Origin of the sequence: Vibrio sp. T20 (genome assembly GCF_007858795.1) — a bacterium.
Lineage (GTDB): Bacteria > Pseudomonadota > Gammaproteobacteria > Enterobacterales > Vibrionaceae > Vibrio > Vibrio satsumensis.
Map to the genome: position 1 here is coordinate 173,014 of NZ_VFEB01000091.1, position 115,343 is coordinate 288,356.

Here is a 115,343-nt window from a genome sequence, read left to right on the forward strand (position 1 = left end):
CTACTGATTGACGGCCGTCAACTACGTTGCCGATCGCTTCTTCCATGCTGTACCAGAATGTTGTGAACTGAGGGATGTTAGGCATGATTTCACCGTTCATCGCGTTGTCCATTGTTGCTGCAATACGAGTATCGCTGTCTAGTTGACGTTGGAAAGAGTTAAGAGCAACAGCGCCTAGTGGCTTGTCGTCGTTCAGGCTCTTCATACCTTCATCTGTTAGTAAGTAGTTTTCCATGAACTCAACAGCTAGGTCGCGGTTTGGAGACGCAGTGCTGATACCACCCGCCCATACACCAACGAAAGGTTTAGACGCTTTGCCGTTGAACTTAGGTAAAGTTGTTACACCGTAATCTACGCCGGCTTTCTTGATGTTTTCCCAACCCCAAGGACCATTAATTGTCATTGCAACGTTACCCGCAACAAATTCAGACTCAGCAACTGAGTAATCCATGTCTGCAGAGATAACTTTGTCTTGTACCATCTTCTCGATGAAACCTAGAGACTTCTGAACACCGTCAGTCGCTACGCCCGCATCTTTAATGTCGTAACCTTCTGCAGTTTGTTTGAATGCGTAACCGCCGTCAGCTGCAAGTAGAGGCCATGTGAAGTAAGCGCCGCCACGTAGAGGCCACATGATCGCTTTTTTGCCATCTTTTTTAAGTTCAGCATCAAGTGCTGGGATTTCTTCCCAAGACTTAGGCGGGTTAGGAACAAGCGCTTTGTTATAAATTAGAGAAACTGACTCAACCGCTACAGGGTATGCGATTGTTTTACCTTCGTATGAAACAGCGTCCCATGCGAAGTCTACGATACCTTCTTTAGTTTCTTTAGAAGGTTTGATATCAACAAGAAGTCCCGCTTCTGCATAGCCGCCAAAACGGTCATGTGCGTAGAAGATCATATCTGGGCCATCGCCAGCTGCTGCTACTTGAGGGAATTTCTCTTCTAGCTTGTCAGGGAAAGCGACGGTTACTTTAACACCAGTATCTTCTTCGAAGCGTTTACCTACTTCAGCCATGCCTTCATAAGCTTTGTCACCACCTACCCAGATTGTTAGTTGTCCTTCTTCGATAGCAGCATTTGCACCAAAAGAACCCAGAGCAACTATTGTACCTAGAGCTACAGCGCTTAGAGCGTTTTTCATGTGAATATCCTTTTTATATTTATACGTAGGGCACATCTACCAAGACGAGCCAGTTTTCGGAGGTTATGATCTGAGAAAACAGACCCTAGCTCATCATCCTAGCCACTACGCCCTAGCTATTATGGCTTAAATTCGTGATCGCCATCCGGTCAGATTAGAGACTGCAATCACAAAACGCATAGTCATCGTGATCAACATCACCGTTATGTGGTGGATTTATTTGAACTGGATCGCCAATTATTAATAACCCTGTATATCTACTCCTCCCCTCCTACTCCCCCTAGTTAATTTTCCATTAGGAGGATGTACCCTTACGCCATTTCACCGAAACTGCATTCATCCAAGAGTGGATAGTAAGAACCCTTTACCAGCAAGTGTTATGCGTTGACGCATTATTCATTTAGTTGGCTTCACTGCCCGCTGGTGTCTTATTATTAGCATCGAGCTAAATCTGTGATTGAATCACGGGGGAGGTTTAGCTGGATGTGGGGGAAATGGGCATCAGTTTGGCTATGACGGGTGGGCTTGGTTAAAGAAGCCAAGTCTCACCCACTTTTTTCTTACTCACTCAATACTTACCAATTCCTACAGTTACTGCTGACCCAAAAATTTCTTATAATGATAAGCAGTAAAACTTAAAATTTGATCGATCGAGGACAAGCTAGATGGCGAGTGTCACGTTAAAAAACGTTTATAAATCATATGGTGATGTACAGATTTCTAAGGACGTAACCTTAGACATCAACGAAGGTGAATTCGTAGTATTCGTAGGACCATCAGGTTGTGGTAAATCGACGCTATTACGTTGTATCGCAGGTCTAGAAGACATTACGTCTGGTGATTTGTACATTGGCGACCAGCGCATGAATGACGTTGAACCGTCAAAGCGTGGTGTGGGTATGGTATTCCAATCATACGCGCTTTACCCTCACCTTAACCTATACGACAACATGTCTTTCGGTCTGAAGCTAGCAAACGCAAATAAAGCTGAGATCGACAAACGCGTTGAACATGCTGCAGAAATCCTTCAGCTTGGTCACCTTCTTGAGCGCCAACCTAAAGCGCTTTCTGGTGGTCAGCGTCAACGTGTTGCGATTGGTCGTACTCTGGTTTCTCAACCAAACGTATTCCTACTTGATGAGCCTCTATCAAACCTAGATGCTGCACTACGTGTTCAAATGCGTTCGCAAATCACCAAGCTACAGCGTCAACTGGGTTGTACCATGATCTACGTTACCCACGACCAAGTGGAAGCGATGACAATGGCGGATAAGATCGTTGTTCTTGATGGTGGTTATGTATCTCAAGTCGGTAAGCCGCTTGACCTTTACCACTACCCTCAAAACCGTTTCGTTGCTGGCTTTATTGGTTCACCGAAGATGAACTTCATGTCGGTACACATTGAGCAAGCTGAAGCAGAGCGCGTATTGGTACAGCTTTCTAACGGTATGACTTTCTGGATTCCTGTTGACGGGACGACGGTTAATGCTGGCGATCGTATGTCGCTGGGTATTCGCCCTGAACACTTGATGTCTGCTGAAGCAGGTGACGCGACAATTGAAGCTGAAGTGATGATGGTTGAGAAGCTAGGTAACGAAACTCAGGTTTACCTAAACCTTGAAAGTGCCGATGCTGACGTTATCTATCGCCAGCCAGACACGTTAACAATCGAATCTGGTGACAAGTTGGCGATTGGTATTCCAGCGCACCGTTGTCACCTATTCCACAGCGATGGCCGCGCATGTCGTCGTTTGTACAAAGAGTATGGCACAGACTAATCGCTTAGCCTTTTAGGATATAACTTGCCCATATCGAATCCCTCTTACTCAGTAAGGGGGATTTTTTATGTGTTGGAGACAATTTTACTTACATTGAATCGTTCGTGAATCAACCATTTTTCTTGAGCTAGCTGCAATAAAAAAGGCCTAGCAACTGCTAGACCTTTATCTGTTAGTCAGGCAATAAACCCAACCGCTAATATCACTTCTTTCAGACAAAAGACCTGCCTAAATCAACTTAATGGATTGGCGTATCACTTGTTTTGTTGAACTGGCCAAAATGCTTTTCTAACACTTCTGGTGTTAGTTTGCCTTCCGCTTCTAGTCGCTTGAACTCAGCAACAATTGCTTTTTGCTCTTCAAGTGATGGCAGTTTCACCTCAGGCTCATCGCCCATCTCTTGAGTCATCTGCTCTAGTTCTTTTTCAAAATCGCTCATGATACTTACCTAAATATTAAACCTAACCAGATTTTACTCATTTACGCTCTATGATGCTAGAGCGATTAAGTGCAAAGCCCGAAACCAGATCAAGCTAAGGCCAGTTAGAAGAAAACAAGCCCCTAAATAAAAAGAGCTGGATTCACGATTAAATGAATCCAGCTCTTCGTCTGTGTCCCTTTCTAAGCCATGCTACAGCTTAAAGAGATTAAAGCTTAAATGAACCAACCATCTTATCTAGGCGAGAAGAAAGGTCTCGAAGCTCTTGGCTCGCCTCTGCAAGTTGCTCAGCCGTGCCCGTTGTCACTTCATTAATCGCGTTGATCTCTTCAATGTTCTGGTTGATGGTGTGAACAACGGTTGATTGCTCTTCCGTTGCCGTTGCCACTTGTGTGTTACGGTCAGTGATATCAACGATACGATCTGAAATACCCCCCAGCACGTCTACCGCTTCATCCGATGCTGATACACCTTCAAGGGTAATCACTTTACCTGCACTCATTGCCGTTACCGCATCTTTCGCATCGCTTTGTAGTTGGTTGATCATCTTCTGAATCTCTTCCGTTGAATCTGCTGTGCGACTTGCGAGGTTACGAACTTCATCAGCTACAACCGCAAAACCACGACCTTGCTCACCGGCTCGGGCTGCTTCAATCGCTGCGTTCAATGCGAGTAAGTTAGTTTGCTCTGAAATATCACGAATAACACCCAGAATAGAACCGATGTCTTGAGTTGTAGAAGCCAGTTGCTCTACTACCTGACCCGTGCTTTCAATATCTTGCGCCAAACGACTGATCGCGTCTTTTGCTTTGTTCACCACAGAACGGCCTACTTCCGTATTACCTGAAGCTTGAGTTGCCGTTTCTGCTGCGGTTGCCGCGTTCGATGCAATCTCGCTGATTGTCATACCCATTTGGTTGATTGCAGCAACTACTTGAAGCGTTTGGTCACGCTGTTCTTGGCTGTTGTCGTGAGTAATATGCGCTTTATTAGAAACACTCTCTGCTGCCACTTGAAGCGCCTGGCTTGTCGAACACACCTCTTTCATCGACTCGTGAATCTTTTCAATGAATCCGTTGAAGCCCTTTGAAAGCTGTGCAATTTCATCGTTGCCTTTCACTTCGATACGCTGTGCTAGATCGCCATCACCTTCGCCAAGGTCACCGAAACGCTTAGCCAATAGCTTAATCGGCTGGGTGATGCTATTTGCTAGCACTACGCCCATTAGGATAAAGACTAACGCCACAACCGCAGTCATGATCAGCATCTTTTGCGCTGTCTCATCTAGCTCTGCAAATACTTCATTAGTTGGAACAACACCAATAACAAACCAGTCCATTGAGGACACATACAAGCTCGCTACAAACAGCTCTTGGCCTTGGCTTTCAGTAGTAATTAGGTTAAAGCCTGACTTGTTCAGTAACTGGCTTGCTTGAGGGCCGTAAAGTTGTTGAAGTGAAGAATCGCTGCGTGAGCGTTCACGGTGAATTTGAACATCACCTTGGCTATCGGTTAAGAATACGAAGCCTGTATTTTCAATCTTAAAACCATTGAGTAGGTTAACCATGTCATCCATCGACTTTGATAGACCTGACATCGCCAAACCAGAAGGCTGTTGGTAGTTAGCAAACATCTTCACTTCGCCATTAGCTTCTTGGAACATGCTCACCATGGTTGGCTGACCAGATTGAGTAAAGCCAAAGAACCAACCATCTTGTTGTTGGTTTAGCTGACGCAAGAATCCGTTTTGGTTCCAGTAATATGCAGTTTGACGGTTCGCCACTGAGGCATCATTCAACTGATATTGGTTGCGAACATTGTTCAGCTGTTTAACCAGTTTATTTTCTAGTGCCGGATCGCGATCCGTCGATTGGATAGCATCAGAAATAAATTCATTTGAAGCAATTTGCTCCGCCGCTAGTAATAGCTGAGAGACTTCTCGGTCAATTTCACCATTGATTCGCTCCAGCATTCCTGGAAGTTCAATATCGATCAATCGATGACTTAGTACATCTCTTGCTTGCTGTTGCGCCATCGCGCCGACAATAACTGTTGATGCAAGAACCGCGAAGGTAATTCCAAGTACAACTTTTTGCTTGATACTCAGAGAGTTAGTTTTAAACATATTGGGACCTTTAAAAAGAATAGCTCGTTATCGGTATACCCTGAACAGGACTTTTTAGTGCACGCCAACAGCAATGCACAATCTGAGTGATGTATCGGCCACAACCAATAAAACTAGAGACTTTTCTCTCAAAAAATTGCAAATATGATGTAACAACTAAATTATTTAACCTTGGAGTATCATCCATCAGGAAATATGATTATTTAGCTTTATTCAAATTCATTATGCGTGACGCCATATTTACCTAGCTAACCCTTCCAGAATGAATGTATTTAGCTTGTCTTGATTGATGATATCAATACGGCGATAACCTATTTCAATCATGCCTTCCTTCGCTAGCAACTGGAGCGAACGGCTCAGTGTCTGACGGGTACATCGAGATAGATGGGCAAGTTTGTCTTGGGTATACAAGATTGGATTTAACTCATTAGGAGCCCCATTCAAACGGCTTACCAATAGAAGTAATTTAGCTACGCGATAGTCATTTTTGAGAAGCACAGATTCTGTCGTCCACTCCATCAAGAGCCGGAATCGAAAACTGATTTCTCGAATCGCAATCTTATAAAGTTGAGGGTTACGGTCAGCGATAGCTCTCATTTTTTTGACCGGAATGGCGACGACAATCGCATCAGATGAAGAGTAAAAATTGAGATTCGTCGGTTGGTCTTCAAAACACCCTATCCATGTCAGCCAACTGCTCGGACCTAGCATGGCAATGCACGCCTCATCGCCACTTTCACTGTAACTCATCAGTTCAATGTGTCCCTTAACGACAAGTCGCATGGTATCGACAGCGGTATAGGCGGAATTGAGCAATGTTGGAACCTTATAGGTTTCTATTTTTGCGGCTCCAACTATTTCCTCAATAGCCTTCGGGTCTAACTGATTTAGCGTGGGATCATTTCTTAACACCGTCTCCAGCATCGAATGTTGTTCTTCACTACTCATCGTAGGCACGAAACTAGAATGTAAGATTTTACACATTGTTCTCAACTCGCTCCTGATAGCTTGTTAATTAATTGTTACAGAAAAATTAACAATTAATCAAATATAAGTATTAGGAAACACCACAAGGTCGTGAAAAGAGGATTAAAAAATGCAAATGCCATGCGTAAATACATTGAGTCGTTGGCTCTTTAAAGGCTCTGTAGCAACAGTTTTAATTACCTGCGCTAGCTGGAGTTCTGTCTCAGCAGCCAATGATAAATTTGAAGGGATCCCAGGAGAAAGAACGTGCTTCTTCCGTTATGGTCCCGTCTCTGCTGACCCGTATATCAACGTTGCCTACCCCGATGCAGCAGTTAAGTATTGGGGATCAGCTTTTACTGTACCTGATGGTGCCAAGCTCAGGTTAGAAGGGCAATTCCCACATTCTCGCTACATGTCGTTCATTAGCTATGATGACCGTGGAAGGCCGGTGCAATCTTTACCCGACTATATGATAAAACCCAGCCACAGCAGCGTGAACCCTTTCAGAGAAGGCAGCCAGCGCGACAGCGTTCTTAGAAGCTATCAAGTCAATATTCTCGACTCTCAACCAAAAACTGATTACACCGCAGGCCAAATACGTGACGGTGCTGAAATGGATGAACTGCACACGCCGAAATCTTCAGCTAATCAGCAAGTGATCATTTACCGTATCTACGCAAAAGACGAAAACAGTGATGGCACAGGGAATACAGCATTACCTCAGCCAGTCGTCACTCTAGCCTCAGGAAAGGAACTTCGCGGGCAAGAAGCGTGTGATTCTCTGCAAAGTACACAACCGTTAAAAGCTCAATTAAATGCATTGGGGATCCCTGTAGAGAAATATCGAGAACTGGTGTCACAACCCAACAAGCCAGCAGGCTTCCCCGCGACCAACCCATCGACTTGGCACATTCAACTCGACCGAGAAAGCTTGTTAGGTATTTACACTGGGAAAGTCAATCCTGAAGCTCGCCGTAGCACGGGTGGCTTCTACCCCAATCTTGATAACAATTACATTAGAACCGTCGTCAATCGCAAACATGGCCCTGTATTTGTCCTCAGAGCGAAAGCACCTGTGACGCCAAAAACTTTCCATGGCGTTAAAAAGATGACCAAAGGTGACCTTCGTTATTGGTCGGTCTGCTCGAATAAAGGCTTCGCTGTAACCAAAGTCAACGACTGCCTTTACGATGAAGCTATTCCGGTGGACAAAGACGGGTATTACACTGTCGCCGTGAGTCGCGCCGCCGACAGGCCACGTAACGCTTTTGCCCAATGTGGTGTAGGTTGGTTACCAATGGCAGACGATGGTGATGGCATTATTGATGAAGATGCATCGATTGTTCAAATCCGTCACATGCTCGCAGCGCCGGAGTTTAGCCACGCCATCCAAAACATCCAGCAAGACAAAGATATCGCCCCGGTGATGGGGGAATACTACCCAAGAACTTTCTACACGACGACCAACAACTTCGAGCTGATGATCCCTTGCTCGGGATAGTCCTTTCCAGCTGAATAACCAATTAATAAAACTATGAAATGGCAGGTTCCCCGCCTGCCATCTATGACCGAATACCATCTATTTTCTGAGGTTGCCATGCTACTTAAACTACTATCATTGTTGTCGCTCATGTCTTTTCTTATACCGGCACAAGCAGCGCAAACAGAAGAACTCAAACCAGAACTAAAACCAGAGCAAGGACAAGAACAAATAGAAGACCTAGACGATCCTACCGCGCTGAGCTCGTTTCTGGGAATACGAACAGGGACCAACGGATATGGTGCCATCGCGCAATTTGGATTCAACAGCCCCGACAGTGTATTGGGTCACAACAGCTTCATTCAATTTAAAGACGATTTTGAAACCGTACATCTACGCCATTTTTCTATCTATAAACAAAGTGGAACAGGGTTGTTTGTCGATATGCAGCGCAACAACGCCAATGCGATTCCCGTTAACCGAGCTTCTGTTGGCGCCATCCAGATAATCCCTATCTCAGATAACCTTAGGATCAACCCAGCCCTTTTATACGGCGAAACCTGGACAGACGATAAGAAAGCTCAAAAAACACTATTTCCAGATACGTCGATCGTGACCTTGTATACCTTTATTCGCTGGCAAGTCGCCGACAACTGGTTCGTCAATTTGGTACCTCAATATACCTACAGCGTAAATGGACGAAAGATTCGCTTGTTTGAACTCGTCACCCAAGTTGGCCACAACATTACTAAGGAAACGAGCATGGCGATAAATACCGATGAAGACGACAACTTTTGGTTAACACTAAAGCACGCCTTTTAAGTCTGACTATGGTAAAACCGTTGGGCTTAACTGTACTTTGGCTAAACACTTGTAAATCATTCCATTTTTGGAAAAATAAATTACGTAGATGTACTGGAACTTTTTCCTATTAATAAGTGACCAATACTCAAAATAAGAATCAAATGGCCCCCAGAGAGTCCAAAAATGCATAAAAATAACTTCGAAATCCTTCAAAACTACCTAGAGTCTCAAATCATTGGTCAGCAAGAGCTCGTAAAACAATTGATGATCGCCTTACTGGCAGATGGTCATATCCTTGTTGAAGGGCCTCCGGGGTTGGCAAAAACCCGCGCAGTAAAGTCGCTGGCTGACTGTGTCGAGGGAGATTTTCACCGTATTCAATTTACCCCTGACCTATTGCCTGCCGACCTAACTGGTACCGATATTTTCCGTCCAGAAACCGGAGAGTTCACTTTCCAATCGGGCCCGATTTTTAACTCGCTTATTCTAGCGGATGAGATCAACCGTGCTCCGGCGAAAGTGCAAGCCGCAATGCTAGAAGCTATGGCTGAGAAGCAGGTGACCGCTGGTCGAAAAACCTATGCTCTGCCTGATCTTTTTTTGGTGATGGCAACGCAAAACCCGATTGAGCAAGAAGGCACTTACCCGCTGCCGGAAGCTCAATTAGACCGTTTCTTGCTGCATTTAGAAGTGGCTTATCCAGACATGGAAAGTGAGCTGGAGATCTTGCGCCTAAACAGAGGCGAAGCGCAAGGCAATCAACCTGTTCAACCAGAGCCTATTTCTCAACAAACTATCTTCGAAGCTCGCCAAGAAGTGCTCAGCATTCACATGGCAGACACCATTGAGCAGTACATAATCAGACTGGTAATGGCGACTCGCCAACCTAAACAATACAGCGACCAACTTGATCAATGGTTAGACATGGGTGTTAGCCCGCGTGCAACCATCGCGTTAGACCGTTGTGCCCGCGCTCACGCTTGGCTTGCTGGCCGCGACTATGTTACTCCACAAGATGTTCAAGCGATGGCATTCCCTGTATTGCGCCACCGCCTGCTTCGTAGCTACCACGCACAAGCTGAAGGGGTCACTGCAAACCAAGTGATCGCACACCTTATATCACTGGTTGGTAGCGCATAGGGATAAGCGCATGAATAATCAATTACCCAACCATAGTGACGGTGTCACGTTAAATCTAGACGAACTGCTGCAATACAAAGCGCAGTCTGTTCGCTGGTTGCCTCCAGCCAAGAGCCTGTGGTCGCAACTAAACGGTCAACACGAGAGCAATCGTAAAGGTCGCGGGATGAATTTCTCTGAGGTTCGTCAATATCAGGCGGGCGACGACATCCGCAGCATTGATTGGCGCGTCACGGCGAGAACAGGCAAGGCGCATACCAAACTGTTTTCTGAAGAAAGAGAACAGCCTGTGATTTTGTTCTTAGATCTGTCGAGCAGTATGATTTTCGGCTCAACCTTGTTACTTAAATCGGTTCAACTCGCGCACTTTGCCAGCCAACTTTGCTGGTTAACCGTCGCTCAAAAAGACCGTATTGGCGCAGTGATAGATACTGGCCAAGAGATCATTGAGATTAAACCCAGTGCTAGCAACCATGCTCCGCTACGTATTTTACAAAAAGTCATAGGAATCAATAACGCAGCGCTGACCAACCCAGGCAATAACAGCGACACAACCTTCGAGCATGGGCTGAAATCTCTTCACCAGCTTTGCCCGAAAGGAAGCGATATCATTATGCTCAGTGATTTCGTCCGTTATAACGAAAGTAATTACTCACTTATCAATCAAATACGTCGACATAATCGAGTTCGCTTGGTTCATTTTTACGATCCATTAGAACAAGGTGTTACTGCATTCAAAGGTTCAAAACAGATCACCGATGGCAATAAAACCCAATGGTTTAATTTCTCCTCCAATAAAGAGAAGCAAAAACTCAACCACGCTTTTTCACTAAAGAAGCAGCAGCTACAACAGTTGGGCTTATCTCTCGCGATACCCTATAGCTCGCTGTCGAGTGCACAACCATTGATGAGTCAGATATCAGGATCTCAGTCATGAAGCAGCCCTTAGATTTAAGCCCGGCTATTGCGCCAGACGCACCGACATGGTGGCCTCTAGCATGGGGTTGGTGGGCCGTAATTATCACAGCCATTATCCTTATTGCCTTGGTGTTTTTTATTCTCAAACGCAGAAAAAGCAATCAACAGGCGAAGCAAGAAGCGCTGTCTTACTTCTGTAATAGTCAGTCCTCAAATCGCTTATCTCCGAGCGAAGCACAACGCATCCTTCGTCAGGCAGCATTGAGCTATTTCCCACGTGAGAAAGTAGCAGGCCTAGCGGGTGATGATTGGTTGAAGTTCTTAGACGCACAACTAAAAAAGCCGTTGTTTGTAGAAAAGCAATCCCAGTGGCAACAGTCGCTTTATCAAGATCCAACTTCAATGAATGACGATCAGCGCAAGCTTCAGCAGCAATTGGTTGATGACTGCGAAACATGGCTTCGTAAAGCCCTTCCTCCAAAGCGAGGTAACCATGACTGATCTTTTAAACACGAGCATTCTAAATATTGAATTCGTTTGGTGGTGGATGTTTTTTCTCGCACCACTGCCGTTTCTCGTTTACTTGTTCTCTCCTAAGGCAGAATCGAACAATGCCCTAAGGCTTCCATTTCTGCCCGAGGACAGCAATACCAAAACGCCGAGCAGTCGCTTACCCAAGGCCTTGTCGGTCATCATCTGGCTTTTATTGGTAACGGCCATGGCACGCCCAGTTTGGTACGGTGAACCGGTTGAGTTTCAGCCGAAACACCGTGATTTGATGTTGGTTGTCGACCTCTCCTACTCGATGAGCCAAGAAGACATGCAATTCAATGGCGAATACATCGATCGCTTATCTGCGGTGAAACATGTATTGAGTGACTTTATTGAACGCCGCAAAGGCGACCGAGTCGGATTGGTGCTATTTGCTGATCACGCCTACTTGCAGACGCCACTGACGTTAGATAGAGACACGCTTTCACAACAGCTCAATCAAGCGGTGTTAAAGCTTATCGGTACTCAAACTGCGATCGGTGATGGTATCGGCCTTGCCACCAAAACCTTCGTCGACAGCGATGCCCCTCAGCGTGTAATGATTCTACTCAGTGACGGCAGCAATACCGCGGGCGTATTAGATCCACTTGAAGCCGCGGATATTGCTAAGAAATACAACGCGACGATTTACACCGTAGGTGTCGGTGCGGGTGAAATGATGGTCAAAGAGTTCTTCATGACTCGTAAGGTCAATACCGCTCAAGACTTGGATGAGCGTACTCTAATGGAAATCGCCAAACGCACTGGTGGTCAGTACTTCCGAGCGCGTGACAGCAAAGAGCTGGCAACGATTTACGACACCATCAACCAATTAGAACCCGTGACGAACGCCACTAAGATCTGGCGACCACAACAAGAGTGGTTTGTCTGGCCACTGTCGGCGGCAATGTTCTTCGCATTTATGCTGTTAGCCATTAGGAGAAACAATGTCTAACTTTACTTTTATCTACCCATATTGGTTCTTAGCGCTTGCCATGCTGCCCGCAATTTGGTGGCTCAGCAAGAGACAATCTAAACAAGAATTACTGGCCTCTCATATCGCTCGCTACTTGGCACCAGAATCAAGCAAGCCATCGAAAAACCGTAGTACTTACTTTGGTATTTGGTGGATAGTCGGTGTCATCGCACTAGCCGGTCCCAGCTTTGAAAACAATGAACAGCCAAGCTTTGAAAAAACACAGGCGCGAGTTGTGATCATGGATATGTCGATGTCTATGTATGCCACTGACATTAAACCAAACCGTTTAACACAGGCGCGATACAAGGCTCTGGATCTGCTTTCGTTATGGAAAGAAGGCCTAACTGGAATGGTGGCATACGCCGGAGATGCTTACACCATTAGTCCTTTGACGTCAGACATCAATACCATCAAGAACCTCGTACCCAACCTATCACCAGATATCATGCCCTTCCAAGGCGGCAATGCAGCATCGGCAGTTAAGCTTGCGATTGAGATGATGACTCGCGCTCATATCTACCAAGGCGATCTGGTACTGATTGCTGATGATATTGATGGTCAAGAGAAGAAAGATATCGACTCGCTACTCTCTGGTAGTAATTGGACGTTGTCAGTCTTGGCTGTAGGCACGGAAAGCGGCGCGCCGATCTCGTTACCTACAGGTTCGATGTTACAAACCGACGCAGGACAAACCGTGGTTGCGAAAACCAACGTAGACAATATGCGCGACCTGACTCGTCGCTCTGGAGGCACATTCACTGAGGTACAATTTGATAACTCAGACGTTGAACACATCGCAAGTTATCTCGACCGAATTGCTACAACATCAGAAGTGACTAAAACCGATAACTCGCTCAATACCAGAGTGAACAATGGTTTCTGGTTATTGCCATTTTTGTTACTTCCTGTCCTTGGGCTATTTCGAAAAGGGGTTATTTGGTGTGGCCTAGCTGTGCTTGTATCGTTCAGCCAGCCGAATACTGCGTTTGCGAATCCTTGGAAAACCGATGATCAGGTGGGTTATCAATTATATCAAGATGAGAACTTCCAGCAGGCAGCTGAACAATTCAAACAACAAGAGTGGAAAGGCATCTCACAATACAAAGCGGGTGACTTCGAAGCTGCAGAACAAACACTACAAGGTTTGACTGACGAAAATGCTCGCTACAACCTCGCCAATGCACAAGCAAAGCAAGGCAAGTACGACCAAGCAATTGAAGAGTATCAACGTATTCTCGAAAGCAACCCTGAACATACTTATGCTAAGAAGAACTTAGAGGTCGTCGAACAAGCCCAGAAGCAACAGCAACAGCAACAGCAACAGCAACAGCAAGGCGATTCTGAATCCAAAGACCAGAAAGACCAAAAACAGCAAGGTCAGCAAGGTCAGCAAGGTCAGCAAGGTCAGCAAGGTCAGCAAGGTCAGCAAGGTCAGCAAAATGATTCTTCGCAAAGCTCGCAGGATCAACAACAAAGCTCTGCTGACAATGGCAAGTCGCAAAGTCAAAGCGGCAGCCAAGATCAAAGTGAAAACCAAGATCAGAATACTGACCAAAGCCAAGCTGATAACCGCTCTGATTCCAAGATGGATGAAGAAAACGACAAGCAAGCTGTGCAACAAAACAAAGCGGATCAAGCAGGTAGGCCGTCACAGGACAAAGATGACTCTGCATCTCAGACTGCTCAAGAGGCTGCTAAGGAAGACAGTGATAACAACACTCAACAAGCTGCAGCACAAGTATCAGGTCAACCTATGTCGAGCGATCCTGATATGCGAAAGCTTGAGCAAGTCGAGAGTGCACGAGACCCAAGCCAGCTGCTTAAAGCGCAAATGATTTTACAAGCACGACAAAAAAGTGCTCCTAACAACCAGAACAAAAAGTGGTAACCATGCGATTTCTTAACAAGCCATTTTTATCCATACTCCTAACGCTGGCGTTAGGAGCTTTCTCGTCCTTTTCTGCATTGGCGGCTACTGCCGTAGCGAGCGTTTCACAAAACAGTGTCACCAAAGACCAAGTATTTCTACTTAGAGTCGCGACTGATGAAAAGGTCTCTTCTGATGCTTTAGATCTAAAGGCGCTCCAACAGGACTTCTATGTTGGCACACCAAGTTTTGGGTCGTCGATGCGAATCGTCAATGGCAGCCGTTCGGTGTCAAGTGAATGGAACGTCAGCCTTGCGCCACTGCGTTTGGGGAAGGTTCAGATTCCTAGCTTCGATATTGAAGGGGCAAAAACCAAGCCAATCACCATCAATGTTGCCGTTAATAAAGCTGCACCTACTCAACATGATATGGCTGAGTTCCAGCTTAATCTGAGTAAAGACTCGCTGTACCCACAAGAAGTCGCTGAGCTGGATGTAAAACTGATAATTAAAGCTGACCCAAGAAGACTGCAAGATCCTAAAATAGCGCCACCGAGCTCGCAGAGCTTAGATGTGGAACCTATTGGTGAATCGAAGCAATTTCAAGATGTCCTCAATGGACAAGAAGTCACAGTTGTTCAGCAATCTTTCCATATATCGTCACAGCAAGCAGGACAATTTCAGCTTCAAGGGCCAAAGTTAACCGGTGCTGTTGTTTACTCAACCAACAACTCCAGCACAACGCGTCTGTTCCAACTGAACACGCCTGTTGAAACCTTAGATGTCACAGTGAATCCAGTACCAAAAGGCTACCAAGGTGAGTGGTTACCAACATCAAACTTTAAGCTGATACAACAATGGTCAGACAGCCAAGGTAATGAACTGACGGATGGCAATGCTTTAGGTGGCGACAAGCAGAAGATTGAAATGGAAGCGGGTGATTCTCTAACTCGAACCATTACTATGACAGCCAGTAACTTGACCCAACATCAGTTACCAAAACTGAACATCACCTACCCTAAAACGGTGCGTGTTTATGAAGAAAAACCGCAATTTGGCACCACCCAATCCGGTGATGCTGTCGTTGTCTATAAGCAGGTACTAATCCCTAAGGAATCAGGAAGCATCTCTCTTCCTGATGTTTCTCAAGCTTGGTTTAACACAGACTCACAATCACAAGAAACCAGTAAAGCGCTTGGGCTAGAGTTAGCGGTAAAAGCAAGTGACCGTGCGACGTCTAGCACACCACCGGTTACAGCACCACCAGCCCAACAAGTAAGCCCAACGGTTGTGACTGTTGATAGTCCGGGGTTCTGGCCTTATCTCGCCGCGCTATTCGCAGCCTTGTGGTTGATTAGCTCAGTGATGACTTTCTACTTCTGGTCACGCCGCGATGTAACGACAAAACCAACACACACTGTTGAACGTCAATCAGATACAGCAGAAGCGCTTATTGAAGCTCTAAAAACGAAAGATGGTGTGATGACAAGAACCTTGTTTGAACAGTGGAAAGCTGAAAACCCAGATTTGAGCGATGAGACGTTAGACGTCGTTGAAGCCGAGCTAAGTAAGCTAAACCAGAGTCTCTATGGTGAAGCTAGCTCGACAAAACCATCATGGGCTCCTTCTAAAGTAATCAAAGCGGTTAAGAAGCCAAAGCGAGTTTCTAGCAAAACGCGTAAAAGCTCACTAGAAACGCTTTAATTAACTAGCAAAACTCTAAAATAACAAAGCCGTGACGACCACCTTGTGAGCATCACGGCTTCATTCGTTCTAAGATAGGAAGAAAAAGTACTGTGCTAAGAAATTGAAACCGCGACCTTTTTTCGCTTCAATGCTGAAACGATTCTATTTCGCCCTGAGTCTTTGGCTTGATACAGGGCTTTATCTGCCTTGCCATAAAGCAGGTCAAAATCGAACTGGTGCTGATCAGAGGTTATCGACGCATAACCGACAGACGCGGTTAAATATGGGCTAGTGCTACTTTCACAATGGAGGATCTTCGCCTCTTCAATACATTTCCTGATCGACTCTGCTCGCAGCTTAGTCTCAGAGTGATTGGTGCCGATCATCAACAACATAAACTCTTCTCCGCCTATACGGCAGAACGTTTCCTTATCGCTATGAACATGAGCATTAAGTATCTTACCTATGGTCCGCAGTGCCGCGTCCCCTTCAGTATGGCCATAGACGCTGTTGTACAAACCGAAGTGATCAAGGTCGACAAGAATCAGTCCAAACGTGACTTCATCCTCTGTGGCAAATGCCCCTTGATCATCACAATTGAGATCATCTAAAACCTGAGACAACATACGACGGTTTCCAAGACGCGTCAGCGGGTCTAGTTTAGAAATGATATCCAATTGCTCATTAGCCAACTCTAGCTCTTGAGTGCGTTTGCTGACCTCTTGTTCAAGCGTTTCATTGAGCTTTTTGAGCTCCTCTTGAGCCATGGTTCTTTGCAATACCTCAGCAAGGCTAGAGGCAAATATACGAATCACTTCGCGCAATTGAGAAGTTAAAGGGCTGCGTGTTAGCAAGTTATCAGCGGCAATAAACGCAATCGGCTCACCCGTATTAGTGGTGAGCATCGTCATTGCGGTCCAACCGACTCCGACAATATTGAAATCGTGATAAATAGGGACCGACTCTTCAAATGCAACTTGGTTAGGACAAGCACGAGCCGCAGCGACAATGTCACGTTCCACTAGCTCAGAGCGATAATAGGATTCATCAACAATGTCACCTTTAATATCTGTACCCCATGTACCTTGCATGTAGCTACAGTTCTTATCGGTAAGAAAAACCGCCAATCGGTCAATACCTAAGTGCTGAATAGCAAAACTTACTGCAGACTTACACACCTCACTGACACTATCGCAGCGAGACAACTCAACCATGCTCGAGTGCAGCATACGTATGTTCTGTTCTTGGCGTTTACGAATGTAGATTTGAGAAAGCAGAGAGCCGAACGATTCAAGCATCTGCTTTTGGTAATTGGTAATTGGCGAACGGTGAATGTAGTTGTCCATGGCGATCCAGCCGACAGGTTTATCCCCTTCTCGTAAGATCAACATACCATTCCAACCCTGTCCAACCACTTTGCCTTCAGTGTATAGAGGCGCTTGTTCAATAATAACCAAGTTGGTGTGGCTGTCAGACAGAGCCTCTATATACTCCGCTTCAAGCTGATGTAAGTCGTATTGAGTATGATGCTCGCTATTAGTTTTTCCCAGTTCATCAGTGCCGTAAGTTCCACTAAAACACCGCTTTTTCATATCAAGCAACATAAAGATCGCACGATCAAAGCCTAAGCGGTCACGTACAGCTTCTACTGACGCTTTATAGAGTACGTCTAAAGATTCTGGATTCGATAGCTCTAACGCTACCTGATGTACTAACTTCATGTTCTCGACAAACAATTCGCGAAGCTTAATTTCATCTAGGTACTGCGCCTCTCGGGTATCCCGATGCTTAATCTCGATAGCAGCGTTCTTTTCTGCACGAACGCATTGCCAGCGGGCTGCGGCGAGTTGGAGAACATCAAGATCTTGATCGAAAGTTTGGTTTATCTGTTCAGCACTGCAATTTTGAACAATTAAATAAGTTCTGCAGGCAGGCGCGTTGTCGAGCATCATGATGAATGACTCTCCACCGAGCACCTTCATATGCTCCCACTTACAAGTATTGATAGCCATAGGCAACATCCCGTCCGCGGTATCGAACTGGGCAACCCAAGGCCAAAATGTGGAAGGATAACTCGATAATGAGGTTAATTCGCCGTAAGAGAACAGCGCTAACGAATCGCTCTCCGGCGTCGGCTCCGCAAATATTCCAATCCCTTGAGGAGCGAGTACCTTAACCAGATAGTCAAAAAGAGATTCAGCCAATAAACGATGGTCGCGCGCAGCAGATATTTGTTTTGCAAAGGCTTTAACAGGCACAGCTTCCGTCCATTGGCTATTGAGAATGAAGCAAAAATACCGAAGCATTGATATGCAATCAATGTAACTAAAAATGAGATGTTAAGCGGGTCGCAATTTCACTTTTAACATTATCACAAGCATGAGAAGAACGACAAAAATGGGATTTTCTGCCCAAAATTTCATCGACATTGTGACTTTTTTAAGAACATAAAAAAGCCCCACATTAGAGTGGGGCAAAACTTCCATCGCTTATAGTTATAGTGATAATTCTGTAAGTAAAATCGATTATCTAACCTGCGTTTCAGTGAGCGCGCTGGTTTGCTAAAAGGACAAAAACAGCACTTAAATAATCAATTAACCAAAGTCACCATTTACGTAACCTTTAGTGCGATCATCTTTTGGCTCGCTGAAGATAACACTCGTTTCGTTGTGCTCGACTAGCTCTCCCATTAGGAAGAAAGCAGTACGGTCTGAAATACGACGCGCTTGCTGCATTGAGTGCGTTACGATAACGATAGTGAAGTCTTTCTTCAGGTCTTCCATCAACTCTTCAATCTTGTGTGTCGCGATTGGGTCTAGAGCCGATGTAGGTTCATCCATCAGGATTACATCCGGTTCCATTGCAATTGTACGAGCGATACATAGACGCTGTTGCTGACCACCAGATAAGCCAAATGCGTGTGCTTTAAGACGATCTTTTACTTCATCCCAAAGTGCTGCACTGCGCAGTGAGCTTTCTACTACTTCATCAATGTGCTTCTTGTCTTTGATGCCTTGAGCACGTAAGCCATAAGCTACGTTCTCGTAGATGCTCATTGGGAATGGGTTTGGCTTTTGGAATACCATGCCTACACGAATACGTAGGTCAGCCACATCAATATTGCCGTAGATGTTTGTGCCATCCATATCCAGCTTACCTTTAATAGTAACGCCTTCAATTAGGTCATTCATACGGTTCAAGCAACGTAGTAGCGTTGACTTACCACAACCTGATGGGCCAATCAGTGCCGTAACCTGACGAGTTGGAATTGGCAGATTGATAGATTTAAGCGCTTGATTGTCGCCGTAAAACAGATCTAGGTTCTCAATATCAAATTTGTTCATGTTCGTAATCTCTAAATTCTTAAATTCGTGTCTAACTTGACGCTTTCTTTATCACGGGGGCTCTCTTTATTATTGAGCCGGCTAATGAGCTTAGTAAGTTGCCGTGTTGAAGCGTCTCGCAATCAGTTTTGTAACCATGTTGATCAAGAGAACCAATACGATTAGGACTGTCGCCGTGCCGTAGGCTTGGTTCCACTCATCGATAGTAAATAGCTCTGTTGTCAGCTTATATAGGTGAACCGTTAGTGTACGGCCAGAATCGAATACCGACTCAGGAACACGTGCCACCATACCTGCTGTTAAAAATACAGGTGCTGATTCGCCAATTACACGACCAATACTCAGAATGACCGAAGTTAAGATACCTGGCATTGCGCTTGGTAAGATCAAGCGCCAGATAGTGTAGATTTTTGAAGCGCCAAGGCCGTATGAGCCTTCACGATAAGTTTGTGGTACTGCCATCAATGCTTCTTCTGTAGTACGAATAATTACAGGAAGAATCAGGATACTTAGCGTTAATGCACCCGACAAAATCGAGAAGCCGAGACCCAGAATCGAAACAAAGAAGGTCATACCGAACAGACCAAAGATAATCGATGGGATACCCGCTAGCGACTCAGTACAGAATCGAATCACTTTCACCAATCGACTACCTACTTTCGCATATTCAGTTAGGTATATCGCCGTCATGATGCCTAGTGGTGCGGCTACCGCAATCGATGCAATTACCATGTAGATCGTGGCGATGATCATTGGGAAAATACCACGCTCTTCACCAGTACGAGTGTAATCGTCAGTGATGAAGTTCCAATCTACGTATTGCAGACCGTTCGATAAGATGTACCAAATAATCCAGAATAAGAAACCAACGGTTACAGCCGCAGCTGCCCAGATAAAACCTTTTAGGATGTTATCTTTGGTTTGACGTGCTTGTTTTAGTTTTACGCGATCCATATTACTTATCCTCGCCTACTTCGCTTTTTCACGGTTAAGATAAAGTAGAGCACCATTTAACATCATGATGAACACTAGAAGTACAACGCCTGTTGCGTACAGCGCGTTAGCGTGAACGCCACTTGCGTAAGACATTTCAATTGCAATGTTTGCTGTTAGCGTACGAGCAGAATCCAAAATACCTTCTGGCATTGCTGGCGCATTACCCATAACCATGATGATTGCCATCGTTTCGCCAAGTGCGCGACCGATACCCAAAATCACACCAGTCATAATGCCTGAACGTGCAGCAGGAACGAGTAGCTTAAAAATCGTGTAGATTTTCGAAGCACCCAGTGCAAGTGAACCTTCTTTGTATGTACGAGGTACAGCACGAATCGAAGTTTCAGAAACCGTGATAACGGTAGGAAGAATCATGATCCCCAGAACAATGATACCCGCCAGGATAGTATTACCGGCTGGTACTTGGAAAATGTTCTGAATCATTGGAACGATAATTACTAGACCGAAGAAGCCGTAAACTACCGACGGGATACCCGCTAGAAGCTCAACTGCTGGTCGAATAATATCTGCAAGACGCTTGGGAGCAATCTCAGCAATAAAAATAGCGGTTAATACACCTACCGGTACACCAACAACTACAGCGCCAAGTGTCGAAACAATCGATGCAACAATCATGGTTGCAACACCGAATAGAGCTGGAGGTAACCAATCAACACCCAGAACGATGCCAGAAACACCGGCCTCTTGGAATGCAGGAATACTCTCTGCAACGATAAAGTAAGCGATAACGGCTAGCGATACGATGCCGATCACAGCACTCGATAAGAACAAGCCGTGGAAGATTCTTTCTCTCCAGTCGATGCGCTTCTTAGCACGCAGACTTGGCTTATTGATTTGAGTCGCTTCAGTATTCATAAGCTTTTCACTATTTGCGATGGTCATATATAAAATCTCAAACTTTGTGGCTCAAAAAGAGCTCGAAATAAACAAAGTTGAAAGAAAAGGCTCAGCCTAAAGCAGGCTGAGCAATAATTAAGATTGAGTCAGTTAAGATTAGTTAACTGTGATGTAGCCTTTCTTACCAGCGATAGCTTGAGCTTCGTCTGCAACCATCCAGTCTAGGAATTGTTGAGTTTCAGCTGTTGGAGCGCCTGCTTTGTAAAGAACTAGGAAAGGACGAGCAACTTTGTAAGAGCCGTTCTTAACGTTATCAACTGATGCTTCTGCGCCGTCGATAGTTAGAGCTTGAACTGTGTTGTCTACAGTACCAAGAGAGATAAAGCCGATAGCGTATGGGTTGCTTGCTACAGAAACTTTAAGTGCGCCGTTACCGTTTGCAACTTGTGCACGCTGAGAGATAGCCGATACTTTCTTATCGCCGATCTTCTTCTTAAGCTTCATGATGTCTTCGAATGCACCACGTGTACCAGATGCAGTATCACGAGTGATTGCTACGATTGGCTTGTCTGCACCACCAACATCTTTCCAGTTAGTGATGTCGCCTTTGTAGATTGAAGTGATTTGCTCAGCTGTAAGAGCAGATACTTCGTTATTTGGGTTAACAACAACTGCGATACCGTCACGAGCGATAACGAGCTCTTTCAGGTCAGCTGTTTTCTCTTCTTCTTTAAGGTCACGAGAAGAGATACCAAGATCAGCACTTCCATTTTTTGCTGCTTTGATGCCTGCAGAAGAACCTGGTGCTTGAATTTCGATGAACACTGGTTCGCCTTTATTCATGTAGGTTTCTGCAAAAACTTCAACCAGTGGAGAAGCACTGTTAGAGCCAACTACAGAGATAGTTTCTTTAGCTGAAGCTGTATTCACTGTTAGAGCGCCTAGTAGTGCGATTGCACCGATAACTGTCTTTTTCATCACAAATTTCCTTTAGTGGCGTTATTGCCGTAATGTTGTTTTGCTTGAACGGTGCCCACTTTAGAATCTGAATGTGACAGTTGTGTTTCACTTAATTGAAGCCTATATGACAACTACAATTTATTTTCTTATTCCCCCCTACCAAATAGCCTTGAAGTAATCAATTGGCCTCACTCATAGGCACCGAATATTCATTCCAACCTATTTAAGCCAAACCACTCAATATCTCGCCATCCCTTTTATTACCTAATACCACACAAGGTTCTGTGTCAAATAACCCTACCTTAAAAATGGCTAAAGCCTTGTTTGTGCAATAAATATTCAAAATTTATCAAATATCCATCTCATATATCAAAATCGAATCTATTACTGATTGAATTGTCATTCTCAGAAGTTAGAATCACCTGCTAATTACAATAATAACAATTGCTTCTGCTCATTTATTTATTCAAAGAGGGACATTACATGCGCCAACTTCTCAGTGGCTTATCAATCAAAATACAAATTCTCATTCCAGTACTCTTTTCTGTCGTATTACTTTTGACGGGTGTCATTATCGGTGGTGACAAACTGGAAAATGCTTTTAAAGATGTATCAACAGCAACAGACCAATTAATCTTACATAAAGAAGAACTCAGTGAAATCGTCGACAACAGCTACGGCATGCGTATCAAAGCGATCTACAGCTTGTTTAATCCTGACGACGTTAAAACACTGGTCGAAACGCTAAATCAAAAACGCGACCAAAATACTCGCCTACTGAATTCACTTGATACCGTACCAGGCATGCAAGATGAAGTAGCCGCAATGCGCAAAGCGATGAATCACTACGTCGACTTTTCTCGCACCACTATGCTTCCTCTATTAAGAGCTAAACACGGCAACACAGTTCTCACTTCTGACTTTGACAACCGCTACCAGATCGCAATCGACCAATACCGTCACGCGGGTAATGAAATGGTGCAAGCGATCAACATTCTGTCTAAGAAGCTGAACCTGCTTGCGACTCAAGAAGTCGACATCAATGGACAGCAACACACCAGCACACTGGATACGGCGACCATTGCCCTGCTAGCGATTCTTTCTATCGCATTAGTCATCAGTTGGACGCTTGCTGGCATCATTGTTAAGCCAATCAGCAATATTCAAGCAACCATGCGCGAAGTAGCAAAAGGTAACCTGCTGGTTAAAGCCGAAGAGTATGGCGACAACGAAATCTCGCGCCTTGCGCAAGATGTAAACAAATCCGTTGACCAATTGCGCGACACGGTAAGTTCGCTGTCTCGAATAAGTATCGAAGTGGCTTCTGCGTCGACAGAGTTAGCGGCTGTAATGACACAATCAAGCGTTAACTCAGATCAAGAGAAGCAAGAAGTGGAGCAAGTTGCTTCCGCCGTGAACCAACTTGAGAGTACAGCAGCACACGTCAACGAGAACGCAGTACAAGCCGATTCAGCGTCTAAGCAAGCTGACGAGATGGCGACACACAGCATGAGCTTGTTTAATGAGAGCAACCAAGCAAACGAGCAAATGGCGATTCAGCTGAGTGAAGCAGCAAACGTTGTAGGCACGCTAAAAGAGCACTCAGAGCAGATTGGTAAGGTGATTGAAGTAATTCAAAGCATCTCTGAACAAACGAACCTTCTTGCGCTTAATGCAGCAATTGAAGCGGCTCGTGCTGGTGAAAGTGGCCGTGGTTTCGCAGTTGTAGCCGATGAAGTTCGAATGCTGGCGGCACGAACCCAAGATTCAACCAAAGAGATCCAAGCGATCATCGAAGGCTTGCAGGTTCAATCAGGCAACGCTAATGAGAGCATGAGCAGTTCACTGTCGATGTTAGAGCACAACCAAACGCTCTCGGGCGAGGTAAGTGCAGCCCTTTCAGGTATTGCTAACTCAGTAACCGACATGACTGAAATCAACACCCAGGTTGCCTCTGCTGCAGAAGAGCAAAGCCAAGTCACTGCAGACATTAACCGTAATATCTCAAACATCTACAGCCTAGTAAGCCAAAACGTAACCGGCATTACCCAAGCGGCAGCAGCAAGCCACGAGCTATCTAACCTAGCTGAACAACAGAAGCAGCAGTTGGATTACTTTAAGGTGTAGGGTTTAATGTACGAAGTTCAAGGCAACAGATTCAAGCTGTATGCTCTTTAGAACTTGCCTATAAACAAAAAAAACCAGCCATGATGGCTGGTTTTTCGCTTTTAGACACTACTGATCAAATTCAGCCGCTTTGATCCTTTCAATCGCTTCTACCCTTCTCAGCTGTTCTGGTAGGAAGTGTTCAGTCCGAAGTTGCGCAATCGTCTCTTGTTGCTCGGTTTCTGAGAGGGCTGAGTCGTTCAAAACATCATTTCGTTCTGCGAAGTAGACCTCTAAGGAGCCTTCAAAGGCCGCTCTTTTTTTATCAAGAGCTTCAAGTCTTTGGGTTGCTTCTTCACCAACAAGTTCGCTTCTCTTTAAGTATTTACCCTGTTCATCGAGACCTTCTGAACTGGATAGCTGTGGGAGTAATACCTGATTTTGATGACTGACTTGAACGTAATCTGGCTGCTCAGATAGATAAGACTCAAGCCTTTGTTGATATTCCGACTCGTCTAGCCCTTCTTGCTTCAGAAGTAACTTTTCTAAAGCGATTTCCCTCATTCTGTTGTCATGGGTAAATAGAATACTTACCTCGCTCTCACTGAAGAATTGAGATTGGAGATCGAGCAACGCTTGATTCAGTGCGCGTAAGTCCTCAGCGGATATTGATGTGGTGTCGAATTGCACGTCCAACGACGTTAGTGCCGACTTATACTCAAGATATTTGGCAAACAGTGCTTCATCAACCAAGGCAGTTGATGATTGCTCGTAGTGCTGTGCCACATTGTCGCGAATATCTTCAAGTGTTAGTTCGGTATTACCGGACACGAAATATTCCATCATGTCTTTTGCTGATGCGTTATCGATGTCGGTGTCTTGTTGAGAGGCAACCTTCAATGAGGAGACGCGTTGTTCGTTGTCATTATGTGTATTGGGTTCTTCCTTTTTTAGATATAAAAAGACCGCCGCTGTGCTCATCAGGGCTATCGTGGTTATCGACAAAATGGCGGTCTTTTTCATTATACTTTCCTTGTTTTCTTATTAAACGGTGTCCAGCCTACAAACCAGCCAACTTCAATCGATTGGCATGCTGGCGATATAACGTCACAGGATCGGTCTCAAACAAGTGGTGAATACCCAATAAACCGTTAATCTCGTCTAGGTGGTTCATTTTGTAATCATCACCAATCACTTTGCCCAAATGCGCGCTGCATGCTCCCACTAACCCATCATTAGGTTCGTTAAAGGCTAAACCAAGGATTGTCATCGCTCCGTCGGTAGGATCAAGAAGGTTGGTAAAAGTGGAAGATCCTGTCCATGAATAGTAATAAACACCGTTGTTTGCTTGCCATTCACCATCACCACACGCAGACGTCGGAACGCCTTCAGGGTAAAACTGATTGAATGCAAGCGAACCTTCAGTGGTCAACGCTTCAAGGGAAGCAAGGCCATCTTGATCAAGATCCGTTCCGCCAGATAATAGGTTGATAAGCGTAGTCAATCCGCCAGCCAACTTAACCGCAATACCTTCCGCGGTTGAACCTTCTGATACGGTTCCACGCACGAGGTCAGCGACTCTAGATCCTTTATGAACACCGCCAATACTTGTCACCGAAGCAACCAGATCAGGACGAACCGATGCAACATAACGCGCCGTAGGCCCGCCATGACTGTGACCGACCAGATTCACTTTACTTGCCCCTGTTGCGGCTAACAGTGTTTCAACTTGGGCTAGCAATTGCTCGCCACGCACTTCAGAGCTGTTGGTCGCTGATACTTGCGCTACATAGACGCTGGCACCATCTTTGGTTAGGGATTCAGGTACGCCATAGAAATAGTCGACACCCGCTAATGTATCGAAACCAAACAAACCATGTACCAACATAATGGGGTATTTCGTTTCCGTGTATCCACTGACTTCTAATGCCGATGCGCTCGTTCCGGCATAGACACCAAAACTGGATAGACAGGCTATCGTCCAAATTAATATCTTTTTCAATGCTCTTTCCTTAAACAGATTAGACCTCTGATGAGTAAAGAGAACCGTAGTTGATGATTTTATAAAACTAAAAAGAGTGACTCGATATTTGTGATATTGAGCTTGAATTAAACAGTTGTGATGAACATTACTCAACCAAAGTCACAATAAACGAAAAAACAAGTAAGCAATTGATTAATAATAATTAAGTGAGATAACTATTAACAGTAAATGTTAATAAAGTAGGTATGGACTCTCGTCCAGAGAAAAATTAAAGAACGCAAAACCGTTGAAAGTTGGATCTATGTAACACTTATTATACGTGCTTCATATGAGTTATTGACGCAACAATGAGTAATATTCAATACATTATCTAAATGATATTTATTCTTATTATTAATAATAAAGTAATTAACCTTACTTACTTTGCTAAATGAGTACTCTAAAATGAAGAAAATGATCTTGGTATTTACGTTGACAATGCCTCTAATTGCATCAGCTATCGCAGATACATCAATGCCTCTAGATGCAACAATTCCTGACGAAGTAGCACAAGGGCAGATGCTTGATACACGATCATATATCAGATGCTGGTACCGAACCGACATATCGAATGACTCAGTTGCAACTGATTGGAAATGGGCAAGAAACGAAGATGGCAATTACTACACTATCGATGGATATTGGTGGTCGCCCTCATCGTATAAAAACATGTTCTTTAGTGGAACACCACAATCAGAAATAGAACAACGTTGCGAAGAGACACTAGACATCCAGCATGATGCCGCCGACATCACTTATTTTGCAGCAGACAGTCGGTTCTCCTACAACCACTCGATATGGACTAATGACGAAGAACTCCAAGATAATAAAATTAATCGAATCATCACATTTGGGGATAGCCTTTCTGATACTGGAAACTTATTCAACGGTTCTCAATGGGTTCTTCCCAATGCTAACTCATGGTTCTTAGGTCACTTCTCAAATGGCTTAGTCTGGACTGAGTACCTGGCTAGAGAAAAAAACATACCTCTGTATAACTGGGCAGTTGGTGGGGCTGCTGGCACAAATCAGTATGGAGTCCTCAAAGGTGTTTATGACCAAGTCACGTCGTACCTGAAATACATGGAAGCCGCAAAGAATTACCGTCCAGAAAACTCATTATTTACTTTAGAGTTCGGCCTTAACGACTTTATGAATTACGAACGGTCGGTAGCTGATGTAAAAGCTGATTTCAGCAGCGCTCTAATTCGTTTAATAGGAAGTGGGGCTCAAAACATTTTGCTCTTCACCCTCCCTAACGCCACAAAAGCTCCACAATTTAAATACTCAACAGAAGACGAGATTTCTATTGTTCATAACAAAATAATTGAGTTTAACCTCTTCATCAAAGAGCAAGCTGAGTATTACCAAACTAGGGGGGTCAATGTCGTACTTTTCAATGCTCATGATCTGTTTAACCACATTACTGAAAACCCGCAGCAGCATGGATTTCAGAACGCTACGGATGCATGTTTAGATATTCAACGCCATTCAGCTTCCGATTACTTATATCGCCACAGTTTGACTAATGATTGCGCGACCTATGGCTCAGACCGCTATGTGTTTTGGGGGGTGACGCACCCAACTACCGCAATCCATAAATATCTAGCGGATAATATTCTCATGTCTTCATTTTCGACCTTCGACTTTGAATAGATGCAAAGATAAGAGTCCTTTCAAGCTTTTCAGAAGTTAAAAGAGCATAGGGCAAGATAAAGAGAGACGAGAAATAGACAAAGTACAGATACAAAAAAACCGCCATCATCGGCGGTTTTTAGTTGCATCAACCTTTCAAAGCCAAGCTTTTAGGTCACGCGAGTTGATTACTCGTCGTCCACTTTTGGTGCGACTTTCTTCTTAGGGATAAACACGGTATCACCCACGGCCACATTCTGGTGGAAGCTCTTATCACGCTTGACTGGTTTCTTCGGCGTTTTCTTCGCTTGAGTGTGAGCCTTCTTCTTCGCAGGACCGCCTTTAGTAAAAGCAGGTTTACGAGGCTTAATACCTTTGAACTTACCTTTAAGGCCTTCAAGAACAGAGAAAGTAAGATCTTGTTGAAGGTAAAGCTCAACACGCTTGAAGCTATCCCAATCTTTTGGACCAACTAAAGAAATAGCATCGCCTTTGTTACCTGCACGGCCAGTACGACCAACACGGTGAACGTACTCTTCGGTGTGCTTCGGCATATCAAAGTTGATTACGTGGCTTACGTTTGGAATATCGATACCACGTGAAGCAACATCTGTTGTTACTAGAATCTTGTAAACCGCACGCTCAAACTGACTCATGATCGCATTACGCTGCGTTTGGTTTAAGTTACCGCTCAGTGCAACTGCTTTAAGCTTCTTCTCGTTAAGCTTGTCGGTTAGACGATCAGTATCAGCACGAGTTGCTGTGAAGATCATTACCTGACGGTATTCAGCTTCTTCCAGAACGCGGTCTAAAATCGCTTCTTTGTGATCTAAGTGATCACAAAGGTAGAATTTCTGTGTGATATCAAGGTGCTGCTCGTTAGAAACACCCACCGAAATGCGCTTAGGTGCGTCTAGCATTTCATTTGCAATACCATTCACTTCGGCGTGATCCAGGGTTGCAGAAAACATTAGAGTCTGACGACGACGGTGCTTAGCCGCGTTTGCAATACGACGCAGTTCTGGAGCAAAGCCAAGATCAAGCATGCGGTCCGCTTCATCAAGGATCAGCGTTTCAACACCATCTAAGAACAAAGAGCGGTGCTCTAGGTGATCAGCAAGACGGCCTGGAGTCGCTACGATAAAACGAGGGTACTTACGCAGTGCTTTAACTTGGTCGTTAAAGTTTTCACCACCCAAGATAAGCGCCGCTTCGTAAGACAGGCCACCAAGCATACTACGTAGTTCACCGTAAACTTGCTTTGCTAGCTCACGAGTAGGAGCCAAAATTACACCACGAGGATCTTTAGCAGAAAACGCTTTTGTTTTTAATGCTTTATGTATCATCGGCAACACAAACGCCAATGTTTTTCCTGATCCCGTTTTTGATGAAGCCAATAGATCCTTACCAGCAATAGCAACAGGGATCGCTTTTGATTGGATCTCTGTCGCCTTCTTGAAGTCGTAATGTTTTAAGTTCTTCAGTAAGCGGTTATCTAAGCCTAAATCTTTAAAGTGCAAAGGACTCTCCAGTCATGATGGTATTGAATAAAATTAATTTAACGTGACATGATACCGCGAAAGTACTTTATAAGGATAGAGATCACAGTAAATTTATCCCTTAATCTATCTTCAGCTAGAACATTGTATGCATTACGAGTAAAGGAGCATCTACCTAAAACCACATCAAAGCCGCATCCATATTTCACATCTCATAAATGAGACAGAACGTGATGCTCAGCTAATTACCTCAAAAATTTAGCAATTTCTTTGGTTATTGTTTTTGCGCTTAAAAAATTAGTCGCTACAATCATTAATGAAGCGACTATATGATAAAGAATGTATAGCGCATCTTTTGATGATAAATAAGCAAGGAGTTCTTATGAATAAGACGTTAATCGCAGCTGCGGCCTCAGTTTTCATTTTAGCCGGTTGTTCTTCAGAGCCAGAAGAAGCTGCAGTGTCAGAAATGGATCAACTAACTAACCAAGTTGCTCAACTTACAAGCGAAGTTGAAGCGCTTAAGAGTGACAAAGCAGCAGCAGAAATGAAGGCTCAAGAAGCATCTGAAGCCGCTATGGCAGCAAAAGAAGAAGCAGATCGTGCTAACGACCGCATCGACAATATTGCAGAGTCTTACACTAAGTAATTTAACTATAAGCGCAATTAAGCTGTAGATTTCAAAAGACGTATATACATTGCAGTAAATTGATAACACCACCTCTTCACAGAGGTGGTGTTTTGTTTTCAAGGTCAATAAACCAAAGTTCAACAGATGAATGGGAAGAACAACCCTGGGTGCTCACACTATTCTAAATTTATAAATAGCTTATTTAGTTAGAAATCATTGGCGGAGCAATTTCAACTGGCACGCCATTTTGAGCAAAGATAACCGCTTTGGCTTTTGAGTTAGGCAAGTCAGCATCTTCAAGCCACCATTCTAACTCGACAGGTATTTGTAAGGATTTCTTAGAGCCATCGCTTCGCGTCAATGGTTCATGCGCTTCAACAAACACGCTTCTATCTGGCTCTAATGACACCTTGATCGGCTCATTAATAATAGTGACCTGCTCGCCACGGCTCACTTGCTCAAAAAGCCACTCAATATCTTTAGGCTCCATGCGAATACACCCAGAGCTTACGCGTAAGCCTATTCCAAAATCTTTATTGGTACCGTGTATCAAATAGTCGCCTGCGCCATAAGCAAGCCTTAGAGCATACTCACCAAGTGGATTTTCAGGCCCTGCAGGAACGACCTTAGGCAACTCAATTCCCTTCTCTAAATACTCTTTGCGGATCGACTTCGGGGGCGTCCAAGTCGGATTTGGTCTTTTTTGGCTTATCTTGGTGATCATTTCCGGCGTATCACGTCCGACTCGTCCGATACCGACAGGGAACACATGCACCTGATTTTTCTCGGGATCAAAGTAATACAACCTTAACTCCGCAAGATTAATAACAATACCTTTTCGTGGGGTATCTGGCAGGATCAAACGGCTAGGAATACTTAGTATATATCCTTCCGGAGGTAGAAAAGGGTCTACCCCTTTGTTTGCCGCCATTAAAGAGAGAAAGCCAATATCGTATTGTTTAGCAATAATAGCTAACGTTTCACCTGATGCTACTTCATGCTGCTGTATTCTACCCACAATGCGGCTTTCTGCAGGAGGGAGCTCAAAAGTTGCCGCAGAGACCCACGACGACACCATCCCACCGGCAATCAAAGTTACTTTCGCTGCAAGCAACGCTACTTTACGTAATTGTGTTTTCATCGAGTGCAAAGGCGTCGAGTTAGCGCAATACGACATACAAATCCTTGGTTTGTCTTTTTATCAAAGTTTAGATTATCGCTGTTCAAACGTCTCTACAACGGTTAGTTGTAGCTAAATTCACGTTGGTTTACACAATTAAAAGTACCTTTTAGTACTGTTGCATATCCATATGGACACGCAAAATCGATTGCCTTTACGCTTTCAACATATTTGGTTATCAATATTAATAAAACTATAATGGCAAACCTATTTTGTGACTAAAGTCTCATGGAGCCTCGTTTTAACTCGCTAATATTGCCTCAACAAAACGAATTCAATTCAACAGAATCGGTAATTGATTAAATCCTGTTCCTATAATTACCGTTTAAACTTTGGAGAACGACCATGGCTACACCTCATATTAACGCTCAAGCTGGTGATTTCGCAGAAACAGTACTTATGCCAGGCGACCCGCTTCGCGCAAAATACATTGCAGAAACATTCCTTGATGACGTGAAGCAAGTTTGTGACGTTCGCAACATGTTTGGCTACACAGGCACTTACAAAGGTAAGAAAGTTTCTGTAATGGGCCACGGTATGGGTATCCCATCATGCTGCATCTACGTACACGAGCTAATCGCTGAGTACGGTGTAAAGAACGTTATTCGTGTAGGTAGCTGTGGCGCAGTACGTGACGACGTTAAACTAATGGACGTTGTTATCGGTATGGGTGCATCTACTGACTCAAAAGTAAACCGCATTCGTTTCAACAACCACGACTTCGCGGCTATCGCTGATTTCGGTCTTCTAGAAGAAGCGGTAAACCAAGCACGTGCACAAGAAGTTCCAGTTAAAGTTGGTAACGTATTCTCTGCAGACCTTTTCTACACTCCAGAAGCTGACCTTTTCGAAAAAATGGAAAAGCTAGGCATCCTAGGTGTTGATATGGAAGCGGCTGGTATCTACGGTGTTGCTGCGGATCTTGGTGCTAAAGCACTGACTATCCTAACAGTATCAGATCACATCATCCGTGGTGAGAAACTAAGCTCTGAAGAGCGTCAGAAGTCTTTCAACGACATGATGAAAGTTGCTCTAGAGACTGCAATCAACATCTAACGATTTGATAAAAGATACATTGAAAAGCGTTACCCCGCAGCCAGGCTCGCTTGGCTGCTCAAATAATCCCGAGGGGGAGATCGTGTCTAACGACAAGCTGCCAAAAGATGCGGATGGTTTGCAACTCAACTTTTGTAAAACATTGGCGTGTGACAACTTTGGCTTGAGCGATGCAAAACGGTATGTTTTGCAACACGCGAACCCTAAGCGTCCAGCGATGGTTTGTCGTGAATGTGGAGCTTTCCCCCCCTTACTTAACAACCGTGAAGTGTTAAGCGAACTTCATCGCCTAAGACAACTTCACAGCGATGGGCTCCCAGCTTGTCGTAATGATGATTGCGATAACTTCGGCTTATCGGTTCATACACACAAACATCTTTATCATGCCTTCGGCTACAGTGGCGACAGGCAGCGCTACAGATGCAAAGATTGCCAATCAACCTTCGTTGATAAATGGTCTGGATCCAATAAAAAACTTCAGTTTCAAGAGAACCTCATGGGTCTATTGTTCATGGGTTATTCCGTGCGTGAAATCTGTAGAAAATTAGAGATCAACCCAAAGACTTTCTATGATCATGTTGACCATATCGCCAGCCGTTGCCGTCGTAAATTAGCGATGATCGATGCTCGATGGGTTAACCATGCGAAAGATTACGAATTCGCTTCTCACTACCAACGTCTACAACCACAAAGCAACAACGGTGTGGTTTGGATAGCGACGGGTGAGGCGCATTCTGGTTATATCCTTTGCCAACACGTTAACTACTCTCAAAATGAAGAACCGTCAGGGAATGTGGACCATAATCCTTATGATGATGTTGCGCGCTTTGTATCCAAAGAACACTCTTCAGAAGCTAATCTCGAACTACCTCAGCCCTCTGACAAGCTAAAAGAACGCATTGAACAGCAATACCAAGTAATTCTAGCAAGAGGTAATGTTGAGGACCCTATGGGCAACCTCACTACATTTAGCTACCCTTCGAAAGGCGCACTAATTCGGCCGCCTTATACCTCATATGCTCACTTCCTACATGTGCTTGATATGTGTAATGAAGACAAACATGTCGCCATCTATATGCCACAAGATCCATTACTAAGATCTGCCGCTTTAAGCGTATGTTTGCCGCGCATCCAGAGTCAAAACATTGACCTTATGTATGTAGAGGAAGATTCAGGCTGGCAAGACGATCAAAGTTTCGAAAAGATCGACATCGTTCACATGAGTTGGTGGCGCGATCGTTGGGCTATCGCGAATCAAGGTGATAATCAGAAAGGTATTTGCTACCTAACAGGTAACAATCCAGAACCAAAACAGTGGTTTAACACGGCTTCTATTCAGCAAACTAAGTTCTATCAACAACGCTTTCAGCTGCTATTTGATAGCTTCATTAATGAACCTAGACGTAAGCTTCGTCCTGGGGGCATTCTTCCATTACTCGACATATTTAGAGCTTGGCACAATCTGTGCTACCAAGATAAGCAAGGGCTCACAGCAGCGCAGCGCTTAGGTGTAGCAGAGCAGCCATTGACCCTAAAGCAACTACTTTCATAAAAACGGACATCTAGATAATTATTCGGGAACTCTTTGATTTTAAAGCGACAACATGAGGTAACACCCATAATTGGAAAAGATCGATGTTCCTTTGACGCTCTGGGAAAGATAATTGGTGCTTATCTCAAATCACACTCTTATAATGATTGTGTTATCAATATGTTCGATAATTATGGATCTAAGTCTTGGACAAAAATCAGTACCTTCTTGAAACAGAACTAGAACAACTCAAAACTCGTGCCGACTCTGAGCCCTCAGTGATCCTAGAGGTTGCTCAACAGTGCCTAGTCAGATCAGAGCAAGTTCTGTTTGAAGAGGGGGCTATCCAGTCATTGATGTTAATGGCAAGGTGCTGTTGGAACCTGATGGATTACCAAAAAGGTTTGAAATACATCAAAGAAGCCTACAAGCGTCAAAGCCAACTAGATACCGACCTTTTTCTTCCCGAAATTCTCCACTTACACGCGCTCCAGTTCTGGGGGCAAGCCAAGTATTACTCCGCTCAACAGTTCTGGATCAATGCCTTAGAACAATCTGCACTGGTTGATGAAGTCGAGATTCAAATTGAATGTCTCATTGGTCTGGGCAACATTTGGCGAATGACTCACGAATATAAGCTTGCACGTTCTACCCACCAGCTTGCCGTTAAAGTGGCTAACAACAGCCGCATTGGTTGGTTAGAAGGCAAGGCAAGAATACTGCTCGCCTGGGATTACTACCTGCTTAACAACTACGTTGAAATGTTGTCGGTGCTCGATGGTGCGGAAGAAGCATTAAAAGACCATAAAGATAACACCTGGCATGCTGAAGTATGGGACTTTCGAGGTCTTGCACTACTGGGCCTTGAGCGTTTAGATGATGCCGAGCGCGCTACAGCCAAAGCGCACAATCTAGCGGTAGAGCACAACCTTGTCTGGATGAAAGCGCACTCTTACATCAGTCGAGCTCGATTAAAGCTCCTGAGAAAAAAACCAGAGCAAGCAGCTGAGTTACTGAGGCTCGCTGAACAATCCGCAAATGAATTCGATAATGGTGAGTTGCTTAGCCAAATTTGTTACCAGCAATCCTTGGTAGCAGAAGAAAACCAAGATTTCAAAGCTGCGTTAGTCGCCTTTAAAAAATACCGTCAATATTCTATCGGTATGCTTAAAGAGCAAACTAATCGTGTCGGTTTGGACAAAGCACGCAGTTCAAAACGCCAGCTTGAACAGAGAGCACGAAAGCTGATTAATCGTATTCGTGGCCAGCATGAGTACGATCCTGAAAAGCACCTCTCTTATGTCGTATCTGAAACCTTTTGGTGGGAGAAGCTGGTCCTATTTAAAACAGAACTTAAGCGTTCGAACCACAGCATCATTATGTTCCATCATGTCGATACCGATTACTTAGATGTCTGTACCGAGATTGCTCATACCTTGTGTAATCAAAACGACTTCATCGCTAGGCTGAGTTCAGAGCGTGTTGCTATGATGCTTTCAGAGAAAGGCGAAGCCGCAGAACAAACCTTCCAAACTCTCAGCACCATGCTAGAAATATATCCATGGCATAGAAAAGGATTAAAAGGTTCGAGACCTACCGTCAGCCTCAATGATATTTTGACGTTCCCGTTCACTCTTGAACAATTAGAAGAAGACGATGCTGAGGTAATAGAATAATGGAAACCCTATTACGCAAAATCACAGATGCTGGTTTAGACCCTTCATCGGTATCGGGCGAAGAAGCGATCATATTCTGGAACCACATTCGCCAGCACGTTTCGACCACGCAAACTGAGCAAGCGCACTGCTATATCATCAGCTCTGAGTACCGTGCCGAGTTACAACAAAATCAAACCAGTATCGAAGAACTCAGGCTGGCACTCGACCTACTCCACCTTCCTGTAGATATCGAAGACATTCTCACAGTAAAGACCAGCCTAAGCGACCGCTTAGTCGAAATTGGTGATTACACATCGGCACTGAATGAATTCGTCAGCTCATCGACAATTGCGGTTGAACACGGTCATATCGATGAATATGTATTGGCTATCTTAGGTATGGGGAACCTGTGTGATGCCTATGGTGATCACAACAGAGCTCTTCGCTATTACCAAAAAATCAGCAGCATAGACCACGCGATTAGCAGTCGCTCACTTCGCCTCAAATTCAAGCTACATATGGTAGCAAGCCTACTTCTGCTCAACCGCATTACCGCGGCCAGCGATTTACTGAATGAGTGCGAAGAATTAAGTATTCTAGTGAGTGACAAGTTGCTCACAGCTCAAATATTGCTCTACCAAGCGAAAGTGCTTCGTGCTAAGAAAAAATACCATGAAGCCTTACGTTGCCTATCAAAAGTTCAATACCCAGCCAACAGCACTCAAGCAAGCTGGCTCGCAACCATGACCCGTCTCGAGTTAGCACATTGCCTAAGTGCAACCGGAAAGCAAGACTATGCGAGCATGATTTTGTCGAGCACGGACAAACGTGTAAAAGCCTACTCATCGCCAGTGCTTGCAAAGCGATTCTACGATTCGCTGAGTGATGTATGTATGAATCAAGGACGTTTTCAAGAAGCCCTGAGCTATGAGAAAAAAGGTTACCGAATTGAAACCGATCTGATGAAGAAGATCCCGATCAGTGAGCTGGGGGCGAGTCAATTACGCCGCCTGTCACGTTTTGAGTTACAGCTTAAACTCATCCTTTCTGAACAAGAAAACAGAGAACTGAAAGAGACGACTGAACAACACAAGAATGCAGTTGCTCAGCTACAGCAAGATGTTTTCACCGACCCACTGACAGGGTTACACAACCGTCGCTGGTTAGATGTGAAATTAAAGGATATGTTGCTGCATGAAACCTCTTTCGCACTGATGGTTATTGATATCGACCACTTTAAATCTATCAACGATGAACTGAGCCACTTAGTGGGTGATAAAGCGATTGTCAGCGTCTCTCAAGAACTTAGAGCGTACTTTAAGTTCAGAGGAGCTTCATGTGTCAGGTTTGGTGGAGAAGAGTTCTTGGTCATCCTAGAGAACAGCGATCTCGCTAAGGCAGAAATGCACTCTGAAAATTATCGAGAACGCATCTTCCAATTCGGATGGCATGAAATACTCGGAGAGCGAGGTTTAACCGTGAGTATCGGTATCACTTTACATCGTGAGGGAGAGAATACTCAACGAACCTTCTACCGCGCTGATAAAGCACTATATCGAGCCAAAGCCAATGGTCGCAACCAAGTGTGCACAGAGTGACATGTAGTTCTGTAGTTAAGGCCTGCACCTTATTGATAGAAGAACAGAGAAATTCCAGCAAGGGCGGTAAGCGTCCCGATGACACTTTGCTTTGACACCTTCTCCCCTTTCAGCGCATAAATTACCAAAATAAAGACCGGGCTGGTCGCTATCAACGTTTGCGCAATCGCAGGGTTAGCATTTTTCAACGCTACTTGTTGAAGCCATAGAGCGAGAAACGTCCCGACAAAGATTGCCCCTAATAACCACAGTTTATCGAGCTTGGTCATTTCCCATAAATCTCTTTTTATCGATGAATACGGCTTCTTTTCAACGAAAGGGATAATCAGCATCACGGCAAACACGCCAATCGTCAGGCGAATCAGTGCACCTAACAATGGTGGAATGTCACCCGCCACTAACGCGTAGTGAGAAATAACCACACCAGATGCCTGACAGACACTCGCCACAAGCCCATAACCAATACCACCCCACTGCGCTTTGTCATTCGATTCACCGCTCGCCGATTTTGATGGCTGGAAGACAACGAAGGTCACCGCCAGTGTTGTAATCACGACGCCGAGCCAGCTTTGCACTGTCAATACAGCGCCAAGGAACATTAATGCCAACACACCAGAAAGAGGCGGGGCTAAAGACTCAAGTAACAACGTCTTATTGGCACCGATTCTTTTCAACGCCGCAAAATAGGCGCTATCTCCAATCGCAATGCCAATCACACCTGAAATTGCCAATATCAGAAAATGGTTAGTACTCAGTTCAAACTCCGGCATCGGGATAAAAGGCATGACCAGCAACATCATCCCTGACGCCACTACACCCTTAACAATGTTCAATTGCATCGCAGAGAAGCGATGTCCAAATTGCCCATAGATCCATGTCGCACACGCCCACACAATTGCAGCGCCAATGGCCGCCAATTCACCTATATACATCCGTATTTGTCCCTAGTGGTTATGCCCGTCATTTAGAATCGTAACTGTCATCATTTCATCTGAAATACCAACCAGAAAGCCGAAATAGCCTCTTCAAACGCGATCGGATTTTATAAGATTTATCAATGCTTTTATTCGCATTAGAAGCGACAACACATTATTTTCAACTCGGTAAATCATTTTTATAACAATTACTTGGATGATAGCGTAGTATATTTATAACTAATATCTAACATTACAAGGATCTGTTATGTTTTTAGACTACTTTGCACTCGGTCTACTGATTTTCGTAGCATTAGTCATCTTTTACGGCATCATCGTTATTCACGATATTCCCTATGAAATTGCGAAAGAACGTAACCACCCTCATCAAGATGCTATTCACGTCTCAGGCTGGGTTAGCCTATTCACCTTACACGCTATTTGGCCCTTCCTTTGGATCTGGGCAACGCTGTGGCGTAAAGATCGTGGTTGGGGCTTCGCTAAACTCGAAGAAGAGCAGCACGACATTCACCACCGTGTTGACACCTTAATCGACCAAGTTAGCACCCTTCAGCAAGAAATCGCGCAACTCAAGCAAGCCGATTCCGTTAAAGCGGAGCAAAATAAAGATCAGAATAACGCTCAAGATCAGGAGGTTAAGTAATGGATTTACTGCTGATAATGACCTATGCGGCACTTTGTATCACCATCTTCAAGGTGTTCAATATCCCGCTTAATAAATGGACGGTTCCAACTGCGGTACTTGGCGGCGTCATCATCATAGGTACATTGATCCTTTTGATGAACTATAACCACCCTTTCACACAGATCGGTAACCAAGTTTACTCAACAACGCCTGTTGTTTCCGGTGTTCGAGGCAAAGTAATTGAAGTGCCTGTGGAAGCGAATAAACCTCTAAAAAAAGGCGATATTCTTTTCAAAATCGATCCTATTCCGTTCGAGGCTGAGGTCGCAAGATTAGAGGCGAAAGTAAAAGAAGCAAGCCAGGGTGCGCTAGGAATGGAATCTGATGTCGCTGAAGCAGAAGCAGCGAGAATCAAAGCGATTGCTGAGAGGGATAAAGCCCAACGTGAATTCTCTCGTTACAAACGCGGCTACGACAGTGGCGCCTTTACTGAGCAACAATTGGATACTCGCAGACAAGCTTATAAAGCATCAGAAGCTGCCGTTAAAGTGGCAGATGCGACCTTAGAAAGAACAAAAATTGCTTTGGATTCTGAGATAGGTGGTGAGAACACTGCGGTGTTAAGCCTATTAGCGGAATTGCGTAAAGCTCAGTTTGACTTAGAACAGACTGTGGTTCGCGCGCCAACAGATGGTTACGTGACGCAACTAGCCCTTCGCCCAGGTGTCATGGCCGTGCCACTTCCACTGGCGCCAGTAATGACGTTTGTTCACACCGAAGCTCAGTTCTACACCGCAGCCTTTAGACAGAACTCATTGCAGCGTCTACAACCAGGGTTCGAAGCTGAGTTTTTATTCAGAGCTCTGCCTGGCAAAGTATTTAAAGGCCGTATTGATGAAGTATTGCCAGCGATTGGTGAGAGCCAATTCCAAGCTCGAGGTGCTTTACTAGGTACGGATGCTCTGCGTACCAGTGGTCGCGTGTTTGTTAAGTTAACCATCACTGATGACCTATCTGAATACCATCTACCTATGGGTACTGCGGTTGAAGTTTCCGTTTATTCAGACAGCTTCACCCACGTATCTATCATGCGTAAGGTGCTTATTCGTATGAAGAGTTGGCAGAACTATCTATACCTAGATCACTAAGTTACCGTCAGCTAAACCAAAAAATTAGCGATGCTTAGCCCTAAAATAGAACTAACACATTGTTAATATGAATGAAAAAGCCAGACCCGCTCTGGCTTTTTTGTTGTTTGATTAACCGTAAATTTGCGTATTTTTCATCATATCTAGGTGTTCAGATGGAATTTTAGACATCTAGACACTTACCTTCCCTTATGGAAGGGTTCTACTGTATAATGCGCGCCTTATTTTTTATATTTGCCCAAAAAACGTTCTCATTGAGACGCATATTAATAATGGCGAATATTCGTTCTTTATCATGTTTTATCTTTCAGTATTCGAGGTTATCTATGAACTTTTCAGCTAAAACAGTCGTCGTTATCGCCATTGGCGCGGCACTGTACGGCATTGGTGGTTTACCTATGTTTGGTGTCCCAGTGTTTGCGAACACGACATTGAAACCAGCAATGGCAGTTCTAGCACTGTTTTCTGTTTTGTTCGGCCCAATTGTAGGCTTCTTGGTCGGCTTCATTGGCCACTGGGTAACAGACTTATTCGCAGGCTGGGGCGTATGGCTAACTTGGGTATTGGGCTCAGGTATCGTGGGCATGGTTATTGGTCTATTTCCTATGATGACTAAAAACCGTCTTCAACAAGGCGAACTGCCAATGAAAGATTTTGCGCTATTTGTCGTACTGGCTCTCGCAGGTAATGTTGTCGGCTACGGCTGTTCTGCATTCCTAGATACCATCTTATACGCAGAACCGTTTACTAAAGTCTTCACTCAACTGTCTATCATCGCAGCGGGTAATACCGTTCTGATCGCTGTTGTTGGCTTCCTGATCCTAAAATCAGTCGCTAAGCGTAACAAACAAAGCCGCAACCTGACTGAGGCATAAGCGATAATGACTATAGCATTTTCGAACTTCTCTTTTAGATATGAGTCGCTGGATAAACCGACGCTAAAAAATATCAATCTAAGGATAGAGAAAGGAGAGAAAATCGTCATTATTGGACCAAGTGGTAGTGGTAAATCTACCCTAGGTCAGTGTCTTAACGGTCTAATCCCTCACGCGATTAAGGGTGAGGTCACCGGCTCTTTAGAGATCAACGGCAAGAACATCTCTGAGTTTTCAATGCACGACTATACCGAGCAAGTCGGCACGGTATTGCAAGATACTGACAGCCAATTTGTCGGCTTAAGTATCGGCGAAGATATCGCATTCGCATTGGAAAACCAGTTAATGTCGAACATCGATATGTATCCTCTCGTTAAGTCGACTGCAAAAATGGTCGACTTGGCGGATATGCTTGATCGCTCTCCACACGACCTTTCTGGTGGTCAAAAACAACGAGTATCGTTAGCGGGTATCTTAGTTGATGACGTTGATATCTTGCTGTTTGATGAGCCTCTGGCCAGCCTTGACCCTAAGACGGGCAAGGCAACGATTGAGATCATCGACCAACTGCATAAAGAAACCAACAAAACTATCGTGATTATCGAACACCGCCTTGAGGATGTTCTACATCGCGATATTGATCGTGTGATCTTAATGGAACACGGCGAAATCGTTGCAGACATGACACCCGATGAAATCTTGGCTTCTGAACTGCTTGAGACACACGGTATTCGTGAACCGCTTTATCTATCAGCCCTTAAAGCAGCCAAAGCACCTTTAACAAGCGAACACAAGCTGTCCAACCTCAAAGCTTTAGATTACAAAAGGTTCCGTCCTGCGGTTCAAGCTTGGTTTGCTGAACGCCCTACTCCCGTTGCTGAAAAGCAGTATCAACCTTTGCTCGAAGTGCATGGCCTGACTTACTCTTACGACGGTGAAAAAAACGCACTCGAAGATGTCAGCTTTAAGATTGGCAAGGGTGAGTTTGTTTCAATATTGGGTAAGAACGGTTCAGGTAAATCGACCATCACCAAGATTATCATGGGTGTGATTGACGCGGATTCAGGCTCTTCGTACCTGAACGGCGAAGACTTATCTGAACTTTCTATCTTCGAAAGAAGTCAGAAAGTCGGTGTGGTAATGCAGAACCCAAACCATATGATCTCGCATCATATGATTTTCGATGAGGTTGCATTTGGCCTTCGTAATCGTGGCGTTACAGAAGACGAAATCAAAGGCAAAGTAGAAAACGTTCTTGAGCTTTGTGGCTTGAGCAAGTTTCGCCATTGGCCAATCGAAGCACTGAGCTACGGTCAGAAAAAACGTGTAACCATCGCGTCTATCTTAGTGCTGGAGCCTGAGCTTCTTATCTTGGATGAACCGACTGCAGGTCAAGATTACCGTAACTACACATCGATGCTGGCGTTCATTCAAAAACTCAACCGCGACCTAGGCATCACCGTTGTGATTATCTCACACGACATGCACCTCGTTCTCGAGTACACCACACGTTCAATCGTGATTGCAGACAGTAAGCTGATTGCCAATGCCGCGATGACGGAAGTATTCAGTCAGCCTTCGCTGTTAGAACGCGCAAATCTTTGTACCACCAGCATTTATGAACTCGCGACCATGATGAAAATCGACGACACCAATGCATTTATGCAGTACTTCATCGACTACGAGAGAAGCGCTCAATGAATGCATCAAAAGTAAAATTCGGCATCAATTACATCGATACCAAATCGCCGCTGCACGCTCTAAATGGCATCACCAAGTTTGCGCTGTTTTTAGCTTGGGTAACCGTTGTCCTTACAACGTTCGATCTCAGACTCATCGTTGTTTTGATCCTGACGGGCTTATACCTATTAAAGCTGACTCAAGTTCCAGTACGTGTTTACAAGCCGCTATTGATTGGTACTGCAAGTGTTCTGAGCCTAAATGCCTTATTTATGTATTTACTGGCTCCACAACAGGGTCCTGAACTCATTGGCAGTGAAACGTTATTGTTGACGCTTCCTGGTAATTACTCATTGAGCCAAGAGACACTGTTTTACTTGGTGACCGTTACGCTCAAATACATGAGCATGTTCCCGATAGCGTTGATTTTTGTCTTCACAACGCACCCAACTGAGTTTGCAGCGAGCCTCAACCGTATCGGTGTTCCTTACAAAATAGCTTATGCGGTGAGTCTAACCCTGCGTTACTTGCCAGAAGTTAAAAAAGACTTCATCAATATCATGCATGCACAGCAAGCTCGTGGTGTAGATCTCTCAAAGAAAGCGCCTCTAATTACTCGAATCAAAAATGTAGCTAAGGTTCTAGGCCCGCTCATTTTCTCTAGTTTGGACCGCGCAGACGAGATCTCTAACGCAATGACATTACGAGGTTTTGGTCGACACAAAGCACGCACTTGGTATAGCTATGCACCTTTGAAACGTATCGATTTTGTTTGTTTAAGTGTCATCGCTTTTATCGTGGTGTTAGCCATTGCGAAACGCATTCTAGAGCCGCAGTTATTTTGGTATCCGTTCTAGTCATCTGAATTAGCAAAGATAAACAAAGACTTTAAATAACACACCGCTCAATAGGGCGGTGTTTTTGTTTATGCCAAAATCTGATTGATAATTGAACCAATGACACAATACTGACTATATTTAACGATAAATTGACCAGTTATTTACCCTTGGAGTTTGAGATTTAATTCAGAAACTCTTAATATACTGTGTTTACAGAATGTTACACTCAATAGAGATTTGTAATGGCTCGAATTACTCAAGTACAGAAACTAGAAAACCAAAAACACTACGATGAAATCGTACTAAACCTTTTTCTGGCTGAAGGACATGAAGCACTAACTTATGCAAGGATTGCTCAAGAAATTGGCATTAGTTTAACGACGCTTCAGGGCTATTATTCATCGACACGCGCTATCCGCTCAGTGCTTCACAAGCACATGTTATCGATTGTTATCCATAGCTTAGACTTCTCGTCAGAAGCGGCGTTTGTTCAATCTTGGCAAGATGCTTTAGATGATGAACAATTCCGCTACGTTATCAAACTCATGTTTTTCCATGCATCTCAGGTTAAAAGCCCTGAAGAGTTCGACCTCAGCTCAAATGGTGAATTTCGTGAGAAGATGTTTGAGAGCTTTGGAACAGACTCCATTAGGATTATTGAAACCGTGGTAGGACGCTCTATGCTCTACCTTACGAACTTCAAGCAGCACTAAACCAAATGCTCTGAAGTAGAAAAAGGGAACCATAAGGTTCCCTTTTTTGTATTTCGACTACGTGAATTATATTACGAATTCAGCTTATAGAATACCGTCGATAGCGGCGGTAAACGCAACTCAATCGATGTATCCAGACCTTCGCTTTCTAGTGATTCGATCTCAGCAGTCTGCTTCACTTCAAAACCACTACCGGCGTAGTCAGTCGAGTCAGTATTCAACAATAGTGAGTACTTACCTTGTACTGGTACACCTAAACGGAAGTGCTCGTTAGGAACTGGCGTAAAGTTAGATACCACCAATATACGCTCACCAGATTCACTGATACGTTCATGCGCTAGAATACTCGCTTCTGCGGAATCTTGAAGACGCCATTCAAATCCTTTCGGATCAAAATCAAGATCGTGCATTGCAGCTTCAGAGCGATACAGGTTATTCAGGTCTTTCGTTAAACGCTGAACACCTTGATGACGTTCGTAATCCAGCAAGAACCATTGCAGTTGGTCATCATGGTTCCATTCGGCCGTCTGACCAAATTCTGCACCCATGAAATTCAGCTTCTTACCCGGCTGCGCATACATGTAACCCATATAAGCACGCAGGTTAGCGGTTTGCTGCCATTCATCACCCGGCATCTTGTTGTGGATAGAGCCCTTACCGTAAACCACCTCATCATGAGACAGAGACAATACATAGTTCTCACTGTGTGCGTAAACCAGTGGGAAAGTAATCGTATCGTGGTGATATTTACGGTTAATTGGGTCTTCTTGAATGTAAGACAAACTATCGTGCATCCACCCCATGTTCCACTTAAAGCCGAAGCCTAAGCCGCCCATAAAGGTTGGTGCAGAAACGCCAGGAAAAGCGGTCGATTCTTCCGCAATGGTCATTGCATTCGGGAAGTGTTTGTACACTTCTTCGTTCATCCATTTAAGCGTTGCAATAGCGTCATAGTTTTCGTTGCCGCCGTCTGCGTTCGGAATCCATTGATCATGGCTGCGCGAGTAATCGAGGTACAGCATCGAAGCTACTGCATCAACACGGATGCCATCGATGTGGAATTGCTCGAACCAGTACAGTGCATTAGAAACTAAGAAGCGACGAACATGTTCACGACCTAAGTCATAGATGTACGAGTTCCAGTCTTGGTGCCAACCACGACGTGGGTCTGGATCATGGAATAACGGCGTACCATCAAAATTAGCTAAACCGTGATCGTCACTTGGGAAGTGAGCTGGAACCCAGTCAAGCACAACGCCAAGGCCCGCTTGGTGACATTGGTCTACAAAGTATTTGAAGTCATCCGGTGAACCGAAACGGCTGGTTGGTGCGAAAAGGCCAACAGGCTGGTAGCCCCATGAACCATAGAATGGGTGCTCTGAAACAGGCATCAATTCAACGTGCGTATAGCCAAGATCCGTTAGATATGGAATCAGTTCTGCCGCTAGCTCACGGTAATTTAGGAATTCGCCTTCAGCATTACGCTTCCATGAACCGGCATGCAGCTCATAGAACGAAAGCGCTTCTTTACGCTTTTGCGTCACTGGACGATTCTGCCACTTAGCATCTTGCCACTCGTAACGAGCGTGATCGTAAGTCACAGAAGAAAATGATGGGTATTGCTCAGAGTAGAAACCCCATGGGTCAGCTTTATGCGGTAAGCCTTCGCCATCAGGTCCTTTTAATTCAAACTTGTATTGAGCGCCCTCTTCCAGTTCAGGAATGAATAGGCCCCACATACCATAATCGAGACGCTGCATTGGGTGGCGACGACCATCCCAAGAGTTGAAGTTACCTACCAAGCTTGCCGCTGTTGCGTGCGGAGCATATACCAAGAAACGAGTACCTGAAATCGTCTGTCCATCACGCTCTAACGTAATAAACTGAGCCCCCATGTGATGGTACATATCCTTAGGTGTGTGAAGATCTTCATAGCTCGCGTACAAATCATGATACTGGTATGGATCATCAATGATCTGCTCTACTCCAGCCCAATCAACTGCAAGCTTATAGTGAGTGAAACGTAAGTCTCTCTCTTGCTTAAGAATGAAACCACTTTCACCCTCTCGCGCTAACTCAATACGAGGTTCCTTTCCAACTATCAATTCGACTTTATCTGCCCCAGGAATCCAGACACGTAATGCACCTTGCTCAGAAGGTAAGTATGGCCCTAAAAACGCAAATGGGTCTGTGAAACAAGCCTGTGATAGTTGGGTATATATTTGTTTTTGCTTTGAAATCGAACTTAGTTCCAAAACGTTTCTCCCTAACCAAACATCCAAAAAACATAATACAAAAATGCCCGCTATTAGTGCGGGCAATATAACGACGGTTTATTCTACCAGATGAGCATTCATTATTGAGTGACCGAGGTTGTAGTTTCGTACGGCGTAAGCAAAAAACCACCTAATTTCAAGTCACTCAACGTCATTACTTACCTGCTTTTTCTCGAACGTCAGTCAGCTTAGAAGCGATACGATTAACGCCTTCGTGAGCAAAGATTTCGTCCAAGTTCATTGATAGTTTACGACGCCAGTTAGGGTACTCATCGACCGTGCCAGGAATGTTTACCGGCTTATCCATCTCTAACCAATCTTCCAGCTGAACACTCAGTAGTGTTGAACCACCAGCTGCTACGTGCAGTTGAAGAGCTTCAGCAAGGTAAGAATCCATCGGCACTTGGCTTGCATCGCGGCCAACACCTTCAGGTAGGAAACCGTGCCATGCTACTGAATCTAAGATACCTTGCTTACACTCAAGACGGTCATCGAACAGAGTTTCTAGTTGTGCTGCGTCTGGGTATAAACCAATCTCTTGACCCATCTTCAAGTCATCACAGTGCCAGAAGCCACGTAATGTTGGCATATCGTGCGTACACAGTGCCGCCATTGATTGTGATGCGTAGTGTTTCGGAGATATGAAACCACCATCTTCTTCTGATGTTTCGAAGAAAAACACCTTGTAAGAGTGCACGCCAGCATCTGCTAAGATGTCTACGATCTCATCTGGCACCGTACCTAAATCTTCACCGATAACGCTACATTGGTAACGGTGAGATTCAAGCGCAAGAATCGACAGCATATCTTGCACTGGGTAGTAGATGTAAGCGCCTTTGGTTGCGTTTTCACCCTTTGGAATCCACCACAAACGCAGTAGACCTAAAACGTGGTCAATACGCAGTGCACCACAGTGCTTCATGTTCGCACGAAGTAGCTTGATATAAGCGTCGTAGCTTGTTTCTTGAAGCACTTCTGGGTTCAGTGGTGGTAAGCCCCAGTTTTGGCCTAGCGGACCAAGAATATCAGGTGGAGCACCAATGCTCGCATCCATAACTAAGTTGCCTTCGTCAGCCCAAGTTTCGCTGCCTGAATCTGCAACACCTACCGCTAAGTCACGGTACAGACCAACTGCCATGCCCTTCTCTTCTGCAAGAGACTGTGCATCGTTGATCTGGCAATCTGCTAGCCACTGTAGGTACATGTACAGATGAACGTTTTCTAGGTTCTCTTTGATGTACTTCTGTGTCGCTGGGCTGTCGAATGTACGGTACTTCTCAGGGAATACAGGCCATCCCCACATGCCAGAATCTTCAGCGTGTAGTTCACCATGTAGAGCATCAAACGCGGCTTGATGCATTAGGCTGTCGCCACCCTCTTCTACGAAGGCTAAGAACGCTTGAGCACGGTCGCTGTTCTTGTCTAGATGACGAGTCTTAAATTCTGCGAATAACAGAGGCAAGATACTCATCTTAAGTTCAGACACTTCGGTGTAGTTTACCCAGTGTGCTTCACGCGCTTTTTGTAGACGTTGTTGGAACTCTGCGCTGCCTACCGTTTGTTGTGCTTCTGCACTTAGTGCGAATTCAGGTACTGAACTCACATCAATGTATAGGATGTTCAACCAGCGACGAGAAGACGGGCTGTATGGGCTCGCGCCTTCAGGGTTCGCAGGAAACAATGAGTGGATTGGGTTTAGACCAACGAAATCCCCACCGCGAGAAGCGATATCAGCAACAAGCTGTTTTAGGTCACCGAAATCACCAATACCCCAGTTGTGCTGAGTTCTTAGTGTGTAAAGTTGAACACTTGGTCCCCACAGCTTTTTGCCTTGCTCGATTGGTGACTGCTTGAAACACGCTTTTGGCGTAATAATCAGTGTCATCTCGTAAGGCTTCTTACGGCGCTTACGGCTCACAATTAGCTTGTGATAACCCCATGCCAAATCACTTGGCAATGCAAACACTAAAGGGCCACCCTCGGCACGCTCGTCACGAACGACTTGAGATTGAAGATAGCCTTCAAGTACCTCTCCTTGCTCGGTTTCTAAGCGCCAGCTGAACTCACTTTCACGAGCACTCACACCTAGATTAAGCGCCACTTCTACTGGCTCACCGTCACGCAAGACAAGAACTGGGTCTAGTACATCTTTTTTGTGTTTTCTTTCTGCTGACTTAAGCAGTGCATCATCGCTGCTTGTATCGTAGCCCAACGAAGCCAATAGAGACGTAATCGTCTCGTCTGATACTTGTGCTTCATCGCCCCACGCACTAACGTAACTGTCGGCAATGTTTGCCATTTCTGCGACTTGTTTTAATACGGTCTGTTCTTTCATCGCTCTCTCCGAAAACGTTCTGACGCTTTCTATTTTGTAGGGTTGTTATCTAATTTGTTACTAATCAATTAGCTTGTGACAATCAGTTTGTAAGCATTGCTACCGGATAAGCCATCTGTTTGCTCACAAGCTAATTGAGCCAAGGCAGAAACTGCCTTGGCTACTTTTGGAACTATTAACGGTTAACCGCTTCAAGTTTCCAGATGTTGTTCACGTAGTCGCGGATAGAGCGGTCTGATGTGAACTTACCAACCAATGCTGTGTTAAGAATCGCTTTCTTAGCCCAACCTGCTTGGTCTTTGTATTGCGTGCCCATGTCTTCGTGCGCTTTCACGTAAGATGCGAAGTCAGCAAGACATAGGTATGGGTCACCACCGTCTAGCAGGCTATCAAACGTTGCACGTAGAAGACCTGGTTGACCTGGAGTGAACTCATCGCCAGTCAATAGATCTAGAGATGCTTTCAGTAGTGGATCTGCATTGTAGTAGTCGTATGGGTTGTAGCCCTGAGCTTTCAGTGCTTGAACGCCATCAACGTCTAGGCCGAAGATGTAGATGTTCTCATCGCCAACTTCTTCACGAATCTCAACGTTCGCGCCATCCATCGTACCGATAGTTAGAGCGCCGTTTAGAGCCATCTTCATGTTGCCCGTACCTGATGCTTCTTTACCAGCCAGTGAGATTTGCTGAGAAACGTCTGCTGCAGGGATGATGATTTCAGCCATGCTTACACGGTAGTCAGGGATGAATACCACTTTAAGCTTGTTGCCGATGCGAGGATCGTTGTTGATCTTCTCTGCAATCTTGTTAACTGCGAAGATGATCTCTTTCGCTAGGTGGTAACCCGGTGCTGCTTTCGCTGCGAAGAAACATACGCGAGGCTCACACTCGAAACCAGGTTCGTTAAGAATACGGTGGTACAGAGATAGAATGTGTAGCAAATCTAGGTGCTGACGCTTGTATTCGTGAAGACGCTTGATTTGAACGTCGAAAATAGCGTTAGTATCTAGCTCGATACCCATGTTCTCTTGAACCCAATCAGCAAGACGCTGTTTGTTTTCTTTCTTAACAGCCATGAATTCTTTTTGGAATTTCGCGTCTGTTGCAAACTTAGCGATGCCTTCTAGCTGCTCAAGTTTTGCAGGCCACTCAGTACCGATCTTGCCAGTAATTAGTGTAGATAGACCTGGGTTACAGAACTTCAACCAACGACGTGGCGTGATGCCGTTTGTTACGTTAGTCAGTTTACCTGGGAAGATTTCGTTGAACTCTGGGAACAAGTCTTTCTTAACCAGTTGAGAGTGAAGTGCAGCTACGCCGTTTACTTTGTAAGAACCAATCACACATAGGTTTGCCATGCGAACCATGCGGTGGAAACCCTCTTGGATGATAGAAAGCTTCGCTTGCTTCTCACCGTCACCAGGCCACATCTTGCGAACTTCTTGCATGAAGCGGTGGTTGATTTCAAAGATGATTTCCATGTGACGTGGAAGAAGACGATTGATCAAAGATTCAGACCAAGTTTCTAGCGCTTCTGGAAGTAATGTGTGGTTCGTGTAAGCGAACGTGTGAGCACTGATTTCCCATGCTTGATCCCAAGATAGACCTTTCTCGTCAATCAGGATGCGCATTAGCTCAGGAATCGCAATCGTTGGGTGCGTATCGTTAAGCTGAATCGTTTCTTGCTTAGGCAGATCTTCTAGAGCAAAACCTGCTGCTTCGTGGCGACGTAGAATATCGCGAACCGATGCTGCTGAGTGGAAGTACTGCTGCATTAGACGCAGTGTTTTACCTTTCTCGTGGTTGTCATTCGGGTAAAGAACCTTAGTAATGTTACCTGCATCGATTAGCGAGTGTTGCGCTTCGAAGTAATCACCGTTATTGAAGCTTGCTAGTGAGAATGGTGCGATTGCCTGACATTCCCAAAGACGCAGCGGGTAAACCGTGCTTGACTCGTAACCTACGATTGGTAGATCCCAAGGCATTGCTTTTACTTCCATACCTGGAACCCAAGTACGTACTTCTTTACCGTCGATGAATTCAACTTCTACATGACCGTAAAAACCAATGTGTTGTGCTAGTTCTGGACGAGCAACTTCCCATGGGTAACCTTCAACACCGCGCCATGCGTCTGGTGCTTCTTGTTGGCGACCGTCTTGGAAAGACTGTTTGAATAGACCGTATTCGTAGTGAAGACCGTAACCTACTGTTGGGTATTCTTGAGCGGCACAAGAATCCATGAAACAAGCAGCTAAACGACCAAGACCACCATTACCTAGTGATGGGTCGCGTTCTTCTTCTAGAAGGTCAGTTAGGTTTTGACCTAGTTCTTCCATTGCATGAGTGATTTGCTCATACAGGCCCATGCTGATTAGGTTGTTACCTGTCAGACGGCCAATCAAGAATTCTAGCGAAAGGTAGTTAACACTCTTCGCGTTTTTGATTTTTTCATCGTTTTCTGTTTCTAACAGATCGAATGTCGTTAGCTCAGCAAGAGCACGACCCATTGCTAAATACCATGAACGGCTGTCAGCGGTTTCTACTGTTGTTGCGTAGGTTGCAGATAGATGTTTCTTAACACTCTCTTGGAATGACACTTTATCGAAAGTTTTTTGCTGAGTTGGTTTCATTTCAGAAATCTCGCTTTTAATAGTTCTAATTCATCTGTGACATATCGTGCATGGTCACCATAAACTAAACATCCTCCCGCTAACGCGACTAACTAGGAGTAGATGGGAGGGCGTAGGGGGCGTACCGACTTAGGGTTAGTGATCTGACTCTCATGTTCTGACTTCGAACAAAAACTTGAAGTGACTAAGATCACAAGCTCCCGTTCGATAACTTAACTTCAATTAATGTGACTTTTATTTAACCAGATTAAAGTCATTGTCAAATCTGAGTTTCAGATCACGAAAATAATTTCCAGCTCTCATCTTTTGCATAGATCCCCGTGTAGGGAGGAACGAAGTCACATTCACAAACCAACCCACAACGTGAGCAAAGTCTCAAATAAAGGGCGTAGACACCCAAAAACATGCAGGAGCGCAAGGTTTCTGAGGAGGATCATAGTCGGTAACGTTTTGCTTCACGTAATATGAGTAAAGACTTAAGTAATTAGGCTAATGTCATTGGAATGCACTCAACAATAGATTGGGATATTCCAGAACATAGCCACGGAATAGGTGTAAAACTTCGATATGTGGATCCCTTCGAAACTGACTCGTCCCGGCCGCTTACATAATGCAATCCTACGACCTAGGGTTCTCGATCTGCTTCACAATGCAGATTGCTATAAGCTTGTGTTGTTCCGCTCTCCAGCGGGCTACGGTAAAACCACCATGGCTGCACAATGGCTGGTAGATAAACCCAATGTGGGTTGGTACAGCATTGATGATAGTGACAACGATGCCTTCCGCTTTATCAACTACCTACTTCAATCACTTAATAAAGCGACTCAAAATGCCTGTCCGAATGCCCAAAAACTGGCAGAAAAACGACAGTTTTCATCGCTGCATTCTTTATTGAGTGAAGTGTTCGCCGAGATGTCGGAATTCCATCACGAATGTTTTCTGGTGTTGGATGACTATCACTTGGTCAACAATGACGACATCCACGAAGCCATGCGCTTCTTCCTCAAACACATGCCCGACAACCTAACGTTGGTTGCTACCAGTCGAGGTACCCCACCACTTGGTACAGCAAACCTGCGCGTTCGTGACTTAATGATCGAATTAGGTAATGACTCGTTGGCGTTTGATACCGAAGAAACCACACGCTTTTTCAACCAACGCGTAGCTGACGGCATTGATGACACCACTGCAGACAGTATTTGTAGTTATGTAGAGGGTTGGCCTTCTGCATTGCAACTTATCGCGCTACAGGCACAACACCAAAAACGCACCCTGGCACAGTCCGCAGAGTCTTTCTCTCACTTTAACCACGCCCATCTTTGGGACTATTTGGTTGAAGAAGTATTCGACCTGCTAGACAAAGAAACCCGACAGTTCTTGATGCAATGTTCTGTGCTTGATCACTTCAACGATGAGCTTGTGTGTGCACTTACACAGCGTGAAGATGCGTTAGGTATGATCGAGTCACTCAACCGTTTTGGTTTGTTCATCTACCCGCTTGAAGGTGAAAAGAACTGGTATCGCTTCCATAACTTGTTTGGTGAATTCCTCGCACATGAGCGTCAAGCTCGAATTCCTCAACAGGAAGCTGAACTGCATCGAAGTGCTGCAAAAGCGTGGATCAAGCAAAACACTCCACACCAAGCTCTGCGTCACGCACAGCGCGCTGAAGATCCAGAACTGATCATTCAAATCCTGACTGAGCACGGTTGGCCGATGTTCAACCAAGGTGAGCTTTCATCTTTAGAGATGGCGATCAAGCAACTGACTACTGATCAACTCTACAGCGAGCCAAAGCTTTCAATGCTGCGCGCATGGTTGGCACAAAGTCAGCACCGCTATGACCAAGTGGGTACTTTGTTGGAAGAGGCTGAGACTCAATATCAAGCTCGAAACATTGAACTCGATACTCAACAGCAAGGCCAATACAACGCCTTACGTGCACAAGTTGCCATTAACAGCAATGAGCCTGAGAAAGCATTGGAATTGGCTGAGCTTTCGTTGAGCCAACTGAACACCACCGTTTATCGTAGCCGCATTGTCGCAACCTCAGTTGTGGGCGAAGTGAATCACGTAATGGGTAACCTAAGCCGTGCGCTACCGATGATGCAACAAACCGAAAAACTGGCACGTCAGTATCAGGTTTACCATCAGGCTCTATGGGCGATTCTGCAACAAAGCGAAATCTTGATTGCTCAAGGTTATGTTCAAGCTGCATTTGAACTGCAAGACAGTGCATTCAAATTGATTGAAGAACATCAGCTTCAATACGTACCTCTGCACGAATTCTTATTGCGTGTCCGCGCTCAGATCTTCTGGTGTTGGAACCGATTGGATGAAGCGGAAGAGTGCTGCTACAAAGGCTTAGATATCCTTGGCCACCACTCTCCGAGTAAACATCTGCACAGCTATTCTATGCTGGCTCGTATTTCACTAAGTCGCGGCGAGATTGATAAAGCGTCGAAATTTATTGACCAAATCCAACACCTTCTGCGTCAATCGACTTACCACGTAGATTGGACAGCGAATGCGTCACTTTCTCTGATCTTATTCTGGCAAGTGAAAGGCGATAAAGATGCAATCCGTGACTGGCTAAGCGTTGCTGTAAGACCGGAGTCTGCTAGCAACCACTTCTGTCAGCTTCAGTGGCGAAACATCGTGCGTGCTCACATTATTCTTGAGCAATATGAAGAGGCTGAAGAGGCATTAGCATTCTTAAAGAGCGAAGCACAGCGCTCACACTTGATTACCGATACGAATAGAAACTTGATCGTCGAGGCTGTTTTACGCACGCAAATCAACGATGAAGACAGCGCACGTGTATTACTTGAAGAAGCCCTACACATGACCAACCAAACAGGCATGGTCGGTAACTTCTTGGTCGATGGTGGCACTATCGGACATATCTTAGATAAGTTGAGCAACAAGCCAGGCCTAGGTGATTTAGAACGTCACCGAGCACAACAAATCATGAAGGATATCTCGACCACTCAGCGCAGCCGCTCAGTTCACTTTGATGAAGACTTTGTTGAAAACTTGGTTAATCACCCGAACATTCCTGAGCTTGTGCGCACTAGCCCACTCACCCAGCGTGAATGGCAAGTACTTGGTCTGATCTATTCAGGGTTCAGTAATGAGCAGATCGCTCAAGAACTCGATGTAGCAGGTACCACGATCAAGACTCACATCCGTAACCTTTACCAAAAGCTCAACATTGCTAACCGTAAAGAAGCGATCAGCACAGCGGAGAACTTGCTGCAGTTGATGGGGTACTAAAACAGGTTCACGATTCGAGATTGATTCGAGATTGATTCGAGATTGATTCGAGATTGATTCGAGAAAGCATAAGCTAGTCACCGATGGTGGCTGGCTTTTTTTTCGCTTGGAAAATGAGGGATAACCGATAAAAACTAGAGATAACCAAACGACAGGCAAAAAAATAGCCAACCGCAATAATCGCGATTGGCTCTATATATTTGTGAACAAATCATAAGTTCACTAACAACGTCAGTTGGCTAGGTGACCCTCGGCTTAAGAAGGGTCAATGTACATAATGCAGTTAGCGTGCCAACTTTTATTCGACGTTTTATAAGCCCTGCATCGCATAAAAACCATGAATTTGTCATGCGAATTGCAAAGTGCATTTGCATAATGCAACCAAGATGCAATATCGATAAGAGATCAGTTTCATCTCTACTGTTAATGACAAATTACTAAGTGGTTGTATTTTAAATGTTAGGCAAATGTTCACTTCAACTTATTACCTTACAGTTAAGAGAGTAATAAAAGCCCTTCCCCAATGGCATATTCATACTTTTTTTACACTAAAGTTTGTATACTGCACAAAATCACCCTCAACTCTATGAAGCAATGAACTACTTAAGTACTTTTTTCAAAGGCATGGCGATGGGCGCAGCAGACGTTGTTCCTGGCGTGTCGGGCGGAACCATCGCATTCATCACTGGTATCTACGATACGCTGCTAGAAAGCATTCGAAGAATTAACCCTAGCGTACTTGGCTTATGGAAACGTGAAGGCTTCAAAGCCGCGTTTAATCACATCAATGGTTTCTTCCTAATTTCACTGTTCGCAGGCGTATTCACGAGCATTGCGACATTTGCAAAACTGATTTCTTGGTTGTTGGTCACCCACCCCGTTCCACTGTGGTCTTTCTTCTTTGGCCTGATATTGGTGTCGGTTTTCCATATTCTTAAGCAAGTAGAAAAGCGCGATATGATTCGATTCGTGTTTTTACTGCTTGGCGTTGCTTTCGCTTACAGCATTACCGTGCTTAAGCCGCTGCAAATGGAACCAACCAGCATCAATGTTCTGATTGCAGGTGCGATTGCGATCTGCGCGATGATTTTACCGGGTATTTCAGGCAGCTTTATCCTGCTTCTAATTGGCATGTATGGCCCAGTACTTGGCGCCGTTAAATCGTTTCAAATCGATGTGCTTGCCCTATTCCTTGGCGGCTGTGTGATTGGTCTACTGACTTTCTCACATGTACTGTCTTGGCTATTGCGTTCATTCCGCGACTTCACGCTTGTGTTCTTAACCGGTTTGATGATCGGTACGCTACCTAAGATTTGGCCGTGGAAAGAGACCATCAGCTGGCGCACAAACTCAAAAGGTGAACAAGTTCCTCTGATTCAAGAAAACCTATCACCGTTTGATTTTGAAGCCGTAACCTCTCAGCCTTCTCAGCTGGTCATGGCGATTGTGATGATGTTTGTTGCGATTGCCTTGGTTCTAGGACTAGAGAAATTTGCAGAGCGCAACGCTGACTAATCATTCAGCCAACTTCTGGAAAGCGTTTAAAACGGATAATGCTTAAAAATACTAAGCTCACCTCTCGATTAAACAAACAAAAGCGAAGCCAATAGCTTCGCTTTTTTAGTTCTACCATACGCACAAAATTGCTTTTTGATACAAGCACGTATTGAGGGGTATGATAACATCGCCGCTCTTATAAAATTAGATGAGAACACGACATGCACTCTGCATTAAAGGTTGCTGCTGTTGGGATCGCTCTCGTGGCAGGCTTTTATGGGCCGCAAGCAATTCAGCAATTTAAATCAGCGATGGAGCAAGCCTCTGCTGACGTTAACTTAGATGATTACTGCATGCTTTCAACCACATCGTGTGAGCAAAATGCGGTTGCGATGACACTCGATAGTGAAACGGCTCAGCCACTCGTTCCAAGCAGAATCAAAGTAGTTTGGGAAGGCGCAGCTTCTGACACATTAATGCTGTCGCTTATTGGCTTAGAAATGGAAATGGGATCTGCTCGTTTTCAATTAAAGAGCATTGGCAATAATACCTATGAAGGTGATGTGATTTTACCTGTATGCACTTTAGATAAGATGACATGGATCGGTGATCTCACTGATGGTGTCGATACTGTAAACCCTGCAATAAGGATGGCAAGATGAGTAGAAATTGGTCGTTAGCATTGGTTGTTGCTTTTGTACTTGGCTTTGGTATCAAAAGTTATCTTGATGGGCAAAACGAAACTCAAGAAAAACACGCTGCAAAACAAGAGTTCTCCGCAACGACTCTTTTCGGTAAAGATAACCAGCCAACGGAAATCTTTGACCAAACCGATGACAGAATCCGTATCGTTTACTTCGGTTTCACACGCTGCCCAGATGTCTGCCCTACCTCACTAGCAATGTTAGCTGGCGCACTTAACCAAGTCTCTGACGAAGCAAAAGCGAAGATTCGCCCGATGTTTGTCTCGCTTGACCCTGAGCGTGACGCCGCAGAAGCTTCTTACGAATACGCACAATACTTCCACCCAATGATGGAAGGGTTAAGTGGCCCGTTAGATGTGACAACAACGCTTGCACATAACTACGGTGTTATTTTCAGAAAGACCAAGCTTAAAGGTTCAGAGTTGAAATATACCCTTGACCACAGCTCATATTTTTATTTTTTAAAGCCCGACGGTACCTTGATTACTAAAGTACCGCACACGTTAACACCTGCACCAATTGTTGACGCTATCAACAAGCTGACGCAGTAAAACGTAACAACAAAGAACTTAACGAATAAAGTTCAAACCTAAAGTCAGGTCCCAGACCAAAACATAAAAATTAAGGACAACAACATGAAGTTAAAAGCACTTGCTCTAGCAGGCTTATTGCTCACTCCCTTTGCTCACGCGAATAGCGACATTATGGTTCACGACGCGTACGCACGTGCAACACCGCCTTCAGCAGTGAACAGCGCGGTATTCACGACTCTGATGAACCACAGTGACAAAGATCGCGCTATTGTTTCTGCGACTACACCCGCAGCAGGCAAAGTAGAGCTTCATGATGTTATCGTTGATGGCGACGTAATGAAGATGCGCCAAGTTCATGAGATCACAATTCCTGCGAATGGTGAAGCGGTACTTAAACCTGGCAGCCTGCACATTATGTTGTTCGACCTAAAAGATGGTCTAAAAGAAGGTGAGCAGATCGAGATGACTCTGACTTTCGCTAACGGTGAAACGCAAACCTTTGAAGCGCCAGTTAAGAAAGTAATGAGCGGCATGAAAAAGATGAATCACGATCATCACTAATCGGATTCACAATCAATGAAATAAATTAAGCCACGATGACTTCTCGCCATCGTGGCTTTTTGCTAAACTGAGCTCGCTTTTTATTCAAAGCCTGACCACATTAATAACCAAGGAGAATAGAAGATGATTGTAATGAACACACTAAAACTGGCAGTAAAAGTAACGCGTTAATTTGTTTGGTTAATCAAACTTAAACACCGAGCTACCAACTTATCGTCATCCATTGACGACCGCACACTTTTACCCGGTTTACACTTGCTCGCACATGATCAAGGCATGCACATGACGCATGAATCAATCCGGGGTCCTATCTATTTGAATTCGACCCAAACTCTAAAGCATTTTTGACGTTTCGACGCTTTTAAATTCATACCATCAAAGCTCGCACGTCTGGGTAAATAGACATGAATTCACAAAACGCATTTTCTCATCCAATGTCACTTCAACAACTTGGATGGCAACCTGTATTCCAACAACAACTGACACTCGAAGACTATGACCATTCCGCCATTGCTCGTATCGTCGCACATCACCGTAGTGGCTATACATTAGCATCAGAGCAAGGTGAAATTGTTCTACCCATCCACCAAAACCAACCGGCAATGACCGTTGGCGACTGGGTGATTTTGAACTCTGATCTGCAATTCGACCGCTTACTAGACCGTCAATCGCTCTTCCGCCGTAAAGCTGCTGGCAGTCGCGTAGCTGAACAATATATTTCAGCCAATATCGACACCGTTTTTATCGTGGTTTCGTTAAATAACGACTTTAATCTAAGCCGTATCGAACGCTACCTAGCGCTCGCCAATGAAGCACAGGTTGAAGCGGTTATCGTACTCACCAAGAAAGACTTATGTGACGACTACGAAGACAAAGTACAACAAGTGCAAAGCTTAGATTCTATACTGATGATCGAAGCGGTAAACAGCCTAGACCAAGACTCAACTCAAGTATTGTCACCTTGGTGTAAAACGGGCAAAACTGTTGCTTTGATGGGTTCGTCTGGCGTCGGAAAATCTACGCTCGTCAATTCATTGCTCGGTGAAACTCAGCAAGCGACCGGTGGTATTCGTGAAGACGACAGTAAAGGCCGTCATACAACTACATCACGCTCGCTCCACTTGCTAACATCAGGTGGTTTACTGCTCGATACTCCAGGAATGCGAGAGCTACAACTTGCAGACTGCGCTGAAGGCGTGAGTGAAACCTTTTCTGATGTCGAAGAGTTAGCCATGCATTGCCGATTCTCTGATTGTCATCATGAATCAGAGCCAGGGTGCAAAATACGCAAAGCTATTGAGAGTGGTGAGTTGTCTGAACGACGATTTAATAACTATCAAAAGCTATTGCGAGAGCAAGCCAGAAATGGCGCCTCATTGGCAGAGCAACGCGCGAACAGCAAACAGCTTTCCAAGATGTACAAAACCGTGCAATCAGAAAGCCGCAACATTAAAAAAGCTTCTGACTAAACCCTTGAGGTAATCACAATAAGCTTTATTTAAACAACTAAGCCCCACCTTATTAAAGACGTGGGGCTTTTTGTTTCAACTTGGTCGTAGTGTGACTATTTATGCACACAATGTTCTTATTAGTAGTGATTTACATTTCGATGTTTTCACTATAATGAGTTGACCAAATGCCACATTGCAGATTTATAGCTCATTAAGAATACATTTATTTAACATTTAGCTCTAAAAACACCACGTAGCGCAAACAATCACCCTAAAAGTAAACTATTCCTAGACACCCTCTTAGATCCCGCTAATATGACCGCCCATTCCACTAGTGTATAGTCGGATTTGGTACAACTTTATAAAAAGATACATCACTATAATAAATTAACAATTGCAGGTATTTTATGCAAAATCACAACATGCTCGCCCGCATCGCTCGTGGAAATCTCGTTCTACAGATCCTTGCTGGTATTGTTTTCGGTGTCGTTCTCGCCATGGTTTCTCCTTCAGCAGCTCAAGATGCAGGCCTACTAGGTAGTCTGTTTGTTGGTGCTCTGAAAGCTGTTGCCCCAATTTTAGTATTCATTCTTGTTGCAGCTTCTATCGCAAACCAAAAGAAAGGTCAGCATACCCATATGCGTCCAATCATTGTGCTTTACCTGATTGGTACGTTCTCTGCTGCACTGACCGCAGTAGTATTGAGCTTCATGTTCCCGACCACTTTGACACTGGTTGCTGGCGCTGAAGGTGCTAACCCTCCTCAAGGTATTGCGGAAGTTCTTCATACCCTATTATTCAAACTTGTAGATAATCCAGTTAGCGCGCTAATGAACGCGAACTACATCGGTATTCTTGCTTGGGCAATCGGCCTTGGTCTTGCACTGCACCACGCATCTGCAACAACCAAAGCAGTTTTCGAAGACCTTAGCCACAGTGTTTCACACATTGTTCGCTTCATTATTCGTCTTGCGCCATTCGGTATCTTCGGTCTTGTTTCGACAACATTCGCAACAACGGGCTTCGATGCACTTGCAAGCTACGGTCAACTTCTAGCGGTTCTACTAAGCTCAATGCTGATCATTGCTCTTGTGGTTAACCCACTGCTTGTCTTTGTAAAGACAAAACAGAATCCATACCCACTTGTACTGCAATGTATTCGTGAATCTGGTGTAACGGCATTCTTCACTCGTTCAAGTGCTGCAAACATCCCAGTGAACATGAACCTTTGTAAGAAACTAAACCTAGACGAAGATACTTACTCTGTATCTATCCCACTAGGTGCAACAATCAACATGGCGGGTGCTGCAATCACCATCACTGTGTTGACACTTGCAGCTGTACACACAATGGGTATTGAGATTGATATCTTCACGGCGATTCTACTAAGCCTTGTTGCTGCAGTATCGGCATGTGGCGCATCGGGTGTTGCTGGCGGTTCACTACTGCTTATCCCACTAGCATGTGGCCTATTCGGTATTTCTAACGATGTAGCGATGCAGGTTGTAGCGGTTGGTTTCATTATCGGTGTGATTCAAGATTCAGCTGAAACAGCGCTTAACAGCTCAACTGACGTCGTGTTCACTGCGGCTGTATGTAAAGCTGAACAAAACAAAGCTTAATAAGCTCTTAGGTATTAGCTCTAAGCTCTATAGGTATTAGCTCTAAGCTCTAAAAGCAAATAGCACATAAATAAAAAGGGAAGCATCAGCTTCCCTTTTTGTTGTCTTGAGTTTCTCGATTAGAGCTAAAGCTATATGTCGACTAATCGCAAGTTGCTCCATAGATAATCGTACACAGCTAATGAGCACAACTTACTGGTTTCTGTTCCAACTAGAGTCAACCGCAGACTGACTAAAGTCTAGAGAACCACTATTCTGACTAGCTTGTTTATCTGTTGGTACCTGCTCGATATTCACCTGTTGGCTATAATCAACGTTAGTCTCTTGCTCACTAGGCGCTTGAGTCTCTATGCGACTCGTATCTACATTCAACTCGTTACCTTCTTCATCGAGCACTTCTTTCACTTTCTTAGGAACAGGTATATTGCGTTTGTAGAGCTTATTGAGCGCTTTAATTATTGAGTGCTTAGTGATTGCTTCTTGTGTCAGCTTAGTCATTATCGGCTTAGTCAGAGCCTGCAAGCCCACGACGGCATCCACACCAAGCTCCCCGCCGACCTTATCCCTTAAATGCTTTGCTTCTGAGTAACCAAAATGAGCTGAGAGGAATAACCAGATATAAGCGATGGCATTACCGTGTTCGCCATGGTCGATCCATGCTTCGCCCGCTCTAAACATCGCTTCTGCACTGTTCTTTTCTGCAGCCGTCTCAAACCAGTAAACAGCCTCGCCATGGTTAGGCTCAACACCCACACCGTTCAAATAGCTCATACCCAGTTTGATCTTGCCGTCTAGGTTATTTTTTTCGGCGGCTTTTTGGTACCACTCAACAGAGCTCTCAGCAGAATAATCTGGATTTTCTTTATCTAGACACCAGTCACCGATAAACAGCATCGCTTCGGTATTACCACCAGCCGCAGACTCTTCGATATAGGTATAGCCTTTAGGGATGTTCTTATCGGTTCCACGACCAAAGACGAGCGCTTTACCCATCTCGAATTTCGCCGATACATCATTGTCTAAAGCAGAGATTGCTAGCTGCCAAAAGTTGGCTTTCTCTCTTAAAATCAGGTCTTCTTTGCGCTTCATGCTTAGGCGTACAATGCCGTACATGCCATTGATATTATCGAGTTGCGCCGCTTTGTCGTACCAATACAGAGCTTCCTTAATATTGTTACGTTCAGCTTCTTTCGCCAAATACAGAATCGACGGTACATGCCCAGTTTCGGCTTTAAAGTGACGCTCTTTTTGCTCTTGTATGCGCGCTTTTTCAATCGCTTTTCGGTAAGCGACAGCACGAGCCTTACGTTCTTGTTCCAAGCGCTGCTTTCTTAGCGATAAAGAGATCAGCCACACCGCGACAAGTATTAACGAAAGAGCCGTCGCACCAATTGCGATTCCCATTGTACTCATAAAATATTTTAACCTAACTCGGCTGATATCAGCCTCGGTATCGAGGAGTTATCAACCTATAGTGAATGTTTCGAATTACAGGGAAACGCGCCGTTATTAAAACGTTCCGCCCTAAAATGAACTTAGTTCAGTATCTCAGGAATACATAGCGATAAAAAGCCTCCTAAGACCCATCCTTATGCACTCCATAAATGGTGTGATCTTGCTTCAATATCGATTACTGATGAAGACCACCTGTCATCAGAGAATCAGTGGCAAAAGTAATGATTCCCCATCCCTAATACCTTACATCTATGCTTAGGTAAGCTGCCCATAAATGTATGCTAGCTCAGCAACTGTTTTCGCAGAAAACTTCTTCATCAAACTCGCTCGGTGTACTTCCACAGTTCTCATGGCGATGCACAATTCATCAGCAATTTTCTGGTTACGCTTGCCGTCGATAATTTGTTTGAGGATGTCTATCTCACGCTCGGTTAATGATGCGTACGCTTGGCGATACACATTCATTTGTAAGTGCTTTTCAGAAGCGTCCAAACCTTGTTTGATTGCCTCGGCTAACTCATTACCTTTGACAGGCTTTTGAAAGAAGTTAACCGCGCCAGCTTGTAGGGCTTCAACCGCCATTGGCACATCACCATGGCCCGTCAGGTAAATCACCGACAGTGGGCTCTGCGCTTTCACCATAAACTCATGAACTTGCTGCCCTCTCATCTCTGGCATTCGGCTGTCTAATACCACACATCCCGGTGCACTCAAATCTACTGAGTCCAAAAAACTCGGGCCATCTTCAAAAGCTGACACGGTGAAATCATGCTCTTCTAATAGGAACACCAACGAGTCGCGCATCGACTCATCGTCATCAACCACATAAACAGGAAGCCTTTGATGAAGTTCAGACATAACAAGATTCCTTATGAATCACGTGAAAGAGAGAAAGGCAGTGTCACCGCAACATGACATCCATGTGGGGTAAGTGACGTGATCGTCATTTGCCCACTGTGCTCTTCAATGACATCTTGGCAAATCGCGAGCCCTAACCCCAAGCCGTTTTCTTTGCTGCTCACAAAAGCTTGAGTCACTTCTTGTTCAGTGAAATCTAAGCCCGTGCCGTTGTCGATAATCGACAACATCATTTTATCCGGTTGATACTCGGTAATCACTTTAATTGTCGATGGTTCGTTATTTTTGTTGCCAATATCAGACGTAGCGCTTTGTTCGCGATGCATCTGAGCATTACACGCATCAGTCGCATTGTTGATCAGGTTTACAACTACCTGTTGCAAGCCCACTGGGTCAACATTTAGCTTGATAGGTTTGCCCACCGCATAACGTTCAATACTGATCTTGTGCTTCTGTAATCGGAATTGCAGTAACTCAATGGTGTCTGTTAGTAACTGCTCAATATCTGTCTGAGACTTCTCTGCTGAGCGTTTTTTTATCATGTTTCTTAGGCGCTGAATGATCGCGTCTGCACGATCCACTTGTGATTGGATCTTCTCAAAGACAGGCTCAATGTCGGTGATTGGTTTGTTTTTGGAAATACGCAGCAGACCACCTTCACTGTAGTTTCGAATAGCCGCCAAAGGTTGATTGATCTCATGTGCGAGGCTGCTCCCCAGTTCGCCCACGACTGCAATGCGTTGAGAATGTTCTAACTGTTCACTCTTACTCTTTAGCTTGTTAAGTGTCGCTTCTAACTGCTTTTTGCTGCGACTGAACTTGTACTCCAGCCAAAAGTGGTAAGCATTCAAGAACACCACTAGCAAGAAAAACGCCCATGCCCATTGCTGATTGTACTTCAGCCAGATTAACGCTTCTTTCCACCAAGGTTGTTGCAGTGGATGCATGTCGAGTTGTTGGTAGAGCTTGTCGATAGGCAGCAAACTGGTTGGTGAAGTCCAGCCTGAGGCATTCGCTGCAATGGCAGGCGCGCTGCTTTTCGGCATCGCAAATAGCACCTGACTCATTTGCTTAGCCAGTGAAGAAGAGGCTCGCTCCGTTTTGGCAAATGACCAATTGGAATACAGAGGTGTAGACACTTGGCATCGGAACCCTTCAGGCGCTTGGTTGCCGATGATGCGATATTGATCAGCCACCAACAATCCTTCGCTGATCATGTTTTCAACCAAACAGGCAGGAACCACTGCCGCTTCAATATGGCCTTCTCGCAGTTGATACAGACTCGCATCAATCGGAAAACCCAAGAAATGGGTATTAGAGAAAAAATGGTTAGGGTTAAGCCCTTCCTGCATTACTTGGTAACGCATAGTGAGGTAACCACCAAACGCATTTTCAGAAACCGCTGCAATCGGCTTTCCGCTCAGTTGTTCAAACGAGATATACGGTGACATTCTTGTAACCACCAAGGCCGATCCGATACTGCGTGTGCTGCTCACACTTTGGTCGTTGTAGTTGTGGCTAGTCATAGTCGCCATCCAAGAGAGGTCATACTGACGCCCTAAGCGAACCGCCTGACCTGGATTAGTGATAACAAAATCGACCTCGACCTTCTTTACCGCTTCGGCCATCTCTTCCAAGTTAAAGGGCTTGAGAACAAAGTGTTTTCCCGGGATACGCTCAGACAACCAGTCCATCGTTGGTTGCCAGCGTTGTTGCGCTGCAAGTTTGCCCCTGATAGCTAAAACACCCACTTCAATCGTCTGTTCTGATTCAATCGTATTTATCGCTACCGAAACGGGCTCCGTTTGAGCAGCGACACAATTACCTGCACTCAAGCTCAGCCAGCACGTACTGATGAATGTGATGAGGTTGCGAGCGGTCATGGACATCTCTTTATTCAATCGGGTTACCTATTCAATGATTTATCAACGCGTTGAAGCACTTTTAAATAAAGCATAACAGCTAGATAGCGAAAACCACATTTGTTCTAGATCAACTTTGATCTGGGAATGTGGAAATCCACAATACCCCGTGTAGGGTCAAAATCTGACAATGAACTCAACAGAACCAATACCCATTTATAGGTACCAATATGGACTCATTGAAAAGACGGTTTCTCAGCCAGTTCGGCAAAGTTTCCGCGGGTGCTGCACTCATTCCCATTACCGGAATCAATACCGCAGTCGCAAGCACAGCCATTCGCAATAACAACCAACCTGACCGCAAAGGCGAAATAGGTAAACGCTACGCCATGGCGGTTGATTTACGTAAATGTGTGGGCTGTCAGGCATGTACAGTGGGTTGTAGCGTTGAAAACCAAGCACCAATCGGCCAGTTCAGAACCACCGTAAAACAGTATGAAGTCTCCCTTGATGATGGTTCGACTGCTCAACAAGACGTGAAATCTTTCATGTTGCCTCGCCTCTGTAATCACTGTGACAACGCTCCCTGCATCAAGGTTTGTCCAGTTCAAGCGACCTTCCAACGCGAAGATGGCATCGTGATGGTCGACAATGAACGCTGCGTAGCCTGTGCTTACTGCGTTCAAGCCTGCCCTTACGACGCTCGATTCATCAATAACGACACCCTTACCGCAGACAAATGCACCTTCTGCGCACACCGCCTTGAAGATGGCTTGCTGCCCGCCTGTGTAGAAACCTGTGTTGGTGGTGCGCGTGTCATTGGTGACCTCAAAGACCCAAACAGCGAAATTAACCGCCTGCTCAATGAAAACCAAGACGACATCAAGGTGCTTAAACCAGAGCAGAATACCAACCCACATGTTTTCTATATCGGCATGAACGAGCGATTCGTTAGCCACATTGAAGGGCAACCTGCGATTTATGATCCAGCCGCCATCGATAACTCATCCTCTAGCGAACAAGAATTGGCAATCGCGACACAAAGCAAACAAGGAGAGACAGCATGAATATCACTGAGGTGTTAGTTCCCGCTCAAGAGATCGCTTGGCTAGCGTGGGCGGTTCAGTATTTCTTCTACATAGGTTCGGCTTACGCGGCTGCGATTCTGTTTTTGATTGCCCTGATATTTAAAAATTCAACCAGTCATCAATTTCGTGCAGCCCTTGTGCTTGTGATGGCCATCGGCGCGATTGTTGGGCCACTAGCCCTTACTGGTGACTTACACCAACCTGGACGCGCGTGGCACTTCTACGCTCACATCACGCCTTGGTCGTGGATGTCTCTAGGTTCTCTGTTTCTTCCTCTATTCTCTGGTCTGGCTGTCGCGACGGCTTGGGTTTACTTGCGTGATGACATCGCACAACTTCGAGAGAGTGAAAACCCGCTTCTAAAACGTTTGACTTGGCTAACCCTAGGTCAGTGGCAAATATCGCCAAAACTAATGGTTGCACTCGCTGCTGTAACGGCTATTTCAGGCTTGAGCATTGCACTTTATACGGGAGCCGAGATTGCAATTTTGGCAAGTCGCCCGCTTTGGCATCAACCTGCCTCTCCGCTGCTTTGGTTTACTACCGCATTCTTTGCTGCAACAGGTTTAACGCTGTTAACTTGGGCTCTATTACCTTCAAGCAAGCCAAGCTTAAAACCAACAGACTTAGCGCTAGTACAAAGAACCATTACCTTAACGGGCGGCCTTGCCATCATTCTTACGTCGATTTGGGCCTCTAACCATGGTCACTTCAACCTGTATGAGAACGACGCTTGGGGTATTAATTTAGGCATCATGACCACCAGCATTTTGCTGTGCATGATCTTAGTTCTTCCGCTGCAGCGCTTATCTCAAAGCAAGCTAGGAATTATCTGTGTCGCACTTGCCACCATAGTTTCAGCATGGGCAGTACGCTGGGTAACCATGATGGAAGTTCAAACCATTCCACGTTTTGATGTAGGTGCATTCCCTTATGAATTGCCAATGGGCAGCGCTGGTTTACTTGGAATTGTCGGTATGTGTGGTCTCTGGTTAGCACTTGCGTTGTTCGCTTCTGAAATCGTGTCTGTTGGATCTACAAGAACAACTGGCTCTGCACCAAAGACAACATCGAAGCCAAACCAAAATACATCGTCACCACTTAACCGCTCACATAGCTTGTAGTCTGAGGAATCATCATGGATAACAAACGTCGTCAATTTTTGAAAACAGGCCTTGCTGCCGGTGGTGTTGGAGCTTTTGCTGCAGGTTATGCGACAACCACAAAACACATGGTTCACGGTGCTATCGATGGCACCGCGGGTAAGAAAACCAACCACATCCACCACGGTAATTCGTTAGAGACGGAATACAGTGTCGATAAACAAGGTAAGATCTCGCCGAATCCAAATCAGCGCGTAGCACCATCAATGTGTTTCGGTTGCTGGACACTGTGTGGCTTGCGTGTACGTATCGATAATCGCAATGACGAAATTTTGCGTATCTCGGGCAATCCCTACCATCCGCTATCAAGTGATCAGCAAATCCCGTTCAAAACACCGGTAAAAGACGCCTACATTGGCTTGTCTGGAGAATCCGGTATCAATAACCGTTCGACAGCCTGCGCCCGTGGTAACGGCATGTTAGAGATTCAAAACAGCCCATACCGAATCACTCAACCGCTCAAACGTGTCGGTAAGCGCGGTGAGGGAAAATGGGAACCCATCAGCTACGAACAGCTTATCTCTGAGATCACCGAAGGTGGTGACTTGTTCGGTGAGGGGGAAGTGGAAGGCTTACGTTCGATTCGCGATATCAAAACACCACTTGATCCGAACAACCCTGAATACGGACCAAAAGCCAACCAACTGCTTGTGACCAATGCGGGTAATGAAGGCCGTGATGACATCTTGAAGCGCTTTGCGTTTAACAGCTACGGCACTCGCAACTTTGGCCACCACGGCTCTTACTGTGGCTACGCGTTCCGCGCAGGTTCAGGCGCGATCATGAATGATTTAGATAAGTTCTCGCACTTAAAACCCGACTTTAATAACGCTGAGTTCATTCTTTTCATCGGTATGTCTCCGGCTCAAGCAGGTAACCCGTTTAAGCGTCAAGCACGACAACTTGCAGAGGCGCGTACTAACGGAAAACTGAGCTACACCATAGTGACGCCAAGCCTTCCTGCAGGATCATCAAGCCTTGCGGCGGGCGATCGCAACAACTGGCTTCCGATCAAACCGGGCACCGATTCAGCATTAGTATTGGGCATGATCCAATGGATCATCGAGAACCAACGTTACAACCATGATTTCTTGTCTCGCCCAAGTGCGCAAGCGATGCAGAAAGCCGGCACCACCCATTGGTGTAATGCATCTCACCTCGTGATCAGCGACGAAGCACACCCACAAAACGGGCGCATGCTTCGTGCATCGGATATTGGTTTGCTAGAAACAGGTGAGCCGATGTCTGACGATGATGGCTTCATCGCACTAGATGTGACAACGTCACTATTATCATCGCATATTCAGGTGAATGAAGCGGCTCTGTTCGTCGATCAAGACGTAGAAATTGATGGTCAAACCGTCCGTGTTAAGTCTTCTCTACAACGATTGAAAGAAGAAGCCTTCAAATACGACCTTGCTTACTACAGTGAGCAATGTGAAATCCCACAAGATCAGATTATTACGCTAGCGAAACGTTTCACCAGCTATGGTACAAAAGCAGTGGTGGATACTCACGGTGGCAACATGCACACCAATGGTTTCTACAACTCGTTCTCTATTCTGATGCTGAACGCGCTGATAGGTAACATCAACGCCAAAGGTGGTGCGATGGCAAAAGCGGGCGGCTACCCGACTTCTGTTGCTGGTCCACGTTACGACTTTACCAAGTTCAAAGGTAAAACTAAGCCTCAAGGCGTGTTCTTGTCTCGTAGCAAATTCCCGTATCAAAAAACTAGCGAATACAAACGTCGTGTTGCTGCCGGTGAATCACCCTATCCGACTCGCGCGCCTTGGTACCCAATCTCAGCGCCGCTTTTGACCGAGCACTTGTCGGCTGCAATTGATGGCTACCCTTACCGTGCAAAAGCGTGGATCAACCACATGGCTAATCCACTTTATGGCGTGCCTGGGTTAGATAACCTGTTGGGTGAAAAGCTTAAAGATCCAAAACAGCTTGGCTTGATCGTCTCTATCGATGCTTTCATTAATGAAACAACAGCATTATCAGATTACCTTGTTCCAGACACAGTAACCTACGAAAGCTGGGGCATGGCAACACCGTGGCATGGCGTCGCGACTAAAGCGATCACCGCTCGTTGGCCGATAGTTGAACCTAAAACCTCACGCACTCAAGATGGACGCGCGATCAACCTTGAGAACTTCTTTATTGATGTCGCGAAAACACTTGGCTTAGGTGGCTTTGGCGATAACGTAATTAGAGACAGCCAAGGTAACTGGCACGGCATCCATAGTGCGGAAGATTTCTACCTACGCTCTGCGGCTAATCTAGCGTTCGTTAAAGGCGGAGTGCCGAATGTAGATGCCGAAGATATCGTTTGGTCTGGTCTAGAGCGCCTAGTGCCTGTGATGAACAAAACGCTTAAGCCAGAAGAGATGCTCAAAGTGGCGTATATCTTCGCACGTGGCGGTCGTTTTGAAGACGCAACCAATGCCTACACCAATGAAACCATGAAGTACAAATGGACCAAACCATTGGCAATCTGGAATGAAAAGCTAGGTACTTCTCGCAACACCATCAGTGGTGAACAGTACATGGGTTGCCCGACATGGTATCCACAGAAACTGGCAGACGGCACACCTTTAGCAGAGCAATTCCCGACCAAAGAGTGGCCATTTACTCTAACCAACTTTAAATCCAACATTCACAGTGCAGTATCTAACTTGTCACCACGTTTGGAGTCGATCAAAGGCGTGAACCCAGTTTACATTCACCCGCAAGACGCCTCTTCTGCTGGCATCAAAACAGGCGACGTATTTGCCATTGAAACACCGAGTTCAACCACACACGCGTTGGCGATGGTGATTGATGGCATCAAACAAGGCACATTAGGCTTTGAACACGGCTTTGGACACAAAGAGCTCGGCGAACGTGCGCACTGGATTGGGGACATGCAGCAACCGGTAAAAATGAAGTCAAACGATGGCGTTAACATCAATGATATTGGTTTAATTGACCCGACGAGAGAAGGCAAAGGCGTCATGCTGGATTGGGTGGTGGGCGCAGCAGCAAGACAAGCGCTTCCCGCTAAGATCTACAAAGTTTAATTTAAACTCCGTAAGATCTCACTTAAGCACTTATCCAACCATGTCCCTACTCATTCGTAACTAGGAACACAACAGAGCAACTTCGTCCTTCGAGGTTGCTCTGTTTTTCGAACGGCAGCCCTACCCCAAGCAATCAGTCAGTCTTCACTACGCCACAATTTTTAGCCAGTCTCCATAAAGTCACTATGCTTATACAATCGGTGCCATAAAAGAGCCTTAACAAGCAGTTACACCGAGGCGAACATGGCAGCTCCCTTGCATTTCGTTAACGGCGATTTGAATCAGCTTTTTGGGACTCACTAAATACCATCATGACGATTAAGGTTATTAATGTGAGATTTACCTCAAGTTCCAAGCGAATTAATGTGGAAATCCACAATAGCGTAAGTGCTCAATTATGCCGAAAATGCGTGCATTACAACCAATAGCGACGCCTCATGATTAAGCTGAATATAAAAACTCAAACTCTCACGCTTTGCATCGCTGCTTTAGGAAGCCTTTCTTTATCCGGTTTTACACAAGCAGCGCCTAACCCTATGCCCGAAGCCGCAGAAACCTGTAGCGGGTGCCATCAAGCTGACGGGAAAGGAATGCCTAACATCGCCCCTATGCTTGCTGGGCTGAATGCTGACTACCTAGAACATCAATTGATTCTATTCTCTAGTGGGGAGCGTCAAAGCGCGATTATGAAAGGCATGGCCGATGGCTTGTCTGATCCTGCTATTCGTCGTGAAGTTGCCGAATACTTTGCCTCTCTCCCTTCATACGAATTCACGGACTTAGAACAGCGTGGCTCGCAAGCGGATATCGAGAACCCGTATCGCAAGCTTGTATTTCAAGGCGATTGGGACCGAAACATTCCAGCATGTGCTACCTGCCACGGACCAAGCGGAATGGGCGTAGACAAGTTTCCACGCCTTGCGAGCCAGCATGCCGACTACATTCAATCTCAGCTTAACGCATGGAAAAACGGCACTCGCAAGGGTGATGACTTGAACATGATGGGCAACATCGCAGGCAAATTGACCGACGATGAGATCAAAAACCTGTCTTACTACTTCGCATCTTTTCGATACTAAAGGGCTAGCATGAAAACACTACTTTTAATCACCGCAACCCTTGCCTCTGGACTCGCTTATGCCGATGGTGAATTACCTGATCGTCAAACCGAACTGCCAGCCGTCGAAAAAGTGAAAGACAACAAGTACCTAGTGCCACGCGACTTAGTGGATATCCCAGCAGGAGAATTTGGCGACAAAGTAAAATTAGGTTACTCACTGTTTGTTGACTCGCAACAGATGCGCGGCGAATACGTCGGCAACGAACAAAACTGTGTTAACTGCCACATGCAAGCAGGTATGAAGCCCAATGCAGCGCCACTTTGGGGGGCGTACATGGCCTACCCCGCTTACCGTAAGAAAAACGACAAGGTCAATAACTACGCTGAGCGTATTCAAGGCTGTTTCACCTATTCAATGAACGGAATCGCACCAGCCTTAGACTCAAAAGAACTGGTCGCACTCAGCGCTTACTCCTACTGGTTGGCTATGGGTGGCATCTTAGATAAGAACGGTATGCAAGACACACCCGTCCCTGAGATCAGCGATGCAGAGTTACAAGTCGGTGGTAAAGCAGAAAGCTTCCCTCTTCCTCAAGAGCTGTTAATCAAATACCCAATCGATGACAGAAGCAAATTGGCAGGCCGTGGCTACCCTAGGATCGCCAACCCAGAACAAGAACCTTCTATTGCACGTGGCGAGAAGGTTTACCAAACCAGCTGTCAAACGTGTCATGGTCAAAATGGCGAAGGCATTAAAGGAGCTGATGGTCGCTCTTACTTCCCACCATTATGGGGTGAGAACGCGTTTAACTGGGGCGCAGGAATGCACCGTATAAACACAGCGGCTTATTTCATTTACGAAAACATGCCGCTTGGTAAGAGTCAGCAACTTTCAATTCAAGATGCATGGGATGTGGCAGCTTTTGTGAACAGCCATGAACGCCCACAAGACCCACGATACAAGGGTGATGTTGCCGGCAATGCTAAGCGTTACCACAACCACCAAGGTTACTATGGTAAAGAAGTCGACGGTCATGTACTGGGTTCAAAAGCGTACCCAAGTGGCAAGGAAGCGATTCACAACCACTAACTTCAATCAAAGGGCACTCTTTGTGGGAAAAGAGACGCTCACGCCAGCTATAGCTGAACTTTACATTGTAAATTAGTGAGCGTTAGAAAAGTAAAAAGAAGCCAGTTCGTGTGACGTTCTGGCTTCTTTTTTGATTTGATATGGCAGAGAACTCGTTAATCTTGCTGCATCTTCTCCCAAATCGTTGGTGACCCAATATAATCTTGCACTGAGGTGATGAACTCTTTTACTAGCTTGGTCTGCTTACGGTGTGGGTAGACGGCGTATATAGCAGTATCCGCTGTTGAGATGGCGTAGTCAGGAAGTAAAGTGACTAAGCCGAGCTCTTTCATTGAGGCATACAGGTTTGATTGATCAAGGAAGCCATAGCCTAAGCCATCTTTTACGCAAGAGACCATGGTGCGAACATCACTCACCTTATAGTTGCCACGAATCGTTAGGCTCTGGAAAGTGTTGCCATGCGGCTCTTCACTGATTCTCAGATGATCGACCGTCATATCACCATTGGTATAAATCACAGCGGGTAACGCGAGCAAATCTTGTGGCGTTTTAGGTTCACCATGCTGCTTCACAAAGTCATTCGAGGCGACCAACATAAAGTTACTGTCGGCAATCTTCTTGGCAATCAAATTCGATTCAACAAGCTTGCTGAAGCGAAATGCGATGTCAAACTGCCCTGCGATAATGTTGGCGATCTTGTCGTCCAATGACAGCACGATCTGAACATCCGAGTACTTTCTCATGAACTGAGTGATGATAGGTTGCAGATATTGCTGACCAAAATAGATCGGTGAAGTAATTCGCAGCACGCCTTTGGGTTCAGACTGATAGGAATCTGCAATGCCTTGGATCTGATTGATGGTGTCTTTCAGCACATAGGTTTGCGCGAGAATATCTTCCCCAGCCGACGTCAAAGAAAACGAGCGCGTAGAGCGGTTGAGCAGCTGAACACCTAAGTCTTGCTCGAGTTTTTTAATCTGTTTAGAGAGCGATGAGTTGTCCATATCATGCAAGGTTGCCGCTTTGGTAAACGACCCTTGCTGAACCACATCTAAGAACAATAACAACTGATTAGTATTGGGCACTGCGCCTCTCCTGCAATAAAACTCGATTAGCGTTCATCTTTAGGTGTATCCATCACAACCATAGTCGTTATGGATTGAACCTGAGCACATTCCCCAAGCACATCGGCATGAAACTTCTTATAGCTCGGTAAATCTTTAGTCTCGACTCGCAACAAGTACTCATTGGCACCGGTGATGTTGTGACACTCGACCACCTCTTTCTCCACAGCGACGTGCTCTTCAAACTCCAATTGAGCAGATTTTTTGTGGCTTGATAAACCGATCGAGACGTAGGCGATAAAACCCACGCCCATTAAGCTGTTATCGAGAACCGCACGATAACCTTGAATGATGCCTTTGCGTTCAAGATCTTGTACACGCCTTAACGTCGCTGAAGCCGATAAACCAATTCGCTCTGAGAGCTCAATGTTGGAGATTCTGCCGTCCAATTTAAGCTCTTGCAATATCCTTTCGTCAAATCTATCCATAGGTACTTATTATTGTGCATTTAGTGATAATAAGTGAAATAAAAGCACATAATTGCCTCACTTTCCACCTACTATGTTTCTCAACACGTGAAAGTCATGACCGGTCAGTCACTTCGTTCATTTTACTGCTGGAGAATCACAATGCCTTTAGAACAACTTAGCGCACTTGCCTTGTTTGCGTTTGTCTCGACCTTCACACCAGGTCCAAATAACATCATGCTCATGACATCAGGAGCCAATGTTGGCTTTGCCCGTACCATTCCGCACATGCTAGGAATTGCTCTGGGATTTGCAGCCATGTTACTGCTGGTTGGTTTCGGCTTGATGGGCATTTTCAACGCTTACCCTGTCTCTCACCAAATATTGAAATACCTGAGTCTTGCTTACCTCGTGTACCTTGCGATTAAGATAGCATTGAGCGGTAAAGCCAAAAGCACCGAAGCTTATAAGCCGATGACCTTCATTGGCGCAGCAAGTTTTCAGTGGGTAAACCCTAAAGGTTGGTCAATGGCACTGACTGCGATTTCAGTGTATAGCAGTGGCAGTTCATGGTGGGAGCTTGCGATCATCGCGGCGATATTCACGCTAGCCAACTTACCATCAGTGACATTCTGGACGGCAGCAGGCAAACAGCTACAACACTGGCTAACAACGCCAGTACGCATCAAAAGCTTCAACTATGGTATGGCGGGCTTGCTGTTAGCGTCGACCATTCCGATGCTTTAATCGAATAACTTCTATGTTTTAACGGTTAGTACTCCGGTGCTAACCGTTATTCTCGTTAAAAGTAACCCACAAGCTCAGTAAGCCAGCGACCAAACATCACCTGCCCGCTCGGGGTTAGCGTCCACACAAACACCGCAACATTCATTGCCACTGTCAGCCAATAGATAGATCTGAACGGCTGCTTTTGCGTTTTATGGCGTAGCTTATCTTGAGCAATCAAAGCCCCTAACCAGCCACCAGCAACAGACAAAATGTGCAGGGTTTTCTCAGGCACACGCCAATTGCCATTAATCGCGGCTTGCTTGTCCTTTGCGTACACAAAAAACGTCACGACACCGATAACGAAATACCACACCAACAGCGCTTTAGAACTTCCCGCAAACAACACAGACACCGCCACCAGAACCAGATAAGTGGTAGCGATTTGAATAGATGAAGACAACATCAACTCCTTTGGGCAACAGCTCACATACTGTAGCTTACGCCCTGTAGATTTTGATAAAGATGGATAACTGGTGGTTTCGCTCACAAGAAACCTACCTTCTCCTTAAATGCACTGTGGAATTTATAGGAATTGCAAATATCTGCAAATGAAACTGACGTAATCTACCTACTTTTTTGCTTCTCCTTGAGTGCAGCTATCATCCCTAATACATAAAAATTACTAATATTGATATTAAGAACAAATAGAACATGAAAACTTTATTACTCTTGAAAAATAAGAACATTACAAAGTGATATTAATCTCACATTAATAAGGATGAGCTCTCATCCTTATTAACTACGCCTAGCTTCTACGCCCTATATTATTGATATTAAACAAATGAGTGATTGATCCAATTAATTTAACCACAACCAGATACAAAGCGTGATACTGACACTAGGTTTCCTATATTTACTAATTAAAAATAACTTTATACATTGCCATCACAAATAGTTGACCTTAGTTAAAGCTAGGATATTCATCTTCATAAAAAGTGAAATATGGATATCAAACGTGAACAACATAAATATTAATAAGAACATCACTCTACAACGCACCTTCAACATTACAAAAAAGAGAAGCTTCAAACGCTCAACACTAGCCAAAGCGATATTGCCTCTCTTCACTGCCACCCTTATCGCAGGCTGTGGTAGCGATAACGACAGCGACACGGATGCTGGCAACAGTGGCTTATACAAAGCTGGCGAAAACGAAGTCGTTGTTTACTACAAACGTGATGTCGCGGCTGCGAGCACGTCTAGCTCGACCTATGATGGCTGGGGGTTGCACCTTTGGAATGGCGAAGGCTGCACCAGCACTGACTTAATCGCAATGGGTCTTAGTGAAAGCGGTACCAACTGGGACGCACCATATGAATTTGACGGCATCAGCGATACCTACGGTGCCTACTATGTGTTAAAAGTCGATCCTGATGCTTCTGACCCGCATAAATGCATGAACTTCATCTTACACAATGGCGACGAAAAAGCGTTTGGTAGTGCAAATTCGAAAATCGAGTTAGCCAAGCTTGGTGATTCGCAAGGTGTATTCGGATTCCATGGCAGCAGCGAGTTGTACTACGACCCAATTTCAGAAAGACCAGTCAATATTGATGGCCAAAAAGCACATTGGTTAGACGCGACCACCATTGCTTGGGAAGCCGCTAGCAATGCCGATTCTGTCAAACTCTTCTATGCATTAGATAACAGCATCACGATGAACGACGACAAAGAAATTGTCGGCGGAACTGCAATTGAACTAAGCAAAGACGGGGAGCTATCTTCTGAATTGAAAGAGCGTTTCCGCCACCTTGCAAGCTTACCAGCCCTTGCTATCGACGTTGACGACAACACGTTACGCACCATCTTAAAATCTCAGATAATTTTTGTTGCCTACAATGCTAATGGCGATGTTATCTCTTCAACTGAGGTTCAAAAACCAGGTGTACTTGATGCGGTATTTGCTAGTGAAGATACTGGTAATGCGATGGGTGAAGAACTAGGTGCTATTGTTGAAGGCAGTGCGGCTACCTTCAAGCTTTGGGCACCAACAGCGCAAAATGTAGAACTCGTCCTATACAGCGAAGATCTACAAAGTTCCCAAGTGATCCCAATGACGGAAAGCACTGAGACGGGCATTTGGGCGACTGACGCTGTGTCTAATGCAGTCAACAGTTACTATCGTTACCAAGTGAAGGTTTACCATCCAACCACAGGTAACATTGAAACTCGCCTAGTAACCGACCCTTACTCACTCAGTTTGTCGAAGAACTCTGCATACTCTCAAGTCATCGACCTTAATGATTCAACCTTGAAACCAGCGAACTGGGACGACTACGAACGACCAACCGTAGAGAAAGACGAAGACCACGTACTTTACGAGTCTCACCTTCGTGATTTTAGTTTTAGCGATAAGCTAGGTACAGCGAACCTAAATGGAAAATACCTCGCTCTCACAGAAGCAGATCGTGAGTCGGTCAAACACCTAAAAGAATTGAAAGATGCGGGCTTGACGACGCTACATATCTTACCGGCATTTGATATCGCTACCGTTGATGAAGATGCCGCGAGCCGTGTCGATATTACGGATACGGTCGGTAAACTGTGTGATTTAAAACCTGCTGCCGCTTTGTGTGGTAACGAAGATGAAAACAAAACCATTGAAGATGTACTCGATGGCTATGACCCTTCAACGGGTGACGCCCAAGCATTAATGAATGACCTTCGTATGCTTGATAGCTTCAACTGGGGCTACGACCCATTCCATTACACGGTTCCTGAGGGAAGTTACGCGACCGATCCTAATGGTTCTCAGCGTATTCTCGAATTCCGTCAGATGGTGAAAGCCACGCACGACATGGATCTCAAGCTGATCATGGACGTGGTATACAACCACACCAATGCGTCTGGTGTGAACGATAAGTCGGTACTGGATAAGATTGTCCCTGGGTACTACCACCGTCTTAACGTCAACACTGGTGGCGTAGAAAACTCGACTTGTTGTGACAACACTGCGACAGAAAACCTGATGATGGGTAAATTGATGGTCGACTCTCTTAAGGTGTGGGCTAACGACTATAAAGTGGATGGTTTCCGTTTCGACTTAATGGGCCACCAACCAAAAGACGTGATGGTCGAAGCGCTAGAAGAAGTACGTAAAATTGACCCGAATACTCTGTTCTACGGGGAAGGCTGGGACTTTGGTGAAGTCGCCAACAACGCCCGCTTCGATCAAGCGAACCAAGTAAACATGGCGGGTACAGAGATCGGCACATTCTCAGACCGTTTGCGTGATGCAGTTCGTGGCGGTAGCCCATTTGATGGTGGCGTCGATTCAGAAGGCAACCACCCACTTCGCTTTAACCAAGGCTTTGGTAATGCAGCGATTGCCAACGAAGAAACCAAAGTTGATCAAGATTCGATCAATGGTCGTTTACATAACCAAGACCTTGTTCGTTTGGGTATGGCAGGTAACCTCGCAGAATACGTACTGATTGATTACAAAGGCGATACAAAACTGGGTAAAAACGTTGATTACAACGGTGCTCCAGCTGGTTACACCAAGATGCCTTCAGAGAACATCTCTTACGTTTCAAAACACGATAACCAAACGCTTTGGGATAACAACGCATACAAAATCGCCACTGGTACTAGCTCTGCAGAGCGTGCTCGCATGCAGTCTGTATCGCTCTCTACAGTGATGTTAGGCCAAGGCATACCATTCATCCATATGGGTTCTGAACTGCTACGTTCAAAGTCTATGCAGCGTGATTCTTACGATTCAGGTGACTGGTACAACCGCGTCATGTTTAATGGTACTGATAGCAACTGGAACGTTGGATTACCACGTGAAGACAAAGATGGTGCGAACTGGGATCTGATCAAGACTATCATTGCTGACCCAGCGGCTAAACCAGACGAAGACGACATTGAACTGACTAAACAGCAATTCCTAGAGCTATTAAAAATCCGTAGCTCAAGTGAACTGTTCCGCTTAGACACTGCAGACGAAGTCATGAAGCGAGTCGACTTCCGTAACGTTGGCGAAGATCAAGTCGAAGGCTTGATTGTCATGTCTATCGATGATGGTGTGTCTGCGGGCGAAGACCTTGACCCTGCAAATGATGCGATTGTGGCAGTTGTAAACTCAACGAATGAAACTCAATCGTTCAAAATCACCGGAGCGACAGGATTTGCGCTTCATGACGTTCAACAAAACTCTGCTGATGATACAGTGAAAGGTGCAAGCTTCGCCGCTGAGACCTTCACAGTCCCTGCACTAACAACAGCTGTATTTGTACAAGCTCAAGGCGATGCACAAGGTGTCGGTCTGCCGGTTGATAACTCTGATAAAGATGTGTCTAGCATCCCACCATACGGCCAAACAACGGTTTACGTTCGTGGTGAAATGAATGGCTGGACACCTGTTGATGATTGGGCGATGAGCTTTATTGGCAACGGTGTTTACTCTGTAACAAAGACTTTGGAAGTAAAAGAGTATGGCTTTAAGTTTAGCGGTGCTACTTGGGAGCAACTTGACCTAGGTTGTAATTCAGTTGAACTTGCGAGCGGTTCAATTGACCTTGGTAGCGAAGGAGATTGTAAGTTAAACGTAGCAGAAGCAGGCAGCTACACATTCACTCTAAATGCAATTCATGAGTTAGATGACAATGTAGAAAAAGCGGTCGTTTCAGTAACCAAGAATTAAGCCTTAAAGCTTATGATTCTAATAAACAGATAATAAAACCAGCGCAAGCTAGCCTTTTGGGAGACGTCAGTCTCCCTTTTTTGTCCTCAATAAACTCCAACCCAGATGCACCACATTACTCCCTTACCTTCATTAACCAAACCATCAATGTAAAGAGGTAACGAACTCCCTGAATTCTTAGCTCTTAGTAGAAAGCATAACAACTCCGCGTGAGCGTCTAATTTAAGTGTATGTGAAATTTAGGAAGCGAGCTTAGGTTGGTAAATGAAATTGCGATTCGTCAATAGAGTTCGTATTCAATTGTCTGAGAAGAGTAAATAGGCGAGAATGTTTTAATTAGCAGTTAGTCAATCAACACCACAAATATCCAGAACATCCATTTATTTTAGCCCTTGATTATTGCGTGTAAGTCAGTGGTTATTTAAAACCCAGTGTTCACAGAATATAAATATTACTTTCTTCACTTATTTCAGGTAATAAAAAAGGCCCCTAACCTAGGAGCCCTTCTTTTCATGTCATTCAGTATTTACAAACTGTTTGATTACTTTTTATTGACAGCTTTTACAAAGACTTCTTGTGCGCCTTCAATACCTAGGGCTTTTGCTTCATCTAATAAGCTAAGAGCTTTAGGAATATTGTCTTCAGTTACAGCCGTTTGAATCGCATTGTGATAGTAGGTTTGCGTTTCAGGTTGAATGGTATCAAGCTTAGCTGCCGCCGCTGGTTTAGCGTTAGAATCACTGCTAGAACCAAACGAGAAGAAACTTACTCTATCAAGAGTCACTTCAATCTTACCTACGTTTGCGTTCGGAACTGGGATATCTTCCATTTCTGGCAAGTAGTTACCGCGGCCTTCAGCATCTAAACGAGCAGGATGAATCACATCAGTAAAACCATCCAGATCTTGCTGCTCAGTATAGATAACTAAATAAACCGATTCAGACGTCGTCGGTGGGTAAAAATCGTTGTCAGCAACTAAGCGATTCCCCAAGTGCAATCTTGGTTTCGCGTATTCGAAACTCTCTTTACCATAACGCTCTAGCTCACGACCATTTTTATCGTAAATGACGGCATTTGGTACAAATGCTGTATCTCCGATCATGCTCGTGATCTTAATAGAATACTCACCACGGTCTGCTGGGAGCTCAATCGCGACCACAGGGCTGTTGATGCCTTGGTAATTTAATACTTGACTATCTGGTGTTACATCGAAAATTGCCGAGCTTGGAAGCTTCATAGGGGCAAATTGAAGACCAGCAATAGAGTTAACTTGTTCAGCCTGTGCCACTTGCACTTGCTCAACTACTTGTGCAGATTGACAACCGGCCAACGCAACACAGCCACTCAACATTAGAGCTTTAAAATACATAACCCTTCCTTCTTGTTATTTTTTTAAGAAATTTACTAACTTTAATTACCACAAAGAGAACTATTCACCTAGGGAACGATCAACTTAATCGTACATTCCTTAAAAAAATAGCCGACACGAGCCGGCTATGAATTAGGACAGTTTAGGATTTGTTACGCTAGGTGTTTACCACCAAGCTTCAGCTTGGATACCGAATACGTATTCTGTATCGTCGCCATTGAATGCTTCTTTGTTTTCAGTATCTAGGATGTAAGAACCGTAAACACGGATTTCAGGACGAGCCCAGAAGCTGTCACCCATAGCCCAAGCTTGAGCTACTGTGAATTTAGCGTTACCGAAATCTTCAGTCGCTAGACCACCTTCAGCAATTCGCTCACCAGCGTTGTAGCCAGCTTCAAATACTGTACGCATAGTGTCGTTCCACTTGTACATTGGACGAACTACAGCAGAGTATTGGTCGATATCGAAAGTCTTGTTTGTGTAGTTACCATCTTTGTCTGCACCACCAATATCGCTACCCGCTAGGTAAGCTAGTTGGTGACCCATTTCCCAAGATTCGCCAAGGTTCATTACACCCCAGTTAATTAGACGGAAACCAGATGCTTCGTTGAATGCTTCAGTACCACGTGCGTAGTAAGAACCAGAACCCCAGAAGTTTGCAGCTTGTACGCCGTAACCGTTAGTACCGTACTGAAGTACTGTTTGGTGGAAACCGTTGCTAGTTCCTTGATGTAAAATTGCAGAAGCTAGTAGGCCGTCGTCAGCAGACTCGCTTGCGTCATCTGAATCAGTTGCGAAGTTGTACGCTAGAGCAAACTCTAGAGAAGCATCTTGCCAAAGACCGATGTTCGCTAGACGAGCATCAAAGATGTAACCAGTTGAATCATCAGTGTCGCCATCTTGAATCAATGCAACAGATAGTTTTTGGTCGCCAATAGAAATGTTTTCAACACCGCCACCAGTACCAGATGTATTTAGGTAGTAGAAGTCAGTGATGTGGATGTCTTTACGTTGGTAGTATGTTTTACCAGCCCAAAGAGTCGCTTCTTGGTCAAAAGATAGAACACCTTTCGCTTTAACTGCGAACTGAGCAACGTTAAAATCAGAATCTTCCCAACCATTTGCGCCAGGAGCACCAGAAGCAATCATTGACTCAACACGCCACGTTTGCTCACCAGTTTTCAGCTCTTCAGCTAAACCAAACTCAGAATAGTTGTCATTTTCGTTACCTAGACGACCAATACCGTTTTTATTTACTGATACATCACCGTTACCGTTACCGCTAATACCAGTACCAGCACGCATGTAACCATTAAAATCTACAGCGAACGCAGAGCCAGCAGCTAATGTAGTTGCCACTGCAGCAGCAATCAAACTTACTTTTTTCATTCTTAACTCCATTAAGGACGATTTATTTTAGGTTTTTATATTTTTGCTCTCTTGCGACAACCAAAGGCAGTAATGGCGGACGTAAGATAGAGAGGTTTAGGGTTGCCCCTGATTCGTTTCAACGGAGTCAATATTAAGAGGGGATGACAAGTTTGACTTCCTCCACCCCTAAGTTAATTAAGGGGGACTAGAGGGGAGTAGAAAATATACAGAATGGTGTTTTAAAGAGGTAGATCACTTAATCTAGGAGGAGTAGACAGCACACAGATCTAATTATTCGATATAAGTGCGATCTACTTCAAATATATAATTTGAACCTAATCGGTAAATTATTTTTTTAACAATAATTATTCTGTGAAGTTGCTTGACCTTACTGTGACAAAGCTTTTTACTTATAGTTCACTGATGTCGATAAACGAACAAGAAATCAAGCAATGACTAGAACGCTCGCTCGCCCTTATCCACTAGGCGCAACGCTAGGAAACACTGGCTGTAACTTCTCAATTTATTCTCCTGACTGTAAATCCCTCTCTCTTGCTCTTTTTGACGAGAACGATGAATTCACCACTTATAAGTTGGAAAATGAATACGCTGATATCAGATATGTTTTTATTGATGGTATAAAAGCGGGGCAAAAATACGGCTTCATTGCTGACACTGACAATGGGCCAATCCTACTTTCAGACCCGTATGCCAAAGCAATCAGCGAACCGCTCGATTACGTCACGCCGTATACCAATGAGAAGAGCTTTGCTATGGCGAAATGTGTTGTTATTGATGACACTTTCGATTGGCAAGGCGTAGAAAAACCACGAATTAGCCGCGAAGAGACCGTTCTTTTTGAAACCCATGTAAAAGGCCTATCTCAACTTCATCCTGAAGTAGCGACCAATACTAAAGGCCGTTACTTAGGGTTAGTTAGCCCTGAAATGCTTGCGTTCTATAAACAGCAAAATATCAATTCTCTACAACTTTTACCTATTGCCGCGTGCATGCATGAACCCCACCTATTGGATATGGGGAAAGTAAACTATTGGGGTTACAACCCATACCTGTTCATGGTGCCAGACCCTCGCTATGCAGAAAAAGACGCTGTTACTGAGCTCAAAACCGCGATTCGTGAGCTGCACCGCAATGGTATCGAGGTCATCCTTGACGTCGTATACAACCACACAGCTGAAGGTGGTGAAGGTGGTACAACGTTCAATCTAAAAGCGCTGGATAGCAACTCCTACATCAAACATGGCTGTCATTATGCGAACTTCACAGGCTGCGGTAATACGGTCGATCTAACCCATCAACCTGCACTCAACTTAGTAATGGATACGCTTCGTTACTGGGTAAGTGAATTCCAAGTCGATGGCTTCCGTTTTGATTTAGCAGCCACGCTGGGGCGAGAAGGCGATAACTACAATCCAGAGGCCGCTTTTTTCAAAGCCGTTGCTCAAGATCCTGTACTTAAAGAAACTAAGCTCATCGCTGAACCTTGGGACATCGGCCCGAATGGCTACCAAGTTGGTAATTTCCCGTTAGGTTGGAATGAGTGTAACGACAAGCTCAGAGACATCACTCGTAGCTTCTGGCGCGGTGACCAAGGATACCTTAAAGAGTTTGCGACTCGTTTAATGGGCTCTCGCGATATCTACAGTGCGGCGCACTGGCCTTACAAACTCACCGTAAACTACATCACTTACCATGATGGTTTCACTATGCAAGACCTTGTTTCTTACAAGCACAAACACAACGAAGAGAATGGTGAAAACAACCGCGATGGACACGGTGACAACCGCTCTGAGAACTATGGTGTTGAAGGCGAAACCGAAAACCTGTTAGTTATCGCCACGCGTGAGAAGCAGAAACGTAACTTCATGGCGAGCTTGCTGTTTGCTTTTGGTATTCCACATATTCTGACGGCAGATGTGTTATCTCATACTCAAAAAGGTAACAACAACGCTTACTGCCAAGATGGCGTAACCAGCTGGCTTAACTGGGAAGATTCAGAGCGTAAGAGTTACTTCAAGACTTGGCTGTCTGAGATGATCTCCGCACGTCAGCAATACATGGTGCCATTTATTAAGGCATTCAGTGGCGAAAAGCGTAACTCTAACCGCATCTTCTGGAGCCGTGTCGATGGCACACTCATGGAGCATGATGACTGGAACCGTTTAAGCTCAGTTGCGCTGCATTTAGGCATTGGTAAAAATGGTGACGAGTTGATTTATCTGATCAACCAAACCAACGCACCAGCACGTTTTTCTTTACCTAGTGATCGTGATCAAAACTGGGTGAAGATCTGCGATACTAACCTACGAAATGTAAAACCAGGTCATGCTGAAGGTGAAATGTTATTGTCGCCAACTTCGATGGCGATTTTGCACTATTCACCAGGCAAAACTGAGTTAAGTTAAAAGTTAAGCCAACGTAATCAAACACCGAAAACCATAGAAGCCAGTTATATTTAGACTGGCTTTTTTGTTAGCCTAATATCACAAAACTCATTCATTTATATGGAATCATTTGCATTGATGTGATTACGAAAACTGTTTAGTATGGCCGTACTATAAAAATGAATCTATAACGTCTTTGGATATCATGGCTTTACCTAAAACATTAATTCGGCTTTTTAAACCATACATTATTTTATTAACTGGAGGGATGCTCTATCTAGCTGTGGCTCAGCTTGAAAAAGTAGAAACAGCAGCAACTGAACAATCATCGTCAAACATTCGTATCGCAAGCTCCACTATTCGTTCCAACATCGAAGCGACATTCGGCAAGCTCTATTTTTTAGAAACCAGTCTAGGCCTACCTAAAACGGCTCCAATCGGTGATAAAAAATTCAGAGAATTGAGCGATAATATTCTAAAAAGAACGCCAAACTTCTCCGATATCGTTCGATACCAACCACAATCCCAACAATATATATCAAGTCGTGGATTACCTCTTTCCCATGAACAAATCGATTCCATAAAATGGAACTCAATAGACGGTGTCGTTGAAGATTTCTACATCTCTTCCGTTTACCAGAAAGCAGATGGTCGATGGGTTTTCGCGGTTAAACACACTGCAGAAAAGCTCAACGAAGAAATCTGGATTGAGTTTGATTTGCTGCACACCACACAAGGCTTAAGAGATTTAAAAACGCTAAATAATGGCTATGTATTTGTTGTAGATAAAGCAACTGAGCGGCTCGTTTTCCATCCAGATCCAAAACGAATTGGCTCAAAGTCGATTAGCTATCATGCGGGTATTAGCCACCAACTTTCACAGGGGCAATTGGCCGGAAAGCACGAGTACTACTATCAAGATAACTTCAAAATATCGGTATTTGACGCTGACAACAGCTTGAACTGGGTATTCATCGCAGGCACCGATCGCCATGATATCTTAACCAGCTCACACCAATTTACGTTAACTGGCTTGGTACTTGGTTCACTGCTTCTATTGTGGATTGGCGCAAACTATCTGGCTTATCGTTTGAATGTGTCCTTGTCACAACTGAATAAAGTCGATGACCTTGTAAGCTTTAAGCGAGAGTTAAGATCCATATTGGACAGCTTCACCTACCAAAAAGGCATTCAATTCTGTCTCTATCAGCCTGAGAACCACGCATTCAGTACCATCGACTATCACGGAAACAAGTCAACGGTACATTGTGACAAAGCCCTTGCAGAGCGATTTACACCGGACACCATGGCTTACAGAAGCGGAAAATACGCCGACCCATTAGCGTGTAAACTCAAAATACACCAACGTCATTACTGTATTCCTTTGCACTCTCGTAAGCAGTTGATCGCAGTGTTGTACGTAAACGCAAACTTACCGATCAGCCAGAGTATTCTGCGAATGATCCGGGATTACACTGAGGTCTCTTTATCTAACTTACTGCTTCAACATCAATTGAGTAGCAAAGATCTGATGACGCAGTTAGACAATAAGAGCAGTTTCAGTATCGCCATCGAAAACTACGAGAGCGAGCCCGATACCTATGTTGCTCTGCTTGATATCGATAACTTCGACCACGTAAACCGTGCCTACGGTGAAGCAGTCGGTGACAAGATGATCAAGCTGACTGCAGAATCGATACGTTATTACTTCCCGAAACCGAAAGGACTTTGCTTGGCGCGTGTTGGAGGAAAGGAGTTCGCGGTATTGTTCAAAGCCAATGATGTGAAAGATGCCAAATTCCAGCTAGACCAGTGCCGAGTCGGAATCGCGGAGAAAACCATCGTCACTCCAGATATCACCTTATCGCTAGGGGTTAGCGTGGGGTACTCACAAATAGAAGGCGAAACAGACTCAGCTTTAGCGCTAGCGGAACAGGCAAAGCTTATCGCGCAACAACTTGGTAAGAACCGAGTGGAAAGCCACATCAGAGCCGTTGCCAAAGCATCTTAAACGCATTCCAACAAGCCTGTAGATTATCACACACGACAAAGCACCTAGGGTTCCAAATTCAAGGTGCTTTTGTTTTTCTAGAAAGTCATTACAATGCGCCTTCGATAAGACAATATCCCCTTTTCTAACGACACGAATCTTATGAAGCTAAGTAACCGACTGCAAACTCTCCACTCCCTTGTCAGCAATGACTACCAGCATATTTGGGACTGTTGCTGTGATCATGGCTTTTTGGGTGTTCAACTGTTGTCGGATAATAAAGCACCTCAGATTCACTTTGTCGATATTGTCCCGTCTCTAATGAGTGAACTTGAAGACAAGCTAGCGCACTACTTTCCACAAGATAATAAAGCTGAACAAACGGTTACCAGTCAATGGCAAGTCTACTGCATGGATGTCGCCGCTATTCCGTTTGAGAAACATACTGGCAAACACCTAGTTATTATTGCAGGCGTCGGTGGCGATCTCACTCAGAAACTCGTCGATGACATTCATCGTCAACACCCAAACAAAGCGATCGATTTCTTGCTTTGTCCGGTGCATCAGCAATTCGAGTTGAGAAGCCATTTAAAGGCGCTCAATTTTGGTCTTATTGATGAAATGTTGCTCGAAGAGAACCGTCGTTACTACGAGGTGTTATTGGTGAGTAATAACCAAGGTGATTCAGAAAATAGCCAAAACATTAGCGAGATATCAAACGTAGGTGACAAGATCTGGACACCAAGTTGTGATGAACAAATGAAGGTATCACAGCAATACAAAGCCAAAACATTGCAGCATTATCTTCGCATTCATCAAGGCCAAGAGCAGCAAGGTAAACCCAGCGAAGTGAAGCACATCATTGATGCATACCAAGCGATTTAGTCCTCACCTGTTCTGCATATAGCATTGATTTTACTACCACTAGATTATAGTAAGTACTAACTTTATCGCTTACCGTTAGTAAAGCCGATTAAATAAAAAAGCCGACAGTTCAATGAACTATCGGCTTTTTTAATGCTATCAATTTGGTTTAAGCTTACTGCTCTTATTTCTTATGAACCGCATCAGGCTCATCAGTCGTTTCAACCTCAGAGGGCGTATCAACACCATAAACTGTATCAAGATAGTCGTCTTTCTCTTTCCACGTATTGTTCAACCAACTGTGGAAGCGACGTTTAAATGCCTTATCTTCAAAGTAGTTACCATTCACGTTCTCATCCATTGCATGCAGTTTAATACGCACGACTACCTTGGTCATTTTGCCTTTCAGCATATCTTCAAATGGAGAAGTCTGGTTTTCCGGATAAGCCAAAGTAACATCGACGATACCATCTAAGATTGGACCCATTGCCGATAGAGCAAACGCCACACCGCCAGTTTTAGGCTTGAGTAAGTGACGATAAGGTGTTTTGACTGTCGCTAGTTTCTCATGATTGGCACGAGTCCCTTCAACAAAGTTCACCAAGGTTGTCGGCGCTAGTTTGAACTTAGTACACGCTTTGTTGATTGCATCGAAATCATCATTACGACGCTCTGGGTTACGCAGCAAAAACTCACGTGAGTGACGTCGCATGAACGGCATATCCAAGCCCCAACAGGCCAAGCCAACAAAAGGCACGTACAACAATTCGTGCTTAAGGAAGAATTTCGTCATCGGCATCTTGTCTTTCAAGATAGAAGACAGAATTACAATATCCGCCCAGCTAAGGTGGTTCGACATCATCAAATACCACTGCTTAGTCGAGATATCCTCCCCGCCTTCCACTTGCCACTCGATGTCGTTGTTCACGTTCAACATCCAGAGGTTAAGCGAAGCCCAACACCAGAATGTGAAGTTAGCTAAACGAGTACACGACTTTTGCACAACAGAGATTGGCAGGATCAGTTTGATGAGGCCAAAGAAGCTCACGGTAAACGCAGTCATTGCGGTATTGATGGTCACGAACAACACGTTCAAGGCCATACGAAGATTATCAAGCATAAAACAAGGCTATATTGAGATCGAAAGCCGCCATTATACGCATCTGTAAATTATTCTCTTTAGTTATTAGTGCAATACTTCAGGGGTCAAACCACTCTGCTGACTTAGATAAATCTCGGCTCAAGCTCCCACTGAACAAAACGCACAAGAATCAAATACACATACGAGTCATTTAGACCAAACCAGCAAAGTGTCTTTTTGACACAAAAGAAATTGATTTTAGCTGAAAATTCAGTATTGATAAGCATTCTCATTATTGGCATGCTACATGCAACTCCAAAGTGTAAATAGTTGAGTATCCTTAATGAGATAACCTCTCTTCTTAAAGGTGATGATATGACAGATATTCCTCATGGTTTGGTAACCGGAAAAGTCTTACATAAAACACAATGGACAGCCCAGCTGTTCTCACTTCAAGTCAGTGCTCCTGTCTCTCCTTATCAGGCAGGTCAGTTCACGAAACTGGGCTTGCTAAATAGTGAGGGTGAGTTCGTAAGACGCGCCTATTCCATGGTAAACGCGCCAGATCACGAACAAGGACATCAACATCTGGAGTTTTTGATTATTAAAGATCAGAACGGTCAGCTTTCACCTCAACTTCATGAGTTGAAGGTAGGCGATGACATCTTTGTCGGTAAAGACCCAAGCGGTTTTATGACCTTAGATGAGATCCCAGAGATCGCCGATGATCTATGGATGCTTTCGACCGGAACCGCTGTTGGCCCATTTATCTCAATGCTCGAAAGCATGCAGATTCAACAACAGAATGGATTGGTTACAAAAAAAGTCACCTCATTCAAAAACCTTGTACTGGTTCATGCCGTAAGAACAAAGCAAGACCTGACTTATCGAGACCGTATCACTCAACTCGTCGATCACTTTCAAGGGAAACTCAAGTATGTGCCAATTATTTCTAGAGAATCAGTCACCGGAACTTTGCGCGGACGAATCCCAAGCTTGTTACTTGGAGGCGACCTCGAGCAAGCCGCGTCTGTCGCTTTCAATCAAACCCGCAGTTTCTTCTACCTTTGCGGCAATCCGCAAATGGTTCGCGACACAAGTGAAGCACTAACCAGCTTAGGTTTTGAGAAGCACTTACGCCGAAAGCCTGGCCAATTCAGCAGTGAAAACTACTGGTAATCACAGTCACCAACTCCATCAAAGCTAAAGCTTGTATTTAAAATACAGACAGATAAGAGGTTTTATATGAGTCATTTCCGTATTCCGTCACACTGGAAAATTCAACGTTCAACGCCATTTTTCACCAAAGACAACATACCGGCTGCATTGCTTAATCACCATAACACCGCAGAAGGCGTATTCGGCCAGATCTGCGTAATGGAAGGCACCGTCACCTTCTATGGTTTTGCTGATGCCGACGCGACAGAACCAGAAAGTGTTATCACGATCCAAGCAGGGCAATTTGCCACAAGTCCACCTCAATATTGGCATCGAGTAGAGCTGAGCGACGACGCGCAATTCAACATTAACTTCTGGTCAGAAAAGGAAACTAAGAAGACGCTCAACACTCGTAAAAGCAGATAGAGAGGTCAATCGGCTAACCTTATGCTGAAATTAGTAATTGTAACTAAACAGAAAAATAACCTTAATAATAACAATGACTAATGATGATAGACAAGATTATAAAACTCTAGCACACTGCACAAAGTTATTTGTTTTACTCCCGTTTCAGATAATGAATATGTGGGGTTCTTTATATTTTAGGTAAGAGAGGAAGCCATGCTCAACATTGCTTTTTTTAGCTCAAAATCATACGACGAAAAGTCATTTAACCTTGCAAAAGGTGAACTCAACGCTGAGTTTCATTTTCATGATTTTCGCCTCACCACCACAACCGCAAAAATGGCGCACGACAACGAAGTCGTTTGTGCATTTGTAAACGATGACCTATCTGGAGACGTACTAGAGATTCTTGCACAAGGCGGCACAAAGCTGATTGCAATGCGCTGTGCAGGCTTTGATAAAGTCGACCTAGACGCAGCCAAAGAGCTTGGCCTGCAAGTGGTTCGCGTTCCAGCTTATTCACCAGAATCCGTAGCAGAGCACACGGTTGGCATGATGATGTGTTTGAACCGTAAACTACACAAGGCATACCAACGTACTCGTGATGCGAACTTCTCCCTTGAAGGCTTGGTAGGGTTTAACTTTTACGGCAAAACTGTGGGTGTAATTGGTTCCGGTAAAATTGGCCTAGCGACCATGCGTATTCTGAAAGGTTTAGGCATGAACATCTTATGCTACGACCCGTACCCAAATCCTTTGGCAAAAGAACTTGGTGCTAAATACGTAGAGCTCGATGAGCTTTACCAAGAATCTGACGTGATTTCCTTGCATTGCCCAATGAGTAAAGAGAACTACCACCTATTGGATGCAACGGCATTTGGCAAAATGAAAGATGGCGTGATGATCGTCAATACCAGCCGTGGTGAACTACTGGATTCAACCGCAGCGATCGAAGCGCTGAAACAGAGTAAGATTGGCGCGCTTGGTCTTGATGTGTATGACAACGAGAAAGAGCTGTTCTTCCAAGACAAATCGAATGACGTGATTGTCGATGACGTATTCCGTCGCCTATCTGCTTGTCACAACGTCTTGTTTACAGGTCACCAAGCTTTCTTGACCAAAGATGCTCTGTTCAACATCGCCAATACAACCCTAACCAGTGTTGATGCCTTTTTCACAGGCAACACCAGCGGCAACGAACTGGTTTAACAACAACTTGAGTTAATAGCAGACTGAGTTAAAAACAAACTAGCTCTACAAATACAAAGCCACGCTATTCCTAAGTGAACAGCGTGGCTTTTTCGTTTATGCCAATATCGAAAGCAGAGTTAGATGCAGAAGTGGCAATCCTCGATATCTAACCCATAGGTCCCTTTACGAATAGCCAGATGCTCTTCTCCTGCCTTCACACCCATCTGATAACCCGCATCCAAGATGCTTTGATCCATAGTCAGTCGCTTAACTGCAAACGTTTCCGGTGGCGCAATCACCTTGATGGTCGCATCTTTTGGAGGGTTACGAATAAACTCCAAAGACTGGTTGTAGTTTTCAGCACGTACCGCCATCGACTCCGCAATGTTTGGGAATTTCTTTAACAGTTTTTTCAGCATCCACTGATACTTCTGCGGCTTCATTCGGTAGCTAAGTGGGTGAGATAGAATCACTGTAATATCACGCGCACCACGGCGATAAGCTTCACGAACTGGAATTGAATCCGCGACACCACCATCGGTATAACAGCCACCAGAGAAACACGGAGTTTCACGGTAAGCGATAGGCAAAGCCGTTGTTGCTTCAACCACATTAGAAAGGTTTTCTGGCTTAATATGATAGTAATCGGCACTGCCTGTATCCACATTAGTCACCGCGGCAATCAATGGAATGCTTGAAAACATCTCGCCACAATCAAGCGGGTAGCGTTGGTTTGATTCATTCCATAACCACTTTACGTCCACCAAGTTGCCACCCTTGGCAAACCGAGCTGGGTTGAAGAAAGTTTTATCCGTCGCCATCGTAGTAATCACGTTATAGCTGCGTTTTGGCGCTTGAGATAAGTAACCAACCAGATTCGACACACCAGCAGACACACCAATGGCGAAATCATAGGGACGGAAATCGTCTTCCATAAAGGCGTCTAACACTCCGGCAGCGAAGATGCCTCTCATTGCCCCACCTTCAACGATTAATGCGCTTTTACTCATCTCAAACTCTACTACTTTATAAACTGATAGCCGTAGGATAATCCCGTCCATCCTATAAAGATAATGGGATAGATTTATCATTCTGATAGGTAAAGACTATCAAGAGAATTCGGCTATAAAAAAGGCCGCTGAGTGATTAACTCAGCGGCCTTGTTACTATTTAAACGAGTTTATTGATTACGACTTAAATTCGCTCACATCGATTTCAAGCAGTTTACCAATGCCTTCGCCATATGCTGGGTCGGCTTTGTAACAGTGTCTTAGGTGACGCAGTTGAATCTCTTTAGGCACACCACCTAGGTTACGTGCTGTGTTATCGAACAGGATTGCTTGTTGTTCTGGTGCCATTAGACGGAACAAGTCACCTGGTTGTGAGAAGTAGTCTTCATCTTCGCGATGATCCCAGTGCGCTGCCGCACCATCCAAGTTCAATGCTGGTTCTGCAAAGTCTGGTTGCTCTGCCCATTGGCCTTCATTGTTTGGCTCATAGCCTAGTGTGCTACCGAAGTTACCATCAACACGCATTGCACCATCACGGTGGTAGCTATGTACTGGGCAACGAGGTGCGTTCACTGGAATATGCTGATGGTTAACACCCAAACGGTAGCGCTGCGCATCACCGTAAGCAAACAAACGGCCTTGAAGCATTTTGTCTGGGGAGAAGCTGATACCCGGAACCACGTTTGCTGGGTTGAATGCCGACTGCTCTACTTCAGCGAAGAAGTTTTGCGGATTACGGTTCAATTCAAACTCACCCACTTCAATCAATGGGTAATCTGCGTGTGGCCAGATCTTAGTAAGATCGAATGGATTGTATGGTACTTTTGCCGCGTCCGCTTCTGGCATCACTTGTACTTTCAGTGTCCATTTAGGGAAGTCTTGATTGTCGATGCTGTCTAGCAGGTCACGTTGGTGACTTTCACGATCATCGCCGATCAGCTTCGCTGCTTCTGCATCAGATAGGTTTTTAATACCTTGCTGAGATTTGAAGTGGAATTTAACCCAGAAACGTTCATTATCGGCGTTGATGAAGCTAAACGTGTGACTGCCAAAACCGTGCATGTGGCGGTAAGTTGCAGGAATACCGCGGTCACTCATCACGATGGTAATTTGGTGCAGAGCTTCCGGTAAAGAGGTCCAGAAATCCCAGTTGTTCTTCGCACTACGCATGTTAGTGCGCGGGTCACGTTTCACCGCATGGTTTAGGTCTGGAAACTTCAGAGGATCACGAAGGAAAAATACTGGGGTGTTGTTACCCACCATATCCCAGTTGCCTTCTTCAGTATAAAACTTCAATGCAAAGCCTCGGATATCACGCTCTGCATCAGCCGCGCCACGTTCGCCCGCTACTGTCGTAAAACGTGCAAACAAGTCGGTTTTTTTACCCACTTCAGAGAACAGTTTTGCCTTGGTGTATTTGGTAATGTCGTGTGTAACGGTAAAAGTGCCGTAAGCACCAGAGCCTTTCGCGTGCATACGGCGCTCCGGAATCACTTCACGATCAAAGTGTGCCAATTTTTCTAAAAACCAAACATCTTGAAGCAGTTGAGGGCCACGTTTGCCCGCCGTTTGAACATTCTGGTTATGAGCGACAGGACAACCCGCAGCTGTGGTCAGTTTTTTACTCATGGTCTATTCCTTAAGGTTAAAGATATCGCATCGTTGCCACATCTTAGATTTAAGTGGATTCAATACTTTAAAAACCACTGAAATAATATGGATAAAGAATAGACCTGAGTTGGCAGAAAATATAATCGTTTATATTTATCGTTGCTATCTATAAAACCTATCAAACTGCATCATTAAGTAAGCGTCTGTTTGATATTGGTTTATTGTAAAATAGAAGCCCCTAATTTAAGCGTCGCAGCAATGTTTCTCGCCGTTCTTGTTAGGTTCACTTCTGCTTCTTTTAACACCTGATTAAGTAGCTGAGGAGAGCGTACTGTTCCAAACAAACTACTCATTTCACCATACAAAGCCTCTACTTCAGTACCCAGTGATCCGGCAATACCTATGGTTGGAATACCTTGTAAACTTGCACGCTTGGCAATGCCATAAGGTGTTTTTCCTTGCAGGGTTTGGTTATCCATCTGTCCTTCACCAGTTATCACAAGGTCTGCGCCTTTCAGCACGTCATTGGCTTGTAAAACATCGAGTACCATCTCAATACCGGGTTTAATCTCCATATCAAATAACAAACCTAGCCCCATCGGAGCACCACCCGCCGCGCCATAACCCGTACGATTTTGAACGGGATCATCCCCACGAACACAACCTTGCGATTCAGCAATTTCTGCAAAATTCGCAAGCGCCTTATCAAGCATTAATACCTGTTCTGGGGTTGCACCCTTTTGTGGGCCGAAGATATGGCTGGCACCATTATCACCACACAGTGGATTATCGACATCGCACGCGACGATAAGCTTTATGTCAGCACAGCGAGAATCTAACCCTGTAAGATCAATAGATGCTAACTCCGCTAGCACAGCACCACCTCGGCTAAGATCTTGTCCATTATCATCTTGCCCTTTACTATCTAACAAGCGACCACCTAGAGCTTGAACAATACCCGCGCCACCGTCATTAGTCGCACTGCCACCCAATCCAAGAATGATCGTTTGAGCACCCTGCTCTATCGCTTCTAACATCAGTTGCCCAGTACCAAAAGAAGAAGCAACCAAAGGATCTCGTTGGGCTGGAGTCAGTAAATCCAATCCAGATGCGGTAGCAATTTCAATCAGTGCGGTTTTGTTTGGATTACGCTCTGACGGTTCAAGCATTGCCCATTCTGCGTTTACAAGTTCACCCAGCGGCCCTTCTACTTGGTGGATTCGCTTCTGCCCTTTTAAGCCTTGCAGTAAAACATCGACCGTACCCTCGCCGCCATCGGCCAGAGGTAAAGTCACATAGTCAGCGTCAGGAAAAATTTCACAAAAACCCTTTTCAATACACGCTGCCACCGATACCGCCGATAAAGATTCTTTAAACGAGTCTGGTGCAATAATAATTTTCATACTGAGAGATCCAAAAGATTAGTAATTTTGATGAGTGCCCGATCCAAAAATGCCCCTATTGAAGATCAGCAAAGCTAATCACTTAATAGGGGCAGTATATAAAGGTAAGCAGTATTAGTTAGTAACGGCTGTCTTTACTTGTGATTTCTCTTTGCTTTTTAGCCACACAAATACAGCACCTAGAACCGCAATTGGAATCAGTGGGTCGATCAACGTGCCGCCTTTACCAAACACTAGGTTAAGAATCATGATGATGCTTGCACCAATCGCCCATGCGATAGTGGAAGACACAGACCAGATCTTAATTTGGTCAGCAAGTTCAGTAATGCCTAACGTACGGTTGATGATGTGGAAGTATGAATCGTTCAAGTGAGAGAAGCCAACTGGGCCTACCGCACAAGCAAGCGCTACGAATACAGGATCTAAGCCTAGTGTCTCAACCAACGGTAGCGTCATTGTCGCTGCAACCATCATAGAAGCCGTTGCTGAACCTTGGATTAGACGTAGCATAGATGCAATCGCTAAAGGAACAAGTAGTGGTGGGATACCACTGCTTGCAATCGCTTCTGCAACTTGAGGGCCTGCACCTGATGCTTTAAGTACGGCACCCATTGCGCCACCACAGCCAGTTACTACAAGAATTAGACCTGTAGTAGACAGAGCATCGTCCATAGAGCTAACCATGTCTTTACGCTCAATGTGGCGAGTAAGACCGTATAGCGCCATAAGAACACCGATACCAACAGCAACCACAGGGTTACCAATCAAAGAGATCACAGTGTGCATCGCACTGTCACCTTGACCAACAAGTGTGTTGATTAGGATGAATGCGATTGGTAGCAAAATTGGACCGAATGATAAAAAGTTACTTGGTAGCTCTTTGTCATCTGTTTCTTTTACTTTCTCTAGGTTCGCCCAGTCAGCTTGGTTTGTGATCCAGTTTTCACCATTTGGTACGCGGTAGTACTCATTGCCTACGCGGCGGATGTAAATCATAGAAAGCAACATCATAGGGATAGATACCATCAAGCCCCACAGCATGTATTCACCTAGATCGACACCTAGAATACCTGCAACCGCAACCGGACCCGGTGTTGGTGGCACAAGCGCATGAGTGATCAGTAGGCCAAGCGCCAGAGTCACACCTAAGCCAACCGCTGATTTACCTGTGTCACGTGAAATTGCGCGAACAAGAGAGTGTAAAATAATGTACGCAGAGTCACAGAAAACTGGGATAGCGACAAGTACACCTGTAAAACCTAGTGCTAAGTCTTCACGACCTTTACCACACAGCTTTACAAACGTTTTTGCCATTCTAACAGCCGCACCAGAACGCTCGAAACACGCGCCCATGATAACGCCGAACGCGATAATCAAACCAATACCACCAAGCACGCCACCAAAGCCGGCTTTAATTGCGTTGATCAGCTCTGTTGGTGCCATACCAGCGAATAGCCCCATGATGATACTTGCAATAATCATCGCAAGTGCCACTGGGATTCTTGTTTTAATGATCATGCCCATCATGGCTAAAATGCCAATTACGATGCCTATCAGTGCTCCATCCATTTTTATATTCCTTTTGTCTCTTTCTTCATTTTTAGAAAATTTGTAGGGTGGTGCATATGGGTGATACCGGGTCACCCATTGCACTTTATCGTTATGTGTTGGCTTACCTGTAAGCCGTGTTATCTAAATCAGTTTTTACTTTTATGATTCGTTACATATAAACGCCATTCACACCGCGCTATAAATAACTTTTTACCCAGCTAAGCCCCTCTTCTGTCGTGCTTCTTGGGTTATATTCACAGCCAATCCAACCTTGGTAACCTGAATCATCCAAAACACTAAATAAATGTGGGTAGTTCAGTTCGCCTTCCGATGGTTCATGCCTCTCTGGTACAGAAGCAATTTGAATATGACCGGTATAAGCAGCAACTTCACGAATCAAAGTACTTAAATCACCATCCATGATTTGCGCGTGATAAAGGTCGAGTTGAAGTTTCACATTTGGTCTATCGACCAACTTAATCAGTTCGACAGCTTCACGTTGATGCGCCACAAAATAGTTCGGAACATCACGGCTATTAAGAGGTTCAATCATCAATTCGATGCCTTGCTCAGCAAACTTATCAGCCGCAAAACGAATGTTTGAGATGAAGGTTTCAACGTGTTGTTGCTTAGTAAAGTTCTCATTCAATATGCCTGACATTGCATGGACTTTTTTACAGCCCAGAGCTGTCGCGTACATAAGCGCCGTATCAACACTAGCTTTAAATTCCTCTTCACGATCTGGAATAGCGGCAAAACCACGCTCACCCGCATCCCAATTACCTGGAGGCATGTTAAAAAGCGCCTGCTCAAAACCGTATCTGTCCATTTTCTCTGCTAGTTCTTCTGCTTCAAACGCATAAGGGAATAGATATTCCACCGCTTTGAAGCCCGCTTGGTGCGCTTTTTCAAAACGCTCTAGAAACGGCACTTCAGTGAATAACATGGTTAGATTTGCTGCGAACTTAGCCATTATTTACCTCTCCCTTTTAGGTCCATGACTTCTTCGTCTGTCAGGTAACGGATATCTTTATCTTTCAGCAGGAATGCCAATTTAGCGGTCTCTTCTAATTCTTCAGCATTATCCACGGCATCAACAAAATCAGTGCCAGTGACAACAGGTCCGTGGTTTGCCAATAAAAAGGCTCGATAGTCGCCAGCTCGTTTTGCCAACTCTTCTGCGATTTGTGGATCCCCCGGACGTAAGTAAGGAATCACAGGTAATTCACCAATTCGCATCACAAAGTACGGCGTAAACGCCTTAATCGCGTTGTTGCGATCAAGCCCTTCAAGGCATGACAGCGCCGTAAGGTACGTAGAATGCAAGTGAACAATGGCATTGCATACAGGATTATTACGGTAAATCGCTAGGTGGAACGCCGCTTCTTTTGAAGGTTTCTTACCTGAAATGTGGTTGCCGTCGATATCAACAACAGACAATTCCTCAGCGACAAGGCGGCCAAATGAAGAGCCTGTTGGTGTTGCCAAGAAGTGTCCATTTGGCAATTTAATCGACAAATTGCCCGCCCCACCAGTCGCATAGCCTCGTTCGAACATTGAACGAGCGAGCGTCACCATTTGCTCTCTTAACTGTTGCTCGTTCATCAAAATTTCACTCATCTGAACCTCGCTTATGAAAAGAATGATTGCGCTTTAGCGAAGAAGTTTTCATCTCCGAAATTGCCCGATTTAAGCGCCAGTGAAAGCTCACCTTCAACCGATTTCACCCAAGGCACACCCGGTGCAATTTGAGGACCGATATGAAAACCTTTCACCGCTAAGCTCTGTGTCACTACGCCTGATGTTTCACCACCAGCAACGATGAAGTTTTTCACTCCATGCTGTTGTAGTTTGATCGCCAGTTGGCTAAAGAACTGTTCAACGGCGTGGCTTGAAGCTTGCGCGCCATACTCTTCTTGAATAGCTTTAAGCACGACAGCATCTGCGGTTGCGTAAACTAAAGGTGCAAACTCGCCTTGGTTATTGGTCATCACCCAATCGAAGACTTCATCGGCATATTGGTCATTGGTTAAGCAGGCCTTTACATCGATAGCAAAGTGAGGAGCAAGTTGCTTGTATACCGCAACTTGTTGGTTAGTCATCACTGAACAAGAACCTGAGAACACAACCGTTGGCGCTTTTACTGGAGTACCGGCGCGTTTTGCATCGCTTTGGTCAGCAAGATGTTCTGTCCAATTTTTAGCGATACCAGCAGCTAGTCCTGAGCCACCTGTGATTAGTTTCAGAGATTTAGCCGCTTGACCTAACGTCACCAAGTGCTCTGTATTAAATGCGTCTACCACGGCGTAGCGACTACCTTGAGCTTTGAGTTCGTTAAAACGAGCGGTAACCGCATCAGAGCCCTGTTCAATCGTTTGAAAGTTAACTAAACCGGAAACACCTTCTGATTGTGCGTCCATCATTCGAACCACACTTGAATCCGTCATTGGTGTAACAGGGTGATTTCGCATACCTGAATCACTGAGCAACTCCCCAAAAACAAACAAGTGGCCGTTGTAAACCGTGCGACCATTTACTGGTAATGCAGGGCAAACGATAGTGAAAGACTCACCAAGCTCAGCCAAAAGCGCATCTGTTACAGGACCGATATTGCCCTCAGCAGTACTGTCGAACGTTGAGCAATATTTAAAATAAAACTGTTGGCAACCTTGAGATTGAAGCCATTTAAGCGCAGCAACAGAATCCGTTACCGCTTCGTCAACTGGGCAAGAGCGAGATTTAAGGCTGATCACCACAGCATCTGCTGATGCGTCAAACTCTCCCGCTGTAATCCCATTCAATTGGATAGTGCGCATACCGTTTTCAACCAAGAAACCAGCAATGTCTGTTGCACCTGTAAAATCGTCTGCAATAACACCTAATAACATGATTATTTCTCTCCTTTTGACGAGTCAACGCCCGGAAGGTCAATGCCCTGGAACACTTTAATCACAGCACTATCATCTTCTTGGCCAAAGCCTGCATTACTCGCACTAACGAACATGTTCAATGCTGCACTTGATAATGGAAGTGGGAATTTTAGGTCTTGAGCGGTATCCGATACCAAGTTCAAATCTTTTACGAAGATATCGACCATAGATTTTGGAGAGTAATCACCATCAACAACGTGCTTCATACGATTCTCGAACATCCAAGAGTTACCCGCTGCGTTAGTCACTACGTCATACATCAGGTCTAGAGGGATATTCGCGCGAGCAGCTAGTGCCATTGCTTCTGCACCCGCCGCAATATGAACACCTGCAAGTAATTGGTGAATGATTTTCACTGTCGCACCAAGGCCAATCGCTTCACCGATGTTGTAAACTTTTGCCGCTGTCGCATTGAGTACAGGAGCTAATGCCTCGAATGTGGTAATCGCGCCTGAAGCCATGATGGTCATTTCACCGGCTTCTGCTTTTACTGCGCCACCGGAAACGGGCGCATCAAGCATCACAAGATCATGTTCAGCTAGCTGAGTTTCGATTTGTTTAGCGTCTTCTGCTGAGATCGTTGCCGAGACCATAACTGGTGTGTTCGGTCTAAGTGCTGCCGCAAGGCCAGTCTTAAACAGTACCGTGTTAACTTGAGCGGCATTCACAACCAATACCAAAACAGAATCCAGTTTGTCTGCAAACTCAACGGCATTCGTCGATACCGCTTTAGCACCATATTCACCCAGAGTTTCAAGCGCTTGCGGATTCAAATCGAAACCATACACATCAAGCCCTGCACGCACGCATGACTTAGCTGCGCCCATACCCATAGAACCTAAACCGATAACACCAACAGATTGAACTTCATTCATAGCAAGATGCCTTTCACGTAATTATTGAATTCTAGATTTGTTAATTCTTGTTTATGTTTGTGATTATATGTGAAACAACCGAGTGCGACTTAGTGATAAGTCACACTTTTAACAAAAGTTAACATTCGCGGGTGATTTACCCCTTTCGAGGCATTAGATAATGGTAATTCCCACAACAATCACAGTTCTTATTGCTGTATCACAACAGATATTCACAGATATTCACAAAACAACGAAAGGTTGATAGGATGATGAAAAATAAGAACATAGAAGAATAATCATGATTCCAGCAGAACGTCAGAGAACCATTTTGTCACTATTATCACACCAAGAAGTGATCAGTATTTCTGAGCTTGTTGATCACCTAGAGGTGTCTCATATGACTATTCGTCGAGATATCGTAAAGCTAGAGACATCAGGAAAAGTGATTTCAGTTTCGGGTGGTGTTCAGCTGACCAAAGCACTTCACAGCGAGTTGTCACACGACATAAAGGTAGAGCAACAAGCAAGTGAAAAGGCTCAGATAGGTCAACTAGCTGCTCAGTTGGTTCCTGAGTATTCAACTATCTACTTAGATGCTGGAACAACCTCTTTGGAGATCGCCCACCAACTTGCAGGGCGAGATGATCTGCTTCTCATCACCAATGACTTTGCAATTGCCGCGTACCTAATGAACAACACACAATCTGAGATTTACCATACTGGGGGCAAGATTGACCGTGAAAATCAATCGAGTATTGGGGGCAAAGTGGCTGAGTTCTTGGCAGGGATGAATATTGATATTGCGTTTATCTCTTCTTCATCTTGGAATCTAAAAGGGCTCTCAACACCTTGTGAAAATAAGGTATTAGTCAAACAAGCCATTGTTCAAGCAGCCCATACTAACTATCTGATTTCAGACTCAACCAAATATGGGCGCATCGCTACCTTCCACGCCTTAGATTTAGGTGTGCTTGATGGCGTGATCACCGACATTGATCTTTCTGGTAGTGTGATTGATGAGCTTCAAGATAAAGGCATTAAGGTCATTAATTCGTAACTGCCCACCCCATCAAGCTTCAGGCTCACCAACCAAACATTCAGAGCCTGAATACTCCCAATCAAAAACATCTATTTATCCACTCGATAAAAATAATTCTTACAATTAAGTGTTTATATCCATTAATAATATTGTCACCAGGCGGCATAATAGTCACAAACCCCTTCAACGAGTCTGGTTATGTTCTACAAACACCTTTTGGTATTGGCTTTACCACTTACTTTTGTGCTTCCTGCACAGGCCGAAACATTTGATGAGCGAATGGAACGTATCGGACAAGAAAATGCGCTAGCGAAAACCATGACTGACACGCAGGTTAAGTTGATACAAAAAGTAGTGCAAACCAACCACTGCGCTAAGGTGGCATTAACTCATCACCAACGCATTTTGGGTCAATACCAAGTTGAGACATCCTCTTCCGAGTTGTTCGTCAAATGGCGTCAACTCGGTAAGCAGTTAGACGCTCAATACGAAACGGATTACCCCGGATACCCTAAGCACGCTTTTCAAGAATACCCAGCAGCTTCAAGCAAAGTCGATGGTTACCTTTTTGCTTTAATCGACAATGGTTTAAACGAGCAATCGTGGATCGCCAAAGAGTTCAAGCAGTGTAAAAAGAATAAGCTAATTTCAAAAACCTAAACTTGAATTAGCGTCGGTTCGAAATAGCGCTAATTCAAATTCGCCCTCGTTGAAGTTCGCTCTAATAAAGCAAAAACAACCCTTCATAACCGCCAATCTCTATTTCACTCACATACTCACCAACGTTACCGTTAGCATCAACAGGTTTCATTGGGACATCCAGTGTGACAGTAAGTTTTACCGCTTCATAAAAGTTCACGCTCTTACCGTGGAAGTCGGTTCGGTATAACACTCGCCCATTGCTGAATTCTCTCGCTAACACCATGTCCTCAGGACCACCAGCAACCACCTGATTTTCAGATTGATACATAAAGTACGTGAACGTCGGTAGAACGTGAGTCATGCCATTGGGCAGGTCAGCATGCACCATTTCGTTCATCGAGGAATCGCCAACGATGGTGTAGTCCGCGGGTTGAGGTGTCGTTGTTGATAGCATCAAAGGAATCGGTTCAAAGCCTTGTGGGATTTGATGACTCGGCTCTCCCAAATCAACGGCCAATAACGAACTTGGTTGGTAGGCGATGCTTTTAGGGACATCACTTTGCCAGAAAGTGTCAGCAGTCGTATTGCCACTTCCATAGACGTAACCATTGTTCCACTGATTAAAGTAGCTATGTTGAGCGTGTCGATTGAGGTGATAGATCGCTAGGGTCGAGTATTGGTCTCGCTTCCAATTCTCTTCACTATTTCCAAGATACTGAACTCGCCCATAACGCGTTGTCGCCTGAAAAATAACACTTTGCCCATTATAGGCGAGCGCAGAATTATCCCAGAATTTAGAGATCCCCGAGTAACCACTAAACCCAGTAGACGGAAAAATGTAGTGCTCGCGTAAATACAGAGATCCCGCCTCGCTAAGATGAGACTGTCCATTTCGACCCAGTAAGTTCGCGGTTCCGATATTCAACCCAATCGACGCATCACTTTCTAAAGCAGATAGGTTTTTGAGAAACACTGAAAATTGTTGTTTATAGAGTTCATCCGCTTGATTCGAACCCGCAACAGCTCCTAACTCTTGAACATGCCCGCCAGAATGAACATAGAACTGGTTCGAACCAATGAGTTTATTTGTGTCGTCGTTGTACGCACCATTCAAACCTTGGCTTGCCCAGCTTTGCTTGTAGTAGCGATGAATAGCAGATAGATAATCCGCGTTTGCGACGTTCGTTAGCGACCAAGATGAGTTAGCGCTCCACATTCGACCAAATGGCACCACTCTTGATTCCCAACGAAAACGCGCTGTTGCGTTCTTATTGGTTCGATTTCGATACTCGCTTGGCGACAAGTAGTTATCGCCATCTAGGTCTGCAGACACATCAAAACCGCGGATTTTTCGCCATTGGCTGATAGCATTGCCGTCCGGGGTTGAAGTCGGAGCATCGGTTAATTTGACGGTTGGAAAACTGTTCTTGAGTTTCACTTCTTTTAAACGCGGCCTGTCGTCGGCGTTCTCACTGCGCCAACGAACTCTTACAACGTATAAGCGCCCACCATCTCTCAAAAAGGTGGAGCCAAAATACTGGCCGCCACCATAGCTCGCACCACTGCCATCATGAGTTGTGGCTCTTACCCAGTTATCCGGAAGGTTCCAAATCACCGATTGGTTTTTGGTCATATTGAGCGTTTTGTCTTTCTTTACATCGAGCCTCTCCCACTGTGAAACCCTTCCGTGAGAATCAATAGCTGTTGGGTATTCAATCCAAAATTCGCCGCTGCCAGCAAACTGTGAGAACTTAAAGGTCAGCCGTTCGAACTGCTCAGCATGATAGACATACAAAGCCCCACCCTGTTCGAAATTCTCAAACACATCGGCATCCCACGGAGGCTCTTGATACAGCCAAAAGCCAGCATGGTCTTCACTGGCTGTATAGCCCAAGATCATAGGTTTTCGGTTTAAAAGAGTCTTTTCGCCGTGAGTTTTATCAACTTCGGCAATGACAGTATCTTCAGAAAAGTGCAGGAAATAGTCTTCGAAGTTGAGGCCTTCAAACTCAACTTGGTTACGGAGATCGTTCTCCAACCAACCCGAGTTCATCGCCATGACTTGGTTGTACATATAACCAATTGTCATGGCCCGCTCATTGTCGGCTTTGTCGGCATAAGCTCCGAAGACAATGTCACTGTTGGTAATTTCCCAATCAATGACAGCATTCGCAGATAGTGGCGAGCCCGATAGATCAACACCCGCTTCATGTTGCCCTGGCAGCACGACCGCAGTACCAACAGCAAAAGCGTAGCCAGCGATTAAACATGACGGTATCAGTGAGAGCAGCCCAGAAATGTAGGTTTTCATGATTCAAATTTCCTAATCGATACTGTCATGCCTTAAATCACAAGACGAAAAGTCAGCCAACTTACGTGTCAATTTAGGAATCAAAATACGAAAAAAGTATCGACTACATGGCTCTATTGTTCAAGTGCTCGTCTGTATTGTTTCATCCATGACAAGGAAGACGAACAAATGCCGATTCAAAATCAATGCATTAAGAAAAAGATAAATTTTTGTGATTTTAATTTTATTTGGAAACTAAGTATCTCCGGCTAACGAGAAATCAGCTCAGATTTTCTCAAAATGAGAATAACGCAGTTTGGAAGACGGAAGGTTATCAGAGCCTAGAACTCAGAATAGGACTTGGATTTGCTGTATCGAATCTCAGTTTGAGCGCCACACTGTTGAAACTCAATTTGGATAGGCTGTCTAAACAAGAACGATGACAACGCTCCTTAAAGCCTCTTGTTCCATTTCCCTTGATGGTCACGGTCGCAATTTTCTTGTGTATCGTAGCTGATGTGCTTGTCAGTATTCTTCAGTTGAATCCCAACTTGATTGAACGCTTTTTGGATAACCCCAGAGACATCCTGCTGACCGTCACTATTCAAAAAATTCGTTCTATCCTGATTGGTATCGAATACGCAGACAATTTTTAAACTTTGTGGGAATGAAGAGAAGTTGACCGAGTGAGTCACCCACAGAAAACCATCGAAGCCTTTTAACGTGTCTTCACAAATGTCAGTCAAAACGTCTCTGATTTGATTTTCGATCTTCTTATCTGATTTACGCATGCGGCAAAGGTCCTATTTAACACCTTAAAAAATAAGGTTTTTCGGTCAATATTGTCTGAACGACATTGGACACTGTGACTGTTTCAAATGCAAAGTATTTATACTCCCATTGATAAATTCCACAATGTGGGACTCTTGTTTCACAAAGTGGAATGTTGATAGTTATCACATTATCAATAGCAAACTACCGCTATATTTCTCTCATACAACGAGAGGCGGTTTTATGAGCAAGTTACAAGGTAATCAAGCATTGGTAAAAGCAATCGCGGTCATCGACTCGATCGCTGAAGGTAATCGACAACTCAAAGATGTGTGTGAACATTTACAGCTGCCGAAATCTACGGTGCACAGAATTATCCAAGGCCTTATTGAAGCTCGCTATATCCGAGAAGTGAAAGGGATTGGTCTAGTGCTAGGTACTAAAATGATTCAACTTGGTATCCGCGCCCAACAAGACATGCCTCTCAAAGAAATTGCGAAACCCTTTATTCGCGAACTTGCTGCTCAAACTAAAGATACCGTCCATCTAGGCATCAAAGATGAGGATCAAATCTTCTACCTAGATAAAATCCCGGGAGAGCGTGCAATTCAACTGCGATCTCAAGTGGGAGACCGACTGCCAATGTCTGCAACAGGGATTGGAAAAGCGTTAATGATTGATATGCCAAAGATGGAATGGATTAGACTTATTTCATCGCAAACTAATCATGACGTCGAGTCGATGCTAAAAAGAATGAATGAATATTCTAAGCATGACTATAGCTATGACTTAGAAGATAACGAAGACCTTGTACGTTGCGTTGCTGTACCAATAAGAAATAAATATAACAATATTATTGCGGCTATATCAGTAACCAGCATTAAAGAATACATGTCTGACGAAAGAATGACGGAGTTAATTCCTGTTATTACTGAATATTGTCAGAAAATATCCAAGCAACTTAATTAACCCTACAGGTGTATGTAACGTACACTTTATATAAATAATAAATTAATCAGGTACGACTATGTCTAGAACCGGAAAAATTCTAGCCATTGGTGGGGTGTTTGTCGCCTCAATCATTGGTACAGCTATTGCTACAAATTCTCAAGGTAATAACCAATCGAGTATTGCAGCAGGTGAATCTCAAGTTCAAACATTACGTTTCAGCATGAGCTCTAATAACAAACACCCTATCTATGATGGTGCTGATAAGTTTAAAGAAATTGTTGAGAAATTTACTGAACTGAAGGTGGATATATACCATTCAGCGCAATTAGGTGATGACCGTGCGGCGATTGAAATGCTGCAATTAGGAACACTTGACGTATCTATTCCATCGACGGGTCCACTGGCTAACTTCTACCCTGAATACAATGTGTTCGACCTTCCCTTTATGATCACCAGTGAAGATGTCGCAGATAAAGTGCTACGCAGCGAATTTGGTGACGACATGCTGAAAAGATTAGAGTCAAAAGGCTTAGTCGGCCTGGATTTCTGGGAGAATGGCTTCCGTCATGTTACGAATTCACGTCGTGCTGTGAAATCGATTGAAGATGTGAAAGGCCTAAAGATCCGTACTATGGAGAGTCCACTTCACCTAGACGCATGGAAAGCGATGGGCGCAACCCCAACGCCGATGGCCTTCAACGAACTGTTCACAGCGTTACAGCAAGGCACGGTTGACGGGCAAGAAAACCCTTACCCGAATATCGCACTGAACAACTTGTTCGAAGTACAAGAAACCTTATCAAACACAGGCCATGTATACACACCATTAGCTTTAATTGTTAGCCAAGCGACATGGAACAAACTAAGCCGTCACGATCAAAGAGTTCTGCGCCAAGCCGCTATTGATGCTGGCGACTACGAGCGTCAAGTTAACCGTCGAGTCAATCTTGAAAGCTTGGATGTTATTAAACAAAACATGGAAGTCGTCACACTGACACCTGAAGCACTGGTTGGCTTCCAAGAAGCGACTAAGCCCGTTATTGAGAAATACACACCAATCATTGGCAAAGATGTTGTCTCCGCTTTCCAAGAACAAATTAAAAAAGCTGAAAACGAATTAGCCGCTCAGTAACTTAAGCCATCACTTAACATTTAGACCCTTACATTATTAATACTGACTATTTTGATGATTAACCCTCAATAACTATCATTAATAAATAATAAACAAGTAATAGGTCTAAGTAATAAGTGAACAAGGAACCTTATTATGTTGAATTGGTTAGATAAGTATTTTGAAAATACGATAGCCGTAATACTGCTCGTTATTATGACGGCGGCAATATTCTTACAAGTAGTATCCAGAACATTCGATTATTCAATTGCTTGGACTGAAGAGTTAGCTCGCTATTGTTTCATTTGGTTAGTTTATATCGGCATCAGCTTTGCTGTCGCGAAAAAGAGCCACATAAAAATAGAAGCCATAGCAATGTTAATTGATGAGAAGGAAAAAAAGTACCTAAGCCTATTTTCGGACTTCGTCTTCTTAGCATTCTCTGTTGTTATTTTATTTAAATCAACGCAAATGGTGGCGAACCTATATTACCTAGGTCAAACATCACCAGCACTTGGGTTGCCAATGTGGATCGTTTATCTAGCCGGCCCAGTAGGCTTTGCACTTACATCAATCAGGTTGATTCAACAGATGGTATCCACCACTGATGACATCAAAACAGCGAAATAGGAGGTAATCATGTCAGTATTTATTTTGTTTGCGACTTTCGTACTACTCGTTATTGCCTCTGTGCCCATTGCTATCTCATTGGGTATGGCAACGCTACTCACCATTATTTCAACCGGCACCTTAAGCGTTGATTTTCTTGTGAGTACCTTAATCACCTCTGTCGATTCTTTCCCAATTATGGCAGTACCATTTTTCATCCTAGCGGGTGACATCATGGGCAGCGGTGGTATCTCGCAACGTTTGGTGAACTTTGCTAACTCATTAGTGAAAAACATCACGGGTGGCTTCGCGATTGCTTCAATCATTACATGTATGTTCTTCGCTGCTATCTCGGGCTCTGGCCCAGCTACGGTAGCAGCGGTTGGCGGCATCATGATTCCAGCGATGATCAAGTACGGCTACGACAAGGGCTTTGCAACCGCGGTTGTCACAGCGGCAGGTGCGATTGGTGTCATGATTCCACCAAGCATCCCAATGGTGATGTACGGCGTATCTGCAGGCGTATCAATCGGCGACTTATTCATTGCAGGCATCATCCCAGGCATCTTGGTATCGCTTTGTTTGATGGCTTGGGCATACATCTACTCTAAGAAAAAAGGCTACAAAGGATCAGACGAACCATTTAGCTGGAAAGAGGTGTGGGCTCAATTTAAACACGCTCAACTCGCACTGCTTATCCCAGTAATCATTCTTGGTGGTATCTACGGCGGTATTTTCACCCCAACAGAAGCAAGTGTAGTAGCGGTAGTTTATGGCCTTATTGTGAGCCTATTCGCCTACAAAGAAATTACCTTTAAAGACTTACCAAAAATCTTCACTAAATCGGTAATTACTTCCGTGATTGTGTTGTTGATTGTGGGCACCGCGACTGCCTTTGGTAAGTACTTAGCACTTGAGCAAATTCCAACACAAATTGCTAACGCGATGCTTGAGTTCTCTGATAGCAAGGTGATCTTCATTGTCTTGATGGTAGCACTATTGCTCGTTGTCGGCTGCTTCATGGAGACCGTTGCGGCAATCATTATTCTGACGCCAATCTTGGTTCCAGTGGCCATGCTATTCGGTTTCAACCCAGTACACATCGGCATCATCATGGTGGTGACATTGGCTATCGGGTTTATCACTCCTCCTCTCGGTCTAAACTTATTTGTTGGCTCGAGCGTTTCAGGGGTCTCTGTTGAGAAACTTTCTAAGGCCATTATCCCGTTCTTCCTAGCCATGATGTTCGCGTTAACGCTGATTGTATTTATTCCTCAGATATCTCTGATTCTGATTTAAGTAAGGTATTTATTGTGAAAATTATTGATGTCATTCCACACGCAATCTCAGTTCCACTAGAGACGCCATTTTACTTCGCACAAGGCTGGGTTCATAACCGTAGCTCAATGATCATCGAAATCGTTACTGATGAAGGGGTTGTTGGTTTTGGTGAAGCCTTGTGTCATGGACTGCAAAGCCCACACATCGCTGCTGCATTTGTCGAGCATACCTTTAAGCCACTGCTACTTGGACGTAGCCCATTCGACGTAGAAGTGCTTTGGGAAGAGATGTACAACGTGACTCGCCCATACGGTCAAGGTGGTTCTGCAGTCAACGCAATCAGCGGTGTTGATATTGCGCTGTGGGATGTCATTGGTAAGGCTCTCAATAAACCGATTCACTCTCTCATAGGTGGTGCTTTCCGTAAAGAAGTCACCCCTTATGCAACGGGCTTCTACCGTATTGCAGATGCAAAATATCCAGAAGCCGCGATCGAAGAAGCACATCGCTATGTCGATGGCGGCTTTGAAGCCTTCAAGCTTAAGATTGGATTTGGCGTAGAGGAAGATATCGCCTTCATTCGTTCAATTCGTGAAGCAGTTGGTAATGATGTGAAAATCATGGCTGATGCTAATGGGGCGTACAACGCCGCTGCTGCACGTCGCATTATCAAAGAAACAGAAGAGTTCAACCTGTACTTCTTAGAGGAGCTGTTAGCTCCAGAAGACATTGCTGGCTATCAAGAAATCAAGAACCTTTCTACGACTTATATCGCCGCAGGTGAGCAACTGTTCGGAAAAATGGGCTACCGCCCTTGGCTTGAACAGAGAGCGTTAGACGTGATTCAACCTGATCTATGTTCTTCAGGTGGTATCACAGAATGTAAGAAGATTGCAGCAATGGCACAAGCAAACCACACCATGATGATTCCACACGTTTGGGGTTCTGGTATTGGTATTGCGGCCTCTTTGCAGTTTATTGCTTCACTTCCAAGTTCACCACTCTCACTCAACCCTATCGAGCCAATGCTTGAGTTTGACCAGTCTTCACACCCATTCCGCAAAGATCTCATTTGCGATGGCATCAAGATGGAAAACGGCAAGGTACAAATCTCTACCAAACCGGGCATCGGTGTCGATGTGAATACCGACATCATCAAGCAATACAAAGTTAACTAAAGAGGCAAGGTTAACTAAATAAACAGAGTTAGCTAGATCCGAAACGTTAACGGTTCGACAAAGTAAACCGATAAAAAGTACATCAACTAAACCTAAAACTGCGCGCCTTAGGGCGCGTCTGTGAGCTGTAATTATGAATCAAAAAAACAAAATCAGTTGGCTAATCCTGGATTGGGGAACGACAAACTTTCGTGCCTTTGCCATGGATGAACAAGGACAGGTCGTTGATAAAACAGAACGCAAAATGGGGCTGCTTCAAGTTGAAGATGGTGCCTTTGCAACCGAACTTGAATCATTACTAAGCAAGTGGCTCGGCGAATACCAATACTTACCCATTTACATGGCAGGTATGGTTGGTTCTGCACAGGGCTGGGTCAACGTCCCGTATGTTTCCACTCCAACTAATGTGGAGTCCTTGGCTCAAAACACCCACCAATTCGACCTCCCTTGGGGGGCAACAGCCACCATCATTCCGGGTGTCAGCCATTGTGATGAGCATGGCCACTACGACGTCATGCGTGGTGAAGAGGTTCAGTTGTTTGGACTTCTTGAGTTAGCAAGCAAACCGACGCTTGAAGCAGCCTTTCCAGGTACTCACAGCAAACACGCAAATATTGAAGCGGGTAAGTTAATCTCGTTTTCAACCTACATGACTGGCGAACTTTTTTCTGCACTTTCGACACACACAATCCTAGGGCGTGGCTTACCTAAACAAGTCAGCTCTAACGCTGCTTTTGTAAAAGGGGTAGAGGAAAGCTCGAACTCGTCAATCACTAATCAGCTCTTCAAAGCCAGAACGCATCGTCTATTCGGAAATCTAGAAGAGAGTGAGGTGCTTGATTATTTATCAGGGCTGTTAATCGGCAACGAAGTACGAGAACTGCATCAAGAAAGCATCTACTTGGTGGGCGGAAAAGCCCTATCAGAACGCTATGACCAAGCCTGTCGTCAGCTAAATAAAACAACCGAATACGTGAATGGCGATGACACTTTCATCGCTGGAATGTTAAAAATTAAAGAGGCAATGAACCATGACAAATAAAGACTTTAATCTAAGTGATCACCTACCACTCGTTGCCATTATCCGTGGTGTGGAACCAGCAGACTGTATTCGAGTGACACAGATTTTGATTGAAGAAGGCTTCTCAATGATTGAAGTGCCATTGAACTCACCAGATGCATTGACCAGCATTAAAATGCTAGTCGAACATTTCGGTGATCAATATTTAATTGGCGCGGGTACCGTTACCACCCCAGAAAAAGCACAAGCTGTGATTGATACAGGTGCAAACTTAGTGGTAACGCCGAACTTCAACGAACAGGTCGTGAAAATGTCAGCGGCTGCAGGTTGCGTCAGCTTCCCTGGTGTTGTTACGCCAACAGAGGCGTTCGCTGCACTTGCTGCCGGTGCGACAGGGTTAAAGCTATTCCCAGTTTCAGTGCTTGGCCTTGATGGCTTTAAAGCGTTGAATTCTGTACTTCCTCCCGAAGCAATCTGCTTACCTGTAGGGGGAATCAACCCTACCATCGAGAGCATGAAACCATACTTAGACATCGGTGCGAAAGGTTTTGGTTTAGGGGCGTCACTGTACAAGCCTGGTTTATCTGACGACGAGATTCGTGCTAATGCAAAAGCATTCAATACCGCCTTTAAGGCGTCTGTAGCTTAAGTAAGCTCAGCCAAAATGTAAGCAGAACCACAATACGGCTCATATTTGTCTACGTGATTTGTTATCAAGTCATACAGAACAATATGAGTCGTATTCCTTTTACTAAAACATTAGCTCGCCGCTTGTTCCCAATCAGTTAATAACTTCATGATTACGCGAGAGTCTTGGTGGGTTGCCATTGGCGCAGCAAGTTGTGTGTCAACTTGCTCAACCGCTTGGCGGATATTGCGCACTTGATAATGGAAGCCATCACCTTGCGCTTCGACTTTCACTTCACGTGTCGACGTCTCGTAGATCTCTACCGTAAACGTGTTTTCTGCAGTCGGTAACCATGGGTTAGTATCTAACATAATGCAGCCTTTGCTACCTAGGATCGTAAAGCCATGCTTTAAGCCGTGGTCTTCAGCAGTGTGGATTTGCGCGGTAAAGCGGTCATTGAAATGCATCATCGCCGACGATTCGCAGATATTGCCATCTGGGCCTCGTCGACCGATTGCTGAGATCTGCACATCATCAAACACACTCTCACCAAATTGCTGCTGCGCGACAGAGTGAATCAGCGACATTGGGTAGCAGCCAAGGTTGTATAGCGCGCCTTTACTTGCAGGATTCACAAACTGATCAATCGCCGCAACGTAGGAACCTTGAATTGAGCGCACTTCGCCGATCTCACTAGTTGCCAGTTCTTGATGAAGCTTGGAGATAAGTGGATGGTTTAAATACATCAGACCTTCTGCAAAGAATACACCCGCATCTTTCACCGCTTGCAAGGCTTGTTCTGTTTTTTCCATATCAACCGACAGAGACTTCTCACACAAGATCGCTTTGCCTTTTTGAGCCGCTTTAATCACATACTCATGATGGACATGGTTTGGTAGAGCAATGTAGATAATGTCGACCGACTCATCTTCAATCAAGGCGTCATAGCTGTTGAAGGTTCGTGTTGGTTGGTATTGGTCAGCAAACTCGTTAAGTGTTTTTTCAGTACGACCAGCAACGGCATACAGCTCGCTTTGAGCATCGCCTTTGATCGCATCCGCCATGACGCCTGAGATAAAGCTGGTTCCTAGGATTCCCCATTTCATGTCTTAGATCTCCTGCTCTTGTGCTTTGATAGGTCCACGTTGCGTTTCGAATGCTTGAACCAACTCGGTAATGCCACGCTCAATAAACGCTTTGGTATGAGGCATCACAAAGTGCTGATTGATCGCCTCGCGGTTTGCGTATTGCTCAAGCAAGATCACACGATCGCTTTGGCTTTGATCATAGGTTGCAATCGCTTGTAGGCAGCCCGGTTCGCTTTGCATGTCTAAACAAAACTGTTCGATGGCTTCAATCACAGCAGCTCGCTCTATGTTGGTTTTCATCTTAAGTTCGGCAGTAACAAAGACGATTTCATTCGTTTGAGGCATTTCACGCTCTTATTTTAGTTAATTATCGGTTTGCCATTAATATAATTAACCCCTAATAATTGATAAACTCACCTTTTGTTTATTGTTTATCAACCAAGAGTGTTTAATGGATAAGTTAACCAGCATGAAAGTCTTCGTCTACGTAGTAGAACAGGGCAGCTTTCGTAGCGCCGCAAACCACTTCAACCTGTCGGCGACCATGATCAGTAAGCATGTCCATTCCTTAGAAACCAGTTTGAACTCTGAGCTGATCCACCGCACCACGCGTAAGCAGTCTTTAACCGATTCAGGGCAGCTTTACTATCGAGAATGTAAGCGGATTCTTGAAGACATCAGCAATGCTGAAAACCTCATTCAAACCTTAGAAAAGCAGCCACAAGGCACGGTAAAAATAAACTGTCCAGTCACCTATGGGAACAAAGTGCTTGCCCCGATTGTGGCGAAGTTCCTCGCAAATCACCCAACAATCAACGTCGAACTCATGCTGAACAACGACCTTGTTGATCCCTACTCTTCCGATATTGATTTGATTGTGCGAATTGGTGACCTGTCTGACTCCAGTTTAGTCGCCAGATACTTAGGCGATTACGAGATGTGTTACTGCGCAGCTCCTGAGTACCTCAACCAACATGCAGAGATTCGTGTATTAGAAGATCTCGCACAACACCCATCGCTTGGATTCAGTTATAGCAGTCGTCGTGATGTGAATAGCCGTGATACCCAAAACAGTGACTCGCAACTCCTAGCCCCTAAGAACCACCAAGCAACGCATAACACGGGGAATAAAGGGCAGGTGCGTTTGATGTCTAACAATGGGGATGTGTTGCGATATGCCGCCCTACAAGGCGTGGGCGTGTTGTTGCAGCCGACTATCTTAGTCTCAGAAGAGATTGAGCGTGGTGCTCTGTTGGAAATTTTAGCTGGCATGGCACCATTACCAAAGCCGATTCACCTACTCTACAAAACCAAGCAGCTGTCGTTGAAGAACAGAACCTTTGTCGAGTTCTTGCTAGCCGAGCTTTCTAAATAACTAGGGTGATCTGAGTAACTAAGGTGGTCTGCGTTACTAATGGCTTTAAAACAACGATGAAGGTTAATGCCCTTGCCAATGGCTCACCAAGCGTTTACCAAGATCAGAAGGTGTAGTGTAATGGACGATCATCTCATCACATTGGTTGAACACCATGAAGTGTTTAAGCTCATCGCATAAAGCGTGAACCAATGACTCATGGTTTCTAATTCGCTCTTCAACAACCAAGTTGCGAATATTGAGTAAACGGGTCTTCCTGTCGACCTTACAATCCATTCGCGCCACCAGCTTACCTTGCCACAGAATCGGCAAACTAAAGTAACCAAACTGGCGCTTGGCTTCTGGAACATAGCACTCAAGAAGATAATCAAAGTTGAACAATGATTGCATTCGCTTACGTTGAATCAGCAGATTATCAAATGGCGAGAGTATCTTAAGCTTAGTCCTGGAAAGAGGCTGATTCAACAGTTCAAAAGCATCCGGCAGCACATAATAATCAGAGCCTTGAACACTCACTTTCATCACTCGTTTGTCTTCAAGCATCTGCTGGAGTGTTTTCTGAATCAGAGGTTTGGTGTTCTTGAGGAGATAGCTCATCTCCGATGCTATTCCCATACCATTGGCTTCTAAATAACGCGTGATCAGATGCTCAATGTACTCTTGTTCCGTTGGTTCAGAGGTATCAATGCCGCTCGGCAAAACTCGCTCGGTTAAGTCATACACCTTATGAAAGTTTACTCGGCTCGGCACCATTAAGTCACCTTGCATAAACAAGGTCTCTAGCGCCTGTTTGGCCGGTTTACCGCCCCACCCACCGGGGTTTGGTCTATCCCCTTCAAAGTCTTTCGCCATTAATGGCCCTTCGCTCTCAATACGTTTGAGAACATGTGCCATCAGTGCGTCGTCTTTTTTATACCA

At 44.7% G+C, this 115,343-nt stretch carries 91 protein-coding genes (2 of these 91 only partly in view); 52 read left to right on the forward strand and 39 right to left on the reverse strand.

The genetic code is table 11. The features are described from left to right. Nucleotides 1-1,144, reverse strand: partial view of a maltose/maltodextrin ABC transporter substrate-binding protein MalE gene (malE, locus tag FTW16_RS10410; protein ID WP_017060048.1) — the 5' portion only. Its footprint begins 41 nt before the window's first position; 1,144 of the gene's 1,185 nt are visible here — the first part of the coding sequence; its start codon is at nt 1,142-1,144; its stop codon lies off the left edge, out of view. Nucleotides 1,145-1,809: 665 nt separating this feature from the next. On the opposite strand from malE, the gene malK reads away from it, so the two are divergent. After that, the gene (gene malK / locus FTW16_RS10415; RefSeq protein ID WP_108082432.1) at nt 1,810-2,922 is read left to right on the forward strand and encodes a maltose/maltodextrin ABC transporter ATP-binding protein MalK; all 1,113 of its coding nucleotides are present in this window, start codon (nt 1,810-1,812) and stop codon (nt 2,920-2,922) included. Nucleotides 2,923-3,160: 238 nt separating this feature from the next. Here the strand turns inward: malK and FTW16_RS10420 are convergent, their stop codons facing one another. The 3 genes from FTW16_RS10420 to FTW16_RS10430 all read right to left on the reverse strand — a co-directional run bounded on the left by FTW16_RS10420 (nt 3,161) and on the right by FTW16_RS10430 (nt 6,434). Beyond that, nucleotides 3,161-3,361 carry a hypothetical protein gene (locus FTW16_RS10420; protein ID WP_017065689.1) on the reverse strand — a complete coding sequence of 67 codons (201 nt, stop codon included), beginning with the start codon at nt 3,359-3,361 and terminating at the stop codon, nt 3,161-3,163. A gap of 208 nt (nt 3,362-3,569) precedes the next feature. Beyond that, on the reverse strand, nt 3,570-5,486 hold the full coding sequence (locus tag FTW16_RS10425; protein WP_146490986.1) for a methyl-accepting chemotaxis protein: 1,917 nt from the start codon (nt 5,484-5,486) through the stop codon (nt 3,570-3,572). A gap of 240 nt (nt 5,487-5,726) precedes the next feature. After that, nucleotides 5,727-6,434, reverse strand: a complete 708-nt coding sequence (locus FTW16_RS10430; protein ID WP_261383437.1) for a Crp/Fnr family transcriptional regulator — start codon at nt 6,432-6,434, stop codon at nt 5,727-5,729. A 148-nt stretch (nt 6,435-6,582) separates the two neighbouring features. Between FTW16_RS10430 and FTW16_RS10435 the strand changes: the two genes are divergently transcribed. From FTW16_RS10435 to FTW16_RS10470, 8 genes are all read left to right on the forward strand, one after another. Beyond that, on the forward strand, nt 6,583-7,956 hold the full coding sequence (locus FTW16_RS10435) for a hypothetical protein (protein ID WP_146490988.1): 1,374 nt from the start codon (nt 6,583-6,585) through the stop codon (nt 7,954-7,956). A 129-nt stretch (nt 7,957-8,085) separates the two neighbouring features. Next, nucleotides 8,086-8,757, forward strand: coding sequence for a hypothetical protein (locus tag FTW16_RS10440; protein ID WP_261383438.1), 672 nt, complete (start codon nt 8,086-8,088; stop codon nt 8,755-8,757). Nucleotides 8,758-8,922: 165 nt separating this feature from the next. Next, on the forward strand, nt 8,923-9,879 hold the full coding sequence (locus FTW16_RS10445; protein WP_146490989.1) for an AAA family ATPase: 957 nt from the start codon (nt 8,923-8,925) through the stop codon (nt 9,877-9,879). 10 nt (nt 9,880-9,889) lie between these two features. After that, the gene (locus tag FTW16_RS10450; protein WP_146490990.1) at nt 9,890-10,816 is read left to right on the forward strand and encodes a DUF58 domain-containing protein; all 927 of its coding nucleotides are present in this window, start codon (nt 9,890-9,892) and stop codon (nt 10,814-10,816) included. Further along, entirely contained in the window at nt 10,813-11,298 is a 486-nt protein-coding gene (locus FTW16_RS10455) for a DUF4381 domain-containing protein (RefSeq protein WP_146490991.1), read from the forward strand. The genes FTW16_RS10450 and FTW16_RS10455 overlap by 4 nt, the downstream gene beginning before the upstream one ends. Next, complete coding sequence (locus tag FTW16_RS10460; protein WP_146490992.1) at nt 11,291-12,283, forward strand: vWA domain-containing protein; 993 nt, start codon at nt 11,291-11,293, stop codon at nt 12,281-12,283. The genes FTW16_RS10455 and FTW16_RS10460 overlap by 8 nt, the downstream gene beginning before the upstream one ends. Continuing rightward, a complete protein-coding gene (locus FTW16_RS10465; RefSeq protein WP_146490993.1) occupies nt 12,276-14,195 on the forward strand; it encodes a vWA domain-containing protein in 1,920 nt (639 codons plus the stop codon). The genes FTW16_RS10460 and FTW16_RS10465 overlap by 8 nt, the downstream gene beginning before the upstream one ends. 2 nt (nt 14,196-14,197) lie before the next feature. Beyond that, a complete protein-coding gene (locus FTW16_RS10470; RefSeq protein WP_146490994.1) occupies nt 14,198-15,877 on the forward strand; it encodes a BatD family protein in 1,680 nt (559 codons plus the stop codon). Between the two features lie 95 nt (nt 15,878-15,972). Here FTW16_RS10470 and FTW16_RS10475 read toward each other — a convergent pair whose 3' ends face one another. The 5 genes from FTW16_RS10475 to FTW16_RS10495 all read right to left on the reverse strand — a co-directional run bounded on the left by FTW16_RS10475 (nt 15,973) and on the right by FTW16_RS10495 (nt 22,035). Beyond that, nucleotides 15,973-18,117 carry a GGDEF domain-containing protein gene (locus tag FTW16_RS10475; RefSeq protein WP_146490995.1) on the reverse strand — a complete coding sequence of 715 codons (2,145 nt, stop codon included), beginning with the start codon at nt 18,115-18,117 and terminating at the stop codon, nt 15,973-15,975. 336 nt (nt 18,118-18,453) lie between these two features. After that, the gene (pstB, locus tag FTW16_RS10480) at nt 18,454-19,203 is read right to left on the reverse strand and encodes a phosphate ABC transporter ATP-binding protein PstB (RefSeq protein WP_004732036.1); all 750 of its coding nucleotides are present in this window, start codon (nt 19,201-19,203) and stop codon (nt 18,454-18,456) included. Between the two features lie 90 nt (nt 19,204-19,293). After that, nucleotides 19,294-20,157 (reverse strand): phosphate ABC transporter permease PstA, encoded by an 864-nt coding sequence (gene pstA, locus FTW16_RS10485; protein WP_017064256.1) that lies wholly within the window; start codon nt 20,155-20,157, stop codon nt 19,294-19,296. A 15-nt stretch (nt 20,158-20,172) separates the two neighbouring features. Beyond that, complete coding sequence (gene pstC / locus FTW16_RS10490) at nt 20,173-21,102, reverse strand: phosphate ABC transporter permease subunit PstC (RefSeq protein ID WP_019822958.1); 930 nt, start codon at nt 21,100-21,102, stop codon at nt 20,173-20,175. A 111-nt stretch (nt 21,103-21,213) separates the two neighbouring features. Further along, complete coding sequence (locus tag FTW16_RS10495; RefSeq protein ID WP_017108956.1) at nt 21,214-22,035, reverse strand: phosphate ABC transporter substrate-binding protein; 822 nt, start codon at nt 22,033-22,035, stop codon at nt 21,214-21,216. Nucleotides 22,036-22,500: 465 nt separating this feature from the next. Between FTW16_RS10495 and FTW16_RS10500 the strand changes: the two genes are divergently transcribed. Continuing rightward, nucleotides 22,501-24,144 (forward strand): methyl-accepting chemotaxis protein, encoded by a 1,644-nt coding sequence (locus FTW16_RS10500; protein WP_146490996.1) that lies wholly within the window; start codon nt 22,501-22,503, stop codon nt 24,142-24,144. 108 nt (nt 24,145-24,252) lie between these two features. Here the strand turns inward: FTW16_RS10500 and FTW16_RS10505 are convergent, their stop codons facing one another. Together FTW16_RS10505 and FTW16_RS10510 are read right to left on the reverse strand one after the other, a co-directional pair. Then, a complete protein-coding gene (locus tag FTW16_RS10505) occupies nt 24,253-25,146 on the reverse strand; it encodes a lipase secretion chaperone (protein ID WP_146490997.1) in 894 nt (297 codons plus the stop codon). Nucleotides 25,147-25,183: 37 nt separating this feature from the next. Further along, nucleotides 25,184-26,125: a lipase family alpha/beta hydrolase gene (locus FTW16_RS10510; protein WP_146490998.1), complete on the reverse strand. Its 942-nt coding sequence runs from the start codon at nt 26,123-26,125 to the stop codon at nt 25,184-25,186. Nucleotides 26,126-26,551: 426 nt separating this feature from the next. Here FTW16_RS10510 and FTW16_RS10515 point away from each other — a divergent pair, with 426 nt between their 5' ends. Beyond that, nucleotides 26,552-27,802 carry an SGNH/GDSL hydrolase family protein gene (locus FTW16_RS10515; RefSeq protein ID WP_146490999.1) on the forward strand — a complete coding sequence of 417 codons (1,251 nt, stop codon included), beginning with the start codon at nt 26,552-26,554 and terminating at the stop codon, nt 27,800-27,802. A 167-nt stretch (nt 27,803-27,969) separates the two neighbouring features. Here FTW16_RS10515 and FTW16_RS10520 read toward each other — a convergent pair whose 3' ends face one another. Continuing rightward, entirely contained in the window at nt 27,970-29,301 is a 1,332-nt protein-coding gene (locus tag FTW16_RS10520) for a DEAD/DEAH box helicase (protein ID WP_146491000.1), read from the reverse strand. A 361-nt stretch (nt 29,302-29,662) separates the two neighbouring features. Between FTW16_RS10520 and FTW16_RS10525 the strand changes: the two genes are divergently transcribed. Beyond that, a complete protein-coding gene (locus FTW16_RS10525; protein ID WP_004737730.1) occupies nt 29,663-29,929 on the forward strand; it encodes an Lpp/OprI family alanine-zipper lipoprotein in 267 nt (88 codons plus the stop codon). Between the two features lie 184 nt (nt 29,930-30,113). On the opposite strand, the gene FTW16_RS10530 is transcribed toward FTW16_RS10525, so the two are convergent. Beyond that, on the reverse strand, nt 30,114-31,088 hold the full coding sequence (locus FTW16_RS10530; protein ID WP_146491001.1) for a L,D-transpeptidase family protein: 975 nt from the start codon (nt 31,086-31,088) through the stop codon (nt 30,114-30,116). Between the two features lie 348 nt (nt 31,089-31,436). Between FTW16_RS10530 and deoD the strand changes: the two genes are divergently transcribed. The 4 genes from deoD to FTW16_RS10550 all read left to right on the forward strand — a co-directional run bounded on the left by deoD (nt 31,437) and on the right by FTW16_RS10550 (nt 36,934). Continuing rightward, on the forward strand, nt 31,437-32,147 hold the full coding sequence (gene deoD / locus FTW16_RS10535) for a purine-nucleoside phosphorylase (protein ID WP_048661021.1): 711 nt from the start codon (nt 31,437-31,439) through the stop codon (nt 32,145-32,147). Between the two features lie 19 nt (nt 32,148-32,166). Beyond that, the gene (locus FTW16_RS10540; protein WP_372052604.1) at nt 32,167-33,699 is read left to right on the forward strand and encodes a lactate dehydrogenase; all 1,533 of its coding nucleotides are present in this window, start codon (nt 32,167-32,169) and stop codon (nt 33,697-33,699) included. 185 nt (nt 33,700-33,884) lie between these two features. Beyond that, nucleotides 33,885-35,354 (forward strand): hypothetical protein, encoded by a 1,470-nt coding sequence (locus FTW16_RS10545; RefSeq protein ID WP_146491002.1) that lies wholly within the window; start codon nt 33,885-33,887, stop codon nt 35,352-35,354. After that, nucleotides 35,354-36,934 carry a GGDEF domain-containing protein gene (locus FTW16_RS10550; protein ID WP_146491003.1) on the forward strand — a complete coding sequence of 527 codons (1,581 nt, stop codon included), beginning with the start codon at nt 35,354-35,356 and terminating at the stop codon, nt 36,932-36,934. Before FTW16_RS10545 ends, FTW16_RS10550 begins: the two co-directional genes overlap by 1 nt. A 29-nt stretch (nt 36,935-36,963) precedes the next feature. On the opposite strand, the gene FTW16_RS10555 is transcribed toward FTW16_RS10550, so the two are convergent. Beyond that, the gene (locus tag FTW16_RS10555; protein WP_146491004.1) at nt 36,964-37,866 is read right to left on the reverse strand and encodes a DMT family transporter; all 903 of its coding nucleotides are present in this window, start codon (nt 37,864-37,866) and stop codon (nt 36,964-36,966) included. Between the two features lie 250 nt (nt 37,867-38,116). On the opposite strand from FTW16_RS10555, the gene FTW16_RS10560 reads away from it, so the two are divergent. From FTW16_RS10560 to FTW16_RS10585, 6 genes are all read left to right on the forward strand, one after another. Continuing rightward, complete coding sequence (locus FTW16_RS10560; RefSeq protein WP_146491005.1) at nt 38,117-38,512, forward strand: DUF3302 domain-containing protein; 396 nt, start codon at nt 38,117-38,119, stop codon at nt 38,510-38,512. Further along, the gene (locus tag FTW16_RS10565) at nt 38,512-39,642 is read left to right on the forward strand and encodes an HlyD family secretion protein (protein ID WP_146491006.1); all 1,131 of its coding nucleotides are present in this window, start codon (nt 38,512-38,514) and stop codon (nt 39,640-39,642) included. The genes FTW16_RS10560 and FTW16_RS10565 overlap by 1 nt, the downstream gene beginning before the upstream one ends. 326 nt (nt 39,643-39,968) lie before the next feature. Beyond that, nucleotides 39,969-40,517 (forward strand): ECF-type riboflavin transporter substrate-binding protein, encoded by a 549-nt coding sequence (locus FTW16_RS10570; RefSeq protein ID WP_048662433.1) that lies wholly within the window; start codon nt 39,969-39,971, stop codon nt 40,515-40,517. A 6-nt stretch (nt 40,518-40,523) separates the two neighbouring features. Beyond that, nucleotides 40,524-42,218: an ABC transporter ATP-binding protein gene (locus FTW16_RS10575; RefSeq protein ID WP_146491007.1), complete on the forward strand. Its 1,695-nt coding sequence runs from the start codon at nt 40,524-40,526 to the stop codon at nt 42,216-42,218. Next, nucleotides 42,215-43,054, forward strand: coding sequence for an energy-coupling factor transporter transmembrane component T family protein (locus FTW16_RS10580; RefSeq protein ID WP_146491008.1), 840 nt, complete (start codon nt 42,215-42,217; stop codon nt 43,052-43,054). The genes FTW16_RS10575 and FTW16_RS10580 overlap by 4 nt, the downstream gene beginning before the upstream one ends. A 224-nt stretch (nt 43,055-43,278) precedes the next feature. Then, nucleotides 43,279-43,749 carry a TetR/AcrR family transcriptional regulator gene (locus tag FTW16_RS10585; protein WP_146491009.1) on the forward strand — a complete coding sequence of 157 codons (471 nt, stop codon included), beginning with the start codon at nt 43,279-43,281 and terminating at the stop codon, nt 43,747-43,749. 71 nt (nt 43,750-43,820) lie between these two features. Here the strand turns inward: FTW16_RS10585 and glgB are convergent, their stop codons facing one another. From glgB to FTW16_RS10600, 3 genes are all read right to left on the reverse strand, one after another. Next, complete coding sequence (gene glgB, locus FTW16_RS10590) at nt 43,821-46,004, reverse strand: 1,4-alpha-glucan branching protein GlgB (protein ID WP_146491010.1); 2,184 nt, start codon at nt 46,002-46,004, stop codon at nt 43,821-43,823. A gap of 175 nt (nt 46,005-46,179) precedes the next feature. Beyond that, nucleotides 46,180-48,360: a 4-alpha-glucanotransferase gene (malQ, locus tag FTW16_RS10595; RefSeq protein WP_061016348.1), complete on the reverse strand. Its 2,181-nt coding sequence runs from the start codon at nt 48,358-48,360 to the stop codon at nt 46,180-46,182. A 175-nt stretch (nt 48,361-48,535) separates the two neighbouring features. Further along, entirely contained in the window at nt 48,536-50,989 is a 2,454-nt protein-coding gene (locus FTW16_RS10600) for a glycogen/starch/alpha-glucan phosphorylase (protein ID WP_146491011.1), read from the reverse strand. Between the two features lie 567 nt (nt 50,990-51,556). Here FTW16_RS10600 and malT point away from each other — a divergent pair. The 7 genes from malT (at nt 51,557) to sstT (ending at nt 60,633) form a co-directional block, all read left to right on the forward strand. Further along, nucleotides 51,557-54,265 (forward strand): HTH-type transcriptional regulator MalT, encoded by a 2,709-nt coding sequence (malT, locus tag FTW16_RS10605; protein ID WP_146491012.1) that lies wholly within the window; start codon nt 51,557-51,559, stop codon nt 54,263-54,265. 594 nt (nt 54,266-54,859) lie between these two features. Further along, nucleotides 54,860-55,780 carry a DUF368 domain-containing protein gene (locus FTW16_RS10610; RefSeq protein ID WP_146491013.1) on the forward strand — a complete coding sequence of 307 codons (921 nt, stop codon included), beginning with the start codon at nt 54,860-54,862 and terminating at the stop codon, nt 55,778-55,780. Nucleotides 55,781-55,983: 203 nt separating this feature from the next. Continuing rightward, complete coding sequence (locus FTW16_RS10615) at nt 55,984-56,424, forward strand: hypothetical protein (protein WP_146491014.1); 441 nt, start codon at nt 55,984-55,986, stop codon at nt 56,422-56,424. Beyond that, nucleotides 56,421-57,017: an SCO family protein gene (locus FTW16_RS10620; protein ID WP_146491015.1), complete on the forward strand. Its 597-nt coding sequence runs from the start codon at nt 56,421-56,423 to the stop codon at nt 57,015-57,017. Before FTW16_RS10615 ends, FTW16_RS10620 begins: the two co-directional genes overlap by 4 nt. An 84-nt stretch (nt 57,018-57,101) precedes the next feature. After that, nucleotides 57,102-57,560 carry a copper chaperone PCu(A)C gene (locus tag FTW16_RS10625; protein WP_146491016.1) on the forward strand — a complete coding sequence of 153 codons (459 nt, stop codon included), beginning with the start codon at nt 57,102-57,104 and terminating at the stop codon, nt 57,558-57,560. A gap of 404 nt (nt 57,561-57,964) precedes the next feature. Further along, nucleotides 57,965-59,029: a ribosome small subunit-dependent GTPase A gene (rsgA, locus tag FTW16_RS10630; protein WP_146491017.1), complete on the forward strand. Its 1,065-nt coding sequence runs from the start codon at nt 57,965-57,967 to the stop codon at nt 59,027-59,029. A gap of 389 nt (nt 59,030-59,418) precedes the next feature. Continuing rightward, nucleotides 59,419-60,633, forward strand: a complete 1,215-nt coding sequence (gene sstT, locus FTW16_RS10635; RefSeq protein WP_132942507.1) for a serine/threonine transporter SstT — start codon at nt 59,419-59,421, stop codon at nt 60,631-60,633. Between the two features lie 192 nt (nt 60,634-60,825). Here the strand turns inward: sstT and FTW16_RS10640 are convergent, their stop codons facing one another. From FTW16_RS10640 to FTW16_RS10650, 3 genes are all read right to left on the reverse strand, one after another. After that, entirely contained in the window at nt 60,826-62,037 is a 1,212-nt protein-coding gene (locus FTW16_RS10640; protein ID WP_146491188.1) for a tetratricopeptide repeat protein, read from the reverse strand. Between the two features lie 306 nt (nt 62,038-62,343). Further along, on the reverse strand, nt 62,344-62,946 hold the full coding sequence (locus FTW16_RS10645) for a response regulator transcription factor (protein WP_146491018.1): 603 nt from the start codon (nt 62,944-62,946) through the stop codon (nt 62,344-62,346). Between the two features lie 11 nt (nt 62,947-62,957). Then, nucleotides 62,958-64,829 (reverse strand): sensor histidine kinase, encoded by a 1,872-nt coding sequence (locus FTW16_RS10650; protein WP_146491019.1) that lies wholly within the window; start codon nt 64,827-64,829, stop codon nt 62,958-62,960. A 209-nt stretch (nt 64,830-65,038) separates the two neighbouring features. Here FTW16_RS10650 and dsrO point away from each other — a divergent pair, with 209 nt between their 5' ends. The 5 genes from dsrO to FTW16_RS10675 all read left to right on the forward strand — a co-directional run bounded on the left by dsrO (nt 65,039) and on the right by FTW16_RS10675 (nt 72,277). Further along, entirely contained in the window at nt 65,039-65,875 is an 837-nt protein-coding gene (gene dsrO / locus FTW16_RS10655; RefSeq protein ID WP_146491020.1) for a sulfate reduction electron transfer complex DsrMKJOP subunit DsrO, read from the forward strand. Further along, on the forward strand, nt 65,872-67,020 hold the full coding sequence (nrfD, locus tag FTW16_RS10660) for an NrfD/PsrC family molybdoenzyme membrane anchor subunit (RefSeq protein WP_146491021.1): 1,149 nt from the start codon (nt 65,872-65,874) through the stop codon (nt 67,018-67,020). The genes dsrO and nrfD overlap by 4 nt, the downstream gene beginning before the upstream one ends. 14 nt (nt 67,021-67,034) lie before the next feature. Further along, a complete protein-coding gene (locus tag FTW16_RS10665; protein ID WP_146491022.1) occupies nt 67,035-70,127 on the forward strand; it encodes a tetrathionate reductase subunit A in 3,093 nt (1,030 codons plus the stop codon). Between the two features lie 437 nt (nt 70,128-70,564). Then, nucleotides 70,565-71,206 (forward strand): c-type cytochrome, encoded by a 642-nt coding sequence (locus FTW16_RS10670; protein ID WP_146491023.1) that lies wholly within the window; start codon nt 70,565-70,567, stop codon nt 71,204-71,206. A gap of 9 nt (nt 71,207-71,215) precedes the next feature. Beyond that, nucleotides 71,216-72,277, forward strand: coding sequence for a c-type cytochrome (locus FTW16_RS10675; protein ID WP_146491024.1), 1,062 nt, complete (start codon nt 71,216-71,218; stop codon nt 72,275-72,277). Between the two features lie 155 nt (nt 72,278-72,432). Here FTW16_RS10675 and FTW16_RS10680 read toward each other — a convergent pair whose 3' ends face one another. Continuing rightward, complete coding sequence (locus tag FTW16_RS10680) at nt 72,433-73,362, reverse strand: LysR family transcriptional regulator (RefSeq protein WP_146491025.1); 930 nt, start codon at nt 73,360-73,362, stop codon at nt 72,433-72,435. Nucleotides 73,363-73,388: 26 nt separating this feature from the next. After that, a complete protein-coding gene (locus tag FTW16_RS10685) occupies nt 73,389-73,829 on the reverse strand; it encodes an Lrp/AsnC family transcriptional regulator (RefSeq protein WP_146491026.1) in 441 nt (146 codons plus the stop codon). 141 nt (nt 73,830-73,970) lie between these two features. Between FTW16_RS10685 and FTW16_RS10690 the strand changes: the two genes are divergently transcribed. Beyond that, nucleotides 73,971-74,555, forward strand: a complete 585-nt coding sequence (locus FTW16_RS10690; RefSeq protein ID WP_146491027.1) for a LysE family translocator — start codon at nt 73,971-73,973, stop codon at nt 74,553-74,555. A 55-nt stretch (nt 74,556-74,610) separates the two neighbouring features. Here the strand turns inward: FTW16_RS10690 and FTW16_RS10695 are convergent, their stop codons facing one another. After that, the gene (locus FTW16_RS10695) at nt 74,611-75,000 is read right to left on the reverse strand and encodes a DUF1294 domain-containing protein (RefSeq protein WP_146491028.1); all 390 of its coding nucleotides are present in this window, start codon (nt 74,998-75,000) and stop codon (nt 74,611-74,613) included. Between the two features lie 603 nt (nt 75,001-75,603). Between FTW16_RS10695 and pulA the strand changes: the two genes are divergently transcribed. Beyond that, the gene (gene pulA, locus FTW16_RS10700) at nt 75,604-79,245 is read left to right on the forward strand and encodes a pullulanase-type alpha-1,6-glucosidase (RefSeq protein WP_146491189.1); all 3,642 of its coding nucleotides are present in this window, start codon (nt 75,604-75,606) and stop codon (nt 79,243-79,245) included. Between the two features lie 541 nt (nt 79,246-79,786). Here the strand turns inward: pulA and FTW16_RS10705 are convergent. Together FTW16_RS10705 and lamB are read right to left on the reverse strand one after the other, a co-directional pair. Then, nucleotides 79,787-80,614, reverse strand: a complete 828-nt coding sequence (locus FTW16_RS10705; RefSeq protein WP_146491029.1) for a MalM family protein — start codon at nt 80,612-80,614, stop codon at nt 79,787-79,789. Between the two features lie 165 nt (nt 80,615-80,779). Next, on the reverse strand, nt 80,780-82,003 hold the full coding sequence (lamB, locus tag FTW16_RS10710; RefSeq protein WP_176679227.1) for a maltoporin LamB: 1,224 nt from the start codon (nt 82,001-82,003) through the stop codon (nt 80,780-80,782). A gap of 434 nt (nt 82,004-82,437) precedes the next feature. On the opposite strand from lamB, the gene glgX reads away from it, so the two are divergent. From glgX to FTW16_RS10725, 3 genes are all read left to right on the forward strand, one after another. After that, nucleotides 82,438-84,411 carry a glycogen debranching protein GlgX gene (gene glgX / locus FTW16_RS10715; protein ID WP_146491031.1) on the forward strand — a complete coding sequence of 658 codons (1,974 nt, stop codon included), beginning with the start codon at nt 82,438-82,440 and terminating at the stop codon, nt 84,409-84,411. Nucleotides 84,412-84,658: 247 nt separating this feature from the next. Beyond that, nucleotides 84,659-86,401 (forward strand): diguanylate cyclase, encoded by a 1,743-nt coding sequence (locus FTW16_RS10720; protein ID WP_146491032.1) that lies wholly within the window; start codon nt 84,659-84,661, stop codon nt 86,399-86,401. Between the two features lie 141 nt (nt 86,402-86,542). Further along, entirely contained in the window at nt 86,543-87,265 is a 723-nt protein-coding gene (locus FTW16_RS10725) for a tRNA (adenine(22)-N(1))-methyltransferase (protein WP_146491033.1), read from the forward strand. Between the two features lie 163 nt (nt 87,266-87,428). Here FTW16_RS10725 and FTW16_RS10730 read toward each other — a convergent pair whose 3' ends face one another. Continuing rightward, complete coding sequence (locus tag FTW16_RS10730) at nt 87,429-88,364, reverse strand: acyltransferase (protein WP_146491034.1); 936 nt, start codon at nt 88,362-88,364, stop codon at nt 87,429-87,431. A gap of 336 nt (nt 88,365-88,700) precedes the next feature. Between FTW16_RS10730 and FTW16_RS10735 the strand changes: the two genes are divergently transcribed. The 3 genes from FTW16_RS10735 to FTW16_RS10745 all read left to right on the forward strand — a co-directional run bounded on the left by FTW16_RS10735 (nt 88,701) and on the right by FTW16_RS10745 (nt 91,097). After that, the gene (locus FTW16_RS10735) at nt 88,701-89,504 is read left to right on the forward strand and encodes a ferredoxin--NADP reductase (RefSeq protein ID WP_146491035.1); all 804 of its coding nucleotides are present in this window, start codon (nt 88,701-88,703) and stop codon (nt 89,502-89,504) included. 66 nt (nt 89,505-89,570) lie between these two features. Further along, nucleotides 89,571-89,909: a DUF1971 domain-containing protein gene (locus FTW16_RS10740; RefSeq protein WP_146491036.1), complete on the forward strand. Its 339-nt coding sequence runs from the start codon at nt 89,571-89,573 to the stop codon at nt 89,907-89,909. Nucleotides 89,910-90,104: 195 nt separating this feature from the next. Beyond that, entirely contained in the window at nt 90,105-91,097 is a 993-nt protein-coding gene (locus tag FTW16_RS10745; protein WP_146491037.1) for a 2-hydroxyacid dehydrogenase, read from the forward strand. A 119-nt stretch (nt 91,098-91,216) separates the two neighbouring features. Here the strand turns inward: FTW16_RS10745 and FTW16_RS10750 are convergent, their stop codons facing one another. The 8 genes from FTW16_RS10750 to ltnD form a co-directional block, all read right to left on the reverse strand. Then, a complete protein-coding gene (locus FTW16_RS10750) occupies nt 91,217-92,089 on the reverse strand; it encodes a patatin family protein (RefSeq protein ID WP_146491038.1) in 873 nt (290 codons plus the stop codon). A 177-nt stretch (nt 92,090-92,266) separates the two neighbouring features. Continuing rightward, the gene (locus FTW16_RS10755; protein ID WP_146491039.1) at nt 92,267-93,718 is read right to left on the reverse strand and encodes a catalase; all 1,452 of its coding nucleotides are present in this window, start codon (nt 93,716-93,718) and stop codon (nt 92,267-92,269) included. A 200-nt stretch (nt 93,719-93,918) separates the two neighbouring features. Beyond that, nucleotides 93,919-95,103 carry a glycerate kinase gene (locus FTW16_RS10760; RefSeq protein ID WP_146491040.1) on the reverse strand — a complete coding sequence of 395 codons (1,185 nt, stop codon included), beginning with the start codon at nt 95,101-95,103 and terminating at the stop codon, nt 93,919-93,921. 114 nt (nt 95,104-95,217) lie between these two features. Continuing rightward, entirely contained in the window at nt 95,218-96,672 is a 1,455-nt protein-coding gene (locus FTW16_RS10765; RefSeq protein ID WP_146491041.1) for a GntP family permease, read from the reverse strand. Between the two features lie 178 nt (nt 96,673-96,850). Then, entirely contained in the window at nt 96,851-97,627 is a 777-nt protein-coding gene (gene otnI / locus FTW16_RS10770; RefSeq protein WP_146491042.1) for a 2-oxo-tetronate isomerase, read from the reverse strand. After that, entirely contained in the window at nt 97,627-98,274 is a 648-nt protein-coding gene (locus tag FTW16_RS10775; protein WP_179946885.1) for an aldolase, read from the reverse strand. Before FTW16_RS10775 ends, otnI begins: the two co-directional genes overlap by 1 nt. Before the next feature lie 11 nt (nt 98,275-98,285). Next, nucleotides 98,286-99,542 carry a 3-oxo-tetronate kinase gene (otnK, locus tag FTW16_RS10780; protein ID WP_146491043.1) on the reverse strand — a complete coding sequence of 419 codons (1,257 nt, stop codon included), beginning with the start codon at nt 99,540-99,542 and terminating at the stop codon, nt 98,286-98,288. Between the two features lie 2 nt (nt 99,543-99,544). Beyond that, on the reverse strand, nt 99,545-100,459 hold the full coding sequence (gene ltnD, locus FTW16_RS10785; RefSeq protein ID WP_146491044.1) for an L-threonate dehydrogenase: 915 nt from the start codon (nt 100,457-100,459) through the stop codon (nt 99,545-99,547). A gap of 280 nt (nt 100,460-100,739) precedes the next feature. Here ltnD and FTW16_RS10790 point away from each other — a divergent pair, with 280 nt between their 5' ends. Continuing rightward, nucleotides 100,740-101,498 (forward strand): DeoR/GlpR family DNA-binding transcription regulator, encoded by a 759-nt coding sequence (locus FTW16_RS10790; RefSeq protein WP_146491045.1) that lies wholly within the window; start codon nt 100,740-100,742, stop codon nt 101,496-101,498. A gap of 180 nt (nt 101,499-101,678) precedes the next feature. Next, nucleotides 101,679-102,140 (forward strand): hypothetical protein, encoded by a 462-nt coding sequence (locus FTW16_RS10795; protein WP_146491046.1) that lies wholly within the window; start codon nt 101,679-101,681, stop codon nt 102,138-102,140. 61 nt (nt 102,141-102,201) lie between these two features. On the opposite strand, the gene FTW16_RS10800 is transcribed toward FTW16_RS10795, so the two are convergent. Both FTW16_RS10800 and FTW16_RS10805 read right to left on the reverse strand, forming a co-directional pair. Further along, nucleotides 102,202-104,433 (reverse strand): hypothetical protein, encoded by a 2,232-nt coding sequence (locus FTW16_RS10800; protein WP_146491047.1) that lies wholly within the window; start codon nt 104,431-104,433, stop codon nt 102,202-102,204. A 431-nt stretch (nt 104,434-104,864) separates the two neighbouring features. Next, nucleotides 104,865-105,203: a Fis family transcriptional regulator gene (locus tag FTW16_RS10805; protein ID WP_146491048.1), complete on the reverse strand. Its 339-nt coding sequence runs from the start codon at nt 105,201-105,203 to the stop codon at nt 104,865-104,867. Nucleotides 105,204-105,426: 223 nt separating this feature from the next. Here FTW16_RS10805 and FTW16_RS10810 point away from each other — a divergent pair, with 223 nt between their 5' ends. The 7 genes from FTW16_RS10810 to FTW16_RS10840 all read left to right on the forward strand — a co-directional run bounded on the left by FTW16_RS10810 (nt 105,427) and on the right by FTW16_RS10840 (nt 111,983). Then, a complete protein-coding gene (locus FTW16_RS10810; RefSeq protein ID WP_017089484.1) occupies nt 105,427-106,152 on the forward strand; it encodes an IclR family transcriptional regulator in 726 nt (241 codons plus the stop codon). Nucleotides 106,153-106,210: 58 nt separating this feature from the next. Next, nucleotides 106,211-107,266: a TRAP transporter substrate-binding protein gene (locus FTW16_RS10815; RefSeq protein WP_146491049.1), complete on the forward strand. Its 1,056-nt coding sequence runs from the start codon at nt 106,211-106,213 to the stop codon at nt 107,264-107,266. 135 nt (nt 107,267-107,401) lie between these two features. After that, on the forward strand, nt 107,402-107,875 hold the full coding sequence (locus FTW16_RS10820) for a TRAP transporter small permease (protein ID WP_017089486.1): 474 nt from the start codon (nt 107,402-107,404) through the stop codon (nt 107,873-107,875). Between the two features lie 9 nt (nt 107,876-107,884). Next, nucleotides 107,885-109,153: a TRAP transporter large permease gene (locus tag FTW16_RS10825; RefSeq protein ID WP_146491050.1), complete on the forward strand. Its 1,269-nt coding sequence runs from the start codon at nt 107,885-107,887 to the stop codon at nt 109,151-109,153. A 14-nt stretch (nt 109,154-109,167) separates the two neighbouring features. Continuing rightward, complete coding sequence (locus FTW16_RS10830; protein WP_146491051.1) at nt 109,168-110,313, forward strand: mandelate racemase/muconate lactonizing enzyme family protein; 1,146 nt, start codon at nt 109,168-109,170, stop codon at nt 110,311-110,313. 133 nt (nt 110,314-110,446) lie between these two features. Further along, nucleotides 110,447-111,355 carry a 2-dehydro-3-deoxygalactonokinase gene (locus tag FTW16_RS10835; protein ID WP_146491052.1) on the forward strand — a complete coding sequence of 303 codons (909 nt, stop codon included), beginning with the start codon at nt 110,447-110,449 and terminating at the stop codon, nt 111,353-111,355. Continuing rightward, the gene (locus FTW16_RS10840; protein ID WP_102438748.1) at nt 111,345-111,983 is read left to right on the forward strand and encodes a 2-dehydro-3-deoxy-6-phosphogalactonate aldolase; all 639 of its coding nucleotides are present in this window, start codon (nt 111,345-111,347) and stop codon (nt 111,981-111,983) included. Before FTW16_RS10835 ends, FTW16_RS10840 begins: the two co-directional genes overlap by 11 nt. 110 nt (nt 111,984-112,093) lie before the next feature. Here the strand turns inward: FTW16_RS10840 and FTW16_RS10845 are convergent, their stop codons facing one another. After that, entirely contained in the window at nt 112,094-113,068 is a 975-nt protein-coding gene (locus FTW16_RS10845; protein WP_146491053.1) for a Gfo/Idh/MocA family protein, read from the reverse strand. Between the two features lie 3 nt (nt 113,069-113,071). Continuing rightward, the gene (locus FTW16_RS10850; protein ID WP_146491054.1) at nt 113,072-113,395 is read right to left on the reverse strand and encodes a putative quinol monooxygenase; all 324 of its coding nucleotides are present in this window, start codon (nt 113,393-113,395) and stop codon (nt 113,072-113,074) included. Between the two features lie 106 nt (nt 113,396-113,501). Between FTW16_RS10850 and FTW16_RS10855 the strand changes: the two genes are divergently transcribed. Continuing rightward, a complete protein-coding gene (locus FTW16_RS10855) occupies nt 113,502-114,425 on the forward strand; it encodes a LysR substrate-binding domain-containing protein (protein WP_146491055.1) in 924 nt (307 codons plus the stop codon). Nucleotides 114,426-114,488: 63 nt separating this feature from the next. Here FTW16_RS10855 and FTW16_RS10860 read toward each other — a convergent pair whose 3' ends face one another. After that, nucleotides 114,489-115,343: the 3' portion of a winged helix-turn-helix domain-containing protein gene (locus FTW16_RS10860; protein ID WP_146491056.1), read on the reverse strand. 339 nt of this gene lie beyond the right edge of the window; the window shows 855 of its 1,194 coding nt (coding positions 340-1,194); its start codon lies off the right edge, out of view — the gene reads right to left on this strand; its stop codon occupies nt 114,489-114,491.

What these genes read in the sequence shown, in the direction of transcription:
- malK (WP_108082432.1), top strand. Translation starts at nt 1,810, where the DNA reads ATGGCGAGTGTCACGTTAAAAAACGTTTATAAATCATATGGTGATGTA.
- FTW16_RS10420 (WP_017065689.1), bottom strand. Translation starts at nt 3,361, where the DNA reads ATGAGCGATTTTGAAAAAGAACTAGAGCAGATGACTCAAGAGATGGGC.
- FTW16_RS10425 (WP_146490986.1), bottom strand. Translation starts at nt 5,486, where the DNA reads ATGTTTAAAACTAACTCTCTGAGTATCAAGCAAAAAGTTGTACTTGGA.
- FTW16_RS10430 (WP_261383437.1), bottom strand. Translation starts at nt 6,434, where the DNA reads ATGAGTAGTGAAGAACAACATTCGATGCTGGAGACGGTGTTAAGAAAT.
- FTW16_RS10435 (WP_146490988.1), top strand. Translation starts at nt 6,583, where the DNA reads ATGCAAATGCCATGCGTAAATACATTGAGTCGTTGGCTCTTTAAAGGC.
- FTW16_RS10440 (WP_261383438.1), top strand. Translation starts at nt 8,086, where the DNA reads ATGTCTTTTCTTATACCGGCACAAGCAGCGCAAACAGAAGAACTCAAA.
- FTW16_RS10445 (WP_146490989.1), top strand. Translation starts at nt 8,923, where the DNA reads ATGCATAAAAATAACTTCGAAATCCTTCAAAACTACCTAGAGTCTCAA.
- FTW16_RS10450 (WP_146490990.1), top strand. Translation starts at nt 9,890, where the DNA reads ATGAATAATCAATTACCCAACCATAGTGACGGTGTCACGTTAAATCTA.
- FTW16_RS10455 (WP_146490991.1), top strand. Translation starts at nt 10,813, where the DNA reads ATGAAGCAGCCCTTAGATTTAAGCCCGGCTATTGCGCCAGACGCACCG.
- FTW16_RS10460 (WP_146490992.1), top strand. Translation starts at nt 11,291, where the DNA reads ATGACTGATCTTTTAAACACGAGCATTCTAAATATTGAATTCGTTTGG.
- FTW16_RS10465 (WP_146490993.1), top strand. Translation starts at nt 12,276, where the DNA reads ATGTCTAACTTTACTTTTATCTACCCATATTGGTTCTTAGCGCTTGCC.
- FTW16_RS10470 (WP_146490994.1), top strand. Translation starts at nt 14,198, where the DNA reads ATGCGATTTCTTAACAAGCCATTTTTATCCATACTCCTAACGCTGGCG.
- pstB (WP_004732036.1), bottom strand. Translation starts at nt 19,203, where the DNA reads ATGAACAAATTTGATATTGAGAACCTAGATCTGTTTTACGGCGACAAT.
- pstA (WP_017064256.1), bottom strand. Translation starts at nt 20,157, where the DNA reads ATGGATCGCGTAAAACTAAAACAAGCACGTCAAACCAAAGATAACATC.
- pstC (WP_019822958.1), bottom strand. Translation starts at nt 21,102, where the DNA reads ATGACCATCGCAAATAGTGAAAAGCTTATGAATACTGAAGCGACTCAA.
- FTW16_RS10495 (WP_017108956.1), bottom strand. Translation starts at nt 22,035, where the DNA reads ATGAAAAAGACAGTTATCGGTGCAATCGCACTACTAGGCGCTCTAACA.
- FTW16_RS10500 (WP_146490996.1), top strand. Translation starts at nt 22,501, where the DNA reads ATGCGCCAACTTCTCAGTGGCTTATCAATCAAAATACAAATTCTCATT.
- FTW16_RS10505 (WP_146490997.1), bottom strand. Translation starts at nt 25,146, where the DNA reads ATGAAAAAGACCGCCATTTTGTCGATAACCACGATAGCCCTGATGAGC.
- FTW16_RS10515 (WP_146490999.1), top strand. Translation starts at nt 26,552, where the DNA reads ATGAAGAAAATGATCTTGGTATTTACGTTGACAATGCCTCTAATTGCA.
- FTW16_RS10525 (WP_004737730.1), top strand. Translation starts at nt 29,663, where the DNA reads ATGAATAAGACGTTAATCGCAGCTGCGGCCTCAGTTTTCATTTTAGCC.
- FTW16_RS10530 (WP_146491001.1), bottom strand. Translation starts at nt 31,088, where the DNA reads ATGTCGTATTGCGCTAACTCGACGCCTTTGCACTCGATGAAAACACAA.
- deoD (WP_048661021.1), top strand. Translation starts at nt 31,437, where the DNA reads ATGGCTACACCTCATATTAACGCTCAAGCTGGTGATTTCGCAGAAACA.
- FTW16_RS10550 (WP_146491003.1), top strand. Translation starts at nt 35,354, where the DNA reads ATGGAAACCCTATTACGCAAAATCACAGATGCTGGTTTAGACCCTTCA.
- FTW16_RS10555 (WP_146491004.1), bottom strand. Translation starts at nt 37,866, where the DNA reads ATGTATATAGGTGAATTGGCGGCCATTGGCGCTGCAATTGTGTGGGCG.
- FTW16_RS10560 (WP_146491005.1), top strand. Translation starts at nt 38,117, where the DNA reads ATGTTTTTAGACTACTTTGCACTCGGTCTACTGATTTTCGTAGCATTA.
- FTW16_RS10565 (WP_146491006.1), top strand. Translation starts at nt 38,512, where the DNA reads ATGGATTTACTGCTGATAATGACCTATGCGGCACTTTGTATCACCATC.
- FTW16_RS10570 (WP_048662433.1), top strand. Translation starts at nt 39,969, where the DNA reads ATGAACTTTTCAGCTAAAACAGTCGTCGTTATCGCCATTGGCGCGGCA.
- FTW16_RS10575 (WP_146491007.1), top strand. Translation starts at nt 40,524, where the DNA reads ATGACTATAGCATTTTCGAACTTCTCTTTTAGATATGAGTCGCTGGAT.
- FTW16_RS10580 (WP_146491008.1), top strand. Translation starts at nt 42,215, where the DNA reads ATGAATGCATCAAAAGTAAAATTCGGCATCAATTACATCGATACCAAA.
- FTW16_RS10585 (WP_146491009.1), top strand. Translation starts at nt 43,279, where the DNA reads ATGGCTCGAATTACTCAAGTACAGAAACTAGAAAACCAAAAACACTAC.
- malQ (WP_061016348.1), bottom strand. Translation starts at nt 48,360, where the DNA reads ATGAAAGAACAGACCGTATTAAAACAAGTCGCAGAAATGGCAAACATT.
- FTW16_RS10600 (WP_146491011.1), bottom strand. Translation starts at nt 50,989, where the DNA reads ATGAAACCAACTCAGCAAAAAACTTTCGATAAAGTGTCATTCCAAGAG.
- malT (WP_146491012.1), top strand. Translation starts at nt 51,557, where the DNA reads ATGTGGATCCCTTCGAAACTGACTCGTCCCGGCCGCTTACATAATGCA.
- FTW16_RS10610 (WP_146491013.1), top strand. Translation starts at nt 54,860, where the DNA reads ATGAACTACTTAAGTACTTTTTTCAAAGGCATGGCGATGGGCGCAGCA.
- FTW16_RS10615 (WP_146491014.1), top strand. Translation starts at nt 55,984, where the DNA reads ATGCACTCTGCATTAAAGGTTGCTGCTGTTGGGATCGCTCTCGTGGCA.
- FTW16_RS10620 (WP_146491015.1), top strand. Translation starts at nt 56,421, where the DNA reads ATGAGTAGAAATTGGTCGTTAGCATTGGTTGTTGCTTTTGTACTTGGC.
- FTW16_RS10625 (WP_146491016.1), top strand. Translation starts at nt 57,102, where the DNA reads ATGAAGTTAAAAGCACTTGCTCTAGCAGGCTTATTGCTCACTCCCTTT.
- rsgA (WP_146491017.1), top strand. Translation starts at nt 57,965, where the DNA reads ATGAATTCACAAAACGCATTTTCTCATCCAATGTCACTTCAACAACTT.
- sstT (WP_132942507.1), top strand. Translation starts at nt 59,419, where the DNA reads ATGCAAAATCACAACATGCTCGCCCGCATCGCTCGTGGAAATCTCGTT.
- FTW16_RS10640 (WP_146491188.1), bottom strand. Translation starts at nt 62,037, where the DNA reads ATGGGAATCGCAATTGGTGCGACGGCTCTTTCGTTAATACTTGTCGCG.
- FTW16_RS10645 (WP_146491018.1), bottom strand. Translation starts at nt 62,946, where the DNA reads ATGTCTGAACTTCATCAAAGGCTTCCTGTTTATGTGGTTGATGACGAT.
- FTW16_RS10650 (WP_146491019.1), bottom strand. Translation starts at nt 64,829, where the DNA reads ATGACCGCTCGCAACCTCATCACATTCATCAGTACGTGCTGGCTGAGC.
- dsrO (WP_146491020.1), top strand. Translation starts at nt 65,039, where the DNA reads ATGGACTCATTGAAAAGACGGTTTCTCAGCCAGTTCGGCAAAGTTTCC.
- nrfD (WP_146491021.1), top strand. Translation starts at nt 65,872, where the DNA reads ATGAATATCACTGAGGTGTTAGTTCCCGCTCAAGAGATCGCTTGGCTA.
- FTW16_RS10665 (WP_146491022.1), top strand. Translation starts at nt 67,035, where the DNA reads ATGGATAACAAACGTCGTCAATTTTTGAAAACAGGCCTTGCTGCCGGT.
- FTW16_RS10670 (WP_146491023.1), top strand. Translation starts at nt 70,565, where the DNA reads ATGATTAAGCTGAATATAAAAACTCAAACTCTCACGCTTTGCATCGCT.
- FTW16_RS10675 (WP_146491024.1), top strand. Translation starts at nt 71,216, where the DNA reads ATGAAAACACTACTTTTAATCACCGCAACCCTTGCCTCTGGACTCGCT.
- FTW16_RS10685 (WP_146491026.1), bottom strand. Translation starts at nt 73,829, where the DNA reads ATGGATAGATTTGACGAAAGGATATTGCAAGAGCTTAAATTGGACGGC.
- FTW16_RS10690 (WP_146491027.1), top strand. Translation starts at nt 73,971, where the DNA reads ATGCCTTTAGAACAACTTAGCGCACTTGCCTTGTTTGCGTTTGTCTCG.
- FTW16_RS10695 (WP_146491028.1), bottom strand. Translation starts at nt 75,000, where the DNA reads ATGTTGTCTTCATCTATTCAAATCGCTACCACTTATCTGGTTCTGGTG.
- FTW16_RS10705 (WP_146491029.1), bottom strand. Translation starts at nt 80,614, where the DNA reads ATGTATTTTAAAGCTCTAATGTTGAGTGGCTGTGTTGCGTTGGCCGGT.
- lamB (WP_176679227.1), bottom strand. Translation starts at nt 82,003, where the DNA reads ATGAAAAAAGTAAGTTTGATTGCTGCTGCAGTGGCAACTACATTAGCT.
- glgX (WP_146491031.1), top strand. Translation starts at nt 82,438, where the DNA reads ATGACTAGAACGCTCGCTCGCCCTTATCCACTAGGCGCAACGCTAGGA.
- FTW16_RS10720 (WP_146491032.1), top strand. Translation starts at nt 84,659, where the DNA reads ATGCTCTATCTAGCTGTGGCTCAGCTTGAAAAAGTAGAAACAGCAGCA.
- FTW16_RS10725 (WP_146491033.1), top strand. Translation starts at nt 86,543, where the DNA reads ATGAAGCTAAGTAACCGACTGCAAACTCTCCACTCCCTTGTCAGCAAT.
- FTW16_RS10730 (WP_146491034.1), bottom strand. Translation starts at nt 88,364, where the DNA reads ATGCTTGATAATCTTCGTATGGCCTTGAACGTGTTGTTCGTGACCATC.
- FTW16_RS10735 (WP_146491035.1), top strand. Translation starts at nt 88,701, where the DNA reads ATGACAGATATTCCTCATGGTTTGGTAACCGGAAAAGTCTTACATAAA.
- FTW16_RS10740 (WP_146491036.1), top strand. Translation starts at nt 89,571, where the DNA reads ATGAGTCATTTCCGTATTCCGTCACACTGGAAAATTCAACGTTCAACG.
- FTW16_RS10745 (WP_146491037.1), top strand. Translation starts at nt 90,105, where the DNA reads ATGCTCAACATTGCTTTTTTTAGCTCAAAATCATACGACGAAAAGTCA.
- FTW16_RS10750 (WP_146491038.1), bottom strand. Translation starts at nt 92,089, where the DNA reads ATGAGTAAAAGCGCATTAATCGTTGAAGGTGGGGCAATGAGAGGCATC.
- FTW16_RS10755 (WP_146491039.1), bottom strand. Translation starts at nt 93,718, where the DNA reads ATGAGTAAAAAACTGACCACAGCTGCGGGTTGTCCTGTCGCTCATAAC.
- FTW16_RS10760 (WP_146491040.1), bottom strand. Translation starts at nt 95,103, where the DNA reads ATGAAAATTATTATTGCACCAGACTCGTTTAAAGAATCTTTATCGGCG.
- FTW16_RS10765 (WP_146491041.1), bottom strand. Translation starts at nt 96,672, where the DNA reads ATGGATGGAGCACTGATAGGCATCGTAATTGGCATTTTAGCCATGATG.
- otnI (WP_146491042.1), bottom strand. Translation starts at nt 97,627, where the DNA reads ATGGCTAAGTTCGCAGCAAATCTAACCATGTTATTCACTGAAGTGCCG.
- FTW16_RS10775 (WP_179946885.1), bottom strand. Translation starts at nt 98,274, where the DNA reads ATGAGTGAAATTTTGATGAACGAGCAACAGTTAAGAGAGCAAATGGTG.
- otnK (WP_146491043.1), bottom strand. Translation starts at nt 99,542, where the DNA reads ATGTTATTAGGTGTTATTGCAGACGATTTTACAGGTGCAACAGACATT.
- ltnD (WP_146491044.1), bottom strand. Translation starts at nt 100,459, where the DNA reads ATGAATGAAGTTCAATCTGTTGGTGTTATCGGTTTAGGTTCTATGGGT.
- FTW16_RS10790 (WP_146491045.1), top strand. Translation starts at nt 100,740, where the DNA reads ATGATTCCAGCAGAACGTCAGAGAACCATTTTGTCACTATTATCACAC.
- FTW16_RS10795 (WP_146491046.1), top strand. Translation starts at nt 101,679, where the DNA reads ATGTTCTACAAACACCTTTTGGTATTGGCTTTACCACTTACTTTTGTG.
- FTW16_RS10800 (WP_146491047.1), bottom strand. Translation starts at nt 104,433, where the DNA reads ATGAAAACCTACATTTCTGGGCTGCTCTCACTGATACCGTCATGTTTA.
- FTW16_RS10805 (WP_146491048.1), bottom strand. Translation starts at nt 105,203, where the DNA reads ATGCGTAAATCAGATAAGAAGATCGAAAATCAAATCAGAGACGTTTTG.
- FTW16_RS10810 (WP_017089484.1), top strand. Translation starts at nt 105,427, where the DNA reads ATGAGCAAGTTACAAGGTAATCAAGCATTGGTAAAAGCAATCGCGGTC.
- FTW16_RS10815 (WP_146491049.1), top strand. Translation starts at nt 106,211, where the DNA reads ATGTCTAGAACCGGAAAAATTCTAGCCATTGGTGGGGTGTTTGTCGCC.
- FTW16_RS10820 (WP_017089486.1), top strand. Translation starts at nt 107,402, where the DNA reads ATGTTGAATTGGTTAGATAAGTATTTTGAAAATACGATAGCCGTAATA.
- FTW16_RS10825 (WP_146491050.1), top strand. Translation starts at nt 107,885, where the DNA reads ATGTCAGTATTTATTTTGTTTGCGACTTTCGTACTACTCGTTATTGCC.
- FTW16_RS10835 (WP_146491052.1), top strand. Translation starts at nt 110,447, where the DNA reads ATGAATCAAAAAAACAAAATCAGTTGGCTAATCCTGGATTGGGGAACG.
- FTW16_RS10840 (WP_102438748.1), top strand. Translation starts at nt 111,345, where the DNA reads ATGACAAATAAAGACTTTAATCTAAGTGATCACCTACCACTCGTTGCC.
- FTW16_RS10845 (WP_146491053.1), bottom strand. Translation starts at nt 113,068, where the DNA reads ATGAAATGGGGAATCCTAGGAACCAGCTTTATCTCAGGCGTCATGGCG.
- FTW16_RS10850 (WP_146491054.1), bottom strand. Translation starts at nt 113,395, where the DNA reads ATGCCTCAAACGAATGAAATCGTCTTTGTTACTGCCGAACTTAAGATG.
- FTW16_RS10855 (WP_146491055.1), top strand. Translation starts at nt 113,502, where the DNA reads ATGGATAAGTTAACCAGCATGAAAGTCTTCGTCTACGTAGTAGAACAG.